The sequence below is a fragment of the Neorhizobium galegae bv. orientalis str. HAMBI 540 genome (genome assembly GCF_000731315.1).
GTDB lineage: Bacteria > Pseudomonadota > Alphaproteobacteria > Rhizobiales > Rhizobiaceae > Neorhizobium > Neorhizobium galegae.
In genome coordinates this window covers 4,008,443-4,123,785 of record NZ_HG938353.1, presented here as the reverse complement: position 1 = coordinate 4,123,785, position 115,343 = coordinate 4,008,443, and the positions used below count along the sequence as shown (strand labels likewise).

General features: G+C 61.5%; 95 protein-coding genes, 4 tRNA genes, 3 rRNA genes, 2 pseudogenes and 3 riboswitches (2 of these 107 running past the window's edge). Of the genes and pseudogenes, 39 read left to right on the top strand and 65 right to left on the bottom strand.

The genetic code is table 11. The features are described from left to right. Positions 1–3,182, bottom strand: partial view of an NAD-glutamate dehydrogenase gene (locus tag RG540_RS19895; RefSeq protein ID WP_038591522.1) — the 5' portion only. The gene continues 1,585 nt to the left of window position 1, outside the view; the window shows 3,182 of its 4,767 coding nt (coding positions 1–3,182); the start codon lies at positions 3,180–3,182; its stop codon lies off the left edge, out of view. Positions 3,183–3,356: 174 nt separating this feature from the next. On the opposite strand from RG540_RS19895, the gene pdxY reads away from it, so the two are divergent. Next, positions 3,357–4,229 carry a pyridoxal kinase PdxY gene (gene pdxY, locus RG540_RS19890; protein ID WP_038591519.1) on the top strand — a complete coding sequence of 291 codons (873 nt, stop codon included), beginning with the start codon at positions 3,357–3,359 and terminating at the stop codon, positions 4,227–4,229. A gap of 70 nt (positions 4,230–4,299) precedes the next feature. Further along, positions 4,300–4,974: a carbonic anhydrase gene (locus tag RG540_RS19885; protein WP_038591515.1), complete on the top strand. Its 675-nt coding sequence runs from the start codon at positions 4,300–4,302 to the stop codon at positions 4,972–4,974. Between the two features lie 37 nt (positions 4,975–5,011). Here RG540_RS19885 and RG540_RS19880 read toward each other — a convergent pair whose 3' ends face one another. Continuing rightward, positions 5,012–5,824 (bottom strand): lytic murein transglycosylase, encoded by an 813-nt coding sequence (locus RG540_RS19880; protein ID WP_038591512.1) that lies wholly within the window; start codon positions 5,822–5,824, stop codon positions 5,012–5,014. 203 nt (positions 5,825–6,027) lie between these two features. After that, a complete protein-coding gene (locus RG540_RS19875) occupies positions 6,028–7,062 on the bottom strand; it encodes an aspartate-semialdehyde dehydrogenase (RefSeq protein WP_038591509.1) in 1,035 nt (344 codons plus the stop codon). Positions 7,063–7,562: 500 nt separating this feature from the next. Between RG540_RS19875 and RG540_RS19870 the strand changes: the two genes are divergently transcribed. Then, entirely contained in the window at positions 7,563–9,446 is a 1,884-nt protein-coding gene (locus RG540_RS19870) for an MFS transporter (protein ID WP_038591506.1), read from the top strand. Positions 9,447–9,520: 74 nt separating this feature from the next. Here RG540_RS19870 and lpxE read toward each other — a convergent pair whose 3' ends face one another. The 5 genes from lpxE to RG540_RS19845 form a co-directional block, all read right to left on the bottom strand. Continuing rightward, positions 9,521–10,336 carry a lipid A 1-phosphatase LpxE gene (lpxE, locus tag RG540_RS19865; RefSeq protein ID WP_038594324.1) on the bottom strand — a complete coding sequence of 272 codons (816 nt, stop codon included), beginning with the start codon at positions 10,334–10,336 and terminating at the stop codon, positions 9,521–9,523. Between the two features lie 135 nt (positions 10,337–10,471). Further along, positions 10,472–11,581 carry a 3-isopropylmalate dehydrogenase gene (gene leuB, locus RG540_RS19860; protein ID WP_038591503.1) on the bottom strand — a complete coding sequence of 370 codons (1,110 nt, stop codon included), beginning with the start codon at positions 11,579–11,581 and terminating at the stop codon, positions 10,472–10,474. A gap of 108 nt (positions 11,582–11,689) precedes the next feature. Then, complete coding sequence (locus tag RG540_RS19855) at positions 11,690–12,079, bottom strand: RidA family protein (protein ID WP_038591501.1); 390 nt, start codon at positions 12,077–12,079, stop codon at positions 11,690–11,692. 16 nt (positions 12,080–12,095) lie between these two features. Continuing rightward, positions 12,096–12,701 carry a 3-isopropylmalate dehydratase small subunit gene (leuD, locus tag RG540_RS19850; RefSeq protein WP_038591498.1) on the bottom strand — a complete coding sequence of 202 codons (606 nt, stop codon included), beginning with the start codon at positions 12,699–12,701 and terminating at the stop codon, positions 12,096–12,098. 137 nt (positions 12,702–12,838) lie between these two features. Then, a complete protein-coding gene (locus tag RG540_RS19845; protein WP_038591495.1) occupies positions 12,839–13,066 on the bottom strand; it encodes a hypothetical protein in 228 nt (75 codons plus the stop codon). Positions 13,067–13,173: 107 nt separating this feature from the next. Between RG540_RS19845 and RG540_RS19840 the strand changes: the two genes are divergently transcribed. Both RG540_RS19840 and RG540_RS19835 read left to right on the top strand, forming a co-directional pair. Beyond that, positions 13,174–14,076, top strand: a complete 903-nt coding sequence (locus RG540_RS19840; protein WP_038591492.1) for an HpcH/HpaI aldolase/citrate lyase family protein — start codon at positions 13,174–13,176, stop codon at positions 14,074–14,076. After that, positions 14,073–14,279, top strand: coding sequence for a DUF1737 domain-containing protein (locus tag RG540_RS19835; protein ID WP_007764402.1), 207 nt, complete (start codon positions 14,073–14,075; stop codon positions 14,277–14,279). Before RG540_RS19840 ends, RG540_RS19835 begins: the two co-directional genes overlap by 4 nt. Before the next feature lie 17 nt (positions 14,280–14,296). On the opposite strand, the gene RG540_RS19830 is transcribed toward RG540_RS19835, so the two are convergent. Beyond that, a complete protein-coding gene (locus RG540_RS19830) occupies positions 14,297–14,734 on the bottom strand; it encodes a metallopeptidase family protein (RefSeq protein ID WP_038547261.1) in 438 nt (145 codons plus the stop codon). A gap of 172 nt (positions 14,735–14,906) precedes the next feature. Between RG540_RS19830 and RG540_RS19825 the strand changes: the two genes are divergently transcribed. The 5 genes and pseudogenes from RG540_RS19825 to bfr all read left to right on the top strand — a co-directional run bounded on the left by RG540_RS19825 (position 14,907) and on the right by bfr (position 21,659). After that, positions 14,907–15,845 (top strand): ImuA family protein, encoded by a 939-nt coding sequence (locus tag RG540_RS19825; protein WP_038591489.1) that lies wholly within the window; start codon positions 14,907–14,909, stop codon positions 15,843–15,845. Between the two features lie 40 nt (positions 15,846–15,885). Next, positions 15,886–17,307, top strand: a complete 1,422-nt coding sequence (locus RG540_RS19820) for a Y-family DNA polymerase (protein ID WP_038591487.1) — start codon at positions 15,886–15,888, stop codon at positions 17,305–17,307. Then, complete coding sequence (locus RG540_RS19815) at positions 17,304–20,747, top strand: error-prone DNA polymerase (RefSeq protein ID WP_038591484.1); 3,444 nt, start codon at positions 17,304–17,306, stop codon at positions 20,745–20,747. Before RG540_RS19820 ends, RG540_RS19815 begins: the two co-directional genes overlap by 4 nt. A gap of 66 nt (positions 20,748–20,813) precedes the next feature. Beyond that, positions 20,814–21,208 (top strand): annotated as a pseudogene (locus RG540_RS33535) ((2Fe-2S)-binding protein). Further along, entirely contained in the window at positions 21,174–21,659 is a 486-nt protein-coding gene (bfr, locus tag RG540_RS19805) for a bacterioferritin (RefSeq protein ID WP_038591481.1), read from the top strand. The pseudogene RG540_RS33535 and the gene bfr overlap by 35 nt, the downstream one beginning before the upstream one ends. Before the next feature lie 117 nt (positions 21,660–21,776). On the opposite strand, the gene RG540_RS19800 is transcribed toward bfr, so the two are convergent. From RG540_RS19800 to obgE, 10 genes are all read right to left on the bottom strand, one after another. Beyond that, on the bottom strand, positions 21,777–22,322 hold the full coding sequence (locus RG540_RS19800; protein ID WP_038591478.1) for an RNA pyrophosphohydrolase: 546 nt from the start codon (positions 22,320–22,322) through the stop codon (positions 21,777–21,779). A 16-nt stretch (positions 22,323–22,338) separates the two neighbouring features. Beyond that, positions 22,339–23,535 (bottom strand): divergent polysaccharide deacetylase family protein, encoded by a 1,197-nt coding sequence (locus tag RG540_RS19795; protein ID WP_038591475.1) that lies wholly within the window; start codon positions 23,533–23,535, stop codon positions 22,339–22,341. Between the two features lie 89 nt (positions 23,536–23,624). After that, positions 23,625–24,959, bottom strand: a complete 1,335-nt coding sequence (locus tag RG540_RS19790) for a S41 family peptidase (protein WP_038591472.1) — start codon at positions 24,957–24,959, stop codon at positions 23,625–23,627. After that, entirely contained in the window at positions 24,949–26,364 is a 1,416-nt protein-coding gene (locus tag RG540_RS19785) for a murein hydrolase activator EnvC family protein (RefSeq protein WP_046601259.1), read from the bottom strand. The genes RG540_RS19790 and RG540_RS19785 overlap by 11 nt, the downstream gene beginning before the upstream one ends. Positions 26,365–26,455: 91 nt before the next feature. Further along, positions 26,456–26,938, bottom strand: coding sequence for a 23S rRNA (pseudouridine(1915)-N(3))-methyltransferase RlmH (gene rlmH / locus RG540_RS19780; RefSeq protein ID WP_038591469.1), 483 nt, complete (start codon positions 26,936–26,938; stop codon positions 26,456–26,458). Positions 26,939–27,045: 107 nt separating this feature from the next. Beyond that, complete coding sequence (rsfS, locus tag RG540_RS19775) at positions 27,046–27,477, bottom strand: ribosome silencing factor (protein ID WP_037086221.1); 432 nt, start codon at positions 27,475–27,477, stop codon at positions 27,046–27,048. Between the two features lie 149 nt (positions 27,478–27,626). Beyond that, complete coding sequence (locus tag RG540_RS19770; protein WP_244446697.1) at positions 27,627–28,223, bottom strand: nicotinate-nucleotide adenylyltransferase; 597 nt, start codon at positions 28,221–28,223, stop codon at positions 27,627–27,629. A 42-nt stretch (positions 28,224–28,265) separates the two neighbouring features. Then, a complete protein-coding gene (locus tag RG540_RS19765) occupies positions 28,266–29,549 on the bottom strand; it encodes a glutamate-5-semialdehyde dehydrogenase (RefSeq protein WP_038591463.1) in 1,284 nt (427 codons plus the stop codon). Next, positions 29,542–30,720, bottom strand: a complete 1,179-nt coding sequence (gene proB, locus RG540_RS19760; RefSeq protein ID WP_038591460.1) for a glutamate 5-kinase — start codon at positions 30,718–30,720, stop codon at positions 29,542–29,544. The genes RG540_RS19765 and proB overlap by 8 nt, the downstream gene beginning before the upstream one ends. Next, entirely contained in the window at positions 30,717–31,778 is a 1,062-nt protein-coding gene (gene obgE / locus RG540_RS19755) for a GTPase ObgE (protein ID WP_038591457.1), read from the bottom strand. The genes proB and obgE overlap by 4 nt, the downstream gene beginning before the upstream one ends. Positions 31,779–31,892: 114 nt before the next feature. Here obgE and RG540_RS19750 point away from each other — a divergent pair, with 114 nt between their 5' ends. Further along, positions 31,893–32,756, top strand: coding sequence for an endonuclease/exonuclease/phosphatase family protein (locus RG540_RS19750; RefSeq protein WP_038591454.1), 864 nt, complete (start codon positions 31,893–31,895; stop codon positions 32,754–32,756). A gap of 41 nt (positions 32,757–32,797) precedes the next feature. Here the strand turns inward: RG540_RS19750 and RG540_RS19745 are convergent, their stop codons facing one another. The 4 genes from RG540_RS19745 to rplU form a co-directional block, all read right to left on the bottom strand. After that, positions 32,798–33,385 (bottom strand): GNAT family N-acetyltransferase, encoded by a 588-nt coding sequence (locus RG540_RS19745; RefSeq protein ID WP_038591451.1) that lies wholly within the window; start codon positions 33,383–33,385, stop codon positions 32,798–32,800. Beyond that, on the bottom strand, positions 33,382–34,017 hold the full coding sequence (locus RG540_RS19740) for a GNAT family N-acetyltransferase (RefSeq protein WP_038547209.1): 636 nt from the start codon (positions 34,015–34,017) through the stop codon (positions 33,382–33,384). Before RG540_RS19740 ends, RG540_RS19745 begins: the two co-directional genes overlap by 4 nt. Before the next feature lie 128 nt (positions 34,018–34,145). After that, positions 34,146–34,415, bottom strand: a complete 270-nt coding sequence (gene rpmA, locus RG540_RS19735; protein ID WP_007757411.1) for a 50S ribosomal protein L27 — start codon at positions 34,413–34,415, stop codon at positions 34,146–34,148. Positions 34,416–34,447: 32 nt separating this feature from the next. Beyond that, positions 34,448–34,759 (bottom strand): 50S ribosomal protein L21, encoded by a 312-nt coding sequence (rplU, locus tag RG540_RS19730; RefSeq protein ID WP_007757413.1) that lies wholly within the window; start codon positions 34,757–34,759, stop codon positions 34,448–34,450. Positions 34,760–35,080: 321 nt separating this feature from the next. Here rplU and RG540_RS19725 point away from each other — a divergent pair. From RG540_RS19725 to RG540_RS19715, 3 genes are all read left to right on the top strand, one after another. Beyond that, positions 35,081–35,170: transfer RNA gene (locus RG540_RS19725), tRNA-Ser, on the top strand. Positions 35,171–35,551: 381 nt separating this feature from the next. Beyond that, positions 35,552–37,405 (top strand): methyl-accepting chemotaxis protein, encoded by a 1,854-nt coding sequence (locus RG540_RS19720; protein WP_038591448.1) that lies wholly within the window; start codon positions 35,552–35,554, stop codon positions 37,403–37,405. A gap of 376 nt (positions 37,406–37,781) precedes the next feature. Then, positions 37,782–38,609: a RibD family protein gene (locus RG540_RS19715; RefSeq protein ID WP_038594320.1), complete on the top strand. Its 828-nt coding sequence runs from the start codon at positions 37,782–37,784 to the stop codon at positions 38,607–38,609. On the opposite strand, the gene RG540_RS19710 is transcribed toward RG540_RS19715, so the two are convergent. From RG540_RS19710 to RG540_RS19695, 4 genes are read right to left on the bottom strand one after another with little or no spacing between them, the layout of a single operon-like run. After that, positions 38,568–39,353: a class I SAM-dependent methyltransferase gene (locus tag RG540_RS19710; RefSeq protein WP_038591446.1), complete on the bottom strand. Its 786-nt coding sequence runs from the start codon at positions 39,351–39,353 to the stop codon at positions 38,568–38,570. The two genes, RG540_RS19715 and RG540_RS19710, sit on opposite strands and share 42 nt — an antisense overlap. After that, positions 39,350–40,393 carry a glycosyltransferase family 4 protein gene (locus RG540_RS19705; protein ID WP_038591444.1) on the bottom strand — a complete coding sequence of 348 codons (1,044 nt, stop codon included), beginning with the start codon at positions 40,391–40,393 and terminating at the stop codon, positions 39,350–39,352. The genes RG540_RS19710 and RG540_RS19705 overlap by 4 nt, the downstream gene beginning before the upstream one ends. After that, positions 40,390–40,788: a 6-pyruvoyl trahydropterin synthase family protein gene (locus RG540_RS19700; RefSeq protein ID WP_038591442.1), complete on the bottom strand. Its 399-nt coding sequence runs from the start codon at positions 40,786–40,788 to the stop codon at positions 40,390–40,392. The genes RG540_RS19705 and RG540_RS19700 overlap by 4 nt, the downstream gene beginning before the upstream one ends. Before the next feature lie 12 nt (positions 40,789–40,800). Next, the gene (locus RG540_RS19695) at positions 40,801–41,802 is read right to left on the bottom strand and encodes a zinc-dependent alcohol dehydrogenase (protein ID WP_244446591.1); all 1,002 of its coding nucleotides are present in this window, start codon (positions 41,800–41,802) and stop codon (positions 40,801–40,803) included. 219 nt (positions 41,803–42,021) lie between these two features. Here RG540_RS19695 and RG540_RS19690 point away from each other — a divergent pair, with 219 nt between their 5' ends. Beyond that, a complete protein-coding gene (locus RG540_RS19690; RefSeq protein ID WP_038591440.1) occupies positions 42,022–42,816 on the top strand; it encodes a CDP-alcohol phosphatidyltransferase family protein in 795 nt (264 codons plus the stop codon). After that, a complete protein-coding gene (locus tag RG540_RS19685; protein WP_051909535.1) occupies positions 42,803–43,552 on the top strand; it encodes an FkbM family methyltransferase in 750 nt (249 codons plus the stop codon). Before RG540_RS19690 ends, RG540_RS19685 begins: the two co-directional genes overlap by 14 nt. 5 nt (positions 43,553–43,557) lie before the next feature. Here RG540_RS19685 and RG540_RS19680 read toward each other — a convergent pair whose 3' ends face one another. Further along, positions 43,558–44,484, bottom strand: a complete 927-nt coding sequence (locus tag RG540_RS19680) for a lysylphosphatidylglycerol synthase transmembrane domain-containing protein (RefSeq protein WP_038591435.1) — start codon at positions 44,482–44,484, stop codon at positions 43,558–43,560. A gap of 27 nt (positions 44,485–44,511) precedes the next feature. On the opposite strand from RG540_RS19680, the gene RG540_RS19675 reads away from it, so the two are divergent. After that, the gene (locus tag RG540_RS19675; protein ID WP_038591432.1) at positions 44,512–46,164 is read left to right on the top strand and encodes a sulfatase-like hydrolase/transferase; all 1,653 of its coding nucleotides are present in this window, start codon (positions 44,512–44,514) and stop codon (positions 46,162–46,164) included. A gap of 27 nt (positions 46,165–46,191) precedes the next feature. On the opposite strand, the gene RG540_RS19670 is transcribed toward RG540_RS19675, so the two are convergent. The 8 genes from RG540_RS19670 to cobA form a co-directional block, all read right to left on the bottom strand. Further along, on the bottom strand, positions 46,192–46,905 hold the full coding sequence (locus RG540_RS19670) for an ABC transporter ATP-binding protein (RefSeq protein WP_038591429.1): 714 nt from the start codon (positions 46,903–46,905) through the stop codon (positions 46,192–46,194). Further along, positions 46,902–48,671, bottom strand: coding sequence for a branched-chain amino acid ABC transporter ATP-binding protein/permease (locus RG540_RS19665; protein WP_051909533.1), 1,770 nt, complete (start codon positions 48,669–48,671; stop codon positions 46,902–46,904). The genes RG540_RS19670 and RG540_RS19665 overlap by 4 nt, the downstream gene beginning before the upstream one ends. A 3-nt stretch (positions 48,672–48,674) precedes the next feature. Continuing rightward, entirely contained in the window at positions 48,675–49,709 is a 1,035-nt protein-coding gene (locus tag RG540_RS19660; RefSeq protein WP_038591426.1) for a branched-chain amino acid ABC transporter permease, read from the bottom strand. Positions 49,710–49,782: 73 nt separating this feature from the next. Beyond that, a complete protein-coding gene (locus tag RG540_RS19655) occupies positions 49,783–50,931 on the bottom strand; it encodes an ABC transporter substrate-binding protein (protein ID WP_038591423.1) in 1,149 nt (382 codons plus the stop codon). 143 nt (positions 50,932–51,074) lie between these two features. Then, a complete protein-coding gene (locus tag RG540_RS31190) occupies positions 51,075–51,590 on the bottom strand; it encodes a MarR family winged helix-turn-helix transcriptional regulator (protein ID WP_080724988.1) in 516 nt (171 codons plus the stop codon). A 4-nt stretch (positions 51,591–51,594) separates the two neighbouring features. After that, the gene (kynU, locus tag RG540_RS19645) at positions 51,595–52,788 is read right to left on the bottom strand and encodes a kynureninase (RefSeq protein WP_038591420.1); all 1,194 of its coding nucleotides are present in this window, start codon (positions 52,786–52,788) and stop codon (positions 51,595–51,597) included. A 174-nt stretch (positions 52,789–52,962) separates the two neighbouring features. Further along, positions 52,963–54,276 carry a cobyrinate a,c-diamide synthase gene (locus RG540_RS19640; RefSeq protein ID WP_038591417.1) on the bottom strand — a complete coding sequence of 438 codons (1,314 nt, stop codon included), beginning with the start codon at positions 54,274–54,276 and terminating at the stop codon, positions 52,963–52,965. Beyond that, positions 54,273–55,052, bottom strand: coding sequence for a uroporphyrinogen-III C-methyltransferase (gene cobA / locus RG540_RS19635; protein WP_038591415.1), 780 nt, complete (start codon positions 55,050–55,052; stop codon positions 54,273–54,275). Before cobA ends, RG540_RS19640 begins: the two co-directional genes overlap by 4 nt. A 53-nt stretch (positions 55,053–55,105) precedes the next feature. On the opposite strand from cobA, the gene RG540_RS19630 reads away from it, so the two are divergent. Then, the gene (locus RG540_RS19630; RefSeq protein ID WP_038591411.1) at positions 55,106–56,218 is read left to right on the top strand and encodes a cobalt-precorrin-5B (C(1))-methyltransferase; all 1,113 of its coding nucleotides are present in this window, start codon (positions 55,106–55,108) and stop codon (positions 56,216–56,218) included. Here the strand turns inward: RG540_RS19630 and cobM are convergent. Genes cobM through RG540_RS19615 form a run of 3 tightly spaced genes read right to left on the bottom strand, consistent with a single transcriptional unit; the run spans position 56,191 to position 58,609 of the window. Beyond that, the gene (gene cobM, locus RG540_RS19625; protein ID WP_038591407.1) at positions 56,191–56,976 is read right to left on the bottom strand and encodes a precorrin-4 C(11)-methyltransferase; all 786 of its coding nucleotides are present in this window, start codon (positions 56,974–56,976) and stop codon (positions 56,191–56,193) included. The genes RG540_RS19630 and cobM overlap by 28 nt on opposite strands. Next, on the bottom strand, positions 56,973–57,359 hold the full coding sequence (locus RG540_RS19620) for a cobalamin biosynthesis protein (RefSeq protein WP_038591404.1): 387 nt from the start codon (positions 57,357–57,359) through the stop codon (positions 56,973–56,975). The genes cobM and RG540_RS19620 overlap by 4 nt, the downstream gene beginning before the upstream one ends. After that, positions 57,356–58,609, bottom strand: coding sequence for a bifunctional cobalt-precorrin-7 (C(5))-methyltransferase/cobalt-precorrin-6B (C(15))-methyltransferase (locus RG540_RS19615; protein WP_038591401.1), 1,254 nt, complete (start codon positions 58,607–58,609; stop codon positions 57,356–57,358). Before RG540_RS19615 ends, RG540_RS19620 begins: the two co-directional genes overlap by 4 nt. 1 nt (position 58,610) lies before the next feature. On the opposite strand from RG540_RS19615, the gene RG540_RS19610 reads away from it, so the two are divergent. Next, the gene (locus RG540_RS19610; RefSeq protein WP_038591398.1) at positions 58,611–59,366 is read left to right on the top strand and encodes a cobalt-precorrin-6A reductase; all 756 of its coding nucleotides are present in this window, start codon (positions 58,611–58,613) and stop codon (positions 59,364–59,366) included. Here RG540_RS19610 and RG540_RS19605 read toward each other — a convergent pair. From RG540_RS19605 to RG540_RS19575, 7 genes are read right to left on the bottom strand one after another with little or no spacing between them, the layout of a single operon-like run. Continuing rightward, positions 59,342–60,109: a precorrin-3B C(17)-methyltransferase gene (locus RG540_RS19605; RefSeq protein ID WP_038591395.1), complete on the bottom strand. Its 768-nt coding sequence runs from the start codon at positions 60,107–60,109 to the stop codon at positions 59,342–59,344. The genes RG540_RS19610 and RG540_RS19605 overlap by 25 nt on opposite strands. Then, positions 60,106–60,846, bottom strand: coding sequence for a precorrin-2 C(20)-methyltransferase (locus RG540_RS19600; RefSeq protein WP_038591392.1), 741 nt, complete (start codon positions 60,844–60,846; stop codon positions 60,106–60,108). The genes RG540_RS19605 and RG540_RS19600 overlap by 4 nt, the downstream gene beginning before the upstream one ends. Then, positions 60,843–61,472: a precorrin-8X methylmutase gene (locus RG540_RS19595; protein WP_038591389.1), complete on the bottom strand. Its 630-nt coding sequence runs from the start codon at positions 61,470–61,472 to the stop codon at positions 60,843–60,845. The genes RG540_RS19600 and RG540_RS19595 overlap by 4 nt, the downstream gene beginning before the upstream one ends. Further along, positions 61,469–62,782 (bottom strand): precorrin-3B synthase, encoded by a 1,314-nt coding sequence (cobG, locus tag RG540_RS19590; RefSeq protein ID WP_038591387.1) that lies wholly within the window; start codon positions 62,780–62,782, stop codon positions 61,469–61,471. Before cobG ends, RG540_RS19595 begins: the two co-directional genes overlap by 4 nt. Next, entirely contained in the window at positions 62,779–66,273 is a 3,495-nt protein-coding gene (gene cobN / locus RG540_RS19585; RefSeq protein WP_038591384.1) for a cobaltochelatase subunit CobN, read from the bottom strand. The genes cobG and cobN overlap by 4 nt, the downstream gene beginning before the upstream one ends. A 17-nt stretch (positions 66,274–66,290) precedes the next feature. Next, positions 66,291–67,328, bottom strand: a complete 1,038-nt coding sequence (gene cobW, locus RG540_RS19580; RefSeq protein ID WP_038591382.1) for a cobalamin biosynthesis protein CobW — start codon at positions 67,326–67,328, stop codon at positions 66,291–66,293. Then, positions 67,325–67,735 (bottom strand): DUF1636 family protein, encoded by a 411-nt coding sequence (locus tag RG540_RS19575; RefSeq protein ID WP_038591379.1) that lies wholly within the window; start codon positions 67,733–67,735, stop codon positions 67,325–67,327. The genes cobW and RG540_RS19575 overlap by 4 nt, the downstream gene beginning before the upstream one ends. A 107-nt stretch (positions 67,736–67,842) precedes the next feature. Further along, a riboswitch (cobalamin riboswitch) is annotated at positions 67,843–68,082 on the bottom strand. A gap of 59 nt (positions 68,083–68,141) precedes the next feature. After that, positions 68,142–68,370: riboswitch (cobalamin riboswitch) on the top strand. 37 nt (positions 68,371–68,407) lie between these two features. Here RG540_RS19575 and RG540_RS19570 point away from each other — a divergent pair. The 4 genes from RG540_RS19570 to RG540_RS19555 are packed head-to-tail and all read left to right on the top strand — an operon-like array spanning position 68,408 to position 71,442. After that, entirely contained in the window at positions 68,408–68,584 is a 177-nt protein-coding gene (locus RG540_RS19570; RefSeq protein WP_038591377.1) for a CbtB domain-containing protein, read from the top strand. Positions 68,585–68,597: 13 nt separating this feature from the next. Next, complete coding sequence (locus RG540_RS19565; protein ID WP_038591374.1) at positions 68,598–69,359, top strand: CbtA family protein; 762 nt, start codon at positions 68,598–68,600, stop codon at positions 69,357–69,359. Between the two features lie 41 nt (positions 69,360–69,400). Further along, positions 69,401–69,970 (top strand): cob(I)yrinic acid a,c-diamide adenosyltransferase, encoded by a 570-nt coding sequence (cobO, locus tag RG540_RS19560; protein WP_244446696.1) that lies wholly within the window; start codon positions 69,401–69,403, stop codon positions 69,968–69,970. Positions 69,971–69,972: 2 nt separating this feature from the next. Next, positions 69,973–71,442: a cobyric acid synthase gene (locus tag RG540_RS19555; RefSeq protein WP_038591369.1), complete on the top strand. Its 1,470-nt coding sequence runs from the start codon at positions 69,973–69,975 to the stop codon at positions 71,440–71,442. Here RG540_RS19555 and cbiB read toward each other — a convergent pair. Next, entirely contained in the window at positions 71,426–72,391 is a 966-nt protein-coding gene (gene cbiB / locus RG540_RS19550) for an adenosylcobinamide-phosphate synthase CbiB (protein WP_038591367.1), read from the bottom strand. The two genes, RG540_RS19555 and cbiB, sit on opposite strands and share 17 nt — an antisense overlap. Here cbiB and cobD point away from each other — a divergent pair. After that, complete coding sequence (gene cobD, locus RG540_RS19545) at positions 72,390–73,418, top strand: threonine-phosphate decarboxylase CobD (RefSeq protein ID WP_046601280.1); 1,029 nt, start codon at positions 72,390–72,392, stop codon at positions 73,416–73,418. The two genes, cbiB and cobD, sit on opposite strands and share 2 nt — an antisense overlap. Here the strand turns inward: cobD and RG540_RS19540 are convergent. The 3 genes from RG540_RS19540 to RG540_RS19530 are packed head-to-tail and all read right to left on the bottom strand — an operon-like array spanning position 73,411 to position 77,294. Next, positions 73,411–74,409 (bottom strand): P1 family peptidase, encoded by a 999-nt coding sequence (locus RG540_RS19540; protein WP_038591365.1) that lies wholly within the window; start codon positions 74,407–74,409, stop codon positions 73,411–73,413. The genes cobD and RG540_RS19540 overlap by 8 nt on opposite strands. 3 nt (positions 74,410–74,412) lie before the next feature. Next, positions 74,413–75,954, bottom strand: a complete 1,542-nt coding sequence (amaB, locus tag RG540_RS19535; RefSeq protein WP_038591362.1) for an L-piperidine-6-carboxylate dehydrogenase — start codon at positions 75,952–75,954, stop codon at positions 74,413–74,415. A 56-nt stretch (positions 75,955–76,010) separates the two neighbouring features. Continuing rightward, the gene (locus RG540_RS19530; RefSeq protein WP_038591360.1) at positions 76,011–77,294 is read right to left on the bottom strand and encodes an NAD(P)/FAD-dependent oxidoreductase; all 1,284 of its coding nucleotides are present in this window, start codon (positions 77,292–77,294) and stop codon (positions 76,011–76,013) included. Positions 77,295–77,392: 98 nt separating this feature from the next. Between RG540_RS19530 and RG540_RS19525 the strand changes: the two genes are divergently transcribed. After that, positions 77,393–78,331, top strand: coding sequence for a LysR family transcriptional regulator (locus tag RG540_RS19525; protein ID WP_038591357.1), 939 nt, complete (start codon positions 77,393–77,395; stop codon positions 78,329–78,331). Between the two features lie 53 nt (positions 78,332–78,384). Next, positions 78,385–78,621, top strand: coding sequence for an Lrp/AsnC ligand binding domain-containing protein (locus RG540_RS19520; protein WP_038547100.1), 237 nt, complete (start codon positions 78,385–78,387; stop codon positions 78,619–78,621). A 55-nt stretch (positions 78,622–78,676) separates the two neighbouring features. Here RG540_RS19520 and RG540_RS19515 read toward each other — a convergent pair whose 3' ends face one another. From RG540_RS19515 to purU, 3 genes are all read right to left on the bottom strand, one after another. Then, on the bottom strand, positions 78,677–78,874 hold the full coding sequence (locus RG540_RS19515) for a hypothetical protein (RefSeq protein WP_038591355.1): 198 nt from the start codon (positions 78,872–78,874) through the stop codon (positions 78,677–78,679). A 432-nt stretch (positions 78,875–79,306) separates the two neighbouring features. After that, positions 79,307–81,952, bottom strand: coding sequence for an aminotransferase class III-fold pyridoxal phosphate-dependent enzyme (locus RG540_RS19510; protein WP_038591352.1), 2,646 nt, complete (start codon positions 81,950–81,952; stop codon positions 79,307–79,309). A gap of 85 nt (positions 81,953–82,037) precedes the next feature. Further along, positions 82,038–82,922: a formyltetrahydrofolate deformylase gene (gene purU / locus RG540_RS19505; protein ID WP_038547091.1), complete on the bottom strand. Its 885-nt coding sequence runs from the start codon at positions 82,920–82,922 to the stop codon at positions 82,038–82,040. A 486-nt stretch (positions 82,923–83,408) separates the two neighbouring features. Here purU and RG540_RS19500 point away from each other — a divergent pair, with 486 nt between their 5' ends. Continuing rightward, positions 83,409–85,250: an alpha/beta hydrolase family protein gene (locus tag RG540_RS19500; RefSeq protein ID WP_244446590.1), complete on the top strand. Its 1,842-nt coding sequence runs from the start codon at positions 83,409–83,411 to the stop codon at positions 85,248–85,250. On the opposite strand, the gene RG540_RS19495 is transcribed toward RG540_RS19500, so the two are convergent. Genes RG540_RS19495 through RG540_RS19475 form a run of 5 tightly spaced genes read right to left on the bottom strand, consistent with a single transcriptional unit; the run spans position 85,218 to position 91,078 of the window. Continuing rightward, on the bottom strand, positions 85,218–87,701 hold the full coding sequence (locus tag RG540_RS19495) for a glycosyl hydrolase 2 galactose-binding domain-containing protein (RefSeq protein WP_080724986.1): 2,484 nt from the start codon (positions 87,699–87,701) through the stop codon (positions 85,218–85,220). The genes RG540_RS19500 and RG540_RS19495 overlap by 33 nt on opposite strands. Further along, a complete protein-coding gene (locus RG540_RS19490; RefSeq protein ID WP_038591350.1) occupies positions 87,698–88,681 on the bottom strand; it encodes a DUF1839 family protein in 984 nt (327 codons plus the stop codon). Before RG540_RS19490 ends, RG540_RS19495 begins: the two co-directional genes overlap by 4 nt. A gap of 4 nt (positions 88,682–88,685) precedes the next feature. Beyond that, positions 88,686–89,597 (bottom strand): amino acid--[acyl-carrier-protein] ligase, encoded by a 912-nt coding sequence (locus RG540_RS19485; protein WP_038591347.1) that lies wholly within the window; start codon positions 89,595–89,597, stop codon positions 88,686–88,688. Between the two features lie 46 nt (positions 89,598–89,643). Further along, entirely contained in the window at positions 89,644–90,825 is a 1,182-nt protein-coding gene (locus RG540_RS19480; protein ID WP_038591343.1) for an acyl-CoA dehydrogenase family protein, read from the bottom strand. A 1-nt stretch (position 90,826) separates the two neighbouring features. Next, on the bottom strand, positions 90,827–91,078 hold the full coding sequence (locus RG540_RS19475; RefSeq protein ID WP_038591340.1) for an acyl carrier protein: 252 nt from the start codon (positions 91,076–91,078) through the stop codon (positions 90,827–90,829). A 179-nt stretch (positions 91,079–91,257) separates the two neighbouring features. Further along, a riboswitch (TPP riboswitch) is annotated at positions 91,258–91,390 on the top strand. Between the two features lie 99 nt (positions 91,391–91,489). Between RG540_RS19475 and thiC the strand changes: the two genes are divergently transcribed. Further along, positions 91,490–93,301, top strand: coding sequence for a phosphomethylpyrimidine synthase ThiC (gene thiC, locus RG540_RS19470; RefSeq protein ID WP_038591337.1), 1,812 nt, complete (start codon positions 91,490–91,492; stop codon positions 93,299–93,301). 734 nt (positions 93,302–94,035) lie between these two features. Here the strand turns inward: thiC and RG540_RS19465 are convergent. Together RG540_RS19465 and epmA are read right to left on the bottom strand one after the other, a co-directional pair. After that, positions 94,036–95,082, bottom strand: a complete 1,047-nt coding sequence (locus RG540_RS19465) for a lysine-2,3-aminomutase-like protein (protein ID WP_038591334.1) — start codon at positions 95,080–95,082, stop codon at positions 94,036–94,038. Next, on the bottom strand, positions 95,079–96,149 hold the full coding sequence (gene epmA / locus RG540_RS19460) for an EF-P lysine aminoacylase EpmA (RefSeq protein WP_038591331.1): 1,071 nt from the start codon (positions 96,147–96,149) through the stop codon (positions 95,079–95,081). Before epmA ends, RG540_RS19465 begins: the two co-directional genes overlap by 4 nt. A 165-nt stretch (positions 96,150–96,314) precedes the next feature. Here epmA and efp point away from each other — a divergent pair, with 165 nt between their 5' ends. Continuing rightward, positions 96,315–96,884, top strand: coding sequence for an elongation factor P (gene efp, locus RG540_RS19455; RefSeq protein ID WP_038591328.1), 570 nt, complete (start codon positions 96,315–96,317; stop codon positions 96,882–96,884). Positions 96,885–96,972: 88 nt separating this feature from the next. Here the strand turns inward: efp and RG540_RS19450 are convergent, their stop codons facing one another. The 5 genes from RG540_RS19450 to RG540_RS19430 all read right to left on the bottom strand — a co-directional run bounded on the left by RG540_RS19450 (position 96,973) and on the right by RG540_RS19430 (position 104,641). Next, complete coding sequence (locus tag RG540_RS19450) at positions 96,973–98,400, bottom strand: efflux transporter outer membrane subunit (protein WP_038591325.1); 1,428 nt, start codon at positions 98,398–98,400, stop codon at positions 96,973–96,975. A 132-nt stretch (positions 98,401–98,532) separates the two neighbouring features. Further along, the gene (locus RG540_RS19445; RefSeq protein WP_038591322.1) at positions 98,533–101,631 is read right to left on the bottom strand and encodes an efflux RND transporter permease subunit; all 3,099 of its coding nucleotides are present in this window, start codon (positions 101,629–101,631) and stop codon (positions 98,533–98,535) included. A 50-nt stretch (positions 101,632–101,681) separates the two neighbouring features. Further along, positions 101,682–102,878, bottom strand: a complete 1,197-nt coding sequence (locus RG540_RS19440; protein ID WP_038591319.1) for an efflux RND transporter periplasmic adaptor subunit — start codon at positions 102,876–102,878, stop codon at positions 101,682–101,684. 165 nt (positions 102,879–103,043) lie between these two features. Next, positions 103,044–103,646 carry a TetR family transcriptional regulator gene (locus RG540_RS19435; protein WP_038591316.1) on the bottom strand — a complete coding sequence of 201 codons (603 nt, stop codon included), beginning with the start codon at positions 103,644–103,646 and terminating at the stop codon, positions 103,044–103,046. 44 nt (positions 103,647–103,690) lie between these two features. After that, entirely contained in the window at positions 103,691–104,641 is a 951-nt protein-coding gene (locus RG540_RS19430; protein ID WP_038591314.1) for a phosphoribosylaminoimidazolesuccinocarboxamide synthase, read from the bottom strand. A gap of 635 nt (positions 104,642–105,276) precedes the next feature. Here RG540_RS19430 and RG540_RS19425 point away from each other — a divergent pair. The 10 genes and pseudogenes from RG540_RS19425 to RG540_RS19385 all read left to right on the top strand — a co-directional run. Beyond that, positions 105,277–106,757 (top strand): 16S ribosomal RNA (locus RG540_RS19425). Positions 106,758–106,981: 224 nt separating this feature from the next. Continuing rightward, positions 106,982–107,058 (top strand) — tRNA-Ile (locus RG540_RS19420). Positions 107,059–107,184: 126 nt separating this feature from the next. Further along, a tRNA-Ala gene (locus RG540_RS19415) sits at positions 107,185–107,260 on the top strand. A 606-nt stretch (positions 107,261–107,866) separates the two neighbouring features. Continuing rightward, a 23S ribosomal RNA gene (locus tag RG540_RS19410) occupies positions 107,867–110,769 on the top strand. A gap of 233 nt (positions 110,770–111,002) precedes the next feature. Next, positions 111,003–111,117 (top strand): 5S ribosomal RNA (gene rrf, locus RG540_RS19405). Together the 16S, 23S and 5S rRNA genes with 3 tRNA genes alongside form the textbook arrangement of a ribosomal RNA operon. Positions 111,118–111,388: 271 nt before the next feature. Next, positions 111,389–111,465: transfer RNA gene (locus tag RG540_RS19400), tRNA-Met, on the top strand. Positions 111,466–111,609: 144 nt separating this feature from the next. After that, a pseudogene (locus RG540_RS31755) lies at positions 111,610–111,972 on the top strand (IS66 family transposase); the annotation flags it as partial. Between the two features lie 178 nt (positions 111,973–112,150). Continuing rightward, entirely contained in the window at positions 112,151–113,671 is a 1,521-nt protein-coding gene (locus tag RG540_RS19395; protein ID WP_038591311.1) for a Wadjet anti-phage system protein JetA family protein, read from the top strand. A 1-nt stretch (position 113,672) separates the two neighbouring features. Further along, positions 113,673–114,362 (top strand): DUF4194 domain-containing protein, encoded by a 690-nt coding sequence (locus RG540_RS19390; protein ID WP_065814424.1) that lies wholly within the window; start codon positions 113,673–113,675, stop codon positions 114,360–114,362. Next, positions 114,359–115,343: the start of an SbcC/MukB-like Walker B domain-containing protein gene (locus tag RG540_RS19385; protein WP_038591308.1), read on the top strand. It continues 2,477 nt past the right edge of the window; 985 of the gene's 3,462 nt are visible here — the first part of the coding sequence; its start codon is at positions 114,359–114,361; its stop codon lies off the right edge, out of view. The genes RG540_RS19390 and RG540_RS19385 overlap by 4 nt, the downstream gene beginning before the upstream one ends.

The window sequence follows — 115,343 nt, the reverse complement described above, 5'->3', positions numbered from 1 at the left end:
GTTGCGGTCGTCTTGTCGATGCCGATCGCGGCGGCTGCCTGCTTGGTGAGCTTTACCGACTTCTCCGAGCGGGAAATGATCATTGCGCCTTCGGAAAGGACCGACTTGTCGTAATCCTGCCAGCTCGAGCGGGGCAGGGCGAACATGCGTTCGCGCTCGGTGAAGGACTTTTCGATATCCGGATCTGGATCGATAACGATATCACGGTGGTCGAAGGCGGCGATGAGCCGGATCTTGCGCGACAGCAGCATGCCGTTGCCGAAGACGTCGCCGGACATGTCGCCGACCCCGGCGACCGTGAACGGCGTCGTCTGGATGTCGATATCTTTCTCGCGGAAATGCCGTTTCACGGCTTCCCAGGCGCCGCGAGCGGTGATGCCCATCTTCTTGTGGTCGTAACCGACCGAACCGCCGGAGGCGAAGGCATCGTCCAGCCAAAAGCCGGCTTCCTGCGCCAGGCCGTTGGCGGTATCGGAGAAGGTCGCCGTACCCTTGTCGGCGGCAACCACGAAATAGGGGTCGTCGCCATCGAGGCGGATTGTATCCGGCGGTCCGACGATGTCGGCGCCGACGATATTGTCGGTGATCGACAAAAGGGTGCGGATGAAGGTCTTGTAGGCTTCTCGGCCGGCATTGAAGAACGCGTCACGCGCGCTTGCCGGGGGCAGCATCTTCGGGAAGAAGCCGCCTTTGGCGCCGACCGGCACGATGACGGCATTCTTGACCTGCTGTGCCTTCACGAGGCCGAGGATTTCGGTGCGGTAATCCTCGCCGCGGTCCGACCAGCGCAGCCCGCCGCGGGCGACCTTGCCGAAGCGCAGATGCACGCCTTCGACCTCGGTGCCGTAGACGAAGATTTCACGGAAGGGCCGGGGTTCCGGCAGGCCGTCCAGCAGCTTCGGATCGAGCTTGAAGGCGAACATCCGGTACGGAGCGCCATTGGCGTCGCGCTGGAAGTAGTTGGTCCTGAGCGTGGCATCGACCGCATTGACGAAACGACGAAGCGTGCGGTCCTCGTCGAGGTTGGGCACGTTGCCGAGCGCTTCCTCGATCTCGGCGTGGTGGTCGGTGAGTTTCTTGATGCGGGCCTTTTCGGCAATCTTCGGATCGAAGCCGTCGCGGAAGAGCCGGAAGATGCCAGCGGAAATGGCCGGATATTTCACCAGCGTATCGCCGATATAGGCCTGCGAATAAACGATGCCGGTCTGGCGCAGATAACGCGAGTATGCGCGCAGCACCGTGACTTCGCGAGCCGACAGGCCGGCCAGCAGAACAAGCCGGTTGAAGCCGTCATTATCGATCAGGCCTTCGAAGGCGGAGAGGAAGGCCTCTTCCAGCAACAGGCCTTCGCGGGACAGGTCGACCTCACGCCCGTCGCCGAGCTGCAGCTCCATGTCGTGGAGGACGACTTGGCTGCGGTCGTTTTCCGGCCCCACCTGGATTTCGAACGTCTGCTCGCTGACGGCGTGGAAACCGAGATTTTCGAGAAGCGGCACCCGGCGGGAAAGCGACAGATGCCGGTCCTTGTGGAAGATCTTCAGCGACACGGTGTTGGCGGCGTCGCCGGGGCGGCGATAGAAGGCGATGCGGATCGTCTCGCCGGCGGCGCAAGCGGCGATGTCGGGCAGGTCGGCGAAGGTTTCCTCGGGCGAGAAGGCTTCCTGGAAGGCCTGGGTGACGGAGAGCCGCGGCCCCTCCTCCGCAAGTGCTGCGAAGCGGTCCTCCCAGGGGGTAGCAATGAGCCGGATCGCTTCCTCGAGCTTGCCTTGCGCGATCCTCGGGGTCTTGCCGCCGCGCCGGCCGATGATCATGTGGACGCGGGCAACGCCACCCTCCGGGAAAGCCGGATAATAGGCGGAGACGTGGCCGTCATAGACCTTGGTCAGGTAATCGCCGACCTTCTCGCGGACCAGGGAATTGTAGTCCTCGCGAGGCACGTAGACGATCACCGAGACGAAACGGTCGAAATGGTCGATGCGCGGCAGGACCCGGACGCGCGGACGCTCGTTCAGTTCCATGATCTGCTCGCAGAAGCGGGCCAGCAGATCGACATCGATCTGGAAGAGGTCGTCGCGAGGATAGGATTCGAGCGTGTTTTCCAGCATGCGGCCGGAATGGCTGTCGGGGTCGAAGCCGAACTGCTCCTCGACCCGGCCGGTCTTGGCGCGCAGGAGAGGAATGTCGCGGACCGAGTGGGTATAGGCGGTTGCCGTGAAAAGGCCGACGACACGAAGTTCACCGACAACTTCGCCCTTTTCGTCGAAGCGCTTGACGCCGACATAATCCATATAGGCGCGGCGATGCACCACCGATTTCACATTGGCTTTGGTGATGATCAGGAAATCGGGTCCGTCGAGGAATTCCAGAATTTCCGGCGTGGTCGTCACCGCGTCCTTGCCCTGGCGCAGCACCAGCACATCCGGATCGGAGAGAATGCCGAGACCGCGGCCCTTGCCGCGTTCGACCTTGGCCTCCGTGCCCTTGCCGGAATAGACGTATTCGCGCATGCCAAGGAAGGTGAAGTTGTCGTCGCGCAGCCAATCCAGGAAGGCGAGCGCCTCGTCGCGATCGGCCTTGCGGCGACTTGCCGAATTGTTGAGCTGCTTGGCGGCGCCGTCGAGGACTTCCAGCATCGAGCCCCAGTCGGTGATCGACAGATGCACCTGGTCGAGGATGTAACGGATGCGCTCGGTCAGCGAAGCGGCCTGTTCCTCGTTGAGCGGCGACAGATGGATCTGGATAAGGCTTACGTGATGAGCAGGGTTGCTGGGCTGTTCGTTGGAGCGGAGCGCCGGGTCCTTGCCGGGCTCGACGACCAGGATCGGATGGACCGCCATGGTAAGATCGCGGTGGGTCGCGGTCACCTCGCCCATGACCGAGTCGAACAAGAAGGGCATGTTGCGATCGACGACGGTCAGCACCGAAACCGGAATTCCGTCCGGCGCGACGCCGGCGATCGGCTCGACCGTGATGTCGGCCCGAATCCGGGTCCAGGCCATCAGCCGCTCGGCTGCATGATTGGCGGAAAGCGCCAGCATTTCCGGCGTATAGCTTTCGAGGTCGTCAGTGCTGGCCCGGGCGAACAGGATGAGCGGGTCGAGATGCGGCCCCTTGCTCGCAGCAACGATCTTGCGTGCGCTTTCGATCTGTTTTTCCCGTTTCGGATTCTGCCTGACGGCCATGTCCCTCTCCCCTTTTCCGTGCCCGGACGGAATAAATTAGCTTTGTGTCATCACGCGGCAACGTGGCTGATCCATGTCAAGCGACACTACACGTTTCATTCTTCCGTGAAGCCTTGTTGACATGCGGCGACGAAGAAACGATCAACAGGGCCATCGTAGCCGGAAGTCAGTCTCATGCAGGATACCCGCAGTGCCGTCCTCGTCATCTCCAGCCATGTCGTGCGCGGCTCGGTCGGCAATCGTGCCGCCGTCTTCGCGCTCGAGACGCTTGGATTTCCCGTCTGGGCAATGCCGACCGTCGTCCTCCCCTGGCATCCCGGTCATGGGCCTTCTACAATGCTGACCTTTCCCGAATCAGATTTCGACAAGGCTATAGACGATCTTATTCGCGCGCCATGGCTGGGAGAAGTGAAGGCGGTGCTGACCGGTTATTTCGGCAATGCCGCCCAGCCGCGTTCGGTGGCGCGGCTTGTCCGGGCGCTCAAGGAGAAGAATCCGGACCTTCTCTATGTCTGCGATCCCGTCATGGGCGATCTCGGCGGTCTCTATATCCCGCAGCCGACGGCAGAAGCGATCCGCGACGAACTCATTCCGCTGGCAACGATCGCCACCCCGAACCGCTACGAACTCGCCTGGCTTTCCGGCGCGCCGCTTGAAACCAACAACGATATCATGGATGCCGCAATCGCGCTCGGGCCGCCGCGCATCCTGGTGACTTCGGCCGTGCCGATGATGGCGGGCGGTACCGGCAATCTCTATCTGACCGGCAAACATGCGCTGCTTGCCGAACACCGGCTGATCGACAATCCGCCGAACGGGTTGGGGGACCTGTTGGGCGCCCTGTTCCTGGGGCGAATCCTTGCCGGCATGGACGAGGAGAAGGCGCTGCAGCTGGCTACTGCGAGCGTTTTCGAGGTCTTGGCGCGCACGGCCAAGCGCGGCGGCGACGAGCTGACACTGGAGACCGACGCGTCCAGCCTCTCCACTCCCATGGCGATGGTCCAGATGCGCCGGCTCATGCATCCGTTGCAGCGCACCAAGCGGTAATCGGCATCGGAAGTTCGCAGATGCACAATGGCCGTTGATCTTCGCTCGGCGGCGCTATAATCGTTGTTCCATGACGGACTTTCCAGCCAAACTTCTGGCGGGCTACCGCAACTTCATGAGCGGGCGCTATAGCGATGAACGCGAGCGCTACCGCGTGTTGGCGGAGACCGGGCAGAACCCCCACACCCTTCTCATCGCCTGTTGCGATTCCCGTGCCGCGCCGGAAACCATTTTCGACTGCGGTCCGGGCGAACTCTTCGTCGTCCGCAACGTCGCCAACATGGTCCCGCCTTTTGAACCGGACGGCCAGTTCCATGCCACTTCGGCGGCGTTGGAATATGCGGTCGAGGTTTTGGAGATCGACAATATCGTGGTGATGGGTCACGGCCGTTGCGGCGGTATCCGGGCGGCGCTGGATCCGAGCATGTCGCCGCTTTCTCCCGGCGATTTCATCGGCCGCTGGATGGCGCTGGTCAAACCGGCCGCCGAACAGATCCAGAGCAACGAGTTCATGACCCAGGCTGAGCGGCAGACGGCGCTGGAACGGGTGTCGATCCGCAATTCGATCGCCAACCTGGAGACGTTCCCGTTCGTCAAGAAACGCGGAGAGAAAGGCGAACTCAGCGTTCACGGCGCCTGGTTCGATATCTCGAGCGGCGAATTGTGGATTATGGACAGCAAGGGCGACTTCGTCCGTCCCGACCTTACCGAACTGCCCGTCCAGGCCGAACAAGCGTCGGCCTGAAATTTTCAGGTGAAGCGAAACTTCACGGCCGGCGGGCTTATTGGCCGTCGATCTGCGCGCCCATATAGGCGATCGCCTGCTGATAGACGGTTGCGGCGTTCCAGCCCTGGATAGCAACGAAGTTCGGCTGACCCGGCTGGTAACCGGCACCGGCTCTCCAGCCGTGTCCCTTGAGGAAGTTGGCGGTCGAGGCAAGCGCATCGGCACGCGAACGGACCATGTCGATATGGCCGTCGCCGTCGCCGTCGGCTCCGTAGCGGACAACGTTCAGCGGCAGGAACTGGGTCTGGCCGATTTCGCCGTGGGCAGCGCCACGGGCGGTGACGCTCAGATCACCTCGGCCGACCAGCTCAAGCGCCGCATAGAGCTGCTCGGTGAAATAGGCGGAGCGGCGGCAATCGTAAGCGAGCGTCGCGACAGCGGAAAGCGTATGCTGATCGCCCATAAAGCTGCCGAAGCCGGTTTCCATGCCCCAGATAGCGATGATAGGGCCGGCCGGCACGCCGAAGCGGCGCTCGATCTGCGCAAACAGCGAGGCATTGCCGGACTTCATGCCTTTGCCGCGGGAGATGATGGCAGCCCCGCCGCGCTTCTTCATGAAGTCGTCGAACGAGAGTTTGAAGCTTTTCTGGCCGCGGTCGGCACTGATGGTCGGACGATTGTAGGAGACGCTCGAAAAAGCCTTTTCGACGACCGAAGGATTGACGCCGTTCGAGGGCGCAACCCGCTTGAATTCCTCGACCCAGCGGGCGAAGCCGGATGAATCGTTGCCGCATTGGAGCGCGGCAAGCGCCGGGGTGGCGGTCATAAAACCGGTTGCGATCAATCCTGCCAGCAAAATCTTCTTCATGCGGTCAAACCCGTCCCCGAGAACCGGATCGCTGTGCCAGAAGCGTCCGGATAATGTGTTTTGTTTCGGCCTTATGGCGGCGGTTGCAAACAATCGCAACTCACCCGTTCATGAATAGTTCGTGATATGGGTGATTCGAAAGAAAAACCCCGCCATTTCTGACGGGGTTTCTATCGGAACATGCTTAATAAATTTATTATCTCTCAGGCAGCGACCTTGCGCGGCTTGATCAGGCCGCGATTGACAAGCAACTCGGCGATCTGGATGGCGTTGAGCGCTGCGCCCTTGCGCAGGTTGTCGGAAACGACCCAGATGTTGAGGCCGTTTTCCACCGTCGCATCCTCGCGGATACGGGAAATGTAGGTGGCATCCTCACCGGCGCATTCGTAAGGCGTGATGTAGCCGCCATCCTCGTGCTTGTCGATGACGAGGCAACCCGGTGCTTCGCGGAGAATGTCGCGGGCCTGGTCGGCGGTAATCTCGTTTTCGAATTCGATATTGACCGCTTCCGAATGACCGATGAAGACCGGAACGCGCACGGCAGTGCAGGTCACTCTGATCTTCGGATCGAGGATCTTCTTGGTCTCGGCGAGAACCTTCCATTCTTCCTTCGTATATCCGTCTTCCATGAAGCTATCGATATGCGGGATGACGTTGAAGGCGATGCGCTTGGTGAACTTCTTGGATTCGACCGGATCCGCGACGAAGACGGCGCGGGTCTGGGTGAAGAGTTCGTCCATGCCTTCCTTGCCGGCGCCGGAAACCGACTGATAGGTCGAGACGACGACACGCTTGATCTTGGCGAAGTCGTGCAGCGGCTTCAGGGCGACGACGAGCTGCGCGGTCGAGCAGTTCGGATTGGCGATGATGTTGCGCTTGGTAAAACCGGAGATCGCATCCGGGTTCACTTCCGGGACGATCAACGGAACGTCCTGGTCGTAACGCCAGGCGGAAGAGTTATCGATGACGACGCAGCCCTGTGCGCCGATCTTCGGCGACCACTTCTTGGAGATCTCGCCGCCGGCCGACATCAGGCAGATGTCGGTATCGGAAAAATCGTAGTTTTCGAGGTTGGAAACCTTCAGCGTCCGGTCGCCGAACGAAACTTCCGTGCCTTGGCTACGGGAGGACGCCAGTGCCACCACCTCGTCAACCGGGAAACCGCGTTCGGAAAGGATCGTCAGCATTTCCCTGCCGACATTGCCGGTTGCACCGGCGACTGCGATCTTGAAACCCATTTTTTTGCTCTCTTTCTGTCTCTCCTCGATCGGTGAGGGGGAAGCCGCGGTTGAATTCGCGGAATTCCTTGTCCCCGGCCATCCGGGGAGAGAGCGGCGGCCAGAGACGTCAGACGGTTTTCGTCGTCGTTTTGGCCTTGGTTTTGAAGAAAGCGGAAAAACACACCCGCTGCGCAGCTTGGATAGCCGGCAGTGCGGAGGCAGCGATGTCGAATTCGCAGGCGCGCATGTGGGTGTCTTCCCGTTCGCGAAGGTGTTTAGAAGATTTTTGGAACGAGTCAAGCGATGCTAACCCGAATGCTGCGCTGCATCGCCTCATACCGCGCCGCGGCATCCGTGGTGCACGGCAGGCGCGATATTAGACGAAAGTCATAATCCCAAAGCATCCCTCTTCTTGAGCCTTGAATTCTGTCAATCTGCGACAATGCGTCGCCGGTCCCAAGCCCAGGAGGAACGGGCCCGGAGTCGGCATGCGAGTTTTATCTTGAGGGAGGACGATAATGGCAAATGTCGCAACGGGGGTCGGTGCGAAGGCCGGACCGATGACGCGGGAGGAGAAGAAAGTCATCTTCGCTTCTTCGCTCGGCACCGTATTCGAATGGTACGATTTCTATCTCTATGGTTCACTCGCCACCTATATCGGCGCGACCTTTTTCACCCAATATCCGGAAGCAACGCGTAACATCTTCACGTTGCTCGCGTTCGCTGCGGGCTTCCTGGTCCGCCCCTTCGGCGCACTTGTGTTCGGCCGGTTGGGCGACTTGGTCGGCCGCAAATACACCTTCCTCATGACGATCGTGATCATGGGCATGTCGACCTTCCTGGTTGGCGTCTTGCCGGGTGCCGCGACGATCGGCATCGCCGCCCCGATCATCTTGATCGCCTTGCGTCTCTTGCAGGGCCTCGCGCTCGGCGGTGAGTATGGCGGTGCCGCGACTTACGTGGCCGAACATGCGCCGCACGGGCGGCGTGGCTATTTCACCTCATGGATCCAGACGACTGCAACGCTCGGTCTTTTCCTGTCGCTGATCGTCATCGTGCTCGTCCAATGGCTCATGGGTGCCACCGCGTTCGCGGCATGGGGTTGGCGCATTCCATTCCTCGTCTCGGTCATCTTGCTTGGCGTTTCCGTCTGGATCCGCCTGAAGATGAACGAATCCCCGGCGTTCCAGAAGATGAAGGCGGAGGGCAAGGGTTCCAAGGCTCCGCTGACGGAAGCCTTCGGCACTTGGCGCAACGCCAAGATCGCCATCATCGCGCTTCTTGGAGCCACGATGGGCCAGGCGGTCGTCTGGTACGGTGGTCAGTTCTACGCGCTGTTCTTCCTGCAGAACGTGCTGAAGGTGGATCTCCAGTCTGCCAATATCATGGTTGCCGTCGCGCTGATCCTCGGCACGCCGTTCTTCGTCATCTTCGGTGGTCTTTCCGACAAGATCGGCCGCAAGCCGATCATCATGGCGGGCCTGCTGATTGCCGCGGTCACATACTTCCCACTCTTCAAGGCAATGACCTCGATGGCGAACCCGGCGCTTGCCGAAGCCCAGGCGACGATCAAGGCGACTGTCACGGCCGATCCCGCGGACTGCAAATTCCAGTTCAACCCGACCGGTACATCGAAGTTCACCAACTCCTGCGATATCGCCACGTCGTTCCTCACCCGCAACTCGGTGCCTTACGAAGTTGTCGTAGGTCCCACCGGTCAGCCGGCTACGGTGAAGATCGCCGGCAAGAGCGTCACCAGCTTTGACTCGGTTGCTGCCGGCGCCGATGCCGCGGCCAAGCAGAGGGCTTTTGAAAAGGGCATCAACGTCGCGCTTCACGATGCCGGCTATCCGCTGACACGCGGTGCGATCAAGGTAGCGGATTCCAAGCTCGATGCCTTCATTGCCGCCAATCCGGAGCTCGCTCTCAATGCCGCTTCCGTTCGCGGCGGCGAAAAAGCGAGCGTTCCTGCGGCTGACCTCGTCAGCCAAAAGCTGCTCACCGCAGACGAAGCGAAGGGCGTCACCGACATGCCGGTCTATACGATCGCCAAGGGCGGTGCGTTCACGATGACGGCCGATCCGGCCCGGGTGAACTGGATCGGCACGATCGCCGTCCTGTTCGTCCTGGTGATCTACGTGACGATGGTCTACGGCCCGATCGCGGCCCTGCTGGTCGAACTCTTCCCGACCCGCATCCGGTATACTGGCATGTCGCTGCCTTACCACATTGGTAACGGCTGGTTCGGCGGCCTTCTGCCGGCAACGGCCTTCGCGATGAGCGCGGCCGCCGGCGATATCTACTATGGCCTCTGGTATCCGATCGTTTTCGCAGTCATCACTCTGGTGATCGGGCTGCTCTTCCTGCCGGAAACCAAGGATCGCGATATCCACGCGGAATAAGGGTTTGCGTCAGCAACCCCGCTAAAATGAAAAAGCCCGGCGCAGGCAACTGCGCCGGGCTTTTTCATGGGGGATCATTGCTGTTTTACGTCCGCCTCCCGCTTCGGCGGCATGCCGCGCGGCGGGAAGGGCGTATTTTTCCAGTCGGGACGTATCAGCAGGGGAACTGCCCGGCGCAGAACCGGCCAGCCGTCTGGCTCCTGCCGGAAGAGCAGCCCGTAACGGGAAAAGACGATTGCCATGATCACCGAGAACCAGGCGCCGAAGGAAAGGCCTGCAATGACGTCGCTCGGATAATGGGCTCCGACGATGACGCGCGAAAAACCGAGCCAGAAGCTGATGATCAGAAAGAACAGGCGGTAGCGCGGAGCGAGCAGCGCCAACGCCATCAGGAACGCGCCCACCGTGGTTGCGTGGCCGGAAGGGAAGCTTTCGAACCGTGAGCCGGAAAAAGGGCTGAAGCCGTGGAAACCCCATTGCTCGTAAAGCCCTGGCCGGGCGCGTCCGATGATACGCTTCACCAGGTTGACGAGAAGGCCGGAACCGGCAACGGCCACAAAGATATAAGCCGCGACATGGCTGACCAGCATCGCCTGAAAGCGGGCTTTCAGGCCCGGTGCGAGCCGGATAACGGCGAGCGCTTCGAAGAAGAGGAGCGCTGCCGCAAAAAGGATCCAGCCGGACGTGCCGAAATCGGTGATCGCCTTGCCGACCGGCAAAAGCACGTTGGGCGTATGGGCGGCATAGGAGCCGACCGGAGCATCGAGCAGGAAAAAGGCGATCAGGATCAGGTTGATCGTGACCAGCGCATAAGGCAGCCATCGGGGCGAAGGCGGCCCGGATGGATGGCGATACCGCCGATGTTTCAGTTTTTCGATTGTCCGTTTCATCGGCCTCTGTCCGTGGCGCTGGACCGATCCCGCGCCGCTTTTTCCCATAGATTCCGCGATATGGGTAGCAGGATGCCGAACGCCAAATATGGAGGTGCCTTTCCGCCCAAGGCGGAAAGGCACCGATCGGTGTTATCAGGCGGAAAGGCTTACGAATTCCTTGAGGATCGCATCGCCCATTTCGGCGGTGCCGACCTTGCGGGCGCCCTCGGCCATGATGTCGCCGGTGCGGATACCCTGATCCAGCACGTTGGCGATCGCCTTTTCGAGGTTGTCGGCTTCCGTGACCATATTGAAGGAGTAACGAAGGCACATGGCGAACGAAGCGATCATCGCAATCGGGTTGGCAACGCCGGTGCCGGCGATATCAGGCGCCGAACCATGGACCGGCTCGTAAAGCGCCTTGCGCTTGCCGGTCTTGGCGTCGGGTGCGCCGAGCGATGCGGAAGGCAGCATGCCGAGCGAGCCGGTGAGCATCGCCGCGACGTCGGAGAGCATGTCGCCGAACAGGTTGTCGGTGACGATCACGTCGAACTGTTTTGGAGCGCGGACCAGCTGCATGCCGCCGGCATCGGCCAGCATGTGGTCCAGCTTGACGTCTGAATATTTCGCCTTGTGGGTTTCGGTGACCACCTGGTTCCAGAGCACGCCGGACTTCATGACGTTGCGCTTTTCCATCGAGCAGACAGCGTTCTTGCGGGTGCGGGCAAGCTCGAAGGCGACGCCGGCGATGCGTTCGATCTCATAGGTATCGTAGACCTGGGTATCGATGCCGCGCTTCTGGCCGTTGCCGAGGTCGATGATTTCCTTCGGTTCGCCGAAATAGACGCCGCCGGTCAATTCTCGGACGATCAGGATGTCGAGGCCTTCGACCAGTTCCGGCTTCAAGGAGGAAGCGGAGCTAAGCGCCGGATAGCAGATGGCGGGACGCAGGTTGGCGAACAGTTCCATATCCTTGCGCAGGCGAAGCAGGCCGGCTTCCGGACGGACTTCATAGGGAACCTGGTCCCATTTCGGGCCGCCGACGGCGCCGAAGAGCACGGCATCCGCGTTCATGGCCTTGCTCATATCCTCTTCGGAAATCGCGGCGCCATGGGCATCGTAGGCGCAGCCGCCGACCAGGCCTTCGTCGAGGACGAAATCGGCCTTCATGGCGCTGTTCATATGAGCGATGATCTTGCGGACTTCGCCCATGGCCTCGGGGCCGATGCCGTCGCCGGGAAGGAGGAAGAGGTTCTTTGCCATATCGTTTTCGTGTCCTTGCGGGTTTTGCAGGCTCGCGTCGTCCCGCGCGGGATCTCCGCGCCTGGCAAAACCTCGTCCGAGCCTGCCAAAGGACGAGGCTGGAAAGGTTTAAGGACTGCCGGCGCCGATGCGGGCAGTCACTTCGATCTCGATCTTCATTTCCGGCGTGGTGAGGCCGCAAACGACCATGGTCGCCGCAGGCCGGATCTCGGAGAAAGTCTCGCCGAGAACCTGAACGATGGCATCGTAATCAGCCATGTCTGTGAGGTAGTAGCGCACCCGGACGACGTCCTGAAGGCCGCTTCCGGCCTCCTTCAGCGCCTTCTCGATCGTGCCGAGCGTGTTGCGCGTCTGGGCCGCGGCATCCTCGGGCATTTCCATCCGGGCATAGTCATAGCCGGTGGTGCCGGAGACATAGACGATGTCGCGGTCCACCACGGCGCGCGAATAGCCGATCCGCGTTTCGAAGGGCGATCCGGAGGAAATCCGCTTGACCATCAGGTTGCTCCGGAAATCAGAGCCAGGGGCGAGCGGCTCGGTTGTTGTTTTCGAAAGTGCTGATCGCAGCATCGCTCTTCATTGTCGAGGCAATGTCGTCGAGGCCTTCGAGCATGATATGGCGACGACCGGGATCGATGTCGAAATGGATCGAGCCGCCATCCGGGCCGGTGATTTCCTGGGCTTCGAGGTCGACCGAAAGGATGGCGTTCGAGCCGCGCTCGGCATCGTCCATCAGCTTGTCCAGGTCTTCCTGGGAAACGACGATCGGCAGGATGCCGTTCTTGAAACAGTTATTGTAGAAAATGTCGGCGAAGCTCGTCGAGATGACGCAGCGGATGCCGAAGTCGAGAAGCGCCCAGGGAGCGTGTTCGCGCGAGGAGCCGCAGCCGAAATTGTCGCCAGCGACCAGGATCTTGGCGTTGCGATAGGCCGGCTTGTTCAGCACGAAATCGGGATTTTCAGAACCGTCGTCCTTGTAGCGGGCTTCCGAGAAGAGACCCTTGCCAAGACCGGTACGCTTGATGGTCTTCAGGTAATCCTTCGGAATGATCATGTCCGTGTCGATATTGATGACCGGAAGCGGCGCTGCAACGCCGGTGAGCTTGGTGAACTTTTCCATGATCTGCCTCCACGTGGACTTATCTGCGGAAGCTGCCATAAAGCATATTGACGCGGATTTGAAGGGCTGTTTGGCGTGAACCGGTACGCCCACGCGCCGGAAACCGGCGCATTCGTCTCTTTACCGCTTCGGCGCGATCAAAGGTCGATGATCGTGCCGCGGCCGTCGTTCCAGACGCGCATCTCGCGCTTGCTCGCCTTGGCCCGTACCGGAACCGGCTTCAGCCGCGCCGAAAGCGCACGCCCGATGGACAGAACCGCGAGAATGCCGGCAAAGGCGACGGTCAGCGAAGCCGTCAGAAGTGCTGCCATGGCGAGCACGGCAATGGCCGATATGATGACGAAGAATACGCGAATGTTTTGCATGGTATATACCTTTCTCATCAAGGAATGTGGAGCCTTCCGCCCTTTCTTGCAAGGGGCTTTGGGCATGCAGTATTGCCGCAGACCAAAAAGATTGGCACAAAGCGGCGATGACTGCCTTGACCGATATCAAACTTGCCCCCATTCACCTTCGCCGCTCGATTCTGAGCGTGCCGGCCGGCAATGCGAGGGCATTGGAAAAGGTGCATGGCCTCGATTGCGATGCGGCGATCTTCGATCTGGAAGATTCCGTCGCGCCGGAAAAGAAGGCGGAAGCCCGCGACAACCTGCGCCGACTGTTTAAAGAAAACCCGCTCCAGGGCAGGGAAACGATCATCCGCATCAACCCGCTCGAAACCGAATTCGGCAAGGCGGATATGGACCTGGTGACCGAGGTCTCTCCCGACGTGGTGCTGATCCCGAAGGTCGAGCACATGTCGCAGGTCCAGGCGGTGGCGGATATCCTGTCCGAGGCCGGAGCGCCGGACGATCTTGCCATCTGGGCAATGATCGAAACGCCGAAGGGCGTCCTGAATGCGCCGGCGATTGCCCCTGTCGACGAGCGGCTCCAATGTTTCGTGGTTGGCCTCAACGACCTGCGCAAGGAGACCGGCGTGCTGCCGCAGCCCGGCCGGGCCTATCTGGTGCCCTGGCTGATGCAGATCGTGCTTGCCGGCTGCGCCCATGGGATCGATGTGATCGACAGCGTCTTCAACGACTTCAAGGATGCAGAAGCCTTTGAGGCGGAATGCGCCCAGGGACGCGCCATGGGCTTTTCCGGCAAGATGCTGATCCATCCGGCCCAGATCGAACCTGCCAACCGGCATTTCGGGCCGGATCCCCAGGCCGTGAAAGAGGCGGAAGCGGTGATTGCCGCCTTCGCGGGACCGGGTGCGCAACATCTCAATGTCATCAACCTCAACGGCAAGATGGTCGAGCGGCTGCACCTGATGGAGGCTGAAAAGCTTACCGCCAAGGCACGCATCATCGCCGAACGAAAGAAAACGCCATGAAACTTTATCGCTTCCTCAGCGGTCCCGACGATTCCTCCTTCTGCCACAAGGTGACGGCGGCGCTGAACAAGGGCTGGGAACTTTCCGGTTCGCCGACCTACGCCTTCAACGCCACGACCGGCGAAATGCAGTGCGGCCAGGCGGTGACCAAAACCGTTCATGGCAAGGAATACGATCCCGAGATGAAGCTCGGAGAGCAATAAGCTCCAGTCAGAGAGGATCAGCGCTGAGCAGCTTCGTCGGCGCTGGCCTCGATACGCTCCATGTCGTCGTCGCTGAGGCCGAAATGGTGGCCGATCTCGTGGATCAGCACATGGGTGATGATATCGCCCAGGGTTTCCTCGTTTTCCGCCCAATAATCCAGGATCGGCCGGCGATAAAGCCGGATACGGTTCGGCAATTCACCCGTTTCCATGTTGAACCGCTCGGAAATGCCGCGGCCTTCGAAAAGGCCGAGCAGGTCGAAAGGCGTCTCGAGAGCCATATCCTCGAAAACGTCGTCGTCCGGAAAATCCTCGATCTCGATCGTCAGGTTGACGGTGAGAGCCCGGAATTCCTCCGGTAAATGACCATAGGCCTCGATTGCCAGCGACTCGAACGTGCTGATCGTCGGTGCGTGGCGATCCTGCCAATCGTCGGTCTGGTCGATGCGGGCCATATGCTCTCCTTCTGATCAGGCCCATATAGTACCTCCCGCGATATTTTTCGAGTGAAGAATCATCGGCCTAGGATCCGAGGAAAAGATTCCCAGGATTTGGCTGTTGACTCTTTCGGCCAGCTCTGGAATCCATAAGAACATAAAGAGAACATGTACGAATGGAGCTGACGCCATGGCCGAGCACGCCACGGCGCAGGAGACGCTTTTTGCCCTGCGCGAACAGATCGCCAGATTGGAAGGGAAATCTCTCCCGGCACTTGCCGCGGCGGAACAGGCGGACTCCGCCGCCGATCCGGAAGGCCAGAAAACCAGGAATAATCAACCTCGTCTGCCATTCGGCATACCGCCGATGGATACCGCGTTGGAAGGTGGCCTGCCGCTCGACGGCATCACGGAAATCCGCTCGCTGCTGATGGGAGATGCCGGAGCAGCAAGCGGCTTTACTCTCTCGCTGGCCTCTCACCTCAAGGCGAGACAACCAAGCGACGCGCCGGTTCTGTGGATCGGCGATGTCGTGTCCACACAGGAGGCCGGAATTCCCTATTCCGTCGGCCTCAAACAGTTCGGATTGAGCCTGCGGGATGTTCTTTACGCCTCGCCGCGCAAGCTGGACGATGCCCTGTGGCTTGCGGAGACCGCGGTGGCCAGCGGGGCTGTTGTCGCCACCATTCTCGAAATCCGGGGCAACCCCAGGCATTTCGGCCTCACCGAAAGCCGCAGGCTGGGTCTGAGGGCAAAGGCGGCGGGACGGCCGCTCTTTCTGTTGCGGCATGCGGGAGAGGAGGAGGCAAGCAGCGCCTCGTTCCGCTTTCTTGTCGAACCGGCGCCGGCGGCTCGCCGGCATCTTCCGGAGGGATCCGAGCTTGGCGGCAGCATCGGTCATCCCGTTTTCAGGCTGACCCTGGAGAAGAGCCGCATCCCGGCTCCGCTATCCCTACTTCTGGAGTGGAATCCCCATGACCGTCAATTTTCCCTCGGCCGAGAGGCAGGAGAGGCTTTCTCTTTCCACAACCCGCCAGCGCATCCTGGCGCTCGTCTTCCCGCATCTGCCGACCGACAGGATCGCGCGCCGGCTCTGGGGACTGTCATGGCGTTCGAAAGGGCGTCCTGAACATCCTCCGATCCTCTGTGCCGGCCGGCGCGAAAACGCCATGCGGCTCACAGCGCTCGACGAGGTTTCCGAACGTCTCGGGCTGAAGCGTGGGCAGGGGTTGGCGGAAGCGCGCGCCATGTTCCCGAAGATCGACGTGGTGGACGAGGATGGCGCGGCGGACCAGGGCCTTCTCGAGGCGATTGCCGATTGGTGCGATCGTTACACCCCGCTGGTGGCGCTGGACGGCCGCGAAGGCCTGTTTCTCGACATAACCGGCTGCACCCACCTCTTCGGTGGCGAGGAGGCTCTGCTCAAGGACATTCTTGGCCGACTTTTGCAGATGGGATTCGATGTCAAAGGGGCGATCTCCTCGTCACCGGGCCTGTCCTGGGCCGCCTGTCGCTTCGGCCGCGGCGGCGTGATTGCCGACCAGGTGACGGAGGCGGTGCTGGCGCCTCTGTCGGTCAACGCTTTGCGTATCGATGAGGCCACCATCGCGGCGCTCTACAAGCTCGGACTGAAAAGGATCGGCGACCTTCTGCCGATGCCGCGTGCGCCGTTGGCTCGCCGTTTCGGCATTCATCTATTGCTTCGGCTGGATCAGGCGCTCGGTCACAATGAGGAAGCCATCTCGCCTCGCCGGCCCGTGGCGGCCCTTTCCGCCGAGCGGAGGCTTCCAGAACCGATCCAGGCGGAAGAGCATATCTTGCAGCTGACCGGCCAGATTGCCATTTCATTGAAATCGGAATTGGAAGCCCGTGGTGTCGGGGGACGTGTTTTCGAACTGGTGCTTTTCCGGGTCGATGGCCGGGTGTTTCGCATCGCCGCCGGTGCCTCGCAGCCGTTGCAGGATCCGAAACGGATCTCCTCGCTGTTTTCGGAGCGCCTGAACGCCGTGCACGATGACCTCGATGCCGGCTTTGGTTTCGAGCTCCTGCGCCTCAACGTGTTGCAATACGATGCCTTCAGGATTTCCCAGGGTGATTTCACCGGCAATGGCGATAGCGAAATCTCGCTTGCCGATTTTGTCGATCGGGTTTCGGCCCGGCTCGGGGCCGACTGTCTGCAGATCGCCGAACCGAAGCAGAGCCACGTCCCGGAGCGCGCGGAAGTGTTCGTGCCGGCGATTGCCTCGCGGATTGTCCGGGAAAAAACCGAGGAAATTTTTGCCTTCGCGCCGAGAAGCGACCGCCCCTTGCGGCTCTTCCGTCATCCGGAACTGATGGAAGCCTTCGCGGCAACGGTGCCCGATGGCCCTCCCCAGCGTTTCCGCTGGCGCCGCATCGTCCATGAAGTCATCCGTGCGGAGGGGCCGGAGCGGATTTCGCCCGAATGGTGGAATGACGCGGAAGATGTCGAGGAGCGCGACTATTTCAGGCTTGAAAGTGAAGCTGGCCGCCGTTTCTGGATTTTCCGCGCCGGTCATTACGTTGCCGGCAAAACTGCGCCGACCTGGCGCGTGCATGGGATTTTCGCATGACGGACGCTCCCGTTTTTTTCGAGATCGGCGCGAAGACGAACTTCTCCTTCCTGGAGGGCGCGGCAAGGCCGGAGGAAATGGTTGTTACCGCGAGTGTGCTTGGTCTCTCCGGGCTTGGGATTGCCGATCGGAATTCGGTTGCCGGCGTAGTGCGCGCCCATAGTCAGGTCCGGAATATGAAGGAGACCTACGAGCGTCAGAAGAAGGAAGGCAGGAAAGAAGACGAAGAAGAGGCAATCGAACCTTGCGCCTTTTATCCGGGGGCACGGCTCGTCTTCGCCGACGATACGCCGGACGTGCTGGCCTATCCTCTGAATCGGAAAGGCTGGGCGAATCTCTGTCGTCTTCTGAGCCGTGGAAACCTCAGGACGGAGAAGGGTTCCTGCATCCTTGAGGGATGGGATCTTCTCGAATGGTGCAAGGAAGAAATGATGCTCGCCGTCGTTCCGGATTTTTCGCGTGCTGAAGATGCCCGGTATCTGGTGGACCTGAATAAAAAGCTGAAGGACTATCGAGAAAAATTCGGCAAAAATATCTATTTCGCCCTGTCGCCGACCTATGACGGACGGGACAGGCTTGTCTTTGCGATATTTTCTCGGATGGCTTTCCAAAACCGTCTGCCGTTGATTGCAACGAACCTGCCGCTTTTCCATCTTCCTGAACGGCGATCGCTTTCAAACGTCGTGACCGCCATTCGTGAACATGTGACGGTTCAGGAAGCTGGCTTTCGTCTGGCCCCGAACGGAGAGAGGTACATCAAGCAGGCCGCCGAAATGGCCCGGCTTTTTCACGCTTATCCGGATGCGATTTCGAACGCGCGAAGATTTTTCAGCCGCCTGCGTTTCTCTCTTGATGAGCTAAGCCATAATTACCCGGACGAAAGCGTTCCGGGTGAAACCGTATCGGAAACCTTGGAGCGTCTTACCTGGGAGGGCGCCAGGTGGCGTTATCCGGATAAGATCCCCGAGAAGGTTTCCAAGCAGATCAGGTATGAGCTCAATCTCATCAAGGAGATGCAATACGAGCCTTATTTCCTGACGGTTCGCCACATCGTCTGGCATGCCCGCTATGAGTTGAAGATCCTCTGCCAGGGGCGTGGCTCAGCGGCCAATTCCAGCGTCTGTTATTGTCTCGGTATTACCGAAGTCGATCCGACATCCACGACACTGCTCTTTGAACGGTTCATTTCGACCGAACGAAACGAACCGCCGGATATCGATGTCGATTTTGAACATGCGCGGCGCGAGGAAGTGATCCAGTACATTTATCAGCATTATGGCTTTCGCCATGCCGGCCTGACGGCGGCGGTTACGAGTTATCGGACCCGAATGGCCGGCCGTGAGGTTGCCAAGGCTTTTGGGCTCTCCGAGGATGTACAGGCGGCACTTTCGAGCACGGTGTGGGGTTGGTCGGATGAAGGCACGTCGGAAAGAGACGCAAAAGCCGCGGGTCTCGACACTGCCGACTTTGTGACAAAACAGGTTCTTTCGCATGCGCAGGAACTTATGGGTTTCCCGCGCCATCTCACCCAGCATGTCGGCGGTTTCCTGATTACGCGCGACCGGCTTGACGAAATCGTGCCGATCATGAAAACGGCCATGCCGGGCCGTTACATGATCGAATGGGACAAGGACGATCTCGACACCCTGAAGCTCCTGAAGATCGACGTGCTGGCGCTCGGCATGCTGACCTGCCTCAAAAAAGCGTTCGATCTGATGCAGCGGCATTATCAGGTCAATGAGACATTGGCCGGATTGCAGCAGCGGCCCGAGAAGGCTGTTTACGACATGATCTGCCGTGCGGACACGATCGGGGTTTTCCAGATCGAGAGCCGGGCGCAGATGAGCATGCTGCCGAGGCTGAGACCCGAAAAGTTCTATGACCTTGTTGTCGAAGTGGCGATCGTCAGACCTGGCCCTATCCAAGGAAACATGGTCCACCCGTATCTAAAACGGCGCGAAGCCCAACGGAACAAACAGCCGATCGAATATCCCAGTCCTGAATTGGAAAAGGTTCTTGAACGCACGCTAGGCGTACCTCTCTTTCAAGAGCAGGCAATGCAGATTGCAATAACTGCAGCCGGTTTTTCTCCTGAAAAAGCGGACAAACTACGTCGATCGATGGCGACGTTCAAGCGATCGGGAAGAGTGGAGGAATTTAAGACCGATTTTGTTGCAGGTATGTTGAAAAACGAGCGTTATTCCAAGGAATTTGCGGAAAGCTGCTTCAGCCAGATCCAGGGCTTTGCCGAATACGGCTTTCCGGAAAGTCATGCGGCGTCATTCGCTTTGCTTGTCTACGCCTCTTCCTGGATCAAGACCTATTATCCGGACGTCTTCTGCACGGCGATGATGAACTCCCAGCCGATGGGATTTTATGCGCCGGCCCAGCTCATACGGGATGCACGCGAGCACGGTGTCAGGATTCTCCCCGTGGACGTCAACAGGTCGGAGTGGGACTGCACTTTGGAAGAGGCAGTTTTCGACAAAACCGCGATCGACAAGCGTCACAGATCCATGCGGGATGTCATCAAGACCGAGCGGGCCGTGCGGCTTGGGTTTCGACAGGTCAAAGGCCTTGCCGAAAAAGACATGGTCGAGAAGTTCATTGCCAACCGAGGAGAGGGTTATACGTCGATCCACGATCTCTGGCTGCGGTCCGGTCTCGACAAGTCGGATATCGAGCGGCTGGCGGATGCAGATGCCTTCAACTCCGTGAGACTCAACCGCCGTGAAGCGCTCTGGGCCGTCAGGGGGCTCGATGCCAGGAGGGCAAGTGAGAAACTGCCCTTGTTCGATGTGGCCGATCGTGCGGATCTCCGGCCCGAGGCGAAAGCGGCGCTGCCGGAAATGTTGCCCGGCGAACAGGTGATCGAGGATTACCGCTATCTCTCGCTTTCGCTGAAAGCGCATCCGGTTTCATTTCTGCGCGAAGAATTCAAGGCGATGGGGATTACCCGCAGCGTCGATCTTTTGACGGTCCCGAACGGGCAGAGGGTGACGATCGGCGGGATCGTTCTTGTCCGGCAGCGACCGGGCTCGGCCAAGGGCGTTATCTTCATGACGCTGGAAGACGAGACCGGTGTTGCCAATGCGATCGTCTGGTCGAAGATTTTCGAGCGTTATCGGCCGGTCGTGATGGGCGCGCGGCTGGTCAAGATCCGGGGGAGACTGCAAAGCCAGAGCGGCGTCATCCATACCGTGGTCGAACATATCGAGGACATTACCCCGATGCTGGGTCTGCTGCAGAAAGAGGCGAGGCAGTTCGGCGTGTCGGCCCGTTCGGACGAGGCGCTGCAATCGAGCGGAGACCACCGGCAGAAGAGGCGTTCGAATGGAATGGAGGAGGCACGCAGGGGAAGTGCAAAGGAGGCGGTAGCTGGCGATTCCTGCGGAGCAGGACCAGGAAGCGTCATGCCGAAAGGCCGCAATTTCCACTAATTACCGATGCAATGATACAAAGGAAGAAGCCGTGGGTATGGCAGGCTCCCTTAAGAAGTGACTCATATATGTCGATTCTTTCTTGACATCTCCTGTCCGCTTTCGCAAAAAGAGGAGGTTACGGGTCATGTTTGGCAGGTCGACCGAGAATGCTGGTTTGCAGTTGCAATTACATCACCGATAGGGAAATCAAGGACGTCATCACGCAACTCCTTGATGAGGACTGTTGGCAGCTCATCGTACCCTCAAAGGTCTATCATGCCATGGCGAAACGCGGCCGCTGCTGCGGCTGCTTCCCAAGTGTTGTCGACCTGATCATCCGCACGACCGAGGAATATCACGCCCACCACCACTCGACGGAAGACGAAGTGGTCGTATATATGTCCCGCCTGAGACAGTTCCATGAAGAAAACAGGAGAGCGGACATTGAAAGGCGACTCAAAGGTCATCGAGCGGCTTAACGAGGCATTGTTTCTCGAGCTAGGCGCCGTCAACCAGTATTGGCTGCATTATCGCCTGCTGGACGACTGGGGTTTCAAGAAGCTCGCGAAAAAGGAACGGGCAGAGTCGATCGAGGAAATGCATCATGCCGATCGTCTCATCGATCGCATCATCTTCCTCGAAGGCCATCCCAACCTGCAGACGCTTGCCCCGTTGCGCATCGGTCAGAATGTCAAGGAAGTCCTGGAAGCCGATCTTGCTGGCGAATATGATGCCCGCACGGCCTACAAAGCCTCACGCGATATCTGTCACGCGGCTGGCGACTACGTCTCGATGAAGCTCTTCGAGGAGCTTATGATGGATGAGGAAGGCCATATCGACTTCCTCGAAACCCAACTCGATCTGCTGGCGAAGATCGGCGAGGAACGCTACGGCCTCCTCAACGCGGAATCCGCCGATTCTGCCGAATAAATTGCTGTATTTGAACGCAAAGGACCCGGCGAAGCATCCGCTCCGCCGGGTCTTTTCATTTCGGTCGATGGGAACGTTGGCTATGCAGCCATGAAAGGAGCGTCGGCCCCTGGTCGGTCAGAGCCGTTCGGCTGCCGTCTTGGCCAGATGCGTAAACTCCGCGACGACCTGGTCGTAGACCGCGCGCTTGAATGGCACGATCAGGCTGGGCAGTTCCGCCATCGGCTTCCATTCCCAGGCATCGAATTCCGGTGCGTGTCCGCCCGGCGGCGAGTTGATGGCGATCTCGCTCTCGTCGCCATCGAAGCGGAAAGCGAACCAGCGCTGGGTCTGGCCGCGATATTTTCCCTTCAACCCAATGCCGATCAGATGCGCGGGCAGATCGTAATTGATCCAATCCTGCGCCTCGGCAAGCAAGGTGACGGAGCGCATCCCCGTTTCCTCGTAAAGCTCGCGACAGGCGGCGGGAAGCGGATCCTCGCCCTTGTCTATGCCGCCCTGCGGCATCTGCCAAAGCTGCGGCGAACCATCATATTCGCTATTGCCTTCGCTGATGCGCCGGCCGGCCCAGACAAGGCCCGCGCGGTTCAGAACCATGATGCCGACGCAGGGGCGATAGGGAAGTTCCTCGGCGACGACCGAGCGTTTGTCTTTCTTGCTCATGGATAACTCCGATCGATCACGGTTCGACGCTTTCGCTTGCAAGCGACGAGACGCCGACAATCTCGATCCCGCGCTGCGAGACTTCCTCGCTCCATTGCCTTATCGCATCGATGCTTTCGTCAAAAGCCGAAGCGATGCCGATTGCCGTTCCCTTGCGGCCGGCGATGCGCTCCAGTTCGTCAAGTTTCTTGAGGATGGCGTCCTTCTGCAACTGCCCGTCAAGCGTCAGATCGCCAAAGGCATGGGGCAGTTCGATCGCCTTGGCAACGATCGCCGTCTTCGACTGCGCTGATGTCCCGTCGTCAAGGAAAAGCAGTCCCCGCTTGGAAATATCGCGCAGGACCGGTTCCAGCGCGCCGGCATCCGAGAGATAGCGGCCGCCGAGATAGTTCATGACGCCGGTATAGTTGGTGATCTCACCCATGGCCTGATGGAGGCGGCCGAGATTATCCTTGGCCGAGATCTTGGTCAGCAAAGTGCCGGGACCCGGATCGTTTGTCGGATAATCGAACGGTTCAAACGGCACCTGGATCAGGATTTCGTGACCGGCACGGCGGGCTTCCTGCATCCAGCGCTGCAGACTGTTGCCGCTGACGGCAAAGGCGAGCGTCACCGTGGGCGGCAGGTCGCGGATCGCCCGCTGGGTGCCTGTCTGGCTAAGGCCAAGACCACCGACGACGATTGCGATGCGGGTGCCGCGCGCGCCGGACCAGGGGCGCGCGTACTGGTCCATCGGACGCTGCCCGCCGGGACCGACAATCGGCAGCCGGCCAAGGGGCGAATTCTCCAGAAGCGCATCATTGGGTTGGGCAGCCATGCGGGGGTCCTGGCCGATCCGCTGGGTGCCGATCATCACCGGCCCGCTGCCATCGCGCGAGCGGGGCGTATACTTGGTCACGACCGACCCATCATCGGTGAGCGTCCGCTCGATATTGGCGCCGGAATTCGGATCTGATCGAGGCATGCCGGCAGATTGCTGTGCCGCGTTCGGGTCAGGTTTCGAAGGAGGCTGGGTCTGTTCGGGCTTGGAGGCGGGTGGAACGTTGGAAGCAACCCGCTTCAGGGCATCATCGCCGCGCATGGCGTAGAGCGAAAGTCCCAGGATGCCGGCAACCGCGAAAGCGGCAAAAACGATTGCAAAAGAAAACTTTCGGCTCCGTCGTCGAGCGGCCGGCCGGTTCTGTCCGAGCGGTGCATGGAGATCGGTGCCCAAGGTCTAGTCCGCGCTTTTCCTGCAGATACGAAGAACCGGCCAGCGCGGCGTCTTTTCGACGCGTCGCGCTGGCCGGCCCGATGATGTCTTTACTTCTTGATCGTGGCGGCGGCGGCCTTATCCGGGCTCGGCGGGAAGGATGAATCCTTCTTCACGCCGCGGAAGAGGTCGAGCGCATAGTTGAGCTGGATATCGTCCTTGGCTTCCGGCGGCACGTAGGCTGCGGAACCGGAACCTTCGTCGGTCTCGGCAGAACCCTGGATGTGGCCGCGCAGGCTGGATTCGCCTTCAGCCCTGATCTTGCCCTGCAGTTCCGGTGGCAGCGGCTGATCGACCTTGATATCCGGCTGGATGCCGGTGCCCTGGATCGACTTGCCCGACGGCGTGTAATAGAGCGCGGTCGTCAGACGCAGCGCGCCGGCATCGCCGAGCGGGATGATCGTCTGAACCGAACCCTTGCCGAAGGAGCGCGTGCCGAGAACCGTCGCACGACGCAGATCCTGGAGCGCGCCGGCGACGATTTCCGAAGCGGAAGCCGAACCGCCGTTGACGAGCACGATGACCGGCTTGCCATCGGTCAGATCACCCGGGCCGGCGTTGAAGCGGCGGGTTTCTTCGGCATTGCGGCCGCGGGTGGAAACCACTTCGCCCCGTTCCAGGAAGGCGTCGGAAACATTGATCGCCTGGTCGAGCAGACCGCCCGGGTTGAGGCGCAGGTCGAGCACGTAGCCCTTCAGCTTGTCGGCCGGGACATCTGCCTTGATCTTCTTGATCGCCTTTTCAAGGTCGTCATAGGTCTTCTCGGTAAAGGAGATGACGCGGACATAACCGACATCGCCGCCTTCGACGCGGGACTTCACGGCGCGGACCGCGATGATGTCGCGAACAACAGTGATGTCGAGCGGCTTGTCGGCGCCCTGGCGGATGATCGTCAGCTTGATGGGCGTGTTGATGCCGCCGCGCATCTTTTCGACGGCGTCTTCGAGCTTCAGACCGCGCACCGGTGCGCCGTCGATCTCGGAGATGAGGTCGCCTGCCAGAATACCGGCCTTGGAGGCGGGCGTATCGTCGATCGGTGCGATGACCTTGACGAGTTCATTCTCCATCGTGACTTCGATGCCGAGGCCGCCGAACTCGCCACGCGTCTGCGTGCGCATGTCTTCGGCATCCTTGGCATTCATGAAGCTCGAATGAGGATCGAGCGAGGTCAGCATGCCGTTGATGGCGTTCTCGACCAGCTTTTCTTCATCCGGCGGCGTCACGTACTGGGCGCGGACCCGTTCGAACACGTCGCCAAAGATCGACAATTCCCTGTAGGTCGAAGGGCCGGCGGCCTGCGCCGGCACACCGGCCGAATAAATCACGCTCATCGCGGTCGCACCCAAGAGTGCACCGACGATGACAAGAGAAGCCCTACGAATCATTTCGTGCCCTTCCAGTTTCTTTCGAGGTCCACCACGGTTTGGAATCGACCGGTGTGCCATCTTTTCGGAATTCAATGTAAAGCGTTGGACGATCTGTTTCCAGCGCCAATGCAGTTGCGCTTGCCACTCTTTTCTCACCCATCACGGCGATGGGTTCGCCTGCGAAAACGAACTTGCCCTGCCGCGCATTCACTACATCCATGCCGGTCAGAACCAGATGGTATCCGTCTCCGGCATTGAGGATGATCATTTGGCCGTAGCTCCGGAAGGCCCCGGCGAAGACCACCAGTCCGTCAGCCGGCGCCGTCACCACTGCCCCCGCATTCGAAGCGACAGTTATGCCTCTCGCCGTGTGCCCCGTCCCATCGGCGTCGCCGAACCACCGCAATACATCTCCGGCAACCGGAAGCTCCAGCTTCTGCTTGAGGCTTGAAAACGCGTATGCGGGCGCAATGCGGTTTTTGTCGGGCACACCGCTTTGGGCCAGCTGCTTTGCCTTTTCACGCTCGGCGTCGGACATCATGCGCTGGCGCTCTTCCTCGGCGCGCGTCCGGTCGATTGCCTCGCGCACCGAGGCGATGTCGCCTTCGAACGTTTGAATGAGGTTCTCAAGCGTGGTAGCGCGTCCGGCAAGCTCCTCGGAGCGGCGGCGCTCGGCGTCGAGATCGGCCGCGTTGCGCTTGTTCAACTTTTCGTTTTCGGCAAGCAGCAGATCCATGCGCCGGTCCTCTTCGAGGCTCGCGGCGATGGTGCTGGAGACGGTCGTCTTCTCGGTCATCGCCGAAGCCTGCAGGGAGGCCAGCGACTGAAGATCCGCAACGAGCTTGTCCGCCTCGTGACGCATGCCGGGAACGACGGCGCCGAGCAGGATCGCGCTTCGAACCGAGGCGAGCGCATCATCGGGCGTCACCAGAAGTGCCGGAGGAGGGTTGCGGCCCATGCGCTGCAGGGCTGCGAGCACTTCGGCCAGCACCGCGCGGCGGCCGCGCAGGGAGGTGCGGATACCGTCCTCCTTGAGCTTCAGTTCGGTGATCTTCTTTTCGCTGTCGAGGATCTTGGTTTCCAGACCTCTGCGGCGTGCCGCCGAATCGATCAGCGCCTGGCGGACATCGGCGGTGTTCTTCCTGATATCGGCGATGTTTTTTTCAATGGCGGCAGCCCGGTCGCCCGAAATCTTCATGCTCTTGGTCAGAACTTCAAGCTCGCCGCGGGTTTCGTTGCGTCGGCGCTGCAGATCGGCTGTCGGATCGACTGCGCCTGAAGGGGCGGCCTGGGGCGCCATTGGCGATGTTGCGCTCTGGGCGCGCGCGGTATTGGAGATCTGGAAGGGCGGGACCAGCGCAAAACCGAGAGCCGCCGCCAGAAGCAGCGCGCGCCGGTACGATGTGATACTGATTGTCCGCATTCCCGCTCCGCTCATCGTCGGATCGAGAAAGCCTAAGCTGATTTGCCCGACGAGGCCACAAACAACATCGTGTTTGAAGGTAAACGATCGCTTAAGCTCGGTGATAGGGATGGCCCGAAAGAATAGTGACCGCGCGGTAAAGCTGTTCGGCAATCAGAATGCGCACCAGCTGATGCGGCCAAGTCATCGAGCCGAGGTTGAGCACCATGTCGGCCCGGTCGCGGAGTTGCGGATCCAACCCGTCGGCACCGCCGATCGCCAGCATCAGGTCGCGTTTGCCGCCGTCGCGATATCTGCCGATCACACCGGCGAAAGCTTCGCTGTCGAGCGCCTTGCCGCGTTCGTCGAGAAGAATGAGAACCGCGCCTTCGGGAAGCGCCTTTTCGAGCGCACCGGCTTCCTCGCGCTTGCGGGTATCGGCATTCGCCGCCCGGCTTTCCTGGATCTCGATCAGTTTCGACAATTCGAGACCCACCGCCGGGCCAGTCTTGGCAAAGCGGTCGAGATATCGGGACGCAAGCTCCTTCTCCGGTCCGGTCTTCAGCCGTCCCACGGCGAAAAGGCTTATTCGCATGTCCTGATCCGTTGATTTTGCGGCCGAAAATTTCACCCTGCGGCGAGTTGGCACCCAGCCGCGTGATTCGACCTCAGTCCGACCGGTTCAGAACATGCCCGAACCCGTCAGTGCAGCAGCGTGCCTTCCTCGATATCCGGCGTCGCCCACATTTTTTCGATGTTGTAGAACGCGCGGATTTCAGGCCGGAACACGTGGACGATGATGTCACCGGTGTCAATGAGCACCCAGTCGCCGGTCTCCTGCCCTTCGACGCGGGCGTTGCCAAGCCCCTCGTCCTTCAGGTCGGAAATCAGGTGATCGCTGATGGCCATGACATGCCGGTTCGATCGTCCGGAGACAACGACCATATAGTCCCCGAGCGCTGATTTTCCAGCAATGTTGATGGTGACGATGTCTTCAGCTTTGGAGTCCTCGAGACTTGCGAGGACCAGTTCGAGAGCACGGGCGGCGGCATCGGCGCCACGTTCCAGGCTCTGCGGGAGAACGGAGGCCGTTCTGCCCTTGGCGTGTACTGTTGTCAGGGTTTGTCCTTTCATCCGGGTAACAGCAACAGGCACTTGAAGCGAATCCGATTCACGCTCGGCCGCTGCATTTAAGGTGGCATCGAATTCTTAATCTTTCAAGAGAGCGTCCGAAAAGGTGATAGAAAGATGTAGACCCCTTTCGGGCGGCAGCTTGGCCGGCGTTAGTCCGATTTCTGGTCGTTTGCGGCGCGAATCGCCGTGGAGCTCAGCGCCGAACGCGGGCCGTGGATGAAGGTCCAGGCCGGTGCGCGCCGCTTCCAGAGTGTGCCCGCGTCATCCTCGTCCACCCGGGCGTAATCGAAGGTGCGGGCCATTTTCGACGACAGGAACGACAAAGTCGCTCCGGGGCGGTCGATAACGGCGATCGGGAAGGTCGAGGCGATCGACTGCCACTTCTGCCACAAATGAAAGGTCTTCAGGCTGTCGGCGCCCATCACCCAGACGAAATGCACGAGCGGGTTCTTGGCCTTCACGAAGGAGAGCGTATCGGCGGTATAGGAGCCGCCGAGCGTCTTTTCGAAGGCTGTGATCTTGATGCGAGGGTCGTCGATCAGCTTTTCGCTCATCGCCAGCCGGTCGTCGAGCGAAGCAAGTTCGGAACGGCTTTTCAGCGGGTTGCCGGGGGTCACCATCCACCAGAGCTGGTCGAGGCCGAGCCGGCGAAGCGCAATCTCTGCGACCAGGAGGTGGCCCTCATGCGGCGGATTGAACGAACCGCCGAACAGGCCGACGGCCATGCCCCGTTCGGCATGCGGCATGACCAGATATCGGCGATCGATCGTCTCTTCCGTCACGCGCGGTCAGGGCCGGATCTGGCCGGTGCCGTGCACCCGGTATTTGAACGAGGTCAGCTGCTCGACGCCGACCGGGCCGCGCGCATGCATCTTGCCGGTCGAAATGCCGATCTCGCCACCCATGCCGAACTCGCCGCCATCGGCGAACTGGGTGGAGGCATTGTGCAGCAGGATGGCCGAATCGAGTTCGTTGAAGAAACGGGAGACGACCTCAGGATCCTCGGCGATCACCGCCTCCGTATGGTTCGAGGAATAGGTGTTGATGTGGCGGATGGCGCCGGAAATACCGTCGACGATCGCGACCGAGATCACCGCGTCGAGATATTCGGTGCGCCAGTCCTCTTCCGTCGCCGGCTTGAAGCCCGGAAAGACCTTGAGAACGGTGGCCGAGCCGCGGATTTCGCAGCCGGCTTCCGTCAGCGCTTCGAGGATAGGCATTAGATGCGTGCCGATCCCGGCACTGTCGATCAGCAAGGTCTCGGCCGCGCCGCAGACGCCGGTGCGTCGCATCTTGGCGTTGACGACGATCTTTTTCGCCATCTCCAAGTCCGCGGAGGCGTCCACATAGATATGGCAGAGGCCTTCGAGATGGGCGAAGACCGGCACACGCGCCTCGTTCTGGACACGCGCGACGAGGCTCTTGCCGCCGCGCGGCACGATTACATCGATCGCGCCGTTCAGGCCCGACAGCATAGCGCCGACGGCGGCGCGGTCGGTAGTGGGCACGATCTGGATTGCATGTTCGGGAAGTCCGGCAGCTTTCAGACCAGCCACAAGGCAATCATGGATCGCTTCCGACGACCGGGCCGAATCCGAACCGCCCCGCAAGATCACGGCATTGCCGGCCTTGAGGCAGAGCGCGCCGGCATCGGCGGTGACGTTCGGGCGGCTTTCATAGATCACGCCGATGACACCGAGCGGCGTGCGAACGCGCTCGATATGAAGGCCGTTCGGGCGGTCCCAGGCGGCGATGACTTCGCCAACCGGATCCTTGAACTCGGCGATTTCGCGCAGTGCCTGCGCCATGCCGGCAATCGATTTTTCGGTGAGCGTCAGCCGGTCGATGAAGGACGGCAGCAGGTCCTTGCCCTCGACGCTTTTCAGGTCGGCGGCATTGGCGGCAAGGATCCTGTCCTTGGCGGCAAGGATCGCGTCCGCCATGGCGTGGAGCGCCTTGTTCTTCGCGTCGGTCGAAGCCGTTGCAAGCTGGCGTGCCGCAGCCTTTGCATTGCGGCCGATCTGGTCCATCACAACGGCGACGTCGCCGGTCTTCGCGACCATATCAAGCATGGGCGGCATCCTCCTTGCGATCTTCTTTTTTGTCTTTACGTTTCGCCGGCCCGGTCATCACCAGATCGTCGCGATGGACCATGGCGGCGCGGCCGGCATAACCGAGGATCGCCTCGATCTCGCCGGACTTGCGGCCGGTGATCTGGCGGGCCTCTTCTGCGTCATAGCTCACAAGGCCTCGGGCGATCTCGCGACCGTCGACGCCGATGATCGCGACGGTGTCGCCGCGATGGAACTGGCCGTCGATGCGGCGCACGCCGGCCGGCAGAAGGCTCTTGCCGGTGCCGAGCGCGGTTTCGGCGCCCTCGTCGACGAAGAGTTCGCCGGCCGGCTGAAGCTGGCCCGCGATCCAGGTTTTCCGCGCAGTCACGGGGGTCCCGGAGGGGGCGAACCAGGAGGAGCGGGCGCCTTGCTCGATGGCGCGCAGCGGATGTTCCGTCTTGCCGGATGCGATGATCATGGCGCAGCCGGCGCCGGTGGCGATTTTGCCGGCATCGATCTTGGTGCGCATGCCGCCGCGCGACAGTTCGGACGCAGCGCCGCCGGCCATGGCTTCGATATCCGGCGTGATCGCGGGAACGACCTCCAGGAATTTTGCGTCGGGGTCGAGATGCGGCGGGGCAGTATAAAGGCCGTCGATATCGGATAAGAGCACCAGCAGGTCGGCGCTGGTCATGGTGGCGACGCGGGCGGCGAGGCGATCGTTATCGCCATAGCGGATTTCGGTCGTGGCGACCGTATCGTTCTCGTTGATGATCGGCACGGCGCCGATCTTCAGAAGCTGGTTGATGGTGGCACGGGCGTTGAGGTAACGGCGGCGCTCCTCCGTGTCGCCGAGCGTCAGCAGGATCTGGCCGGCCACGATGCCGTCGCGCGACAGGCTTTCCGACCAGGCGCGCGCAAGCGCGATCTGGCCGACCGCTGCTGCCGCCTGGCTTTCCTCGAGCTTCAGCGCGCCCGAGGGCAGGTCGAGCACGGTGCGGCCCATGGCGATCGCGCCCGAAGAGACGACCAGAACGTCGATGCCCCTCGCTTTCAATGCGGCGATATCGGCGCAGATGGCGTCGAGCCATTGCGATTTCAGGCCCGTCTTGCGGTCGACGAGCAGCGCCGAGCCGATCTTGATGACGATGCGGCGATGACTGGCGAGCGGTTTACGGGTAGCCGTCATGCATCCTCATCCTCATCGAAATCCTGGATGGGGGTCGAGCGATCGGGCAGTGCGGTGTCGTTGACGCCGCTCGCCTCGACGATGACGTCGCGCAGCGCGCGCAGCACCTCGGTCATCCCCTTGCCGGTGACGGCGGAGATCAGGAACGGTGTCTGGCCGCAGGCCTTTTCCAGCTCCTTCGCCTTTTTCTTCAGTTCCTTGTCGTCGAGCACGTCGATCTGCGACAGCGCCACGATGACCGGCTTGTCGATCAGGCCACCGCCATAGGCTTCCAGTTCATGCTTTACTGTCTTGTAGGCCTTGCCGACCTTTTCCTCGACGGAGGAGACCAGATGCAGCAGCACGCGGGTGCGTTCGACATGGCCTAGGAACCGGTCGCCGATGCCGACACCCTCATGGGCGCCTTCGATCAGGCCCGGGATATCGGCCAGAATAAATTCCCGGCTATCGATGGTGGCTACACCAAGATTGGGATGCAGCGTCGTGAACGGGTAGTTGGCGATCTTCGGGCGCGCGCGGGTGACGCTGGCAAGGAAGGTCGACTTGCCGGCATTCGGCATTCCGACGAGGCCGGCATCGGCGATCAGCTTCAGCCGCAGCCAGATGGTTTTTTCCTCGCCCTCAAGGCCAGGATTGGCCCAGTTTGGCGCCTGGTTGGTCGCGCTCTTGAAATGGGTGTTGCCGAAGCCGCCATTGCCGCCCTTGGCGAGCCGGAACCTCTGGCCTTCGCGGGTGAGGTCGATGATCAGCGTCTCGTTGTCTTCCTCGAAGATCTGGGTGCCGACAGGCACTTTCAACGTCACCTCGCCGCCGTTGGCACCGGTGCGGTTGCGGCCCATGCCATGGGTGCCGGTCTGGCCCTTGAAATGCTGCTGGAAGCGGAAGTCGATCAGCGTGTTGAGTCCGTTGACGGCCTCCACCCAGACATCGCCGCCGCGCCCGCCATCACCGCCATCAGGTCCGCCGAACTCGACGAACTTTTCCCGCCGGAACGAGACCGCGCCCGCGCCGCCGTCGCCGGAGCGGATATAGACTTTTGCCTCGTCGAGAAATTTCATCTTGTCGCCGTCAGTCTTGTGTTAGTCGGGATGCCTGTCGCTTCAGGTCGGGCGCTCAGTGCATGTCGATAGGGGTTTCGATATCGTCGGTTGGGGCGGAGGTCAAAGAATATCATGAAGTTCGTCAGCTATAACATCCAATACGGGATCGGCATGGATGGTGTGTTCGATCCCGAACGCATCGCCGCGAGTATCGAGGGAGCGGATGTCATCGCGCTTCAGGAAGTGACCCGCGGTTTCCCCAGGAATGGCCATGTCGATCTCGTTGCCCGTTTCTCGGATCTGTTTCCGGACCATTTCCATGTCTATGGCGCACCTTGCGACCTGCTGCTCGACGTATCTATCGAGAACGGCCGCCGTATCGAGCGCCGTTTTCAGTTCGGCAACATGATCCTGTCGCGCTGGCCGATCCTTTCCACCCGTCATCTTCTGCTGCCCCGCAGCCGCACCGTGGAGATGCTCAACCTGCAGCGCGGAGCGCTGGAAGCGGTGATCGTCGCACCCGGCGGACCGCTCCGGGTTTATTCCGTCCACCTCGATCATGTCTCTCCCGATGAACGGCTCGGCCAGATCCGTTATCTCAAGGAGCGGGTGCTGAACTTCGTCTCCGAGGGCGGTTCGTTGACCGGCGCCGCCGAAGAAGGTTTCCCCGATCTGCCGCTGCCGGAGGATTTCCTGCTGATGGGGGATTTCAACATGGAGCCGGAATCGACCGAATATATCGCCATGGCCGGTCAGCGGGACCGTTATTACGGCCGCATCCTGCGCGCCAACGAACCCGTCGACGTGCTGGACCGCTCCGGATCGTTGACGCCGGAGAGCTATACCTGGGCGAAGCCGCCGGGCGACGGGCCGATAAAGATGCATCTCGATCATTGCTTCGTGAATGCCGGGCTGGTGCCGCGGCTGAAAAACGCCTGGGTCGACAATGAGGCGCCTGGTTCCGACCATTTTCCGCTCTGGGTCGAGGTCGAGTGAATGATCCGGCGGAGTTTCCTCCGCCGGATCTTACCTGAGCGTCACGGTCGGACCGGCCGCCGGAAATCCTCGGGCAGCAGCATGGTCTCGATATGCGGCGCCATCCTATTGCGGGACAGACTGAAGAGCTGGCTCGCATCGACGATGGTGAAACCGAGTTTCTTCTGGACGTTCAGCGAAGCGAGGTTGTCCGCAAAGGCGCCGGAAAACACCTGCGCCTCCGGCATCCGTCGGAAGAAACGCTCCAGCGTCCCGGCCGCCGCTTCCGTCATATAACCCCGGTCCCAGTAAAGCCGGTTCAGCCAGTAACCGAGATGCCACAGGCCCCGCCTCAGTTCCAGGCTGACGACGCCGATATGGGCGTCATCGCCGGTGGTGATCGCCAGCGTCCAGTCCGGCAGGATGCCGGATGCATGCGGGACGAGCCAATCCAGCGCGTCCTGACGGTCATAGGGCTGCGGCACCCGCGCCAGCATGCGGGCGACCTTGAAATCGCCAAGCGATTCGGCAATTGCCGTCGCATCGGTGATCTTGTGCGGGCGAAGCACCAGCCTTTCCGTGGTGATGACCGGGCAGGGGCCGGGCATCGTCGCGGTCGTGCTCGTCTTCCGGAGAACGGCGGCGTTCATCGCAGTTCTCCCCAGCTTCTCAAGGACATCCAGGTCTTGCGGTCGAGCCGGAACCACTCGACGGCAACCATGCCGCCGAGCGCCAGGCAATCGATCATGCCGGTACCCTGGAACTGGAAGCCGCATTTCTGGATCACCCGCCGGGAGGCGATGTTGGTTACCCGGCAGCGGGCATCGATATGGTCGATGTTGTTGCGGGTGCGGAAGGCCATGTCGATCAGGGCATGGGCGGCTTCCGTGGCATAACCCCTGTTCCAATAGGGTTCTCCCAGCCAATAGCCGAGTTCGAGCGTTCTTTCGTCCTGTTGCGGTTCGAGTGCGCAGCAACCGAGAAAGGCGCCGTTGTCTCCTCGCGTGATGGCGTAGACGCATTTGCCAATCTCGCCGGCCTTCGTGCGTCGCACGAAATCGGCTGCGTCTTTAGCCGTATAGGGATGCGGCATACGCGACACCATGGTCGCGATATTCGCATTGTTGGCGAGATGGGCAAGTGCGTCGATGTCTTCTTCGTGGGGCGTGCGCAGAACTAATCTCTGCGACAGTAAGACGGGGCAATCGCTTCTCGGCCGGTCGGGTCTTAACCGTTCCTCTGGCGGCCGGGATTGGCTCGCCCTCAGTAGTTCGCCTTGCATGTTCAGTCCTCCTGTTGGGGAAAAGAAAAAGGGAAGATGGTGGTGTCCCATCTTCCCTTTTTCTGACTGAACCTTTGGGCGCTCAGCCGGGTCGATGTGACACCGGCTGCTAAAAACGCTTACCGGCTTTATTCTGCTGCTTCGGCTTTCGGCATTACGGACACGAACACGCGACCATTGGCCTTGGTTCGGTAATTCACGTTGCCGGCGGTAAGCGCAAAAATGGTGTGGTCCTTACCGAGGCCGACGTTCTGGCCCGGATGCCACTGCGTACCGCGCTGGCGCACGATAATGTTGCCCGGAATGACGGCTTCGCCGCCGAACTTCTTCACGCCAAGGCGCTTGGAATTCGAATCGCGACCGTTGCGCGACGAACCGCCAGCTTTTTTATGTGCCATTGGAGTTCTCCTTTACCCTTCGAAACCCGTTGTTAAGCCAAGATGTCCGTGATGCGGACAACCGTGTGATGCTGGCGATGGCCGCGAATCCGCTTGGAATTCTGACGGCGACGCTTCTTGAAGGAAAGAACCTTCTTGCCGCGATTATGCTCGACCACTTCGGCCTTGACCGTCGCACCCGCAACAAAGGGAGCGCCGAACTTGGCATCGGCGCCAACGCCGACAACCAGGATTTCGTTAAATTCTACGACAGAACCAGCTTCGGCTTCCAGCTTTTCGATGGTGAGCACGTCGTTGGCTGCCACGCGGTACTGTTTACCGCCGGTCTTGATGACTGCGAACATTTTTTATCCTTTCATGTTCGTTCCGGCTCTGCCTTCAGAAAGGCGGCCGTCTTTTTATCAGTCGGGCTCTAGCAGGGTTTCGAAAGATGCGATCTTTTAGAACTTGCCTGCCGGTGGAATTCGTGTGGTTGTTCCAACAACCTCCACACAAACAAAGAGGCATGGATACTTTTCCACGCCTGATCGCGAGCGGACATACGCGAGCGACAAAAAACTGTCAAGACGAAAGGATATAAAGACTTGCCATTCGCCCCTTGCCAGCCCCATGTTTGCCCGCTATGAGAACGCCCGCGCTGACCAACGCGTCATCACGTCTTAAGCGGAGAGGTGGCTGAGTGGTCGAAAGCACCGCACTCGAAATGCGGCATACGGGCAACCGTATCGTGGGTTCGAATCCCACCCTCTCCGCCATAATTACCTTGGTCCGTTCTGGATCACCCTTTACCTCATCCGCCTGCCACCGTCATTTCCTGAGCGCGCGCTCCTTTGAGCTGATCGACCGTTTGCATTCCGGATCGGGCAGACTGCAGGGGCCATTGCGTAGATGGCGTATTTCCATAAATCTACTTTCCGTCGCCGGGATTAATATTCAGGCCATATGAAGTATTCGCAACTACCAATTGTTATTAATTTTTAGATGCGCGCGCTCATTTATTAAATTTTTATTCAAATATTGTCCCGCATTCTAGCAAGTGTGCAGTGCCGCACATTTCCACGCGCAGGATGCGCTTTTTTCATTCAGAATCATTTCTCCCGGTCGCTTGATGCGTCTCACTTACCCCTGGAACGAACATGAAAAATCTGAGGATTTCAAACCAGCTCGTGCTGCTGGTTCTGGCTCTGATCGCCGGCTTCGCCGTCGTGACCTATTTCGAACTCCAGGCCTCGACGCGGGCTATCTATGCCGAGCGATATGGAATGCTGCGGACCCAGGTGGAGTCGGGCATTGGCATCCTCAAGAAGTTCCAGCAGCGTGAGGCGGCCGGTGAACTGACCCGCGTGGAAGCCCAGAAACAGGCCTTCGCCGCAGTTTCCGCCATGAGCTTCCAGCCTGACGGCTATCTTTTCTCCTATGACTACGACGTGAAGATGTTGATGCATCCTGATCCGAAGAAGATTGGAGAAAACGGCAAGGGCAAACCCGATTCTGCCGGGAAGCTGTTCCGCGACGAAATGGTCTCCGTTGGCAGGGCCGGCGGTGGAATTGTCGATTATATGAGCACGAGCAAGCCCGGCCAGCCTGATGGGGACTTTTCGAAGAGCTCCTATGCGAAGGCATTCGAACCATGGCAGATGGTACTTGCGACGGGCGTCTACACCGATGACCTGCAGGCACAGATCCGCGGAATGGTGCTGGATGCCCTCGCTATCGGTGCCCTCGCGTTGATCATCGCCCTTGGCGCCGCCTATGTGGTGATCCGCGGCATCACCAAGCCTCTGGCCGCCGTGCATGGCACGCTTCAGGCCGTCGCCGACGAAAACGTCACGATCGCCATCCCGCACACGGACATGTCGAACGAAGTGGGGATGATGGCGAAGGCCACCCAGGCGCTGCAGGAAAAGATCCGCGAACGCCATGCCATGGCCGCCCGCCAGGAAGACCAGCGCCAGGAGCTCGACCGCGAGCGCCAGCAGAATCTCGATCTGCAGCAGCAGGAAGCCGCAAGCCAGGCCCGCGTCGTCTCCACCATCGGCGAAGCGCTGGAATCACTCGCCCATAGCGACCTGACGATCCGCTGCGCCGATCTCGGCCCGCGTTACGAAACCTTGCGCCACAACTTCAACGAGGCGCTCGTCCATCTCGAAGCCGCGATGAGCAAGGTCAATGCCAAGGGCATCGATATCGGCGGTTCCAAGGAGGAAATCCGCCGCGCTTCGAACGAGTTGTCGCAGCGCACCGAACGCCAGGCCGCCAATCTCGAAGAGACGTCGGCCGCCCTCGACGAACTCGCCGTCGCCGTCCGCCAGACGGCAGAAGGTGCACATGAGGCCGCCCAGCGGGTCACCTCGGTCAGCGCCGAGGCCAACCGCTCCGACCAGATCGTCGCCCAGGCGATCGATGCGATGGGCGGTATCGAACATTCGTCCGACGAGATCTCCAAGATCATCGGCGTGATCGACGACATCGCCTTCCAGACCAACCTGCTGGCGCTCAATGCAGGCGTCGAAGCGGCCCGCGCCGGGGAATCCGGCAAGGGTTTTGCGGTCGTCGCCCAGGAAGTGCGCGAACTCGCCCAGCGCTCCGCCGCTGCGGCAAAGGAGATCAAGGACCAGATCTCGCGTTCTTCCGGCCAGGTGCAGAACGGCGTGCGCCTCGTCGGCGAAGCCGGCGAAGCGCTGAAGCGGATCTCCAGCCAGGTGAAGGCGGCGAGCGACATCGTCGGCAAGATCGCCCATTCGGCTTCCGAGCAGGACACCACGCTGCGTTCGATCTCGTCATCGCTGAACCAGCTCGACGCGGCAACCCAGCACAATGCGGCGATGGCGGAAGAGACCACCGCCTCGGCCGAGGCGCTTGCCGCCGACACCGACGAACTCTTGAACCTGATCAGCAGCTTCCGCATCAGTGCCAACCAGGACACCGGCTACAATGCCGGCGCCGGCAGCCTCAACCGCGTCGCCCAGAAGATGCGCCGGGCCAGCTGACGCCAATCCAACAGATGGCCCCATACAGGGGACGGAGGAACCGCCGGGTCGAAAGAGCCGGCGGTTTTTGTTTGGGGAGTCGGATCAGGCGGCGGCAATCCAGGAATAACGGAAGCCCTGGGAAGAGCTCGGCCACTTTCGTGCCGACGCCTTGAAATCGCGATGAGCGGCGCACTCGCACGACAGTAGAAGCAGAAGCCCCAAAAGGCTCTCGTGAGAGGCTATTGGCTGCGGTGGCGGCAATTTCAGCGGAGCATTGACGGAATGTTGATCTGGTGAAATTTTTCGCCGTATTACAGTTATGGAAGAATGTGCGGGCGGGGAACCTTTTGAAGGTGCCGGCATTCTTCATTTTCGGCCGGAAGACGAGGCGGACATGCGATCAGTGAGGATGACCGAGGAACTGTGGCAGCATCTGCTTTCGCTTCGCGAAGGATCCCTGCGCCCGGTGGCGCTCTCCGCCTGTGTCGATGGTTCCGGTCTCTCGCTCTACAGGCCGATCGCGGTCCGCGGCGGGCCGCTGGTTCTGGCGCAGGTCGGCCAGTCTCTGGATGGCCGCGTCGCGACGCCGACCGGCGACGCCCAGGATGTGTCCGGCTGTGATGGGATTGCCCATCTGCACCGGTGCCGGGCGCTGGTGGATGCAGTGATCGTCGGGGTCGGAACGGTCGTTGCCGACAATCCCAGTCTTTCGGTCCGTGCCGTCAGCGGCAGAAACCCGGTGCGCATCGTGGTGGATTGCAATGGCCGCATGCCCGAGCGGGCCAAGATGCTGCATGACGGGGGCGCGCCCGTGCATGTCATGCAGGCCGACGACGTTCCGCTCCGCAACGTCCGGTATCGGACCATTCGGCTGCCTCGCCAGGTGGATGGAGGACTTGCTCCGCGGGATATTCTTGCGGCGCTCGCCGAACGCGGCCTGACGACCGTTTTGGTCGAAGGCGGCGCAACTACGATTTCCCGCTTCGTCGATGCGCAACTAATCGACCGGCTGCATGTCTCGGTCGCGCCGATCATCATCGGCTCAGGCCCCGCCGGTATCCGGCTTTCGCCGATCGACCGGTTGTCGGAAGCTCGCCGGCCGGAGGTTCAGGTCTACAATATCGGCACGGATATCGTATTCGACTGCAATTTCCGCATTGAAGCGCAGCAGGTGGCCGCCTCAGCGGATCGCGAGGATGTCCTGATGGCCGACCTGGCATAGGCTGCCCTCGCGATCGACCATTTTCCGCCGGAAATCGGCCCAGTCGCGGAGTTCGCTCTCGTCGAGCTGGCCATATTCATAGACTGCACGCACCATACCGTCGAGGAAAAGACGCTGCAGGTCGCGATCGCTTACGGTCATCACCCATGGGCTTTCAGCCGTCGTCACCGTGTAGCCGCTCTCCCCGAGACAATCGGCCAGCGTCGCCCACGCCCGGGGCCCAAGCGAAAGTCCAAAACCCTTGTCGCTCAACTGGTGTGCGTTGAAGTGCGCAAGCACAGTCTCGTCGAGCGGATGCGGTTTCGACCAGCGCATCCGGCCGTCATAGTTGAGCGCCGCATAGAGGCTGGCGCCTCTCTGCGAAATGTGGGCGACGAAACGGCGAATGAACTGCTCGGAACAGAGGTCGAAGAGAGCGGAGGCGGTCACGAGGCCGACATCGGCGAGCGACAGAGCTTCGATCTCGTTGAGGTCGCCCCGAATAATCTCGACGGCCTCGCCATGCAAGCGATGGGCTTCGTCCAGAAGCCGCTGATCGTCGTCGAAAAGCCGAAACCGCGCCGGTTTTTGAAGTTTTGGCGAAAGCGCGCGAAAGGTCGAACCGGTGCCGCAGCCGATATCGAGTATCGTCGAGGGAGAGACGCTTTGGAGGGATTGGATCGCCGCTGCCAGCAAGTCCGCGTCCCGTGCGCGGCCGTCCACGGGTTCGCGTAGCGCCAGCCAATCCCTGTCGAAGCCGCTCATGACGCTCTTTCCATAAAATCGGAGATGATGACGGCTGTGTCCCGCCAGGACGGAAGCCTGGCACCGGCGATTGCGGCGGCATCGGCCATCGAAATGCGGGTTTCGGGCTCCTCCAGCAACCGTCGCAGAGCGGCGGCAAAAGCGTCCGGATCGCCCGGTGGCACGAGAAAGCCAGCGCCTTCCGGCACGACATCCGGCACGGCCCCTGCCGCGCAGCCGACGATCGGCAGGCCTTGGGCGAGCGCCTCGGCAAACACCATGCCATAACCTTCATAACGGCTTGCCAGCGCAAAGATGTCGGCTTTGGCGAATTCCAGACGGGTGTCGTCGATCTGGCCGGCAAGCTCGATGCGGTCACCGAGCCCGGACTGAGCAACCTGGCGTTCGAGTTCTGCAGCGACGCCGGGATCGAGCATCTTGCTGCCGACGATGCGGCAGGTCCACGGCAGATCGCGCAGCCTTTCGAGCGCAGAAATCAGTATGTCGTGGCCTTTGCGGCGGGTCAGCGTGCCGATGCTGAGGATCAGAGGCGGGTCGCCGCCACCAGCGGCCAGCAGTGCGGGATCCATGCCGGGAATGGCGACCACGATCCTTTCTGCCGGGACGGCGTAATTGGCGGCGAGTTCGGTGGCCGTCATATGCGAGGTGACGATAACGCCGCGGGTCTGCGCGAGCGCAGCCTTTTCGCGGGCGGCTAAAGCTTGTTGTCGTTCGCCATCGAGCCCTGTCTCCAGGGCCAGTGGGTGATGCACGAGCGCCATGATCTTCAAGCGTTTCGCCTCGCGCCCGGCCCATTCGCCCATCACGCCGAAGGCCAGGCCGTCGATCAGCACGAGGCTGTCATCGGCAAGGCCGGAGAGCATCCGCCCGGCATCATCGAGCTGTTTCGCGTTCGGATTCGGAAAGCCGTCGCCGAGGGAGATCAGTTCGACATTCCAGCCGAGATCGGCAAGGGCCGCGACGACACGCCGATCATAGCCGTAACCGCCGGTGCGGGTTTCGAGGTCGCCGGGATAGGCAAAGACGAGATCGCGGCTCACAGCTCGGCCTCGAACCAGCCGCGGGCGGTGTGTGATTCGTGCAGCATGACCCGCAGTTTGCGGATGCGCGCACCACCATCACCGAGCCGGCCGTTCCGGATGGCATCGGCGATGCGGTCGAAGATGTATTTGGCGAGGAATTCCGTCGTCGTCACCTTGCCGGCGAAAATCTCCAGCGTGTCGAGGTTCTGATAGTTGAGCGGCGCCAGCACTTCCTTCAGCAAGTCGGTGGCAAGCCCGATATCCACCGCAAGCCCGTTTTCGTCCAGATCGCTGGTGAAGAAGGCGGCGTCGACCATGAAGGTTGCCCCATGCATGCCTTGGGCGGGACCGAAAACCGGGCGGGGAAGACTATGCGCGATCATGATGTGATCACGGACTTCAACGGCGAACATGTGGGATTTCCTTCAATACCTGATGCGATGGCAGAGCGTGGCGGCCGAACCGATAATCTCGGCATAATCGGCGGCAATGGTTTCGAACGGTGTTTCCCCCGAAATCAGATGGTCGAGCCGGTCGTCGCCGAGAAGCTGGAGTGCCTTGCCCATGCGGCGCCTCGTGTCCCAGCGGGCGCGTCGCCCCGGCGGCAGGGAGGCCACCTGCGAGCTGACGATGGACAGGCGCTTGGCATGAAAAGCATGTCCAAGCGGGATCTCCACGTGCTTTTCTCCATACCAGCTCGCTTCGATAATCCGGGCTTCGAACCCGGCATGATCGAGCGCCGTTGCCAGAGCGTCGGCCGAAGCGGAAGCATTGACCAGCACGTCGCAATCATGGGGCACATCATTGGCAGACGAAAATCGAAGGCCGAGAGCCCCGGCAGTTCCGGCGCGCTCCGGCTCGATATCGGAGATCACCACTTCAGTGCCGATGATCCGGGAGGCAAGGTAGGCGACAAGAAGCCCGACGACGCCGGCGCCGAAAACGGCCACGCGGTCGCCCGGCTGAATGCCTGCGTCCCAGGTGATATTGAGCGCGGTTTCCATATTGGCAGCCAGCACGGCGCGGCAGGGGGGTAATCCGTCGGCAAGCGGGTGAATAGCCGAAACGGGCACCCGAAAACGGTCCTGATGGGGATGCAGGCAGAAGATAGTTCTGCCGACGAGACGTTCCGGCCCTTCCTCGGCAATGCCGACGGCGGCATAGCCGTATTTTACCGGAAAGGGGAACCGGCCTGCCTGATGCGGCGCGCGCATGCGCTCGTATTCGCTTTCCGGCACCTGTCCGGCGAAGACCAGGGATTCGGTGCCGCGGCTGATGCCGCTATAAAGCGTGCGGACGACAACCTCGCCTTCGCACTCCGCCGGCAATTTCTCCCGCCGAAGCGCGCAACAGCCCGTCTCTTCGATCCAGAGGGCTCTTCCGTCCTTTTGCGTTGCCGCATTGGGGGCTGTCTCACGCCTTGTCACGCATCACACCTTTCACGCCACAACAATCCAGACCTAGAGGCTTCAACGATGACGGCAAGGGAGTCGTTGTGCGAGAGGGCGACATCGCTATCACGTTTATTTGACACCGGTTTTGCGGATCCGGCCTTTGCTGCGCTCCGTATTCTTCTCCATGTAGTTCCTGTGAGGAGGGCGTCATGAATGTTTCATATCATCCCTGGGGCGAGGAAGGCATGTCCGATGGCTGACTGGATGAATGCCGAGTCGCTGGATCGCCAGGCGGCACGCAGGGCTCATCGGTTGCTCTCACTCGATGCCTATGCGGTGACCATGACCGTCGCTGCCGCGCTCGTTGCGGCAATGCATTTCCTTGGCGACTGGCTCGGCATCGATACAGCGGCTGCCGGCTGCGCCTTCATCATATATGCAGTGATTTCCGCCATCGCGCTCGGCAATCTTCACGCGCACAGCCATGGCCGTTTCGGCGTTGCCAATATCGTAACGACGATCCGCGCCGCGCTCACAGCAGTATTGGGCGGGATGGTGCTGGCATCGCCGCAATTCGGCGTGGACCTCGACCAGAGCGCGCTGTGGCTGCTCGGCTTCCTGGTTGCCTTCGCGCTGGCGCTGGATGGCGTCGACGGTTTTCTCGCCCGCCAGACCGGCACGGCCTCGCAATTCGGCGCCCGTTTCGACATGGAAGTGGATGCTCTGCTGATCTTTTTTCTCTCGCTCGCGGCCGTGCTGCTTGGCAAGGCGGGACTTTGGGTTCTGCTGATCGGCCTGATGCGTTATGCCTATGTCGGGGCGCAGGCGGTGTTTCCGGCGCTCAAGGGCGAACTGCCTCATTCGATGCGCCGCAAGGCGATCTGCGTCGTGCAGGGCGTGGCGCTCTGTCTGATGTCGTTGCCGGTCATTACGATGCCGGTCTCCACACTGCTTGCGACCGGGGCTCTTGCCTCGCTCACCTATTCCTTCGCCGTCGACGTGATCTTCCTGGTGAGTGCAAGCAAGAACCACCATGCCGCGACCTGATTTTTCCGCTTTCCTTGGCCTCACGCGCTCGCTGCTGATCTATTACGGCCAGCCTTGGCGGCGTTCCTCGCTAAAGCGGTTTTATGCGGACCTGATCCGCAAGGGCGATCTGGTGTTCGATATCGGCGCCCATGCCGGCAGCCGCAGTCGCACGCTCCTGTCGCTCGGCGCCCAGATCGTCGCGCTGGAGCCGCAGCCGGTTTTTGCGGACTTCATCGCCAGATCCTTTGCCGGCGAAGAATTGACGCTGTTGCGCAAGGCAGTCGGCAAGGAACCGGGCAAAGTCGATCTGCATATTTCCAGCCGCCACCCGACCGTGACGAGCATCTCCTCGTCCTGGATTTCGAAAGTCGGGAAGACCTCCGGTTTTCGCAACGTCACCTGGGATAGGGTCGAACGTGTGGAGATGACGACGCTCGATGCGCTGATCGAAGAATACGGGCTGCCAGCCTTCTGCAAGATCGATGTGGAGGGCGCGGAAGCGGATATCATCGCCGGACTGCATCAACCCATCCCGCTGATCGCCTTCGAATATATTCCAGCGACAATGGAAATCGCCGAAGAGGCCGTCGGGTATCTGGGGAAACTCGGCCCCTATCGTTTCAACCGCGTCGAGGGCGAGCGGCACCGGTTCGTCCATCACGAGTGGATTGCCGCCGACGCGATGCTGGCAGAGATTGCCGGTCTTTCCGGCCAGACGTCTTCCGGCGATATCTATGCGCGGCTGAAGCCTTAACGATTTCAACGCCTTTGCCTCTTGAGCAGCGCGACGAGAATGAATGCCAGGCCGGGTGCTGCGCCGACAAGCGCCAGAATGCCGTAGAGGATGCTGGCGGCGACGCCATCGGAGGCGGGATAACCGAAGAGCGGCCAGAGCGCCGCTGCCGCCGCCTCCCTGGCGCCCCAGCCGGCAATCGTGGCGGGGATCAGCATCATCAGCAGACAGAGCGGAATTGCGGTGACCGCTGCGAGTGCCGGCAAAGGCGAGCCGATGGCTGCCGAAGCGAGCATGAACATCGCGATATAGCTTGCGACGATGACGATGCTGAACAGCGTCTGCATTATCCAGGCTCCGTCCTGCAGGAAGACCTGCGCCAGCGTGGACTTTAGCCTTTCAAGCTGAGGTCGGATGCGGCGCGGCGGGAAGCGAAGCAGCAACAGACACACGAGTACCAACCCGGCGACGATAAGCGCGAAACCGGAGAGAAGGTGGCGCAGCTCCTCCGGAATCATCGCTCCGCCCAGAAGCGGCCAGAGCATGACGCCAACGGTGGCTATGAGAAAAAATACACCCTGTCCGGCGATCCGCTCGAAGATCACGGCCTGCGCCGGCACTTTCCAGCCGCCGTCATCATAAGTCCGGTTGCGGACGGCGCGCACGGCATCGCCGCCGACGCCCCCTGGCAGAAGCTGGTTGAGCAGCGTTCCGAGATAATAGTCTCCGATCGCTTGCCCAACGCTCAAGTGCTGGCCCAGCCGCGCTGCCGTGAACCGCCAGCGGAGTGCGGAAAGAACGATCTGCACCTGCACCAGAAGAAGCCCGGCGCCCACGTAGCTCGGGTCCGCTGAGGCGAGGCCTGTGGCGATCCGCTGCGGATCGAAGCGCAGGATCACGGCAATGAGAAGTGCGAAGGCCGCAGATAAGCCTATAAGTTTCAGAAAACGCATGGGCCGAAGGTTTTGCAGGAACAACGCATGAACGAGTTTCGGCCCTTTCGCCAGAGTGACACCGACAGAATAGGGCATATCGCGCAGCGCAAGGCAAATCGACTGCCATTTCTGAGGATCACGATTGCGCTGGCGATCGTTGTGGCAATCCTGGCGCTTCCTTCCGATTTCACCGATTTTTCCGAGGTCAGGTTTCCGCTGGAAGTGGCCGCAGTTGCGTTGCTGGCTTCTGTGCTGGCAGGTCTCGGGTTTTCCCTTCTGCGCATTGCGGTCACCCTGCTGCTAGCGGCAATGCTGTTCCTGAAACTCGCGGACATAGGCACCGGCACCGCTTTCCAACGACCGTTCAATCCCTATCTCGACCTCAAGATCCTCACCGACGGCTGGAATCTCCTAAGCGGTTCCGTCGGCCTTACGAAGGCGGTCGGGATCATCTGTGCAGGTCTTCTGGCATGGCTGGTTGTCGCCGCTGTCCTCTATTGGTCGCTGGGCGGTTTCCGACGCCTTTCGGGGGAAGTCCGGCGCAAGGCCGCACTCGTCTCCGGTGCGGTTCTGTCAATCGGCTTGGCGGCGCTTGCGGTCCAGAATGACGATCGCCCCGCCCTCGGCGTCGAGGCTGATGCCGCTTCCTATTTTGTCAATCGCATCGCGATGGTGAAGGATTCGATTGCCGATCTCGCCCGGTTCGAGGACGAACTGAAGCAGGATCCGGTGCCCGCCGGACCGCATTTCTCGGCGCTTGCCGGTACCGATGTCGTGCTGGTGTTCGTCGAATCCTATGGCCGCAGCGCGATCGAAGATCCGCGTTACGCGGCGGTCCTCAACAGCCGGCTGACGTCGGTGGAGAACGAGATCGAGGCCGCAGGCCTGCAGGCACGCAGCGGCTGGTTGACCTCGCCGACCGTCGGCGGCATCAGCTGGCTCGCCCATGGTACGCTGCTCTCCGGTCTCTGGGTCAACAACCAGGGGCGCTACGACCGGATGATCACCAGCGAGCGGAAGAGCCTCAACAACCTCTTCCGTTCCTCCGGCTGGCGCACCACGGCGGTCATGCCGGCGATCACCCTCGACTGGCCGGAGGCCGGTTATTTCGGTTATGACAGCATCCACGCCGCCGCGGGGCTCGGCTATCGCGGCAAACCCTTCAACTGGGTGACGATGCCGGACCAGTTCACGCTCGAGGCCTTCGAGAGGCTGGAGCGGCAGGCACGTGACGAGCCCGGCCACAAACCGGTCATGGCGGAAATGGCGCTGATCTCCAGCCACGCACCCTGGACGCCGCTTCCCTCGTTGGTCGACTGGGACCGGATCGGCGACGGCGCCGTCTTTAATGCGCAGGCGGAAAGCGGCGACCCGCCCTCGGTCGTCTGGGCCGATCCCAACCGAGTGCGGGCGCAATATCTCACCTCGATCGACTACACGATCGAGACGCTCGGCTCCTATATGGCGCGCTACGGGAAGAATACGCTGTTCATCCTGCTCGGCGATCACCAGCCGGCGTCGATCGTTACCGGCGAAGGGGCCTCGCGCGACGCGCCGATGCATATCGTCACCGGCAATCCGGACCTCCTGAAACGTCTCGACGGCTGGAATTGGCAGAAGGGCATGATCCCGCTGCCATCCACCCCGGTCTATCGCATGGACGAGTTCCGCCGGAAGCTCGTCGAGAGTTTCGATTGATCGACCGCGTCAGGCCGAGTTGCCTCATCAGGAGTGGGTGCCGAGATAGCTTTCCATCAGCGCCGGATTGACCGCCATTTCGCTTGCCGGACCGGAAAGGCGGACTTCGCCGAGTTCGACCAGGTAGCCTTCGTCGGCGATTTCGAGCGCGGCGCGGGCATTCTGCTCGACGAGCAGGATAGAGACGCCGGTCTTTCGCAGTTCCGAAACGATGTTGAGGATGTCGATGACGATCTTCGGCGCGAGGCCCAGGCTCGGTTCGTCGAGCAGCAGCAGGCGCGGCCGGCTCATCAGGGCGCGGCCAAGCGCCAGCATCTGCCGCTCGCCGCCGGACAGCGTGCCGGCCAGCTGCTTGCGGCGTTCGGCCAGGCGCGGGAAGCGCGCATAGACCTCTTCGCGCGTCTCGGCGCGTTCCGAGGCGTTGCGCAGGAAGCCGCCGAGCTCGATATTGTCTTCGACCGACATGGTGGCGAAGAGTTCGCGCTTTTCCGGCACGAGGCAGAGGCCGGCGGCGACACGGCCCTCTACCGAGCGCGGCACTGGCGCACCGTCGTAGACGATCGTGCCGGAAGAGGGAACGATGCCCATGATGGCGTTGAGCAGCGTCGACTTGCCGGCGCCGTTCGCACCGATCACGGTGACGATGCTGCCGGGCTTCATGCTCATCGATATGCCGTGCAGCACCTCAGCGCGGCCGTAGGAGACGTGGATGTCGGAGAGTTCGAGCAGGTTTCCGCTCATGCGACACCTCCAAGATAGGCGGCGACGACCGCCGGATGTTTGCGCACGTCCGCCGGCTTGCCTTCGGCGATCAGGGTGCCGAAATCGAGCACCACGAGATGATCGACCAGACCCATGACGAAGCCCATGTCGTGTTCGACGAGCAGGACGCTGACGCCCTCCTCGCGCAGCTTCTTCAAGAGGTTGGCGAGCTCCTGTTTTTCGCCGTGACGCAGGCCGGCCGCGGGTTCGTCGAGCAGCAGCACGGCCGGATCGGCGGACAGGGCGCGGGCAATTTCGAGGATGCGGATCTGGCCGAGCGCCAGATCGCCGGCCGGACGGTCGCGATAGGCGCCGAGGCCGACGCGTTCGAGCTGGACGGCAGCTTCGGCAAGCAGCGTCGCCTCCTGCCTCCGCTCCAGCCGCAGGAAACTCCTGAAGACGCCGGCCGAGCCGCGCAAATGCGCGCCGAGCGCGACGTTTTCCAGTACCGACATGTCCGGCAGGATCTTTGCGTGCTGGAAGGTGCGGGCGATGCCGTGTTTGGCGACTTCGCGCGGGCTATCGCCGGTCAGCGGCTGGCCCTCGTAAAATACCGATCCGCTGGTCAATGAAGCGAGGCCAGTGATGAGGTTGAAGGTCGTGCTCTTGCCGGCGCCATTCGGCCCGATCAGGCCGACGACCTGGCCGGCGCGCACTTCAAAACTGACATCGTTGACCGCCACCAGGCCGCCAAAGGCTTTTCGTGCCTTTTCCACCTTGATCAGCGACGAGCCGGCCGGCGCGAGCGTTCGTTTGGCAAGCTTGTCGTCGGAAGTCGGAAGAGATCGCGCGGGCCGCTTCGGCAGGAGCTTCAAGACAAATGGCCAGAGGCCGTCTCGGGCGAGCTGCAGGATCACCACCAGCAGGATGCCGAAAACGACCATTTCCAGATTGGCGGTCGTGCCGATCAGGTCCGGCAGGAAACGCTGCAGCACGTCCTTCATGATCAGCACGATGCTGGCGCCGAAAATTGCGCCCCAGACGTGACCCGAACCGCCGACCACGGCCATCAGCAGATATTCGATGCCCATGCTGAGCCCGAACGGCGTCGGGTTCACCGAGCGCTGCATGTGGGCGTAGAGCCAGCCGGAAAGGGCGGCGACCACGCCGGCAAATACGAAAACGGTGAGCTTGGCGCGCACGATATTGACGCCGAACGCTTCCGCCGCCTGACCGCCGCCACGCAGGGCCCGGATGCCACGGCCGATCCGCGAGTCGAGCAGATTTTTCGCGCCGATCGCCACCGCAATCACGAAAAACCAGATGAGGTAATAGATCGATCCGTCGCTCAGGAAACGATATCCGGCGACTTCAACCGGCGGGACGCCGGAAATGCCGTCATAACGGCCGAGAAGATCGATCTTGCCGAACAGATAGTAGAGCGCCAGGCCCCAGGCGATGGTGCCGAGCGGCAGGAAGTGGCCGGAAAGGCGCACAGTGATGAGGCCGAGCGGTAGGGCGGTCGCCGCGCCGACGATCAGAGACAGCGGCAAGGTCAGCCAGGGCGAAAAGCCGTAATTCGTGCTCAACACGGCAGTCGTATAGGCGCCGAAACCACAGAAGGCTGCCTGGCCGAACGAGGTGAGGCCGCCGACGCCGGTCAACAGTACGAGGCCGATCGTAACCAACGAGGCGAGGCCGATATTGTTGAGGATCGTCAGCCAGAAGGGCGGCACCGGCAGGAGAGGGATGACTGCCAGGAAAACGATGCCGGCGATGCCGGGAAGCAAGCGCTCGATCTTCATCGCTCACTCCTCCTCGTGGAAACCGCCGCTCAGCGACAGCCAGATCAGAACGGGAATGATGAGCCCGAAGACGATGACCTCCTTGAAGCTGCTGGCGAAGAAGGAGGAGAAGGATTCAACTAGGCCGACGCCGATCGCGGCGATTGCGGTGATCGGGAAGCTCGCAAGCCCGCCGATGATCGCCGCCACGAAGCCCTTGAGCCCAATCAGGAAGCCGGTGTCGTAATAGATCGTGGTGATCGGGCCGATCAGCACGCCTGAAACGGCGCCGATCGCCGCGGCCAGCGTGAAGGCGGTTATGCCGGTCAGATGGGTGCGAACGCCGACCAGTCGGGCGCCGAGCCGGTTGACGGCAGTGGCGCGCAAAGCCTTGCCGAGCAATGTCCGCTCGAAGAACAGGTAGAGGCCGACGATGATCGCAATCGTCGCGCCGTAGATGCAGAGGCTCTGGGCGCTCACCATCAAGGAGCCGATCGTGTAGTTGTCGTTGGCGAGGGGTTCGGCACGCAAGCCCTCGGCGCCGAAAAAGACGAGGCCAAGTCCCATCATGGCGAGATGCACGCCGATCGAAGCGATCAGCAGGACGAGCACGGAAGCATCGGCAAGCGGTCGGTAAGCGATACGGTAGATGTAGGCGCCCATGGGTGTGATGATCAGAATTGTGAGCAGCGCCTTGGCGACGGACGGCAAGGCCAGCGGCGCAAGCACGATGGTGATGCCGTAAATCACGCCGGGAAGCACCAGGTTAAGAGCGAGACTGCGCAGAAAGGTGCGGGCATCGGTGCCGCGGCGCATGCTCCAGAGGTCGAACAGGAAGGCGATCGCTCCGAAACAGACGAGAAGCGAGGTGGTGGCGGGCACCTTCCCGCCGTCGAGAAGCGCCAGCGTCAGCGCGCCATAGGCGACGAATTCGCCCTGGGGAATGAAGATCACCCGCGTGACCGAAAAAAGCAGGACGAGTGCCAGGCCGAGAAGCGCATAGATCGCGCCGTTGGTGACACCATCCTGGATCAGGAAGGTCGCAATCATCGCGTCCAAGGAAATTTCCCCCGATAGCCGAAAGGCGCTGAAAAAGGCCCGACGCGAACGCCGGGCCTCGTTTGTTTGCTTTTTACTTGGTGATTTCGAACTTGCCGTTCTTCGCCGTGAACAGCACGACGGCGCGGTCGTCGAGGCCGAGGTGATCGTCGGCCTTGAAGTTGAAGACGCCCTGGCTTGCCGGGAACGGACCGCCGGTTTCGATCGCGTCACGGAGAGCCGCGCGGAATTCCGGCGTGCCGGGCTTTGCCTTCTTCAGCGCGACCGGGATGGCCTTCTTGAGGATGGCCATGGCATCGTTGATATGTGGGCCAAACTGGGTGCGGGTGCCGGGACCGAACTTCTTTTCGTAGGCCGTCACGTAGGCCATGCCTTCCGGCTTGGTCTCCGCGGTATCGGGCAGGGCTTCCGGCGCCATGGCCGGGCCGGAGGCGAAGATGGTATTGTCGGCAGCCTTGCCGGCGATGCGCAGGAAATCGAAGGTTACGGCGCCATGTGTCTGGTAGATCTTGCCGGTAAAGCCGCGTTCCCGAAGACCGATCTGCGGCAGTGCGGCGCCGGTGCCGGAGGCGCCGACGAAGACGGCGTCCGGACGGGCGGCCACGAGTTTCAGCACCTGGCCGGAAACGGAGGTGTCAGGACGGGCATAACGCTCGTCGGCGATGACCTTCAAACCGTATTGTTCGCCGATCGCCTTGAACTGGCCCATCCACAGGTCGCCGTAGCTATCCGAGAAGCCGATATAACCGACTGTCTTGGCGCCGTCGGCCTTCATCTTGGCAAACAGGTTCTTGGCGATCAGGCCGGCATCCTGCGGCATGATGAAGGTCCACTTGCCTTTGGAAATGTTCGGCGGCACCGGCGAGCATCCGAGATGCGGCGTGCTGCTTTCAGCTGCTACGCCGGCGACGGCGATCGAAGCAGGGGTCAGTGCCGAGCCGACCAACACGTCGACCTTGTCGTCGTTGACGAAGCGGCGGGCATTGGTGGTGGCGATGGATGGGTCGCCGGCGTCGTCGAGAACGATGACCTTCAGCTTTTCACCGCCCACTTCGGTCGGCCACAACTCGACCGAATTCTTGAGCGGAATGCCGAGCGCCGCACCCGGGCCGGTCGACGATATGGTCACGCCGATCGTGATGTCGGCCAGCGCAGAGCTTGCAAATAGGGACATGGACAGGGCGGCAACGGGCGCCATCCCAGCAAAAAACCGGTTCTTCATAGGATCCTCCCAGGACAAAAGCGGGCGATCTCCTCCCGCCCTGCCATTTGTTTACAGGGAGATTGTTTCTTTGTAAACAATTCTGATAATGGTTATGTGAAGCTTACGAAGGCCGGCCTGGACGCGGCCGGAGTGCGGAAGTCTCACTCGGCATCATGTCCCAGCAGCCGCGCCAAGCCGGCTTTGCCGTTCAGTTCCACCATCTCACGCGCCAACTTGGCGCGGCGCTCGATCAGTTCGAGCATCTCCATGAAGGCTGCGGTCTTTTCGGGCGGCAGATCGCCGAACATGTGTTTTTCAAGGGCATCGATGCCGGCCACCATCTTTTCGTAGACGGCCGTTCCTGCCACCGTCAGCTGGATCTGGGCCCATCGCGCATCACGTGCGTCGGCGCGCCGGTCGATCAGGTCGCGATCGACCAGTTCGCGGATGGCGCGCGACACCATCGCCTTGTCGATCGTCGTAAGCTTGCCGATTTCCATCGGCGAGATCGATCGATAGGTGCCGATTGCGGACATGACCCGCCAGATATTCAGCTTGAAACCGTTGGCTTCGCAAAGCAGGCTGACGAGCTTCATCATTTCCGCGTTGCTGCGCGCGAGCCGGTAGGGCACGACCTTGGAGAGCTTTCGGGGGGATGTGGGCCGTTCTTCCGTCATCCGATCAGGTCACCAGCGCCCGCTGTCTATATTCGGCGGTGTCCCAGAGGCGATTGGTCATGATGTCTTCGAGGATATCCACTGCTCCCAATACCTCGGCCTCGCCGATATAGAGCGGCGTGAAGCCGAAACGAATGGCGTTCGGAGCCCGGAAATCGCCGATCACGCCGCGCGCGATCAGGGCCTGCATGATCGCGTAGCCTTCATCGTGCAGGAAGGAAATCTGACTGCCGCGCTTCGTCCCATCGCGGGGAGAACCGAGATTCAGCATCGGGCAGCGCTTCTCGACTTCCGCGACGAACAGATCGCAGAGTTTTATCGATTGCCGCCGCAGGTCCGCCATGTCGACGCCGTCCCAGGCATCGAGCGCTGCGTCGAGCGCCGCAAGCCCGATGATCGGCGGCGTGCCGACCCGCATGCGGTCGATGCCGCTGCCCGGACGATAACCGAGATCGAAGGCGAAGGGCTGTTCGTGCCCCAGCCAGCCGGACAGCGCCGGCCGCAGCTTGTCCGCATGGCGCGGAGCGACATAGATGAAGGCCGGCGCGCCGGGCCCGCCGTTTAGGTATTTGTAGGTGCAGCCGATCGCTAAATCCGCGTCCGCGCCGGAAAGATCGACCGGCAGGGCGCCGGCCGTATGGGCAAGATCCCAGACAGTGATCGCGCCGGCGGCATGCGCCTTTTCGGTTAGCGCCTTCATGTCGTGCAGCCGTCCGGTGCGATAGTCCACCTCCGTCAGCATGACCACAGCGACGGTTTCGTCGATCGCGGCGTCAACCTCTTCCGGCTCGACGATCTTTAGCTCGTGGCCCTTGCCGAGCGAGCCGATCAGGCCCTGCGCCATATAGAGGTCGGACGGAAAATTGCCGCTGTCGGACAACACGACCTTGCGTTCCGGCACCAGTTCCAATGCCGAAGCGAGCGCCTGGTAGACCTTGATCGACAGGGTGTCGCCCATGACGACCGTGCCTTCCGCCGCCCCGACCAGCTTGGCCACCCGGTCGCCGATCCGCCGCGGCATCGTCATCCAGCCGGCCTTGTTCCAGCCCTTGATCAGCAACTGGCCCCATTCATCGGTCATCAGCCTGGTGACGCGTTCTCTGGCTGCAAGCGGCAAAGGTCCGAGCGAATTGCCGTCGAGATAGATCACGCCTTCCGGCAGATAGAAGAGCGAGCGGGTCTTTTCGAAATCCGTCACCGGAACACCTTGCTGTTCGAAACCAATCGTCTGAAGGGCGTCTAGCCCGGAGCGGCCCAGACTAAAAGCTGGCGAGGGACACGCAAGAAGGATTCGCGGCCCATTCGATTATTTGCCGGCGGCGGACGCCGAACGGGCGGTTGTGGCGCTCAAGGCGCTTTCAGCGTCCACTGGCTAACCGCGGGCAATCGCGTGGAAAAAGGCGCCGCTGACGAGGTCCCGCCGGCCGCCTGTCGGACCGATCGGCTTGCCGCCACCGTCGGCGATCGTCGCAAATGGCTGGTCGGTTCCCGGCGAAACAACGCTGGCATAGTGGAATTCATGGCCGCGGATCGTATCGCCTTTCCGGCCGAGCGGGCTGTTCTCGGCGATCTCCGCCTGGCGGTAACCGAGGTTCATCTTGCGTTTGGCAAAACTGGTGCGGTGGGACAGGAGACCGGTCATGGCGTGTGTCACGCCATCGGCATCCTCCAGCGTTTCGCCCAGTACCATGTAGCCGCCGCACTCGCCGTGAACGGGTTTTGTTTCCGCAAATCGCGCTAGGCCGGTCTTGAAATTCTCGGCTGCCGCAAGCCGTCCCGCATGCAGTTCGGGGTATCCGCCCGGCAACCAGCAGACGTCACAGCCGACAGCCGGCGCTTCATCGGCCAGTGGCGAGAAGGGTACGACCTCGGCGCCGGCGGAGCGCCATTCGCGCATCAGATGCGGATAGAGGAAGGTAAAGGCGGCATCCTGCGCCAGCGCGATCCGCTGGCCGGGCGGACGCAGTGATTTTTCCGTCGAGCCGCTCGGAATATTGAAGGGCTTTGCGGCGGCATAGATCGCATCGAGGTCGAGCGAGGCTTCCATGGCGTCGGCCAGCCGTTCGATATGCGCATCCATTTCCGGATGTTCGCTCGCCTGCACGAGGCCGAGATGCCGTTCGGGCAGAACCAGCGACGGATCACGCAGGATGGTACCAACGACGGGAATTCCGGCCGCCTGGATGGCATCGCCGCACAGTTTCTTATGTCGTTCGCTGCCGGCCCGGTTGAGGACGCAGGCGGCGATCTTCACGGTCGGATCGTAGTGAGCAAAGCCATAGGCGATTACGCCGGCGGTCTGGGATTGGCCGGAAACGTCCAGCACCAGCAGCACGGGTAGGCGGAACAGCCGGGCGAGATCCGAGGCCGCGCCAGAACGGTTCTCTTCGCTGACGATGCCGTCGAAAAGGCCCATGGCGCTTTCGATCAGAAGCAGTTCGGCATCTTCCGCCTGTCCGCGTGCCAGATGCCGCAGCAGGTCCGGCGCCATCGCCCAGCTGTCGAGGTTGAGGCCCGGCCGATGCGTCGCGGCCTCGTGGAAACCCGGATCGATATAATCCGGGCCTGTCTTGATGCCGCGCACCTTGACGCCGCGGCGGGCGAAGGCGCGCAGCAGGCCGATGGTGACGCTGGTCTTGCCGGAGCCGGAACGCGGCGCACCGATGATGAGCGCGCGGGCGGTCATGGCTTGCCACCCGACAAGACGGCCTGCATGGAGACGATCCGGCCGATGACGATCAGGGCGGGCGCGGCGAATTTCTGCCGCGCGACCTCGGCCTCGACCGTTGCCAGCGTTGCAGTCAGCGAGCGTTCGTCCGGTGTCGTCGCCGCCATCAGCACCGCGACCGGTGTTTCCGGCGATAGCCCGCCTTCGATCAGCAGCCTTGCGATGGTGCCGATCGTGCTGACGCCCATATAAACGACGATCGGCTCGCCGGTTTTCGCCAGCGCCTTCCAGTCCAGGTCGCCGGGACTGCCGGCCGCATGGCCGGTCGCAAGGGTGATCGCACGGCTCATCCCCCGCATCGTCGCGGGAATGTTGGCGGAAGCGAGAGCCGCCAACGCCGAAGTCATGCCCGGCAGGATGCGGAACGGGATGTTTTCTCGGGCAAGCGCCTCCGCTTCCTCGCCGCCGCGCCCGAACACAAAGGGATCGCCGCCTTTCAGCCGCAGAACACGCCGGCCCTTGCGGGCGAGTTCGATCAGCAGGCCGGTAATGTCGTCTTGGGCGACGGAGGGTTTGCCGCCGCGTTTTCCGACGAAGACAAGCTCGGCGGTCGTCGCGAGCGATAGTACGCCGTCGGAGACCAGCGCGTCATGGACGATCACGTCCGCCTTGCCGATCGCGTCGGCGACTTCCAGCGTCAGGTAACGCGGATGGCCGGGGCCGGCGCCGGCGAGCCAGACATGGCCTGGCTCGAAGACGGGTGCTGCGACGATAGTTTCGATGGTTTCATTCATATGCGGACCTTTGACCGGTGACGCTTGGCTCCGGTCGGGCTATAGAAACGGCCATGGAAGTGGATGGCAAGAACCTTCGTCGTGGCTGGACCACGGGAACTTGTGCGGCGGCGGCGAGCAAGGCGGCTTGTCTTGCCCTCCTTTCCGGTAAATTTCCCGATCCGGTCACGGTGACTTTGCCCGGCGGGCAGACGCCATCCTTCGTGCTTGCCGTCGAAGAAACCGGCGAGGGATTTGCGAGAGCCGGGATCGTCAAGGATGCCGGCGATGACCCCGATGTCACCCATGGAGCTCTGATCAAGAGCACCGTTCGGCGCGGCCCGGCCGGCAGCGGCCTCACTTTCAAGGCCGGCGAAGGCGTCGGCACCGTCACCCGCGCCGGCCTGCCCTTGCCCGTCGGTGAACCCGCCATCAATCCGGTGCCGCGCAAGATGATCGCACAGGCGATCGCAGAGGTCGCAGGCGGCGAGGCGGATTTCGAGGTCGAGATTTCCGTCGCCGATGGCGAGAGGATCGCCGAGAAGACGCTCAACGGCCGGCTCGGAATCCTGGGCGGCATATCGATCCTCGGCACGACGGGGATCGTCATTCCCTTTTCCTGCTCGGCCTGGATCCATTCCATCTGGCGCGGCATCGACGTGGCGCGCGCCGCCGGGCTCGACCATGTGGCAGGCGCCACCGGCAACACGTCCGAAAAGGCGGTGCAGGCGCATCATGGATTGCACGAGATCGCGCTGATCGACATGGGCGATTTCGTTGGCGGCATGCTGAAATATCTGCGCGACCACCCGGTGCCGAAGGTGACGATCGCCGGCGGCGTCGCCAAGATGACCAAGCTCGCGCAGGGCATGCTCGACGTGCATTCCAAGCGCGGGCTGGCCGATCTCGAGGCTCTGGCGAAACTCGCCGGTGAAGCGGGGGCGAGCGATGAGCTTGCGGCGCAGATAGCTTCCGCCAACACCGTATCCCAGGCGTTTACGCTCGCTGGCGAAAACGGACTGGCGCTGGGCGACCGGATTGCCGCGCTCGCGTGGAAGACCGCCGCCAAGGCGCTCAAACAGCCCGAGATCGCGCTGGAAATCCTGGTCTACGATCGCGAGGGCCGGCTGGTCGGCCAGACCGCGTTTACGCCGTCCGATCATTCGGAATCCTTGGTATCGGTCTGAGGCCAGCCGGGCCGGAAGCGGCGAACGTAATCGGCATTGTAGAGCTGGCTCTCGACGAAATCGGCGGCGCCTAGGCCTTTGCCGACGAAGATCAACGCAGTCCGCTCGGCGGGTTCCGCCGCCAGCTTCGCTTCGATATCGGCGAGCGTGCCGCGGATGATCCGCTCTTCTGGCCAGGAGGCGCGCACCACGATTGCTACGGGGCAATCGGCGCCATAAAACGGCATCAGTTCCGCGACGATGCGGTCGAGCGCATGGATGGCGAGGTGGATTGCCAGCGTCGCGCCGGTCGCACCAAAGGCAGCCAGCGTTTCGCCGTCCGGCATTTTCGAAGCGCGGCCGGAAACCCGGGTGAGGATCAGGCTCTGCGCCACTTCCGGGATGGTCAGCTCCCGTCTCAAGGCCGCGGCGGCGGCGGCGAAGGAGGGCACGCCAGGGGTCAGGGTGTAGTCGATGCCGTGCTTCTCCAGCCGGCGGATCTGTTCTGCGACGGCACTCCAGACGGAAAGATCGCCGGAATGCAGCCGCGCGACATCCCGGCCGGCCTGATGCGCCGCCATGTATTCCGCCTCGATATCGTCCAACGACAGCGACCCGGTGTCGACGATCCGCGCATCCCTTGGGCAATAGTCGAGCAGTTCCTTCGGCATGATCGAGCCGGCATAAAGGCAGACGGGCGAGCGGGCGAGAATATCGCGGCCGCGCACGGTGATGAGGTCGGCGGCACCCGGTCCGGCGCCGATAAAATGCACGGTCATGAATGGTCCTTCGAGCGTGCCAGCGCGCAGGTGGCGCCATCGGCGATCAGCCGCGCGACAATCAGTTCCGAAGCCTCGCCGGCAGCCGCCAGTGCCGCGGCCTCCGAAAGGCTCGGCGTGGCGGTTTGCGCAAGACTGTGTTTCGAAACGGTTCTGGTGCGGGTCTCTACCTGCTTCAGCGCCGCTTCGTCGAGAATGTGCAATGGCAGGTGCAGCCTGTCGGCAAGCTCGATCATTCCCGGCTCATGCCGCTTGATCTCGCCGGTTGCCAAAACGGACACGGATTCACGTGAAATATTGGCTTCAGCGCAGGCGGCAGCCAGCGCCGAAAGCAGCGTTTCCGCAGATGTGCCCTTCCGACAACCGAGACCGGCGGCAATCATGGCTTCACTCCGGGTTTCGTCCAGCTCCATTGGGTGACCGGCATGGCCGGCTTCCAACCCGACATGCCGCCGATCGGGGCTGCGCGTGAAACCTCCATGCGGATCAGTTCGCCGCCGCGTTTCGCATGCGCTGCCAGAAGGACCGCTTCCATCTCCAGGGTCACGGCATTGGCGACCATCCGCCCGCCGGGCTTCAGCGCATCCAGGGCCGTGTCGAAAACGCCGGGCTCGCTGCCGCCGCCGCCGATAAAGATCGCATCCGGCTGCGGCAGGTCGGCAAGCGCCGCTGGCGCCTGGCCTTCGACGATGCGCAGGCCTGGCACACCGAATTCCAGAGCATTCCGCCCGATCCGTGCTGCTCGATTAGCGTTGGCTTCGATCGCAATGGCTTTCAGGGAAGGATCGGCCAGCATCCATTCGATGCCGATCGAACCCGATCCGGCGCCGATATCCCACAGCAGTTCGCCGCGGTGTGGAGCCAGTGCCGAGAGCGTCAGCGCCCGGATTTCACGCTTGGTGATCTGCCCGTCGTGCTCGAACAGCGTGTCGTCCAGCCCGAAAGCCCGCGGGAGGATGCGAGCCCCGGCTTCGGCCCGCACCTCGATGGTGACGACATTCAGCACATTGATATCCGGTAGCGCGAACTCATCTGCCAGCTGCGAACGGATACGTTCCGCCGCCCCGCCCAGAGACTCCAGGACGGTTATTCGAGACGGCCCGAAACCGGTGCGGGACAAAAGCTCCGCCAGCGCCGCCGGCCCGTTCTCATCGGATGTCAGCGCGACGATCCGGCGCCCGGGATGCAGTAGAGGCCGAACGAGGTCGAGCGGCCGGCCATGCAGCGACACGGTTTCGATGTCCTGCAGTGGCCATCCAAGCCTCGATGCGGCCAGCGAAAAGGCCGAGGGAGCGGGATAAGCGGTAAATTCTTCCGGCGCGACATGGCGGGACAGCGTGGCGCCGACGCCGAAAAAGAAAGGATCTCCGGAGGCCAGCACACAGACCTTCTGGCCGCGTAGCGCCACGACGTCGCGCATCGTCGCGTCAAACGGTGCCGGCCATGGCCGGGCCTCGCCGGTGATCAGGGCGCCCGCCAATTCCAGATGCCGCCTGCCACCGAAGACAACGACTGCGGATGCAATTGCCGAGCGCGCATTGTCGCCGAGGCCCGGTACGCCATCCTCGCCGATGCCGACGATGGACAGCCAGCGGCTTTGGTTTAAAGGTTTCTGCGCTGATTCAGGAGGCATCTTGCAACGCTCCATTCTCATTCTCGGCGGCACGGCGGAAGCCCGCGCGCTGGCCGGTAAACTCGCCAGCGATCCACGATTTGCCGTGGAGCTGTCGCTTGCCGGGCGCACGCGCGCGCCGGCCGAGCAACCCGTGCCGGTGCGTGTCGGCGGTTTTGGCGGTGCCGAAGGGCTTGCCGCCTATCTCACGCAAAAAGACATCTCCATCCTGATCGATGCGACGCATCCCTATGCAGCTCAGATTTCCCGCAATGGGGCCAAAGCCGCCGAGATTTCCGGTGTCCCGCTTGTCGCCCTGCGACGGTCGGCCTGGGTGAGGCAGCTCGGTGATCGCTGGATCGAAGTCGATAGCGTCACCGATGCGGTCAATGCCCTGGGAGAGGTGCCGCGAAAAGCATTCCTGACGCTCGGCCGGCAGGAACTTCTGCCCTTCGAGGCCGCGCCCCAGCACCACTACCTGGTCCGCAGCGTCGATCCGGTCGAGCCGCCGCTTTCCGTCCCGAACGCCGTCTATCTGACCGCGCGCGGTCCCTTCGAACAGGCGGACGAGGCCCGGCTTCTGCAGGACCACGGCATCGAGGCGATCGTCGCCAAGAACAGCGGCGGGCTGGCGAGCTACGGCAAGATCGCCGCTGCGCGCGAACTCGGTATCGATGTCGTCCTGATCCGCCGTCCGGACCTGCCGGATGTGCCGTCCGTCGAGACCGTGGAGGAGATGCTCGCTTGGCTCGATCATGCGCCGGTGCCCCTGAAATAACGGGGGGAATAAACGATCGGCCGCTGGTTCTCCCGCTCGATCACCCGCGTTTCCGCAGTGCCGACGATCACGCATGTCGCCATGTCGGCCATATCGCCTGTCGCTTCCGCAAGCGGCACGATCCGGATGACTTCATCCGGCCGGCCGGCGGCGCGGCCGAATATCACGGGCACACTGCCGGGCAGATGGGTGCGCAGAATGTCGAAGGCCTCGCCGAGCTGATGCGGGCGCGCCTTGCTGATCGGATTGTAGAAGGCCATCACGAAACCGGCCGTCGCCGCTGCGATCAGGCGTTTCTCGATCACATCCCAGGGCTTCAGATTGTTTGAAAGCGAGATGGCGCAGAAATCATGACCGAGCGGCGCACCGGCCTTGGCCGCCACCGCCAGCATGGCGGTAATGCCGGGAACGACCGAAAAATCGATCTCGCGCCACAGGGCCGGACCTTCGTCGATCGCCTCGCAGACTGCGGCGGCCATGGCGAACACGCCGGGGTCGCCGCCCGAGACGACACAGACCTTGCCGCCGCCCGCCGCCATTTCGAGCGCGGCGCGGGCGCGCGCCAGTTCCTCCCGGTTATCGGATGCATGGCGGCGCTGGTCGGGGCGGAGGTTCAAACGGTCGATATACGGGAAATAGCCGAAAAAATCCTCAGCAGCCGTCACGGCGGCGGCCGCCTCCGGCGACATCTGGTCGGGATTGCCAGGGCCGAGGCCAACGACGGTCAGCGAACCCGCTTTCATGGCCGGGCCTTCCAGCCGGGCACGAGGACGATCGAGAAATAGGGAGCCGGGCTCTCGTCGCGCTCTTCCAGACGTTGTGCTGCGCCGTTCGCCATCGTGCCGCGCTCGACATAAAGCGCGCCGGACAGCTTGCCGACGGAGGCCAGCGCCCGGCGGATTTTTGGCAGGTTGCGGCCGACCTTCATGATCACTGCGCCGTCGGTGTTTCCAAGCCGCTCCGCAAGCTTCTCCTCGGACAGGGTTCCCGGCAGCACGCTTAAAATATCGTCGCCCTGGACGAGCGGCATGCCGGTCATCGACCAGCAGCCGGACATGGCGGTAACGCCGGCGATAACTTCCGCGTGGTAGCGACCGGCCAGGCGCACATGCAGGTGCATGTAGGATCCGTAGAACAGCGGGTCCCCTTCGCTCAGCACCGCGACGTGCCTGCCCGCATCGAGATGCGCGGCGATGTCGTCCGCGGAGCGGTCGAAGAAATCGGCGATCGGGCCGCGATAATCGGCTTCGTCCTTGTGGGTCTCGACCGTGACCGGATAGACCAGCGGCAGCTCGAGCGTACCCGGCCGGATATGCGCCTCGACGATGGCGCGGCCGTTGCCGCTCGAGCCCTTCTTGCAGAAGAAGGCGATCACATCCGCTTCGTGGATGGCGCGCACCGCCTTCAGCGTCAGCAGTTCGGGATCGCCAGGCCCGGTGCCGACGCCGATGAGCCTGCCCTTGATGAGCGCGGCGTTCACAGTCCGGCCCTCGCCAGCGCGTTGACGCAGGCAGCCGTCATCGCCGAGCCGCCCATGCGGCCGCGCACGATCGCATAAGGGATACCAAGTGTCGCTTCCATCAGCGCCTCCTTGGATTCCGCCGCACCGACGAAACCGACCGGCATGCCGATGATCGCAGCCGGGCGCGGCGCGCCGGCGTCGAGCATTTCGAGTAGGTGGAAGAGCGCGGTCGGCGCATTGCCGATCGCGACGACTGCGCCTTCCATCTCGTCCCAGAGATCCAGCGCGGCAGCCGAGCGGGTGTTGCCGATGGTTTTGGCAAGCTCGATCGTGCGGCCGTCGCGCAGCGTGCAGATCACCTGGTTATGGGCCGGCAGGCGGGCGCGGGTAATGCCGTGCGCTACCATCTCGGCATCGCAATAGATCGGCTTGCCGGCATGCAGCGCGCCGCGTGCTTGCGCGACGAAATCCTTGGAAAACCTGAAATGCTGAGCCGCCTCGACCAGCCCGCAGGCATGAATCATGCGGACCGCGATCTCGGCCTGTTCCGACGAAAAAGGCGAGAGGTCCGCTTCCTCGCGGATGATCGCGAAGGACTTTTCGTAGATCGCGTCGCCTTCGCGAATGTAATCGTAACTGTTCATGATCTTCCTGACGTAACGGCCGCAGCAAGCCGGCGCGGTCCCAGACGGGCGAGGCAGGCTGCGGAATTTTCGCCGGCCTGCCGCTCGTTACGGACGAGATCGGCGATGCGGCGAAGGGAGTTGTTGGTATCGGCAAAAGCGACCGAGGCAAAGGGCTCGTCGGCCGCTTTTCCTTGTGTGATCAGCGAAAGGCCGGCGGTGGTTCCGCAAAGTGCAAGCGCTGACGGCTGCGGATAGGCGCAGCCCTTGGGGCAGCCGGTCACGTGCAGCTTGAACGAGCCGTCCAGCAGATCGCCGCACTCTTCCGCGGCCTTGGCAGCGAGTTCGTGTGTGGCGATGGCTGCGGAATTGCAGGCGGGACTTCCTGAGCAGGCCGCAATGGCCGAACGCGGATCGCTCGGCGAGGTGATGAAGCCGTTGCTGCCGGCAAAAGCGGTGAGCGCTTCGCAGGCGGTTTGAGCGCCAAAAAACAGCAGCGAATGGTCGAAGGCCGGTTTCAGGGACTGTATTCCCAGCCGCTCGGCCTCGTCGCAAAGAGCGATCAGGCTCTCGGCGTTTGTTTGACCGAAGGCCGGGCCGATGCCTGCCGCGAAACGGTGGCCGGAGAGGCGGAAGGTACCGAAAGGCGAGGCTGGCTGACCGGGTGCGCCGTTCGTGGGCAAGCCGGCGGCGAGATCGCGTCCCCTCGCCTTGGGTCCCTTTTCGCCGAGCTTTCGAAGCAGCGCCAAAATAGCGGAGACGGCCTCTGTTTCACGTAAAACATTGAAAACGCGGCCGGCTGTTTCGGTCCCGCCCAAAAGCAGGGTCCAGCGGATGCCTTCATCGCTGGAAACGGCGGCAAGCCGGATATCGGCCAGGAGGCCGGAAAGCCTGAGCCGTCCGCCACCGTCAACCACCACCGACATTTTTGGTGCGAGGCCGGGGATGTCGCGCGCACCCTGGCGGATCGCCTCGGCTATCGGACGCGGATCGGCGATCTCGGTGTCGTCCATCCCTGCCAGGGGCGGAGTTTCGACAGCAAGTCCCTCGCGAAGCGGCAGGTTCAGCACCCGGACATCGGCATCGAGAACGGGAGCCGAAGTCTCGTTCAGTCCCCGGACCTGCAGGTTGCCGCGGGCGGAAATATCGAGAATGCCGTTGCCATGGCGCCGCGCCAGCCGGCAGAGCTCCGCCAGTTCTGCTGGCGTGATGACATCGATCAGCGCGACGCGGGCGAGGAGCCCGTCGCCGGTCTGCATCGGGGTGGACAGGGCGGGGCAGGCGCCGCGGCGCATATCCGGCGTGCTTCGATCGAGGAAAAGCGTCGTCATGCGACCTTCTCCCGGGTGAGCATTTCGAGCTCGGCATCCACCGCGTTGCGGCGGGGATGCCAGAGGCCACGGCGAAGCGCCGAGCGGAACCGCGCGGCCATGAAGCGGGCGCCTTCGGGGTTCTGGCTCAGCAGGAAGTCGCGGACCTTTTCGTCGCCGAGATAGGCGTCGTAGGTCGCCTCGATCAGCGATTGCGGGATGGCATGGGTGGTTTCGGCAAAACCGATCAGGCGGTCGACAGTCTCCACCAGCTCGGCGGCGCCGCGCGGACCGTGGCGCATCTGGCCGGCGATGAAGCGCGGATTGACGGCGCGGGCGCGCACCACGCGGGTTACCGCTTCGGAAATCGAACGGGCACGAGGTTTTTGCGGATCGGTCGTGTCGAGTGCGATCACATCCGCCTTGCCGCCGAGTGCCGCGACCGCCGCCGCAAATCCGCCGATGAAGGCGACATCGGCCGAGCCGTCCAGCAGGTCGCGGCCCGGGTCGTCGCCGGTATGGACGAGAAGATCGGCGGTCCCGATGCGGTTCGCGAACTGGCCGGGCACGTGGCTGGTATCGCCCTCCGCGCCGCCGAAGGAATGGCTCGTCGCATCAAGATAGAAGCGGCCCAGTTCTTCGCGTTCGCCCCAAGTGCCGTCGGCGAGCTTTTCCTCGATGCCGGAGCCATAGGTGCCCGGTGCCGAGCCGAAGATGCGTGAGGGGACGTGCCTGAGCGTTTGTGTCTCTTCGGCCAGAGGATTGTCGCCCGGCGCCTCCTCGCGGCTGGCGATGGCGCGCATCGCGGCGTCGAGCAAGGCGATGAGAGCCGGAAACATGTCGCGGAACAGGCCGGAAATCCTCAGCGTCACGTCGACGCGCGGGCGGCCGAGCGCTGCCGGCGGCAGGACTTCGATGCCGGTGACGCGGCCTGTCGCCGTATCCTGCACGGGTCTCGCGCCCATCAGCGCCAGAACCTGGGCCACTTCCTCGCCGCCACTGCGCAGAGACGCGCTGCCCCAGAGGTCGAAGACGAGGCTTTTCGGCCAGTCGCCGTGATCCTGGAGATAACGCCGCAGGATTTCATCCGCGGCGCGTTTGCCGAGTTCGAAGGCGGTCGGCGTCGGCAGGGTGCGCGGATCGCTGGCGAAGAGGTTGCGGCCGGTCGGCATGACGTCGCGCCTACCGCGCGCCGGGGCGCCGGATGGGCCGGGACGGATATGTTTTCCGTCCAGTGCGTCGAGCAAGGCTTGACGTTCGGTTTCGGCGCTGCGGATTCGCAATGGATCGTCATCGCCTGGCGCTGCCTGCCCAAAGATGTGCTGGCCGTCCTTGATCGCAAAATCCTTAAGATCACAGAGAAAGGCATCGATGCGGGTGAGCGCCGTATCCGGATCGTCACTGCTTGAAACGCCGGCCTCGCCGGCCAGTCCGGTGTTGCGGGCGGTTTCGACGATCAGCTTGGCCAGCCGGTCGCGGCGGCGGCGATCGAGCCCGTCGGCCTGGGCATACTCGTCGACCAGCAGTTCGAGCTTTTTCTGCTCATCGGAAAGTCCGGCACCGGCCAGAACCGGCGGCAGATGGCCGATGGTGACGGCGGCGATCCGCCGTTTGGCGACCGCCGCCTCGCCCGGATTGGAGACGATGAAGGGATAGATGACCGGCAGGCCGCCGGTGACGATCTCCGGAAAACAATCCTTCGACAGCGCCACGGTCTTGCCCGGCAGCCATTCGAGTGTTCCGTGCGCACCCACATGGACGATCGCATGCGCGCGACAAGTCTCGCGCATCCATTGGCCGAAGGCGATCAGTGCGTGGCGCGGAGGAAGGTCCGGGCTGTGATAGTCGGCGCGGCGCTGGGCGTTGCGGCCGCGGTCGGGCGCGAGCGCGACGGTGATATTGCCGAAGCTCGCGATACGGAAACGGAAAATGCCGTCTTCCAGGTCTTCATCGGCTTCGGGGGTACCCCAAGCCGCCTCCACCATAGGCACGGAGCTGTAGGCTGCGAGCGCATGGGTGGCGGATTTTGCACTCAGGTGATCGAGAAGGTCACGCGAGGTCTCGGGAATATCCGAAATATCATAGCCGGCTACGGATAGCTCGCGCATCATCACGAGTACGCTTTGCGGCACGTCGAGGCCGACGGCATACCCGGTGCGCCCCGGGGCACTCGGATAGTCCGGCATGAGGATGACGATCTTACGCTCGGCACGAGGTGCTGCCTTCAGCCGGACGAAGGCGGCGATACGGTCGACGACCTGTTCGACTCGGTCCGGTTCCGGCTGGTTGACGAGGTTGGCGGAGCTTTCGCCTGCCTTGAAGGAGATCGCGCCGGCAAGGATGCGTCCGTCGAGCTCGGGCAGGACGACGTGCATGGCGAGGTCGGCGGGGTTGAGGCCGCGCCGGTTCTCCGTCCAGCCATCGCGGCGGGTCGTAGCGACAACGATCTGGAAGACCGGCACGCCGGTGCGGTCGAAAATCGTTTCACCGTTGCCGTCGGTGCCGCTGGCAAAGGCGGTGGTGGAAAGGATGGCCGCAGATTTCAGGTCCGAGACGGCCTGTTCGACGAAAGCCAGTGCATCCGGCTCCTTCAGTCCGCCGACGAAGATCGGCACAGGTGCAAAACCGCGCTTTTTCAGCGCTTCGAACAGCGCTTCGATCGGCGCCGCGTCATTCGCAAGTAGCATGGAGCGGTAGAACAGGATCGGCAAGCGCGGCGCATCCGGCGCAAAGCAGGCCAGCAGGTCGTTGGCCTCAACGATGCCTTTTCCGGGCAGGTAGTAGCCAGCTTTCGGCACCGGGGCTGCCTGCAGCAGCGGTTCCGTTTTGCCTTCGGCCAGCGTCGTCAGCAACCTCGCCAGAAGCCGCATATTGGCCGGCCCACCTTCGCGGAAGCAGCTCAGGATGCCGGTGATCTGCTCTTCCGAAACAGTCGAGGCCGCGGTCAACCTTTCGTCGCGGATGCTGCATTCGCCGGGCAGCAGCGCCAGCGCGATCTTTTTCCGCTTCGCCATGCGCGAAAGCTCCTCGACGCCATAAGCCCAGCGGTCGTATCCGCCGAGAATACGCACGAGGATGACCTTGGCATGGGTAGCCGTCTTCTCGATCCAGAGATCGACCGACATCGGGTGGCGAAGGTCGGAGAGATTGGTGAGGCAGAGGCTTGAGGACCGCTGATGCTCGTTTCTACCGTGGTGACCCCCCTCTGGCCTGCCGGCCATCTCCCCCTCAAGGGGGGAGATCGAATCGCGGCCACGCCACGCCTCACTCCGGCGCTGGTTTTTGAGGGAGGCGGGTGCGTCTTGCTGATCTCCCCCCTTGAGGGGGAGATGGCCGGCAGGCCAGAGGGGGGTATCCAAACCGCCGTGCCCAGCCGAATTCCAGACGGCGGAAAGGCCGTTCAGGTCGCTACCGGAAAAGGACAGCACCACCACATCGGCCGGCGACTGGTTGAGGTCGACCGGTTCGATCAGGTCGTCAAGCGACGACGATGTGGTGGCGAGTATGTGCATCCTTCCCTCGGGCCTTCTTATGCGGCCAGCATCCTTTCGATCGCGGCGCGGTCGATGCCTTTTTCGCCGATCACGACAAGGCGGCTTGTCCGCGCTTCGCCGGGTGCCCAGGCGCGGTCGAAATAATGGTTCACGCGCGATCCTACCGCCTGAACCTGCAGGCGCATCGGCTTGTTCGCGACTTCCACGAAGCCTTTTATGCGCAGCACGTTTTCCGCCTCCGCCGTGGCGGAGATGCGGGCGGCGAGCTGTTCGGCATCGGTGACGGCGACCAGATCGACGACGAAGCTGTCGAAATCGTCGTGATCGTGGTCGAGTTCGTCGTCGTGATGGGTCTTGCGGTTTTCGATATCGTCCTCGACGGCAAGGCCGAGCCCGATCAGCACCGCCGGGTCGATCGCGCCATTGGCGGCCGACACGATTTTGACGGCGCGCGGCAGATGTGCGGACACGCGATCCCTGGCGGTCGCGAGGCCGGCGGCATCCAGGAGGTCGCTCTTGGTGAGCACGATCATGTCGGCGCAGGCCACCTGGTCCTCGAACACTTCCTCGACCGGATCGTCGTGATCGATGGAGCCGTCCGCGTCACGCTGCGCTTCCAGCGCCTTGTGATCGTCGGCAACACGACCTTCGGCGAGCGCCAGTCCGTCGACCACGGCAATCACCGCATCGACCGTTACTCGGGCTTTCACGTCAGGCCACTGGAAGGCCTGGACGAGGGGCTTCGGCAGCGCGAGCCCGGAGGTCTCGATGAGGATGTGATCGACGCGAGGTTCGATGGCCAGGATACGGTCGATCGCCGGCACGAAATCGTCGGCGACCGTGCAGCAGATGCAGCCGTTGGCAAGCTCGATGATGTTGTCTTCCGGGCAGCTTTCGATGCCGCAGCCCTTCAGCACGTCGCCGTCGATGCCGACATCGCCGAATTCGTTGACGATGATCGCCAGCCGCTTGCCTTTCAGGTTTTCGATCAGGTTGCGGATCAGCGTGGTCTTGCCGGCTCCCAGAAACCCGGTAACGACGGTGCAGGGAACGCGGTCGAACGAAACGCTCATGATGGCATGTCCTCGTGGTGATGAAAGGGTGGAATACGGGCCGTCATGCCCTTGCCGCGCAGGCAGGTCGGACGGCCGCGAAGGGGAAGGAAGCCGCGCTCGTCCTCGGCCAGCATCATCGCGCCGGTGACGATGTCCTCGACATTGTCGAGCGAGAGATGGCCGAAGACATAGGACCAGCCGCTCTTGTGATTGAAGGCGGCACTCGGGCTTTTTTCGCAATTGGCAAGGCAGGTGACCGGCTTGATCGCAAGCGGCTTGCCGCTTGCTGCCTCGCGCAGCGCCGCGATCAGTGCGATGCCCGGCCGGATTTCGCCGTCGGACGCGTCACGGCAATTGGTGCAGACGAAAATCGTCACATCTGCCAGGCCGGCGGTTGCCGGATCATCTGGTCGGTGGTCACTCATCGGTCAGCCGCGTTCCCGCCGGGGTCGAAAAATCGGGGCGCGGAGCAGAAGGTCGAAATCCCTCTGCGGTGATCGAGAAACTTCCTCCGGAGCACCCCGCCCGGTGAAGCAAAATTAATCGGACGGCAGGTCTCCTGGCTCGCGGGTCGTCGCCATTTGCCTGCCTTCCCAGGATACCGTTGGCCGGATTTCCCAGTGGCTTGACGGCCAAATGGCCGTTTTAGGCAATGGCTCGCCGCCTACAGTTGCGGGGGCAGCCGCGGCATTGATCCTGAATAAGGGATCGCACCGCATTCTCTCTTAGCCCTCCCCGTTGCCGGAAAGGGACCATCTCCTCTCAACTAAGCCCGGTCGCAGGCCCATGTCAATGCGTCGCAAAGGCGATTGCCGTGACGCCGAATTCGTCTATAGTGACCGAGCCTATGGTGCCCGAAAGGGTTTTAGAGGGAATGCGGTGCGACGGAATTCCGCCGTCCAACCCGCGGCTGCCCCCGCAACTGTAAGCGGAAAGTCTTCGACCAAAACGGCCGTCCGGCCGTCAAGCCACTGGGAAATCCGGCCAACGGACTCCTGGGAAGGCGGGAGAAGGCGTCCGATCCGCGAGCCAGGAGACCTGCCAGAGGCGGCAAAGAACGTGAACGGCCCTCGGGTGGAGGGCGAAAGGACGAGACCATGGTACTGAATTCTGCTGCAGCTGCAGTCACCATTTCCGCTTCGAAGATCATTCCCCTCAGCATGACGGCCTTGCTCGGCCTGTTCATCGTTGGCTTTGTCGGCTTCTCGCATCTGGAAGTCGTCCACAATGCCGCGCATGACACGCGCCACTCGCTCGCCTTCCCCTGCCACTGAGGAGTTCTCCCAAATGTCGTTGTTTCGCAACATCGTCTTCACGGCGGTGATCGCCGGGCTTTTGTCCGGATTGCTGCTGACCGTGATGCAGAGCTTCTCCACCGTGCCGCTGATCCTGCAGGCGGAAGTGTTCGAAAATGCCGCGCCCGAAGCGGGGCACAGCCATGACGCGGCGCCGGCAGCAGGTGCCACGGCATCCGCTGCCGAGCATCACCATGGCGAGGAAGCCTGGGCTCCCGCCGATGGCTTCGAGCGTTTCATCTACACGCTTGCGGCGGACATGCTGTCGGCTATCGGTTTTGCCCTTGTCCTCATTGCTGCCTCGGAAGCGTTCGGCGGCTTCAAGGGCTGGCGTGGCGGTCTGATGTTCGGCATTGCCGGCTTCCTCGCCGTCATCCTTGCGCCCGGCCTTGGCCTGCCGCCGGAATTGCCCGGCATGCCGGCTGCGGAACTCGGCCCGCGCCAGATCTGGTGGGTCTCGACGGCTGTCTGCACCGCGATTGGCCTCGGCCTGCTCGTCTACACACGCTCGGCCGTATTTGCAGCGCTTGCGATCGTGCTGCTGATGGCCCCGCATCTGGTCGGCGCGCCGCTGCCGCCCAGCCATGAAACGGCCGTCCCGATGGATCTCTATGCCCGCTTCGTCAACGCCGTCTATGCCACCAACCTGGTGTTCTGGGCGGTGCTCGGTGCGCTGGCCGGTGTCGTCCGCGAAAAGTTCCGCGCTGGCGAGGAGGCTTCTGCCGGATCTTCGGCGAAGCTCGTCTCCCGGTGAAGGAGATCGACGAGGCGTCCGTCGAGCGTCACCGCGCCAAGATGGCGAACCGCAAGGCGGTTCAGGATGCGGAAGTGGCAGAGAAGACCCAGGAAAAGGGTCTTCTCATCGTCCATACCGGCTCGGGCAAGGGTAAATCCACCGCGGCTTTCGGCTTGGCGCTGCGCATGCTCGGTAACAACCGCCGGGTCGGCGTCGTGCAGTTCATCAAGGGCGCCTGGTCGACCGGGGAGCAGCCGGCGCTTGCCGTCTTCGGTGACCGCGTCGTTTGGCACACGATGGGCGAGGGTTTTACCTGGGAGACCCAGGACCTGAAGCGCGATGTCGCGGCGGCGGAAAAGGCCTGGGAAAAGGCACTCGACCTGATGGCGGACGAGACGATCGGGCTAGTCATCCTCGACGAACTCAACATCGCGCTCCGTTATGACTATCTCGATCTCGACAGGATCGTCGCCGCGCTACAGGCACGGCGGCCGGATCTGCATGTGGTCGTCACCGGCCGCAACGCCAAGCCGGCGCTGATCGAGGCTGCCGACATGGTGACCGAGATGTCGCTGGTCAAGCACCACTTCAAGGCGGGCGTGAAGGCCCAGGCCGGCATCGAGTTTTAGCCATGGTTCGGGTCAAGCCAGCTCGGGCGCTGATGTTTCAGGGAACGGGCTCGGATGTGGGCAAGTCGCTGGTCGTGGCCGGGCTTGCCCGCGCCTTTACGCTGCGCGGCCTGAAGATCATGCCGTTCAAGCCGCAGAACATGTCGAACAATGCCGCGGTCACCGCGGATGGCGGCGAAATCGGCCGGGCGCAGGCGCTGCAGGCGCGTGCCGCCGGCGCACCGCTCAGCGTCCACATGAACCCGGTGCTCCTGAAGCCGCAGAGCGAGGTGGGTGCGCAGGTCGTGGTGCAAGGCAGGGTCGAAGGCAATGCCAAGGCCGCCGAGTATCAGATACTCAAACGGACGCTGATGCCGCGGGTTCTCGAAAGTTTCGGGCTTCTTCGCAATCAGGCCGATCTGGTGTTGATCGAAGGTGCCGGCAGCGCCTCGGAAATCAATCTTCGCCAGAACGACATCGCCAATATGGGGTTCGCGCGGGCCGCCGACGTGCCGGTGGTGCTGATCGGCGATATCGACCGCGGCGGGGTGATCGCCAGCCTTGCCGGCACCAGGCTGGTGCTCGATCCCGAAGATGCGGCAATGATCCGGGGCTTTATCGTCAATCGGTTTCGGGGCGACCCAGCCCTGTTCGCAGACGGCATGCGGATGATCGGGGAACTCACGGGCTGGCATTCGGTCGGGCTGTTGCCGCATTTTGCCGATGCGGCCCGGCTGCCGGCCGAAGATGCGCTCGGCCTCAATACGCCTTCCGTGCGGAAGGCTGGTGCGAGGATCAGGATCGCGGTGCCGATCCTGCCGCATATCTCCAATTTCGATGATCTCGATCCGCTGGAAGCGGAGCCGGATGTCGATCTCATCCGGGTCCGGCCGGGGCAGGTCATTCCCGGCGATTGCGATCTCGTGCTGCTGGTGGGCTCGAAGGCGACGATATTCGATCTGCGGGCGCTGAAGGCGGCAGGGTTCGACGTGGATATTGCGGCGCATGTTCGGCGCGGGGGGCGAGTTTTGGGCCTTTGCGGCGGTTATCAGATGCTTGGTAAAGCGATTTCCGATCCGGAAGGAACGGAAGGACCGCCGGGCTCGATCGAAGGGCTAGCCCTGCTGGATGTCGAGACGGTTCTCGCGGGCGATAAACGGCTGGAGGCCGTTGCGGGTGCGAGCTTCGACGGAATCTCCCTGTCCGGGTATGAAATGCATATCGGGCGAACCACCGGTGCCGATTGCAGGCGGTCTTTTGCGACAATCGGCGGTAACCCGGAAGGTGCGATATCGGCGGATGGCCGGGTCTGGGGCACTTACCTCCACGGTCTGTTTTCCGACGACCGGCAGCGGTCGGCCTGGCTGACGCGGCTTGGTGGCTCGGCATCAGGCCTCGATTACGAGGCAGGCGTGGACGCGGTGTTGGACCGGCTGGCCGGCCATATGGAAAAGCATCTCGATCTGGATGGGCTGCTCAAACTTGCCAGATGATCCACGCCAAAAGGCCGAAAAGGCCGATCAGCAGAGCGTCGGCGACGCGGGCGAGTTTCAGCGCGCGGCGGATGTCGTCGTAGGTGAGCTCGGAGCGCCCGCCCTCGCCCATGAACCGTGCCTCGATCATCTGTCCGCCATAGCTGCGCGGCCCGGCGAGGGCGATGCCGAGCGCGCCGGCCATCGCCGCTTCCGGCCAGCCGGCATTCGGCGACCGGTGATGGCGGGCATCCCGCCTGATGGCGCGGATCGCGTTGCCCGGCGAGGCGTGATCGATGAAACCCGCAGCGACCACGAAAAGAAGGGCGCTCAGGCGCGAGGCGGGCAGGTTGATGAGATCGTCGAAACGGGCCGCCGCCCAGCCGAAGGCTTCGTAACGCGGCAGCTTGTGGCCGATCATGCTGTCGGCGGTATTGGCCGCCTTGTAGCCGACGCCGCCCGCAAGACCGCCGATCCCCATCCAGAAGGCCGGCGCCACGACGCCGTCCGAAAAATTCTCGGCCAGGCTCTCGATCGCTGCCCGGCAGACGGCCGCTTCGTCGAGCTTTTCCGGATCGCGCCCAACGATTTTCGAGACCGCTTTCCGCCCGGCATCCAGGCCTCCGTATCGCAGCGCCGTCGCGACGGCCTCGACATGGGTTTCAAGGCTCTTCTGCGCCGGCAAGCTCGCAGCGATCAGAACCAGCAGGATCGGCCCAAAGGGGATCATTCTCAGGTCGTATTCGATCACCAGGCCGAGCAGGATGGTGATGCCGAGAAGTGCCAGAAGCGCGTATACGCCCTTTCGCTTGCGCGTGGAGAAGTCGTCGCTTTCGCGGTTCAGATCGCGGTCGAGCCGGGATATCAGTGCGCCGATCCAGGTGACCGGATGGCCGATGCGCCGGAACAGCCAGTCCGGATAACCCACGATGCGCTCCGTGATCAGGGCGAAAAATGCGAGAAGGAACATGAAGTTGGCAGGCCCTGAGATTGGCGATGAAATTGGCGATCCGATACAGCACGGCGGCAATCTTTCCCGCGCCCGGACGCTGTTTCGCCACGCGCCTGAACCCTGGGTCGATCTCTCCACCGGTATCAGCCCGCATTCCTATCCGTATTCGCCCCTGCCCGACAATGCTTTCGCGCGACTGCCCGACGTCGCATCGGCGGAAAGGCTGAAGGCCCTTGCCGCCGCTGCCTACGGCGCGCCGTCGGTGGCACATGTCGCGGCGGGGCCGGGAACGCAGATCCTGCTGCCGATGGTTGCCGATCTGATCGCCCGGACAGGCCGGGCTGCGGTTCTTTCTCCGACCTATGCGGAGCATGCCCGAGCGGCTCGGCTTTCCGGTTTCGAGGTCACCGAAACCGACGATCTGGATCGGCTGGCGGAAGCGGACCTCGCGGTCATCGTCAATCCCAACAATCCGACCGGGCGCATCGTCCCGCGTGCCGACCTTCGGGCGCTCGCAGCAGTCATGCGCGCGAAGGGCGGGCTGCTGGTCGTCGATGAAGCGTTCATGGATGTCTCGGACGCGTCGAGCGTCACCGACGCGGTGGATGCCGGCGGGCTGGTGGTGCTGCGCTCCTTCGGCAAGTTCTACGGCATGGCCGGCCTTCGGCTCGGCTTCGTGATTTCGCATCCGGAAACCGTGGCGAAAATCGAGAACCGGCTCGGTCCCTGGGCGGTGTCCGGTCCGGCATTGCACGTGGCGAACGAGGCACTCGCCGATGTCGGATGGCAGTGCGCGATGCGGCTGAGGCTTAGAGAGGATGCGGCGCGGCTGGATGCCCTGCTCGGTGCTGCGGGAATACCCGTCACGGACGGGACGTCGCTGTTCCGCTTCATCCGCGATCCGCGCGCGCCGGCGGTTTTCCGGCATCTTGGAGAGCGGGGCATTCTGGTGCGCCGGTTCGAGGAACGGCCCAATGATCTGAGGATCGGCCTTCCCTGCGAGAACGACTGGCCGCGGCTCGAAGGAGCCTTGAAAACTATTTAGCCGGCGAAGTGAATTTGTCGTGCCAGGCGATCTGGGCATTTGCATTGGGCAAAGCAGTTGCCTCGTAGACGCCACGGGCCACGGCGCGGGCGGTCACCAGCGTCGCCAGATGGCAGATTTCCATGAAATCCGATGGCTCGCTCAGCGGTTTCGCACCGGTCGCCGTCGAAAAGATCGTGTCGCCATCGAAGGGCAGGTGCGCCGGCAGGATCGCCCGGGCGAGGCCGTCATGGGCGAGGATGGAAAGCCGGTGCGCCTGTGCCTTGGTCAGCACGGCATCGGTGACGATGACGCCTATCGTCGTCGACGTCACATTGCGGCCCTTGAGGCGCATGCGATTGTCGAAGGTCGGAGGCATTCCAAGCCCGCCGAATTCATTGCCTTCTTCAAAGGGAGCGGCCCAGAAATGCGGGCCTTCGCCAATCGTCGCCGAGCCAAGGGCATTGGCGGCAATCAGTGCCGCGACCGTATGGCCTGTCGAAGTCCGGGCGCTTGCCGAGCCGATGCCGCCCTTGAACGTCGCCGTCGTGGCACCCGTTCCAGATCCGATGGTTCCGAGTGCGAACGGACCCTTGGCGGCGGCCCTGAACGCTTCGTAGCCCATCTCGCGATAGGGCGAGTGAAGACCCCAGTCCTTGTTGCCGCCGTTCAGGAGATCCATCAGGATCGCCTGCGGCACGATCGGCACGCGGACGCTGCCGACCTGGAAACCGCGGCCGATTTCGCGCAGGCCCGACTGTACGCCGCCGGCCGCATCGAGACCGAAGGCAGAACCGCCCGATAGCACGAAGGCATCGACCGTCTGCACGGTCATGGACGGATCGAGCAGAGCTGTGTCCCGCCCGCCCGGGGCGCCGCCGAGCACCGAGCCGGAGGCGATTGCCGGTTCGTCGAACACGATCGCGGTGACGCCCGAACCCAAGGCAAGATCGGTGGCATGGCCAACGGCCACGCCCTCGATATCGGTCAGCAGGTTCAGCGGTTCGGCCATCGGTTATTCGATGTCGAACTTGACGCCCTGCGCGAGCGGCAGGGTGCGGCCGTAGTTCAGCGTGTTGGTGGCGCGGCGCATATAGACGCGCCATGCGTCGGAGCCGGATTCACGGCCGCCGCCGGTTTCCTTCTCGCCGCCGAACGCTCCGCCGATTTCGGCACCCGAGGGGCCGATATTGACGTTGGCGATGCCGCAATCCGAGCCGCGGGCGGAGACGAAGGTTTCCGCCTCGCGCATGTCGTTGGTGAAGATCGAGGAGGAAAGGCCCTGCGGCACGTCGTTGTGCAGGGCGAGCGCCTCGTCAAAGCTCGAATACTTCATCACGTAGAGGATCGGGGCAAAGGTCTCGTCCTTGACCGGACCGGACTGGGCCGGCATCTCGACGATCGCCGGGCGGACGTAATAGGCGTCTGCCGCCTCGTCCTGGTGAACACGTTCGCCACCGGTCACCTTGCCGCCTTCGGCCCTGGCGGCTTCCAGCGCCTTCTGCATCTTGTCGTAAGCGGCCTTGTCGATCAGCGGGCCGACGAGATTGCCGTTTTCGAGCGGGCTGCCGATCGTCACGGACTGGTAGGCCTTGGCGAGGCGCGGCACCAGCGTTTCATAGACGCTGTCATGCACGAAGAGGCGGCGGAGCGAGGTGCAGCGCTGGCCGGCCGTGCCCATGGCGGAAAAGGCGACGCCGCGGAGCGTCAGGTCGAGATCGGCGGTCGGGGCGACGATCGCGGCATTGTTGCCGCCGAGTTCCAGCAGCGAGCGGGCGAAGCGCGACGCCAGCCGCGGGCCGACAGCGCGGCCCATCGCGGTGGAACCGGTCGCGGAAACCAGCGGGATCTTGTCGTGGTCGACCAGGACTTCGCCGATATCGCGGCCGCCGATCAGGACGGTCGAGAGGTTCTTCGGGGCCTTCCCGCCATCCGCGACGAAACGGGCGAGCGCCTTTTCGAAGATCGCCTGGGTGGCGAGCGCGGTCAGCGGGGTCTTTTCCGACGGCTTCCAGACGGTGGAATTGCCGCAGACGATGGCGAGCGCCGCATTCCAGGACCAGACGGCGACCGGGAAGTTGAAGGCGGAAATGATGCCGATCGCGCCGAGCGGATGCCAGGTCTCCATCATCCGGTGTTCGGAACGTTCGGTGGCGATCGTCAGGCCGTAGAGCTGGCGGGACAGGCCGACCGCGAAATCGCAGATGTCGATCATTTCCTGCACTTCACCGAGGCCTTCGGAGGTGACCTTGCCGACTTCGATGGAGACCAGCCGGCCGAGTGCGGTCTTGGCCGCGCGCAGTTCCTCGCCGAGCAGGCGGATCAGTTCGCCGCGCTTCGGAGCCGGTACCAGCCGCCACTCGAGGAAGGCCGCGTGGGCGGCATCGATCGCCTTTGCGGCGCCTGCGGCGGTTTCTTCGCGCAGTTTGCCGATTTCCAGGCCGGTGATCGGCGAACGGACGGCGAGCGTGCCGCCGGTATAGCTTTCGGCTTTCACGCCGAGATCGCTCAGGATGGCTTTTACCTCAGCAGCGAGATCGAGAGTGGCGAGCGTCATGTCAGTCTCCGGATGTGTAATTTTCATCAATCTACAAGTCGGTGGCGGTTTCGCAATCAGAACCGCTCGCCGGCGAAATGGGCAACCTGCGCGCCCGTCTCATAATAGGCTTCCTTGATGGCGCGGAAGGCCGGTTCCCGCGGGTCCGAAAGCGGCAGGGGCAGGTCGACCTCGGAGACCTCCCCGAGGATATGTTTTGCAAGCAGCATGCCGAACGTCGTGCCGGGCGCGATGCCCCGGCCGTTATAGCCCGAAAAACCGATCGTGTTGCGGTCGAATTTGTGGAGGCGCGGCAAAGCGTTGTCGGTCATGCCGATCTTGCCGTACCACTCGGCCTCGAATTCCACCTCGCCGAGCTGCGGGAAGATGCGCTTCAGCGAGCGCCGAGCCCAGCTCTTGTGGATTGTCGTTCCTGTTCCGCGCAAGGCACCGACCGAGCCGAAGACCAGCCGGCCTGCCTGATCCATGCGGAAGGAAGAGAGGATTTCCTTGGTGTCCCAGCAACCCTCGCGCCCGGCAAGGATGGAGCGGCGCAGGTTGTCGCTGAGCGGCGTGGTGGCGAGGTTGAAATAGGGCAGGTGCACCTGTTCGCGGCGTACCTGTTCCCACGGACCGGTGCTGTAGGCATCGGTTGCGACGATCACCCAGTCGGCGGTCACCTGACCGGAGGCCGTCTTGACGAACTTTCGGCCCTCGACCTCACCGGTGCTGGTGACAGCGCTGCCTGTGTAAAGCCTGGCGCCGGCCTTCACCGCGGCATGGGCAAGACCGCGGGCATAGGCAAGCGGCTGCAGTGTTCCGGCGCGCATGTCGAGCAGCGATCCAGAGTAGACCCTGGATCCGACGCGGCGCTCGGTCTCGGCCGCGTCGAGCAAAGTCACCGGGGCGCCGCGCTTCTGCCATTGGCGAGCGCGCTCCTCCAGTTCCTTCAGTCCCTCCGGGCCGACCGCGCAATGCAGCGTGCCGTTCTTTTCGAGCTCGCAGGCGATGGCGTGTTTCTCGATCAGTTCGCGGACGAGAGCGGGGCCGTTGCTGAGCAGATCGAGCAGGCGTTCGCCGTAGATCGGGCCGAGTTCCTTGGGAAAATCGTCGGGCATCACCCACATGCCGGCATTGATCAGGCCGACATTGCGGCCGGCGCCGCCGAAACCGATCTCCGCGGCTTCGAGCAGCACGACGTTGGTTCCCGCTTCCGCGAGATGCAGCGCCGCCGAAAGGCCTGTGTAACCGCCGCCGACAATCACCACATCGGCAGATATCGCCTCCTCCAGCCGGGTGGTGGGCGGCGGGGCGGGGGCGGTCTTTTCCCAGAGGCCGTGAGAGCGGGGATCGTTCAGCATGATGATTGTCCGGGAGTGTTGGTCGCCAACTCTTTACAGGGAGCCGTTATCGATGAATATCGACATGTTCTCAACAGATCATTCGCTGGAGGAATGACATGCTGCCGCCCCGGCGCTTTCTTCCGTCATTCTCGCTGCTCTCCGCCTTCGAGGCGGCTGCCCGCACCGGCAGCGTCACGGCGGCGGCAAACGAGCTCGGCCTGACCCAGAGCGCCGTCAGCCGTCAGATTTCGGCGCTGGAAAAACAGCTCGGCGTGGCGCTGTTTTTACGGGAGCGTCAGACGATCCGGCTGACGCTTGCCGGAGACGGTTATGCCCGCGAGGTGCGGGAGGCGCTCAGGCGCATTTCGCATGCATCGCTGAACCTCAGGGCCAATCCCTCCGGCGGCACGCTGAATCTTGCCATCCTGCCGTTTTTCGGCACGCGCTGGCTGACGCCGCGGATCGGGCGTTTTCTCGATGCGCATCCGGGCATGGTCGTGAACCTGATCACACGGCTCGAACCGTTCGATTTCCGGTTCGATACGCTGGATGCAGCCATTCATTTCGGTGCGGCTCGCTGGCCGGGCGCGGCGCTCACCTTCCTGATGGATGAGGAAGTGCTGCCGGCCTGCAGTCCGGAATTCAAAGCGCGGCATAATCTTCAGACACCGGCAGATATGCTTCAGGCACCCCTTCTGCATCTCAATACGCGGCCGGACGCCTGGGAATTGTGGTTTTCCAAGAACCGGATCGTCTTCGACGGGCTGCACGGCATGCTGTTCGACCAGTTCATCACCATGGTCGAGGCGGCAACCGCCGGCCTCGGCGCTGCGCTGCTGCCGCGGTTCCTGATCGGCCGGGAGCTGGAACAGGGCCTGCTGGTGCCGGCCGTGGACGCCGAGAGGATGGAGACCGGCCAATACCATCTCGCCTATCCGCCCGACCGAGCCACCTATCCGCCACTTGCAGCTTTCAGGGAGTGGATCATCCAGGAAATCCACAGGCAAGAGATTCACCACGATGCGCTTGCGAACGGCGGTCGCATCGGCCAATAGTCGGACATGTCCATCATGATCGCTTAGGCGATCCGACCGACGGGAAGACGTCCATGAAACCTATTTTCGTCCAGCTCCGCTGCAAGCCCGGCAAGACCTACGAGGTTGCCGACGCCATCTACAAGACCGAACTCGCCTCCGAGCTTTATTCGACCAGCGGCGAATGGGACCTGCTGCTGAAGGTCTATATCAAGGACAATGACGAGATCGGCCGCTTCGTCAACGAGAAGATTGCCTCCATTCCAGGCATCGAACGTTCGTTGACGACGATGACCTTCACCGCATTCTGAGCGCAATAAAAAAGCCGCCCGATGGGCGGCTTTTTTTGGTGGATTTCAAAAGATCTCAGGCATGCGCCGCCGAGGCGCTGTTGCGCGAGCGAACCAGCTCGCGGATCGCAAGACGTACCTCGTCGGCAGAGCCGAAACGTTGTTCGTCCAGATCGATGACATGGAACTTGACGGCGATGAACTTCAGCCGATCCGCGTCAGGAATGACAATACCGACGGGTTCGCCGCCGAATTCGATTACTTGCTTCTGCATGGCAGACTCCCGCTATGACTGCTTGCGACGCAGCTCTGGCGAATGAAAATTTTCAGGAACGATTGAACTGAAGCGTTACATTCGACAGCACGGAAGGGAGCGGCGATCCGTGCCATTCATTTTGAACGCGGCCTCACCAAAGGTGGCGACGCGGACGAATTTAAACATGTCACTCTCCCTTCATGGCGTTGCGCGAAAGTCGGCGAGACTCAGCAGGCCGAATGAAAATCATCTGTAGGCGAATCCCACAAAATGATCAACGAAAATCAGTCTACCTAGAATTTTTTTCCGACTGATGACAGGAAGAAGGCTGAATTGTGAAATTTCATTCGCGATTCTTAGCCGTTGCCCGTCAGCCCTGACATAGGTGGCTTTTCCACCCAAGCAAGGATCGGGAGTGGAAAATTTCCGGCAAAGACCGGATCGGCCAGCTCAAATTTCCGAGAGCAGGGTCTCGATCCGATCCACTAACCCGTCCGCGCTTTCGCGGCTGAGGCATAGCGGCGGACGCAGGACAATGCGCTTCGGTATGCTGTCGTCCACGATAAACCCGGGTCGCAGTCGTTCGCCGAGGTCCGCCGCCTCGTCCGCCAGATCGACCACGAGCAGCAGGCCGCTGCCGGCCACGGCACGGATCGCCGGAAAGCGTTCGGCAAGGCTTTCGAGCCGCGTCTTCAGATGGCCGCCGATCTCGCGGGTGTTCTCCCGCAATTGTTCTTCCCTGATGACATCGAGCGCCGCTGCGGCCGCAGCGGCCTCGACCGGAGAGATCGCCCGCGGACGAACGTCCGCGGCAAGGCTTGCCGCGATTTCGGGCCGTGTCAGCAGAAGCGCCGGCGCCCCTCCGTCCGGCCCGTCTGCGATCAGAAGGTCAGGCGCCAGGCCCCGGTGCGAGAAACCCCAGATGTGGTGGCCAAGACGGCCGTAGCCGGCTCCGGTTTCGTCGACGATCAGCAGGCCGGCCTTCTCGCCAAGTTCGGCCAGCGGCTCGTCCAGGTGCAAGGCCTCGTCGTAGCCGTTCGCGAGCACGGCTGCGACGTCCTTGAGATCGTGGATCATATCGGCTGCGGTGCCGATGGTGGGGACAGTGAAAAGGTCCGGATCGCGACGGTCCACCCGGAAACCCGGCAGGCCGATGATCCGGGCCTTGTTCGTGTGAGCGCGGACGAGCCGGAAGGCGAGATCCAGAGCGTCGCCACGGCTGGAAGCAAACGCGACATGGCTCAACCCTTCAGGCGCAAGCTCCGCCAGTTGCGCTCGCAAGACCTCCTCCGGCTCGGATGGTTGGCCCGTGGCGCGGTTGAGCAGGATGGTCTGGCGGTAGGTCGCGGCGGCGAGGCGCGGATGTCCGTGGCCGATCAGCGGCGCCTGGCCGCCGAGATCGAGCGCGGTGCGCCCCGTCGCGTCGAAGAGATATTCCCTCCAGCCGCGGACGGGCTGATCGGAATGTTTCGGAGCCGGGGCATTCGCATCGATGCCGAGCAGCGCAGCGGGAGAAGGATATAACCTCGACCACGTGCCGACATCGTTCGGCGTGCAGAAAAGCGGCGGCACGAGATCCGCATCGAGGCAGAACCGGAGCCGCACGCCGCCAACGGAGTTATCCGCTCCGGCGATTACGCCGAGCGGATCGCCGGCGGCAAGCTCCGTCTCTTCGGCAAGCGTGCATTCGAGGCCTTCGACATGGAGGGTCAGGTCGCGCCCGACAAGGACAAGGCGGGGACCGGCACTTTTCAGCGTTGCCGCGAAGGGCGCCACCGCCGCCGTCCGGGCGGGTAGGCAGGCATCGATGTGGAGTGCGAAACTTTCCGGCTCCTGTTGGGGGTCAGTGCTGCTTTTCGAAAGCCGGTATTCGCCGTAGCGGGTGCTGGCGCGGCTGGTTTCCCGGGCGATATGGGCAAGCAATTTCCAGTCGTTGTCGGCATCCGTCCAGTTGCCGCCGTAGAGGAGCGGGCTGGTGACGCTGAGGTCCACCATCCGGAAGCTGTCCGGGTCGATATCGGGCAGGAGCCGACCGATTTCCGGCAGCGATTTCGTCATTCCCGTGGCATCGAGGATGGCTGCAAAGACCTGTGCCGGGGAAACTGCGGTTGCGCCATTGAGCACCGCACGGCGTTTCTCGGTCTCCTCCTTTGCCTGCGTGTCATCGGGCGACAAGGCCTGCTGGCTCTCGGCTTCGGCGGCGAGGATGCCGGTGCGGGCGACGACCAGCGGCCACAGGGCTTCGAGTTCGGCCAGGGTGAACGGATAGATCTCGTGGTAGGCGCGGATCGCCGGCAGCAGGGCGAACGGATCTCCGTCGCGGTCCGCGAGCAGGTAGGCGCAGGTATTGGCAAAACCGGCGACGAGCCAGCCGTTGGAAATACCTGAGAAATCCGTCACGCCGGTCGGCATCCACGTGCCATCCGTATCTTCACCGATGACGGTTCCGGCGTTCAGGTTCTGATGTGCGGCCGCGACCCTGAGGCTTGGGCCGAATGGCTGGATGCGCCGAAGCGCCGTCACCATCGCCTTGGCGATCACGTCGCGGATTTCCTGGTCGGCGACGGTGGACAGAAGCGAGACCGTCTGGGGGCCGGCCTTGCGCAGGTCGCCTTCCGGCTCGCGCTCGAGGACCGGATGTTCGAAATCCTGGAGGCTTTTCGCAAGCTCGGCCGAGATCGATCCGAAGGCGGCGACGGATCGATCCGACAGTTTTTCACCGGTCGGCGGCGACGCACCTTCGAGGAACGTCAGGAGGCGAACACGCCGGTCTTCCCCGCCGAGCGGCAGGACAAGCATGTCGCCGCCGTCTTTGGTCATCACGGGTTCGGGAACCCGCGGCCCATCGGGACTGCGCAGGATATGGCGCATCAATGCGTGTTCCGCTTCGATCTCCTCGATGGGATCGTTGGCGGGCGATATCTTGAGCAGATAGCGTAGGTGGCCGTTGTCGATCAGGAAGTAGGGGTTCTGCCGTCCTTCGATCGGGAAGATCTGCCCGGAAAGCCCGTAGTGGTCGCGTAGAACGTCCTCGATCGCGTCGATCGAAAGGTCGTTTGCAGAAGGCTCGATGAGTTCTGGCAGGACGTCGGACATGAACCTCTCCGGAAGGGCGCTTCCGAAGAGGATAGAGCGTTAAAGGCCTGCGTCCATAGGCCTTTTCACCGACATCGGCTGGGTCTTAGCCCATACGCTCCGAAGCGTAGGAACCGGGGCTCGGCGGGAAGACGACGGTACGATTGCCGTTGATGAAAGTACGGTGATGGATATGGGCGTGGATGGCGCGCGCCAGGACCTGGCTTTCAACGTCACGGCCGAGCGAAACATAGTCGTCGGCCGACTGCGCATGGGTGATGCGCACCGTGTCCTGCTCGAGGATCGGGCCTTCGTCGAGATCGGCGGTGACGTAATGGGCCGTCGCGCCGATCAGTTTTACGCCGCGGGTATAGGCCTGCTTGTAAGGGTTGGCGCCCTTGAAGCTCGGCAGGAAGGAGTGGTGGATATTGATGATCTTGCCGGACATCTTCCGGCACAGACTGTCGGACAGGACCTGCATGTAGCGGGCCAGCACGATGAGTTCCGTGCCGCTCTGCTCGACCAGATCGAGAAGCTGGGCTTCGGCCTGCGGCTTGTTTTCCTTCGTCACCTTGATGTGGTGGAAGGGGATGTCGTTGTTGACGACCTGTTTCTGGTAGTCGAAATGGTTGGAGACGACGCCGACGATATCAATCGGCAGCGCGCCGATCTTCCAGCGGTAGAGGAGGTCGTTCAGGCAGTGGCCGAAACGGGAGACCATCAGGAGAACCTTCATCCGCTCATCGGTATCGAAGATCTCCCATTCCATCTCGAACCGGCCGGCGATCGGCTTGAAGCCTTCGAGCAGCGCCGGACGCTCGGCGCCTTCTTCGGAGAGAAAGCTGACGCGCATGAAGAACTTGCCCGTGTCGAGGTCATCGAACTGCGATGAGTCGATGATGTTGCAACCCTTTTCCGCCAGAAAGCCGGAAATCGCCGCGACAATGCCGCGCGTCGTCTTGCAGGAAACGGTCAGGACGTAGTTGTTCATGCAATTCTCCCTCCTCTGCCATCGGTCGGCCATTCCGTGTATACATAAAATTGGTGCCGGACAATATCCAGCCCCTATAGGATAGGAAAATGCCTAAAGAGGCCCGAGCTTGGTTCTATAATGTGTACAGACAGCTTTGTTTGTATGTCCAGCAAGCTTCTTACCTCTCGACCTTAAAGCCAGCCACCCAAAATTCCGTTCCCTTTGCGCCGTCGGCGCGCGCATCACCGCCGCGGAAGCCGCTTCGAGCAACGATTCGCATTTACTTACCGTTATGGTGGCGGGTTGCGGTTTCGCACTGGAGGAAGACTTGGAGCAGAGGTCCCGAAAAGTCTGGCAAAATCAGTGACCGGCCCAAATCCAGGTTCTCCCTCGCGTCTTTTCGGAACAGTTCCGCCTGCGATCGGTAAAATCGCCCCTGATAGTTTAAGTCTTTATCAGCAAGACCGGGCGTATTGCTGTTATAGTGATGGAAAAACTGCCGGCATGGCTATGATGCACGCCCGAAATAAATCCCCGTCCGCCGGGGAGATATCGCCGCTGCTACCACGCTCGGCTTCCGAACCGTTGACCTTCAATGGCACGGTCGGGCTTTTCACGCCGCCGTCGAACGGTACCCGGCCGTCAAGCACTGCCGTACTATTCGCCAGTCCCTGGGGGCTGGAGGAAATGTGCACGCGCAAATTCTGGCGCATCATTTCCGAAAAGCTCGCCGATCGCGGCATTGCCAGCCTGCGGTTCGATTATCCCGGCACCGGCGATGCGCTTGACGATATCGATTTCAAAGGCGGGCTTTCCGTCTGGTCCGACAGTCTCGTTTCCGCTGCCGCGCATCTCAAGGAGCTTTCCGGCTGCGAGCGCATCGCCGTCATCTCGCAGGGGCTGGGGGCGCTCGTCGCCACCAGGGCCGCCGAGGAGATCGAGGCGCTGGACGCCATCGTTTATATGGCGCCGGTCGTTTCCGGCCGTCTGCATATCCGCGAGCTCGCGGTCTGGTCCAGGGTGGTCGACGAAAATCTGGGCCTTACCGAAGCACAGCATAGTGAAATCGGCGTCTCTATCGCGTCGCTCACCATGCCCGGTGAGATCGCCGACGAGGTTCGCAACGTCAATCTGTTAAAGGTCGACCGGCCGCCTGCGCCACGCGTGCTGGTCATCGGCCGGGCCGATCGGCCCTCCGACAAGGAGTTTGCCGTTCGGCTGCGCGCGCTTGGCGCGGATGTCGATGAACAGGCTTTCGAAGGTTACGACAAGCTCGTCTCAAACCCGGTGATCGTCAAATTACCGCTGACAGTTGCCGATAATCTGACGAACTGGATCGCCGCATTACCGTCCGGACCGGCTGCTTCCGCGCCACCACGCCCGCCAGTGTCGGCGGCCCCTCTCGCTGGCGACGGCTTCACCGAAACGCCGGCACGCTTCGGCCTCAACAGCCGCCTTTTCGGGGTTCTCTGCGAACCATTGCACGATCGCGCGGGCGCAACGGTGCTTTTCCTGACATCGGCCTATGACCGGCATGCCGGCTGGGGCCGTTCGACGGTAGCGCTTGCTCGCGCGCTTGCTCGTTCCGGCATTCCGTCCTTGCGTTTCGACACGGCCAATGTCGGTGACAGTCCGCCGGTGCCTGGTCGGCTGGACCAGGTTCTCTATCATTCGGACCAGAATGCCGACGTCTCGGAAGCGATCGATTTCCTCGAAGCCTGCAACATGACACCGGTCGTCGCCGCCGGCCGCTGCAGCGGTGCCTTTCTCGGCTTCCAGGCATCACTGGTCGAACCACGCATCGCCGGCAATGTCTCGGTCAATCCGGCGGTTTTCCGCTGGCGCCCCGGCCGCTCCGTCGAGGACATGATCGTCAATGGCGCGCGCAGTCTTCGGGACTACCGCAAGCGGGCCTTGCGGGCCGATACCTTCAAACGCATCCTGAGGGGCGAGGTCAATACCGTCGCTGCCGTCCGCAATATCGCCAAAAGTCTCGGCAACCGGGCCAAAGGCAGGGTCTTTCACGCTTTCCGCGGATTCCTGCCGGAGGGGCGGGCGATCTACGGTGCTTTCCGCACCCTCCACCAGCGTGGCATGCCCGTCTCGTTGATTTACAGCGAGAACGATCTCGGTCTCGAACAGTACGATTTCTATTTCGGCCATGACGGGGCGGGCTTGGCTCGCTTTCCAAACGTATCGCCGAAAATCATTCCGGATGCCGATCACAACCTGACGCCCGAGCATGCCCGCAAGGTCTATCTCGAGGCATTGAGGGAAATGGCTTTCCGGTTTCCTCTGGAAGAAGACGTCTATTCAAAAGTGGACGGATCGGTCGCCGCCGAGTGATCGGATCATGCCAGCGGGTCGTTCGGTGGTTTTGGAAAGCGCGGCAAGGCCGATACGCCTGATTGCGCCCGGCGCCAGATGGAATCCATTGTCCGCCGCGCGGTAATTGTCGCATTCGATGCTGACCGTCTGCGCGAAGACGTCGGTCGAAATCTCCAGCCAGAATTCTCCCTCGTCCCCGGTCACCGACGCCGTGATCTCGGCATCATGAAAAGCATTGGCACGCCCGAGCGGAAAATGGAAAGCTTCCGAGAGGATCTCGCCGGTTTCCTCATGCCGGATGCGCGCCACCGTCACATTGTGGGAAGGCGGGCCAAAACGATAGGCGTAGTTCGCGTCGAAGAAGGCACCGAACAGGTCGGTCGAAGCAACGCTCTCGCTGCTTCCGGCTTTAAGTGTCAGATCGCGGCGACCCGATACGACCGGCATCCTGCCGTCCCGAAGGCAGGCGATCTCGAGAACGACCGGCAGATCGGTCGGCGTTTCATTGATAAGGTGAATATCCAGCCCATTGGTGCCCTCGTCGGCAAACACGACCTGGATCGGCCGGAAGGCGCGCTTCAGCGCAAACCAGGCTGGTTTCGGCCTGCCGTCGACGCCAACGACGCCCCAACCGGGGCCGGGCATGACATCCTGGAAAGTGAAGGCGAGCGCGCCGTTGCAGGTCGAGCCAGGCCGCCGCCATTCGGCGAAAGCCGCCTCCATCACTTCGCCGGTCACGGCACGGGAAAGGGCGAGATAGCGTTCCGGCTGCTGCGCTCTCAGCGCCAGGGGATCGACACCGTAGAGCGTGCCCAGATAATGGTCGCGCACGTCTTCGAAATCCCAGTCTGCTCCGATGTCGCGCGGGATCCCGGCCTTGCCGCCGGCGAGGGTTTCCGACGCGGAGAGGTTGGAGAAAGCCAGGCACTCGGCTGCGAAACGGACGTTTGCCCGCCGTGCATCGTCGATCGGCCGTTTGTAGGCCCCGACACCGTAATAATGGGCGACACCCGCATTCGGATAAAAAGGCAATGCGCCGCCTGAAGGGGAATTCGCCACATAGGGAAGGTCCGGCCGGCACTTGGCTGCCAAGGTGCCGAGGATCTCTTCGCAGAGCGGGCCTTTCCAGATGCGTTCCGGCAGGCCGAGCATTGCGCCCTGCTGATAGATCTCGCTGCCGCCGCAAAGGACCGCGAGCGACGGCGAGGCTTGTGTCGCCGTCAGGAACTGCTCGACCTCGGTTTTCACGTGAATCATGAAGTCCGGATCGCCGGCGGGATAGTCGAAATTGGCGAACATCAGGTCCTGCCAGACCAGCAGGCCGAGTTCGTCGCATAGCGTGAAGAATTCCGGGCTTTCATAGGTCGCGATGCCCGGAATGCGGATCATGTTCATGCCCGCTTCTTTCGCGAGCCTCAACCAGGATTCGTAGCTCGCGCGGTCGCCAGGCAGCTTTGCGATGTCGGCGGAAGTCCAGACGGCACCGCGGCAGAATATTTTCTGACCGTTGACGACGACGGCGAAGTCATCGCCATCGGTGCCGCGATCGACCGTCAGGCTTCGAAAGCCGGTGCGAACGATCGGGAATTCCTTGTCCTCGACCTTGAGTGTCACGTCATGCAGTGCCGGCTCGCCGTGGGTATGCGGCCACCAGGGTTTTATCTCCGGCAGACAAAGCTCGGCCGAATATCGTCCGCCGTCGTTCGTGAAGCGCGCCTCGGTGCCGTTGCAGACAAGCCGGAAATCCCGGGGCGGTCCGTCGAAAGCAAAGCCGACATTCAAAATGCCTGTTCCGCTTCCATCGAGCGTCGCCGAAACCGCAAACTCCCTCTTCTCTCCCGCGGGGAGAAGGTGGCCTGTGGGACCGGACGAGGGGGGCGAAGCCAAGCGGCTATCGTTGGCACGCGTCACCGAAACCGGCCGCCAAGGCCCCACCGCATGAATTTCCGGGCTCCAACCGGGCATGAAGCCCAGCGCGGTGGTACGGATCAGCCGAAGCCCCTGCTGGTTCATCAGCCGCGGTCGCCAGCGGGCGCGAGGTCCGGTCCTGCCCAGATGCGGTCTCAAGGCCCGAAAGCAGATCGACAGTGTTTCCGTGCCGGTCAACTCGACCGCAACGTCGTGGCTTTCGAACATGCTGGCCGAGGACAGGATCAGTGTCTCGTCGAGATACACTTCGGCCACCGTCGCGAGGCCCGCAAACCGCAGGATTGCCGGTCCCGGCGTTTCGCCGGCAAGCGAGCGGCGATACCAGGCATCCCTGTCGATCAGCGGTTCGGGATTGTTACGGTCGAAGCGGCCTGCGGCTTCCAGGGCGGCGGCGACCGTGCCGGGCACCATGGCCGGCAGGTATTCCAGATCCGAAGGAAGGTCGGCCGACAGGGTGTAGGCGCCTGGCTCCGTCAACGTCAAAGACCAGCCTTCGGCAAGAAGGCTGGTCTTTGATCCGATCGGGATAAGAAGGCTCACGCGGCCTCGCGGGTCTGGGTCAGCGTCGAGGCCAGGTCGCGCATCAGCAGATCCCAGGCATCAGCGGCCGGATCGAGCGCCGTTGCGAGCGGCTCGAACTTCTTGCGGGTAAGCGCGCGGGCAAGTTGGAACTGGGTGGATTTTGCCACTTCCGAAATCTTCAGCGCCTGCTGTTCTGACTGAGCGAATGCGTTGGGGTTCAGCCATGCGAGATGGCTCGCCAGAAGCTCGAAATTGGCGCCGAGCTGGCGGAGCGTGTTGAACGCATATTTGTGGAAGAAGCCAAAATCCCTGTCGGCAATCTGCTCGACCTGCTTCGGGAAAACTTTCGCAAAGGCACGGATCGGATTGTCCTCCGGCCGCCGGGCAAAATGATGCCTGAGCAGTTTCCATGCGGTCTCGCGAATTTCCCTCGCATCCGGATAGGCCGCGGGGAACTTGGCGAATTCCGTATAAGGCAGGAAGGGCAGCGCGTCCGGGGCCGCGTTCAACTGGAACAGGCCATCGAAATCTTCGCCGGAAAGGGTGAAGAAGCCGCCATTGTGGAAATAGTCGAGCCCGCGGCTTTCGAGGTCGAGCCGGTTGATCGCCACCGTCGTTTTCCCGTGCTCCTGGCGATAGGCGACGCCCCGCGTATCGGGCAGATAAAAGCTGTCGAGCTCGAGCAGCGTCAGCCGGCCGCGGTGGATCTGCTCTGCGACATGCCGTTCCGGCCGGTCGAAGATCGCCAGTTCGGTCACGCGAATGCCGAACAGGGTTTCGAGATCCTCCAGCGGCACCTTGAAGAAGGTGAACTGGTCGCCTTCGAAATCCTGGGTCAGGGTGAAACCAAGCATCGCTTCCGGCGGCAGGCCCTGCGCCGAAAGCACTTCGATCCACAGATCGACGTAACAATTCGTCTCCGGCCACATGCGCTCGGCTGAATGCAGCGCATGCGTCGTGTAGTTGCCCGGATCGAGCGCGGGAAACACCGCCGTCATGGGATCAGCCCCAGAGCGTGGCACGGACGTGTTCCGGCCACTCTTTCACGTCCAGACCGTGGGTGTGGAAAAGCGCAAGCGCGATCCGTTCCAGGCCGAAACCGACGCAGGCCGTATGCGCGACGCTGCCGTCTTCCAGGTTGAGGCCCCATTTCAGGCCGAAACTGTCCTGATGATAGTTGAAGCTCATGCAGGCGGTCGGCTGGGCGACGGAGGTGATGGGGATCAGCAGCTCGAATTTCAGGTTCTGGTCGCGCTGGTTGTTGACCAGCATCTTGCCGGCGCGGCCGAAGAAAGGGTCGTTGGCGATGTCGATGGTAACGTCAAGGCCGACAGACTTCATCATCTCGACGCCCCGGTCCATCCACAGTTGGCGGAAATCGGTCACGTGTTGTTCGGTACCCATGCAGACATATTCCCGCATCCGGAAAAGCTGCTGGCGGGCCGGATCCTTGGAGGGTTCGTGGCGGAAACAGTAGCTCTGCAGGTCGAAAAGACCGCCGCCGGCGGGCAGGTTGCCCCGGCGTGCAACGGTCGGGTAGAGCGGATAGCAGGCAGCCGGCGTCAGCACGATGTCGGTCGCTTCCTGGCCCTTGGTCCAGTCCTCGTCGCCAACTTCCATGCATTTCAGCAGGCTCATGTGGTCGAGCTCGTTGCCGCAGAACGAGTGCACCGTGCCGGCGAGCTGCGGAAAGCTCTTCATATAGCCGCTGGTCTCGAAGAAGGCACGGTTCATGCCCGGCGGGAAGCGCATCGCCTCCGCACCGTCGGCACCGCCGACCTTGTCGATCAGCCGTTCGAAGGCGGCAATGACGTCTTCGAACTGGCCGCTGCGGCCATACAGTCCGTCGACGCCGGTCTCGATCAGCAGGCCTGCATCAAACAGGCGGTCGAGAAAGGAAACTTGCAGATCCATGGATTCACCTCATTCTTTAAATAATTACATCTGAAGTGATGGGGCGTCAGCCGAGCAGGCTGGTGTCCGGTTTCTGAACGAGCAGCATGGTCGACGTATTGCCGAGAATGCGGTCGTTGGAAATCATCAGCTGGGCGGAATGCGCGTCGCGAAGATGCCGGCCGAGACTGTAGGGCGTGCCGTTCTTGTAGCCCATGATGCCGCAGATGATCATCGCCTGGTTGATGATGGTCAGGATCGTCTCGGAAGAGGCGAGCTTGATATTGTTCATGGCGATCGAAAAGGCCATGGACGACAGTTTGTCGGGATCGAGCTTCGCATCCGCGTAGGTCTTGAGGCCCGACAGGATATTGCCCTTGAGGAGCTGCAGCAGGTTCGACGCTTCGGCGAGCCTCAGCGCGCCGGGCGGCTGGGTGCCATTGGACTTGCGGGCCGCGGCGCGCACGAAAGCCTGGGCGCGTAGTACCGCATCAGCGGCAATGCCGTACCAGACAGCGCTCCAGAGGAGATGCGAGGTGGCGAGCATCGACTGCGCCGCGATTTCGGCGAACGGTTTCGGGAAAATCTGGACCGAAGGTGCTTCGCCATTGAAGAGGAAGCCGTCGGAGCAGGTGCCGCGCATGCCAAGCGTATCCCAGTCGACGGTCTTCTGCAGGGTATATTGGCCCTGTTTGAAGACGGTCATGACCTGGTCGGTCGGGGCGGCCTTCTCGTTCGAGCGCGAGGTGATCATGATGACATCGGCGTGGGCGCCGTAGGAAATCACCGTTGCGTCCTTGGTCAGCCGGCAGACGTCGCCGTCGACCTCGATCGCGCAGATCGAGTTGCGCATATTGCCGCCGATGCCACCTTCGGTCGTCGCGGAGGCGACGAGAAGCTGGCGGCCGGCGAGCTCGCGCATGAAATCCATGTGCCAGGCGCTGTCGCCCCCGTGCACCACGAGGCTCGAAACCTTGATCTGGTGCATGGCGAAAACCATGGCGCTCGAGGCACAGGACTGTCCCAGGATGGAGCAGACCTCGGCGATCTCGGTGATGGAAGCGCCCTCGCCGCCGAATGCTACCGGGATCTGGATGCCGATGAGGCGTTCGGCCTTCATTGCATCGACCGCCTCGCGGGGGAAGCGGCCGTCATGGTCGACGCGTTCGGCGAATTCAGCCGCCACGGCCGCCACGCGGTGAGCGCGGGCGCTGAGGCTCATATCGGCGGCAAAGACGGGAAGGTTCATCTCAGGCGGCCTCGGAGGCTTTCAAGATGTGAGAAACCGTGTGCTCGATCGCCGCAATGCTGGCGAAGGACTTGCGGTTCAAAAGGCTATCCGGGAATTCGATGTCAAAGGCCTCTTCCAGGCCCAACATCAGCTGCACCGATGCGAAGGAGGAAAGCCCGGCTGCATAGAGATCGGCAGCATCTTCCAGCTCCGTCACGGCGACCGGAAGGCCGCCCACCCGTGTCAGCAATCCGCGAATGGTCTCGTTCATCTCGACATCTCCCGATCGTTCGAATTCTGCGCTCATCGCTAGGGACGTTATCGCGCAAGATAGCATAAGATTCCGGTAATAAACGTCATCAATTTGGAGCTGCGGGATTCGTTAAAACTCGACCTATCGACGCAGGCAGGGACCGGCTTGACATGCGCGACCGGCAGGTTTCTGATGGCCTCATTCACCAGGGGAGTCCCGCCAAGGGGCTGAGATACTGCTGGTCGGACCGGCTTTGGCCGCCCGAGGCGCAGTGACCCGTTGAACCTGATCCAGTTCATACTGGCGTAGGGACGGTGCGAGCGCTGCGGCAGCGAGGACGGGAAACCGTCCTTCGGATTCCAACGTGTTCTTCCATCATTCCAACTCTGGAACTGGGTCTCCAAACGTCAAACCTTGGAGCCTTGAACCATGAATATCGCAACCACCAAGCTCACCCCGGTCGTCACCACCGGCCCGCTTCCCGCCTCCACGAAAGTCCTGAAAGCGGGAACGATCCATCCGGACATCCGCGTGCCGATGCGGCAGATCGCATTGCATCCGACCTCCGGCGAACCTCCCGTTACCGTCTACGATTCCTCCGGCCCCTATACCACCGAAGGTGCCGCGATCAGCATCGATGCAGGCCTGCCGCGCCTGCGCGAAAACTGGATTTCGGCCCGTGGCGATGTCGAAGTCTATGAGGGCCGCATCGTCAGGCCGGAGGACAACGGCTTCGTCTCCGGGAGCCGTCTGACGCCGGAATTCCCGGTCCGCAACCAGCCTTTCAAGGCGAAGGCGGGCAGGGCCGTCACCCAGCTCGCCTATGCGCGGGCCGGCATCATCACGCCGGAGATGGAATTCGTCGCCATCCGCGAGAACCTCGGCCGGCAGGCGGCCCGGGAACCGCTCGTCCGCGCCGGCGAAAGTTTCGGTGCCCATATTCCGGATTTCGTGACGCCGGAATTCGTCCGCCGGGAAGTCGCGGAAGGCCGGGCGATCATTCCCGCCAACATCAACCACCCCGAATCCGAACCGATGATCATCGGCCGGAATTTCCTGGTGAAGATCAATGCCAATATCGGCAATTCTGCCGTCACTTCGTCGATGGCCGAAGAGGTCGAGAAGATGGTCTGGGCGATCCGCTGGGGCGCCGACACGGTCATGGACCTGTCGACCGGCCGCAACATCCACAATATCCGCGACTGGATCATCCGCAATTCACCGGTGCCGATCGGCACGGTGCCGCTCTACCAGGCGCTCGAAAAGGTGAGCGGCATTGCCGAGGATCTGACCTGGGAGGTTTATCGCGACACGCTGATCGAACAGGCGGAGCAGGGCGTCGACTATTTCACCATCCATGCGGGGGTGCGGCTTGCCTATATTCCGCTCACCGTCAATCGCGTCACCGGCATCGTCTCCCGTGGCGGCTCGATCATGGCCAAGTGGTGCCTGCATCATCACAGGGAGAGTTTTCTCTACGAACATTTTGAGGAAATCTGCGACATCGCCCAAGCCTACGACGTCTCGTTCTCGCTCGGCGATGGCCTGCGCCCGGGTTCGATCGCCGATGCCAACGACGCGGCGCAGTTTGCGGAACTGGAAACACTCGGAGAGCTGACGAAGATCGCCTGGGCGAAGGATTGCCAGGTGATGATCGAGGGCCCCGGCCATGTGCCGATGCATAAGATCAAGGCGAACATGGACAAGCAGCTCGCGGTCTGCGGCGAGGCGCCGTTCTATACGCTCGGGCCGCTGACCACCGATATCGCGCCGGGCTATGACCACATCACGTCTGGGATCGGGGCTGCGATGATCGGCTGGTTCGGCACCGCCATGCTCTGCTACGTGACGCCCAAGGAACATCTCGGTCTGCCGGACCGCAACGACGTCAAGGTGGGCGTCATCACCTACAAGATTGCCGCACATGCCGCCGATCTCGCCAAAGGCCATCCGGCCGCCCAGGTGCGCGACGACGCGCTGTCGCGTGCCCGATTCGAGTTCCGTTGGGAAGACCAGTTCAACCTTTCGCTCGATCCGGAAACGGCGCGTTCGATGCATGACGAGACGCTACCCAAGGAGGCGCACAAGGTGGCGCATTTCTGCTCCATGTGCGGCCCGAAATTCTGTTCGATGCGGATTTCCCACGATATCCGCGCCGAGGCGCAGAAGGAGGGCCTGGAAGCCATGGCTGCGAAATATCGAGATGGCGGTGACCTCTACATGCCGGTCGAGAAGGGATGAGCCAGCCATACGTCCTTCGATGTCGAGGCGAGTTCATTCGCCGCTGCCTTGCCGGGCGTCTCTCCCTCAAGGGCAGGGCGATTACATATGAAGGTATGGGGCGGCGCGTGGAGCCCCTCCCCCTTGTGGGGAGGGGCTGGGGAGGGGACTTCATCCAGCATCAAAACCCTCCCGCCTGCCGGCCACCCTCCCCACAAGGGGGAGGGTTAAGAATGCCGCGCTGCCGCACATTCCATATGCGATCGCCCCAACCTGATGGGAGATGCCCGGCAGGCAGAGGAGGCTTACACGGCACGGCATATTTTTTCGGTTTTAGTTTCCCCGCCCTTCAAACCCATGCCTACAATCCCCTCGCTTCCGTCGCCGGAGTGTTGCGCGAGACGTTCGCGGGCAGGCGGGAGCCGGCGCTTTCATCAAAACCGTAACGTGCGGGGAGGGTGGAAGAGGTGAAAGCCATGGAGTGCGCGTCGCAAGACGACCATTCCTATCAAGCCTCCCCCGGACAGCCATGTCCGGTTCGGTTGAGCCGTGCAAGTGGCAGGATTTCCCGAAAGGAGATCGTGAATGAAGCCACGCAGCGAGGCGAGATGATCACCTGTAGAGGCCGGAAGCCTCGAAAAGACGCCGAAGGCCACGCGAATGCGGAGCCATACTTTTATTTTACTATGAGGTTCCGCATTCGTGTGGGCTCTCCAGAACACGGGCAAAAGCTGTCGCGTGAAGGCAGACGCGTGTCACTTCGGAGGATATTGATGTTCTTCGCCGCGGAAATCGCTGACGGAATAACAGCCGCTTTCGCCGCGCACGGCGCTTTCACCGATCACCGCCTTGCCGTGGCCGCCGGGGATATCCAGGACATAGGTCGGCTGGCAGAGGCCGGAGATGGTGCCCCGGAGCGCCGAGACGATCTTCTGGCCCTCGGCGATATCCAGCCGGAAGTGGCCAGTGCCAGGCGCGAGATCCGGATGATGAAGGTAATAGGGCTTGATCCGCGTCTCGACGAAAGCCTTCATCAGGTCGCCGAGCACCGCCGGATCGTCGTTGACGCCGCGCAAGAGCACCGTCTGGCTCAGCATCGGGAAGCCGGCATCGACCAGGCGGGCGCAGGCGGTGCGGGCGGCTTCCGTCATTTCGCGCGGATGGTTGGCGTGCAGCGCGATGTAAACCACCTTGCCGCTTTCCTTCAGTGCCGCAATCATTGCCGCGTCGATACGGTCCGGTTCGACGACGGGCACCCGCGTATGGAAACGGACGATCTTTACATGGGATATCTCGGCAAGGCCGCGCATCATGGCAGCGAGCCGCCTCGGCGAGAGGACCAGCGGGTCGCCGCCGGTGAGGATCACTTCCCAGATCTCCGGATGCTCGCGGATATAGGCGAGCGCCGCCGACAGTTCCTCGGGCGCCAGCGTTCCGTCGCCTTGTGGCCCGACCATTTCGCGGCGGAAGCAGAAGCGGCAATAGACCGGGCAGATATGCACGGCCTTCAGCAGCACCCGGTCCGGATAGCGGTGAACGATGCCCTTGACCGGGCTGTGCGCCTGATCGCCGATCGGGTCGGCACGCTCTTCCGGCGTCGTCAGCAGCTCTGCCGGATCGGGCACGAATTGCCGGGCGATCGGATCCTGCCGGTCTGCGCGGTCGATGAGCGAAACCACGGTCGGCGTCAGGGCGATGGCATAACGATCCGCCACCGCGCGAATGGAGGCAAGGTTTTCCGGTTCGACCAGCCCGGCGGATACCAGCTCATCGGCGGCCTTCAGTGAACGCGTTGCGGTCATCCAAACACCTCCGCGACCGGCGCCCACATGACCTGTTCGATGCGGGTCGCGCCCGTTGCCAGCATGGCGAGCCGGTCGAAGCCGAGTGCCGCGCCGCTCGCGTCGGGCATGATCGAAAGTGCATCGAGAAAGTCTTCGTCAATCGGATAACGTTCGCCGTAGATGCGGGATTTTTCGGCCATCTCGTGCTCGAAACGGCGGCGTTGTTCGCCGGCGTCGGTCAGTTCTCCGAAGGCGTTGGCAAGCTCGACGCCGCAGGCATAAAGCTCGAAACGTTCGGCGACGCGCGGATCACGGGCGGATGGCCGGGCGAGCGCTGCCTCGGAAACAGGGTATTCGTAGAGGATCGTCGCGCGGTCCTGGCCGAGATGCGGCTCGACTTTCTCGACCAGAACCTTGCTGAAGAGATCGGCCCAGGTGTCGTCTTCGGCAAAGCGGATATCGGCCTTTTTCAGGCCGGCCGCCAGGAGATCGCGGTCGGTTTCGCCGTTCGTCGCCACGGAGGCGAGCAGGTCGATGCCGGCGAACCGGTCGAAGGCGTCAGTGAGCGTCAGGCGTTCCGGCTCGGCGAAGGGATCGATTTCCATATCCCGGAAGACAAAGCGTCCCGTCTTGGCGGTATCGGCGGCCAGAGCCAGCATCTCGGCGCAATCGGCCATCAGCTGTTCATAGCTTTCGCCGACCCGGTACCATTCCAGCATGGTGAATTCCGGATGGTGCAGCGGCCCGCGTTCCCGGTTGCGGTAGACATGCGCGAAGGTGAAGATGCGCTTCTCGCCGGCGGCCAGCAGCTTCTTGGCGGCGAATTCCGGCGACGTGTGCAGGTAGAGCGGCGCCCTGCCGCCATCGGTCGCAACCGCTTCGGTTGCGAAGGCATGCAGATGTGTCTCGTTGCCCGGGGAAACCTGGAGCGTCGCCGTATCGACCTCGATGAAATCGCGCTCGGAGAAGAAACCGCGCAACGCCGTCTGGACCGAGTTGCGGCCCTTCAGGAAGGGTCGGCGGTCGGCGTGGTTTGCCGGTGTCCACCAGGGCGAGCGGGATATGGCAGGCTGCGACGAGCTCATTTGCGGCTTTCTTCGCCGGTTCTCCCCGGTAAGGCTTCCACTTTGCGCGGTTTTGGAGTAGTTCCGGCCGGAAAACAGACGATCCGTCCTTCGGGCCGGTTATCGCCCGGTCCTCTACGACGCATTTTCGGCAGTTACAAGCCGGTTCGCACCACAAGGAATCCCATGGTCAAGGTCATCGCCTCTTCTGTCCGCAAGGGCAACGTCATCGATGTGGACGGCAAGCTTTATGTCGTTCTCACCGCCGAGAACTTCCATCCCGGCAAGGGCACGCCTGTCACGCAGGTCAATATGCGCCGCATCGTCGACGGCGTGAAGGTGTCCGAACGCTGGCGGACGACCGAGCAGGTCGAGCGCGCCTTCGTTGAGGACGTAAACCACCAGTTCCTCTATCAAGACGGCGAAGGCTTCCACTTCATGAACCCGGAAAACTACGACCAGGTCGTGGTGGACGTGGATACGATGGGCGACCAGAAGGCCTACCTCCAGGAAGGTATGACCTGTGTTCTCTCCATGCATGAAGGCATTGCTCTGGCTCTTCAGCTGCCGCGCCACGTCACGCTCGAGATCGTCGAGACCGAACCTGTCGTCAAGGGCCAGACGGCTTCCTCGTCCTACAAGCCGGCCATGCTGTCGAACGGTATCCGCACCGCGGTTCCGCCGCATGTCGATGCCGGCACCCGCGTGGTGATCGCGACCGAAGACAATTCCTACGTCGAGCGCGCCAAGAACTGATCGTCCCCAGCCTTTCCGGGCGTGATAAAAAAACCTCCGAAGCGTTGGCTCCGGAGGTTTTTTGTTGTCGGTAATGTTGGTGTGGATCCTACTTCTTGATGACCACCGAAGCGACCTTGGTATCGGTCTTGCCGAAGGCGTAACCGCCGCCGATCGCCACGTTGAGCGAGACGTAGTCCTGAGCCATCTGACGCACGGCAGCGGCGAGGTTCGACTGAGCGGTCGAGACCTGACGCTGGGCGTCGAGAACGTCGAGCAGCGAAGATGCGCCGTCCCGATAGCTTGCGGTGCCGAGCTGCAGGGCTTCTTCGTAGGACTTCACGGTCGCCTGAAGGGAGGAGACCGTGCGGCTGTCGCGGGAAACTGCGGCCAGCGCATTTTCCACTTCCTCGACTGCGTTCAGAACCGTCTGTTTCCAGGCGAGATACCGCCCGCGGGCGCTGGATTCGGCGATCTTGACGTTGCCGCGCAGGCGGCCGCCGTCGAAGATCGGCAGGCTCAGCTGCGGCCCAAAGGACCAGGTCAAGGCCCGGGTATCGAGGCCGCCGGAAAGGACGTTGTATCTCGGGGAAATGGAGCCGCCGAGCGTAATGGCCGGGTAGAGCTGGGCCTCGGCGACACCGATTTCGGCGACTGCCGATGCGAGCTGGCGTTCCGCGGCACGGATGTCCGGACGATTGCGGATCAGGTCCGCCGGAATACCGGCCTTGGTATTGAAGCGTGCGACCGGCTGGCGTGTGCCCTTCTGCAATTCAGGGACAAGCGACGATGCAGGCATGGCCAGAAGCGTGGCGACACGGTGCGCCGCACCCCGGAAACTCGTCTCCAGGCCTGGAATTTCTGCGATGGTCGAATTGACCAAGCCTTCCGACTGGACGACGTCCAGACGCGAAGCCGCGCCGGCATCCAGCTGGAGCTTGGTGAGGTTCAGCGTTTCGCGCCGCGAATCGAGGTTCCGGCGAGCGATCGCGATACGCTCCTGGTAATAGCGTACGTCGATATAGGCCGCCACGACCTGAGACAGGAACGTGAGACGTGCAACATCTTCGCTGGCATAGGCGGCATCGAGGCTCGCGAGCGCACTTTCTTTCGAACGCCTGTAGAGGCCGAAAAGGTCAAGGAACCAGGACGCGTCGGCAGTACCTGCCGTCACGGTCGACCGCGAGAACGAACCCGGGTCGGTACGAGTGCCGGTGGTCGTATTGGCTGCCGAGACATCCAGCGAAGGGAGGGCGCCCGCGCCGGCGACGGTCACGCTGGCCTGCGCAGAATTGATCCGCTCCATGGCCTGGAGAATATCGAGGTTCTGACTGATTCCCTGATTGACGTAGCCGTTCAGACGGCTGTCATTAAATGCGGTCCACCAGGTAACCTGAGAGACGTCGCCATTGCTGGTCTTGCCGGCTTCGGCAAATTTGCCCGGAAGAGCAATTTCCGGCGCCTTGTGATCTGGACCGACAACGCAGCCCGAAAGCAGCAGCATAGTGAGAGGAGCAATAACACGAATGGATATCATTTTTCTGTCCCAGTGCCCTACAACGCATGGAAGGTCAGCACTCATGCCTCTTCCGATTGTCCCGTCAGTAGCGATTCGCATAACCTCTGACGGCATTAAAAGTCGAATACGTTAACGAACGTAATCGTCATCCTACTCTTTTTCACGCTTTGATAACCGTCTAACGACAACAAAGAAGGACGGAACGAAGAAAATTCCGAGAAGTGTTGCAGAAAGCATACCACCCAGCACGCCGATACCGATGGCATTCTGGGCCGCGGATCCGGCGCCGGTCGCGATCGCCAGAGGTACGACGCCGAGGATAAAAGCGAGCGACGTCATGACGATCGGCCTCAGGCGCAGGCGTGCGGCCTCGAGGGTGGCTTCGATCATGCTCATGCCGCCTGCCTGCCGATCCTTGGCGAATTCGACGATCAGGATGGCGTTCTTGGCCGCCAAGCCGATCGTCGTCAAAAGCCCGACCTTGAAGTAGACGTCGTTCGCCTGGCCGAAGAAATGCGCCGCGGTAAGCGCGCCGAGCACGCCGATCGGGACAGCCAATATGACTGAGAACGGGATCGACCAGCTTTCATAGAGCGCCGCAAGGCACAGGAAGACGATCAGAACCGATAGCGCATAGAGCATCGGCGCCTGGGAGCCAGACAGCCGCTCCTGGTAGGAAATGCCCTGCCAGGCCACCGAATAGCCGCCCGGCAGTGCAGCCGTCAGCCTCTGCATCTCGTCCATCGCCTGGCCGGTGCTGACGCCCGGACCGGCCGCGCCGTCGAGCGGAATGGCGCTGGTGCCGTTGAAGCGTGCGAGCTGCGGCGTACCGCTGATCCATTGGACAGTGCTGAAGGAGGAGAAAGGAACCATCTCGCCCTTGTTGTTGCGGGCGAACCAGTGTTTCAGGTCGTCCGGCTGCATCCGATAGGGCGCATCGCCTTGCACATAGACCGGCTTCAGCTCGTTATTGAGGGTGAAGTCGTTGACGTCGCGTCCGGCAAAAATAGTTGCCAGCATGGAGTTGACCGAAGCGAGGTCGACGCCCATCGCGCCGAGCTTTTCCTGGTCGAGCAGGATCTTGAGCTGGGTTTCGGACCGCTGGGTGCTGCTGCGCAGCGAACTGATGTTCGGATTACCGGTACCGGCCTGAATGAGCTGCTGCGATGCCGTGGTCAGCGCCGCGTTGCCGTTGTTGCCGCTGTCGACCAGATACATGGAGAAGCCGCTCGACGTGCCGAGCCCCTGGATGGCCGGCGGCAGAAGGGCAAAGACCTGCGCATCGCGGATGGTGAAGAAATACCCGCTCGCCCGCCGGACGATAGCCGCGGCGGATTGCTCCGGCTTGGCGCGCTCGGCGAAATCCTTGAGCTTGGTGAAGACGATGGCATTGTTCTGGCCGCTTCCGCTGAAGCTGAAGCCGAGGACGCCGAATACCGCGTCGACATTGTCCTTTTCCTTCTCGAGGAAATAGGCCTCTACCTTCTTGACCGCTTCGTCGGTGCGCGGCGTAGTGGCGCCGACCGGCGTCTGGATAATGGTCAGCAGAACGCCCTGGTCTTCCTGCGGAAGGAAGGAATTCGGCAGTTTCGTGAAAAGCCAGGCGCAGCCGCCGATCACCAGCAGGAAGGCCAGCATCACGCGGAACGGACGCTTCAGGAGATAACCGATGGTGCTGACATACCCGCGGGTGGACCGATCGAAACCGCGGTTGAAGAAGGCGCCGATGCCGCGACGTTTCTTGTGGTGATCGATCGGCTTCAGCATGGTGGCGCAAAGCGCCGGCGTCAGCACGATGGCGACCAGCGCCGAAAGCAGCATGGCCGATACGATGGTGATCGAGAACTGGCGGTAGATAATGCCGGTCGAGCCACCAAAGAAGGCCATCGGAATGAACACCGCCGTCAGGACGAGCGCGATGCCGATGATGGCCCCGGTGATCTCGCCCATCGACTTTTCGGTCGCTTCAAGGGGGCTCAAACCCTCTTCGTCCATGATACGTTCGACGTTTTCGACGACGACGATGGCATCGTCGACGAGAAGGCCGATCGCCAGAACCATGGCGAACATCGTCAGGGTATTGATGGAATATCCGGTTATCGCCAGGACCCCGAACGTGCCGAGCAGGACGACGGGCACCGCAATCATCGGGATCAGCGTTGCACGCAGATTTTGTAGGAAGATGAGCAGGACGACGAAAACCAGGATGATCGCTTCGATGAGCGTGTGGACGACCTTTTCGATCGAAAGCTGCACGAAGGGCGTCGTATCATAGGGGTAGGTGATCTCCACGCCGTCCGGAAGATTGGGTCCGATGGCGGTCAGCGCCTCCCTGACGCGTGCGGCGGTATCGAGAGCGTTGGCGCCGGTCGCGAGGTTCACGGCAAAACCCGTGGACGGCAGACCGTTCTGGCGGGAACCGCCGCCATAACTCTCTTCACCGATCTCGACGCGGGCGACATCGGAAAGGCGCACCGTTGCGCCGTCCTGTTCCACCTTGAGGATGATCCGCTCGAAATCGTCGACTGTGGTCAGCTGGCTTTGGGCGGTCATGGTGACCGTAAGCTGCTGCTCCGCCTTGGCCGGAAGACCGCCCAAGGCGCCGACGGAAACCTGCGTGTTCTGGGACTGGATCGCGGACGTCACGTCCGCCGGCGTCAGCTGGTATTTCTGCAGCTTATAGGGATCGAGCCAGACGCGCATTGCGTAGCCGGACCCGAAGATGTCGATGCTGCCGACGCCTTCCAGGCGCTTGACCTGATCCTCGATCTGCGTGGAAAACAGGTCGCCGAGATCGACGGAGCTTCGCTTCTTGTCGGTCGATACCAGCGCGCCGACCATCAGGATGCTCGATGTCGAACGAGCGACTTCGATGCCCGCCTGCTGCACGACGTCAGGCAGTTGCGACTGCACCAGCTGCAGCTTGTTCTGCACCTGAACCTGGGCGATGTCGGGAAGGACGCTGCTGCCGAAGGTGAGTGTGACGTTGGCGCGGCCGGTCGAGGAGGACGACGTCATATAGGTGAGGTCGTCGAGGCCGGTCATGCCGTCCTCGATGATCGTCGTCACCGATTTCTCGACGGTCTCGGCGCTTGCGCCATTGTAGCTTGCCGTAATCCTGACCGTGGTCGGCGCGATGTCGGGATATTGCGAAATAGAGAGCGTCGCGATGGCGAGCGCGCCGCCGAGCATGATGACGATCGCGATGACCCAGGCGAATACCGGTCGCCGGATGAAGAACTTGGCCATTCAGATTATTCCTTGCCGCGTTTCGTCATGATCGTTTCCGCTTGAGGCCTTCACGGCTTTGCAGCGGCCGGCTTCGTCGCCTCGACGACAAAGCCCTTGTCGTCGACCGTCGCCTCGACCGGTTGAACCGTCGCGCCATCGGCAATCCACTGGAAGCCGTCGACGACCAGGCGATCGCTGTCGGTCACGCCCTGCGTAACCAGCCAATTGTTGCCGGAGACGCCGCTGGTCGGGAAGATGCGGGTCTCGACCTTGCCGTCCGCCGTGACGAACTTGGCGGAAAGTTCGCCGCGGGCATTGCGCGTTGCGGCGCGCTGCGGGATCAGGTAGCCGGTCTCGTTGCCGAGGGTGACGGTGGCGCGCACATAGGTGCCCGGCAGGATCATGTCCCTCGGGTTATCGAAGAGCGCGCGGATCTGATAGGTGCCGGTCGTTTCGCTGACGGCCATGTCGGCCATGTCGAGCTTGCCGGTCAGGGGATAGTCCGTTCCATCTTCCAGGGTCAGGCGGATATCGGCCTTGCGCGGATCGCCGCTCAAGCGGCCGGAAGCCATGGCCGAGCGCAGTTCGAGAAGATTGGTGCTGGAATCGATGAGATCGATATAGATCGGATCGAGGCGGCGGAGCGTCGTCAGCGCCGTCGTCTGGTTGGCGGTGACGATATTGCCGATGCTGACATTGGAAATCGACGTGACGCCGTCGAAGGGCGCGCGGATTTCGGTCAGGTCGAGATTGATCTGGGCGGCATTGAGCGCGGCATTGGCCTGCGCCACATCCGCCTGCGCCTGGAGAAGCGTCACCCGTGCACTCTCATATTCGATCTGCGTCGCACCGCTGTTGACCAGCCGCTCGTAGCGGGAGAGGTTCGCCTGGGCGCTCGGGATACTGGCTTCCGCCTTCGAGACGGTCGCCTTCGCCTGGGCGACTTCGGCTGCATAGGTGCTGTCCTCGATCTTATAAAGAAGATCGCCGGCCTTGACCTCGTTGCCCTGCTTGAAAGCGATCTGCTTGATTTCGCCGGTGACGCGCGGGCGGATATCGGCGATCTGAAACGGTGCCGCGCGGCCTGGCAGGACGGCTGTGATCGGCTGCTCGGACTTCTTCATGGTCACGACACTGACCGGCTGCGGCGGACGCTGCGGGGCACCGCCTGCCGCGCCGCTGCCGGCCGGCTTTTGGCCCGAGTCGCTGCAGGCTGCGAGCGCCGCGGAAAGAAACAGGGAAAGTATCAGTTTGCGTCCGGTCATGGTGTCATCCAAGGCAAAGCGGCTGGCAATCGCCACGGCAGACGGAATATGCCGGGACGGAAGTCGGGGAGATTAACCCGTCTTAAGCGGTCGGAACAGGGTCCGTCGAAAAAGGCAATTCGACCGGTGTTCTACCTTCGGGAAAGTGACGTAAATATAAAACCGTCACTTTGCAAGTGGATTTTGCAGCGCAGCATTCACAAGTCTGGCAAGCCCGTCACATCGGTCATGCAATTCCGCCTCGCCGGCCTTGGCCAAAAGGACCGGATGGAGCACGCTCGCAAAGGCCGCCGCCACATGCTGGCTGATCGCCTGCGGGTCGGTACATTTGTAAGCGCCGCTTTCGACACCCTGGCGGATCAGATCGGCGAACAGGTTTTCGATCAGCCGCCTGTAATGCTGGCCGCTCGGAAGATCGGCTTCCGACATCAGGAAGATCATCTCGAACAGAAAGGGATTGTCGCGGAGGTCCTGGAGATGCGCTTCCATCAATTTGCGCACGACGATTGCCAGCCGCTCGGGCGCCGGGGCCGGCTCGTCGAGCGTCCCGAACCGGCCGATCATGCGGCTGATATGCCGGTCGCAGATAGCGTCCGCCAGCGATGCCTTGGAATGGAAATGCTTGAAGATGTTGGCGGGCGACATGTGCAGCGCCTGGGCGACGTCGGCGATCGAACACTTGGCAATCCCCCGTTCACGGAAAAGCGTCTCCGCCGTGTTGAGGATATCTCCGCGGGTTTCTTCCGCCTTGCGTCTCGGTCTGCGCACTCTGTCCTCTTCAAAAACGCCAGATGGGATTTCGGGCCGGCGGTTCAACGCGCGTTGAAATAGGGCGACAGGTTCTGGCGGATACGGTCGAGCACGGTCGTGCCGCTGGTATCGGGCACGAAAGTCTCGCCGGTGATCGTTTCGTATGCCGTGCGGTAGACTTTGGCGGTCTCCTCGACGAGTTCGGCGGGGATCACCGGAATCTCATCCTTATAAGGGTCGCAACGTTCGACCACCCAAGCGCGGATGAAATCCTTGTCGAAACTCTTCGGCCGCGTGCCGTTGCGGAAGGCCTCACTATAACTGTCGACGATCCAGTAGCGGCTGCTGTCCGGCGTATGGATCTCGTCGGCAAGGATGATGGTGCCCTCGGCATCGGTGCCGAACTCGTATTTGGTGTCGACGAGGATCAGGCCGCGTTCCGCTGCCAGCTGCCGGCCGCGCGCAAAAAGTGCCAGCGCATAACGGGAGAGGGTCGTCCATTGTTCGGCGGTCAAAAGTCCCTGCTCGACAATCTCTCTCGGGGTCAGAGGTTCGTCGTGACCGCCGTCGAAGGCTTTGCTGGTCGGCGTGATGACCGGGGCGGGCAGGATCTGATTGTCCTTGAGGCCGTCCGGAAGATCCAGCCCGTACATGGTCCGCTCTCCCTTCTTATAGAGGGTGAGCAGCGACGTGCCCGTCGTGCCGGCAAGATAACCGCGCACGACGATCTCGACGGGCAGGATGTCGAGCCGCTTGCCGATCACCACATTCGGATCCGGATAGGCGATCACATGGTTGGGGCAGATGTCCTTTGTTGCCTCGAACCAGTAGCGCGCGGTCTGGGTCAGGACATGCCCCTTGTCGGGGATGGCGGTCAGGATGCGGTCGAAAGCGCTGAGGCGATCGGTTGCAATGATGATGCGGCTGCCGTCCGGCAGATCGTAGTTCTCGCGTACCTTGCCGCGATAGGGGTTCGGCAATTCGGGAATGAAGGCATCGGAGAGAACGCGCACGGGGACCACTTTCCAGAGAGTTTCGGGGGCATTCTGCTATCGCATGTTTTGCGGCAGCGGCACAAGAATGGAAGGAATGGCGGTTTTCACGAGTATCTCGGTTCCACGGTCGATGAAGAGCTCCTTATAGAGAGTGGTTAACGAATATTAACGCCCCGGGATTCCCCGAAATCGACGATTATCCTGTAAAAACAATTGCTTGTACGATTTCTCAAGATTTCTGAATCATCCCTGTTGACTTCAAAGTGTGGTGGGATCTATAACCCGCTCACTGAACGAGGGCGGCGGCGCTGCTGGCGACGACGACTTTCGTTCTTCAGAAATCACTGATTGATTGGCGCATGCTGGTTGGGACCGAGTTTCGGTTTGGTCTCTGGATGTAGCGCTGTTTGAGAAGTTTTGACGGTTTGGCCTTTTGGTTTTGAAGCGTCTGTTATTTGACAATTGAAGATGAGAAGAAAGAGAAACGTGGTCGGCGGTTTTCGCGGATCGGGGTTTAGGCCTTGATCTATGGAAGACAAATGACGGTCACGTTTTGAACAAGAGAACACCTGGTTAGGTGCGCAGTGATGCGGACCTTATCATAGTGAGTTCTCGTCGATTCAGAACAAGAGTGATTAGTCGGATTGGATTCTCAACTTGAGAGTTTGATCCTGGCTCAGAACGAACGCTGGCGGCAGGCTTAACACATGCAAGTCGAGCGCCTCGCAAGAGGAGCGGCAGACGGGTGAGTAACGCGTGGGAATCTACCCATCCCTACGGAACAACTCCGGGAAACTGGAGCTAATACCGTATACGCCCTTCGGGGGAAAGATTTATCGGGGATGGATGAGCCCGCGTTGGATTAGCTAGTTGGTGGGGTAAAGGCCTACCAAGGCGACGATCCATAGCTGGTCTGAGAGGATGATCAGCCACATTGGGACTGAGACACGGCCCAAACTCCTACGGGAGGCAGCAGTGGGGAATATTGGACAATGGGCGCAAGCCTGATCCAGCCATGCCGCGTGAGTGATGAAGGTCTTAGGATTGTAAAGCTCTTTCACCGGAGAAGATAATGACGGTATCCGGAGAAGAAGCCCCGGCTAACTTCGTGCCAGCAGCCGCGGTAATACGAAGGGGGCTAGCGTTGTTCGGAATTACTGGGCGTAAAGCGCACGTAGGCGGATATTTAAGTCAGGGGTGAAATCCCAGAGCTCAACTCTGGAACTGCCTTTGATACTGGGTATCTTGAGTATGGAAGAGGTAAGTGGAATTGCGAGTGTAGAGGTGAAATTCGTAGATATTCGCAGGAACACCAGTGGCGAAGGCGGCTTACTGGTCCATTACTGACGCTGAGGTGCGAAAGCGTGGGGAGCAAACAGGATTAGATACCCTGGTAGTCCACGCCGTAAACGATGAATGTTAGCCGTCGGCAAGTTTACTTGTCGGTGGCGCAGCTAACGCATTAAACATTCCGCCTGGGGAGTACGGTCGCAAGATTAAAACTCAAAGGAATTGACGGGGGCCCGCACAAGCGGTGGAGCATGTGGTTTAATTCGAAGCAACGCGCAGAACCTTACCAGCCCTTGACATGCCCGGACAGCTACAGAGATGTAGTGTTCCCTTCGGGGACCGGGACACAGGTGCTGCATGGCTGTCGTCAGCTCGTGTCGTGAGATGTTGGGTTAAGTCCCGCAACGAGCGCAACCCTCGCCCTTAGTTGCCAGCATTCAGTTGGGCACTCTAAGGGGACTGCCGGTGATAAGCCGAGAGGAAGGTGGGGATGACGTCAAGTCCTCATGGCCCTTACGGGCTGGGCTACACACGTGCTACAATGGTGGTGACAGTGGGCAGCGAAGGAGCGATCCCGAGCTAATCTCCAAAAGCCATCTCAGTTCGGATTGCACTCTGCAACTCGAGTGCATGAAGTTGGAATCGCTAGTAATCGCGGATCAGCACGCCGCGGTGAATACGTTCCCGGGCCTTGTACACACCGCCCGTCACACCATGGGAGTTGGTTTTACCCGAAGGTAGTGCGCTAACCGCAAGGAGGCAGCTAACCACGGTAGGGTCAGCGACTGGGGTGAAGTCGTAACAAGGTAGCCGTAGGGGAACCTGCGGCTGGATCACCTCCTTTCTAAGGAAGCTGTGGAACGGTAAGACGACCGGCACATGTCGCAAGACATGGCCCGGTATGAACCTTCCCGTGCTTTTTAGAACAATAGATGGCACCAGTCAGGTGACCATCGAAACGCAATACGCCACGGAATTGCCTCGGCAATAGGATGGTATGGCGAACCCGCCGACTACGTTTCTCTTTCTTCAAGAAGACAAAAAACCGCACGACCGGTTTGACTGAATGGGCCCGTAGCTCAGTTGGTTAGAGCACACGCTTGATAAGCGTGGGGTCGGTAGTTCGAGTCTACCCGGGCCCACCATTTGTTGAAAAGCAGATGGCTTGGCGCCGCACGGGTGGCGAACACAGTTGAATGGCGCGCGGATTATGGTGTTGATGAACGGGCTTTGTGCTGACGCTGTCGGCTGCAAGCTGTTCCCAAGTGATTGGGGCTGTAGCTCAGCTGGGAGAGCACCTGCTTTGCAAGCAGGGGGTCAGCGGTTCGATCCCGCTCAGCTCCACCATATTTTGTCCTGACGCTGTCGCGGCCTTGCTCGAGTTTGAGTATGGCAGCAATACAGCGCAGAGCGCGTCGCCAATCGTTTGGCGCCCCTGCGGAGCGCCTGCGGCGCGTGAGCACAAAAGTTGTCTTCTGAAGAAAATAAAAGTTTGCATCACTTCGATGAAGTGCTGCCTGTTCTGCAAAAATCGTGAAGAGAAGATTGATCTGGAGGCTTCCAGGTATGGGTTTAGGCCCATGTCCGAAGCCGGTTCCAATGATGTCGTTGATGGCCTAGCCGGCCGGATACGAAAGAGGGGCCGGAATAGGTAGGAAGCTTGTCACTCTGGTCGGTCGTTGTTGTCATTTTGAAGGACTTGTCCTGAAGAATGGCTCTGATGACTTACTGATGGCCGTTGCCTGACCGCGCGGTCCTGGATCACATCTCGAGAAGCTGGTCTTAAAGACAAGTTTGCAAGCGGGTCGCTCGGCGTGACCCCAATCAAGCAAGCTTGTCGAACACGTCGATGGCATCATGAGAAGGGCTGGTTGTAAAAGGTAACCGGTCCGCCACGCATTGGGTCTGAAAGCCCGATGGGTGGCTATATTGATGAGCATTGGCAATGAGAACGATTAAGTGTCGTAAGGGCATTTGGTGGATGCCTTGGCATGCACAGGCGAAGAAGGACGTGATACGCTGCGATAAGCCGTGGGGAGCTGCGAATGAGCTTTGATCCATGGATCTCCGAATGGGGCAACCCACCTTAGATGCTTGGGAAATCATTTTGGTTGTCGAACCTTTGGTTCGACGTTGCGGCGAACGATCGCCGACGGCCTCTGGCCTGTATGGGAATTTCCCAATACAGCGTGGAGCGCGTCGCCGGTCGTCCGGCGTTAAAACCAAAAATGGTTTCCAAGCATTGTTAAAAGGTATCTTACCTTCGAATAAAATAGGGGTAAGAAGCGAACGCAGGGAACTGAAACATCTAAGTACCTGCAGGAAAGGACATCAACCGAGACTCCGTAAGTAGTGGCGAGCGAACACGGACCAGGCCAGTGGCAATCAGGAATAAAGCCGAACGCTTTGGAAAAGGCGGCCGTAGCGGGTGATAGCCCCGTAGGCGTAGAACACTGATTGTCCTAGAGTAGGGCGGGACACGTGAAATCCTGTCTGAACATGGGGAGACCACTCTCCAAGCCTAAGTACTCGTGCATGACCGATAGCGAACAAGTACCGTGAGGGAAAGGTGAAAAGCACCCCGACAAGGGGAGTGAAATAGAACCTGAAACCGGATGCCTACAAACAGTCGGAGGGGGCAACCCTGACGGCGTACCTTTTGTATAATGGGTCAACGACTTAGTGTAACTAGCAAGCTTAAGCCGGTAGGTGTAGGCGCAGCGAAAGCGAGTCTGAACAGGGCGTTCAGTTAGTTGCATTAGACCCGAAACCGAGTGATCTAGCCATGAGCAGGTTGAAGGTTGGGTAACACCAACTGGAGGACCGAACCCGCATCTGTTGCAATAGATTGGGATGACTTGTGGCTAGGGGTGAAAGGCCAATCAAACTCGGAAATAGCTGGTTCTCCGCGAAAACTATTTAGGTAGTGCGTCGATCGAATACCCCGGGGGGTAGAGCACTGGATGGGCTATGGGGACTCACCGTCTTACTGATCCTAACCAAACTCCGAATACCCGGGAGTACTAATCGGCAGACACACGGCGGGTGCTAACGTCCGTCGTGAAAAGGGAAACAACCCTGACCTCCAGCTAAGGTCCCCAAGTCATGGCTAAGTGGGAAAGGATGTGAGGATCCCAAAACAACCAGGATGTTGGCTTAGAAGCAGCCATCATTTAAAGAAAGCGTAACAGCTCACTGGTCTAATTAAGGGTCTTTGCGCCGAAAATGTAACGGGGCTAAAGCCATGCACCGAAGCTGAGGATACGTGACTTGTCACGTGTGGTAGCGGAGCGTTCCGTAAGTCTGTGAAGGAGGACCCGTGAGGGCCTCTGGAGATATCGGAAGTGCGAATGTTGACATGAGTAACGATAAAGAGGGTGAGAGACCCTCTCGCCGAAAGACCAAGGGTTCCTGCTTAAAGTTAATCTGAGCAGGGTTAGCCGGCCCCTAAGCCGAGGCAGAAATGCGTAGGTGATGGGAACCACGTTAATATTCGTGGGCCTGGTGGTAGTGACGGATCGCAAAAATTGTTCAACCTTATTGGATTGGTTGGGCAGTGGGGCGGTTCCAGGAAATAGCTCCACCGTATAGACCGTACCCGAAACCGACACAGGTGGTCAGGTAGAGTATACCAAGGCGCTTGAGAGAACTATGTTGAAGGAACTCGGCAAATTGCACGCGTAACTTCGGAAGAAGCGTGACCCCATTTTGGGCAACCATAATGGGGTGGCACAGACCAGGGGGTAGCGACTGTTTATCAAAAACACAGGGCTCTGCGAAGTCTAAAGACGACGTATAGGGTCTGACGCCTGCCCGGTGCTGGAAGGTTAAGAGGAGAGGTGCAAGCTTTGAATCGAAGCCCCAGTAAACGGCGGCCGTAACTATAACGGTCCTAAGGTAGCGAAATTCCTTGTCGGGTAAGTTCCGACCTGCACGAATGGCGTAACGACTTCCCCGCTGTCTCCAACATAGACTCAGTGAAATTGAATTCCCCGTGAAGATGCGGGGTTCCTGCGGTCAGACGGAAAGACCCCGTGCACCTTTACTATAGCTTTACACTGGCATTCGTGTCGGCATGTGTAGGATAGGTGGTAGGCTTTGAAGCGGGGACGCCAGTTCTCGTGGAGCCATCCTTGAAATACCACCCTTATCGTCATGGATGTCTAACCGCGGTCCGTCATCCGGATCCGGGACAGTGTATGGTGGGTAGTTTGACTGGGGCGGTCGCCTCCGAAAGAGTAACGGAGGCGCGCGATGGTGGGCTCAGACCGGTCGGAAATCGGTCGTCGAGTGCAATGGCATAAGCCCGCCTGACTGCGAGACTGACAAGTCGAGCAGAGACGAAAGTCGGTCATAGTGATCCGGTGGTCCCGCGTGGAAGGGCCATCGCTCAACGGATAAAAGGTACGCCGGGGATAACAGGCTGATGACCCCCAAGAGTCCATATCGACGGGGTTGTTTGGCACCTCGATGTCGGCTCATCGCATCCTGGGGCTGGAGCAGGTCCCAAGGGTTTGGCTGTTCGCCAATTAAAGCGGTACGTGAGCTGGGTTCAGAACGTCGTGAGACAGTTCGGTCCCTATCTGCCGTGGGTGTAGGAATATTGACAGGATCTGTCCCTAGTACGAGAGGACCGGGATGGACATATCTCTGGTGGACCTGTTGTCCTGCCAAGGGCATAGCAGGGTAGCTATATATGGAATGGATAACCGCTGAAGGCATCTAAGCGGGAAACCAACCTGAAAACGAGTATTCCCTATCAGGGCCGTGGAAGACGACCACGTTGATAGGCCGGGTGTGGACGTGCAGCAATGCATGAAGCTTACCGGTACTAATCGCCCGATTGGCTTGATCGTTCTCATTGACCATGCTCATCAAGCTTTGCTTGATGATGCCAAGACCTTAGTCCTGACGCTGTCGCATCCTTCGGATGCTGTGCTGCGGACGGCCCGCCAAACGATTGGCGACGGCCTCTGGCCTGTATGGGTGCCTCAAGCGCTCGTCGGGTCCGGAAAGGTTCAAACGACGTGTTCAAAGACTAAAAATGAGGTTCGCCTCAACCAGCTTCTCAAATGTTGCGCTTCGCTGACCTGGTGGTCATTGCGGGGCGGCCGCACCCGTTCCCATTCCGAACACGGCCGTGAAACGCCCCTGCGCCAATGGTACTCCGTCTCAAGACGCGGGAGAGTAGGTCGCTGCCAGGTCTGCAAAACGCAACATATCTTCTCGATCCACGAAACCAAACGGCCCTTGAAGCCGATCTCAAGGGCCGCCCACAAGCGGCCCTTTCGTCGTTTGACGGAAACTTGCAGTACGTCCCTTACGCGAGACAAATCGCCTTCGGCAATTTGCTCGCCAGCAGGCATAACCGCAAAAGCGGTTACGCCACCGCGATAAATCCCAAAGGGATTTGCGCATCGCTATTTTGCCTTCGGCAAAAAGCTCTCAGGTCGACGGTTCCCGTCGCCTGTACAACGCGGGGTGGAGCAGCCCGGTAGCTCGTCAGGCTCATAACCTGAAGGCCGCAGGTTCAAATCCTGCCCCCGCAACCAAATTTTCCCGGAACTTCAATGACTTGTCGGCCTCCCTAGGGAGGCCGTAGTCGTTTCTACGCCTGGTACAAAACCTGTGAAGTGCTCCCGATTTTGGGCAAGCGGGAGCTGGAATTTTCCGGGGCCAGCAGTCTCGCTGACCTTGCCGACGAAACGACATTGCCAACCCTGGTGCCTGGTTCGGGAAGGACAATGACGGCGTGGTTATGGGCCTACGCGCGTGATGATCGGCCGTTCGGTGGATCAGGACCGCCAATAGTCGCCTATCGGTTCGAAGACAGCCGGGCGGCGCTGTGTTGCGCGGCATCTGAGCGGACTCACCGGCATCCTCCAGGTTGATGGACACGGCGCCTATACGAGCATGGTCAAGGAGCAGGTTAAGGCCGGTAGCAATGAGACCATCACTCTGCCGGGTGCTGGTCGCATGTCAGGCGCAAATTTTACGAACTTCATGTCGGCGGTATCAATCATGCAGCGACAGCGTCGGTGAAAGCCATGGGCCATTTGGATTGTTATTCGGCGTCTCAAAGCACTCATCGGGCGCCAGGATTTCAGAATATGCTTACATCGTAGCCGAAACCTGCCGCAGATTCTAAAACCATATTTACACACCATGGCGAGAGTGTATTGTGGGGTATATACCACTATAAGTTTCCAGCGGCTGCGAAGCGCAGATTGACGACTTATGCCATTATTCAAGTATCTTCATGACGACGCATTTTTGATTTTTTCGCGTAAGCACCGTTATCTCTACGAAGAGTCGCTGCTTGAAGTATATGACCGTTGCTTCTCGACAGGGTCAACCTTCCCGACGCGCCAGGAACTGGTCCATGCGATCTATGATGTCGTTGGCCGACGGCCGGATTTGCTTCTGGATGCAGATGATCTCATCGAGGGCCTGCCGGAGGTCGTTTCGAAGGGGCGCCGCAGGTTGAAATTTGCCGGAACTGGCGGTGAGACCGGGGATCGAGCTCTGAAGGCCGCGCAACAGGTCTATCTGGGTCTCGTTCGCACCGGCTGGCTGGAGGAGGAAGAATATGGCCTGAAGATCACCGTCGATATGCCGATGGGAGCGCTCCTAGTCGTTCAGCGGCTTTCGAGCTTGAAGTCTGACGTCTCGCAGCGGTTCGGCGGTCTCGTGGTCCATATCAAGACCAGTCTCGATCTGGTCGAAAATCTTTCGATCAAAAATCCCGATAAAGCGAGGTCGAGTGCCGTATATGCATTGCGCGAAGCGCGAGTTCAGGCCGACCAGTTCGTGAAGACGCTGCGGGCCATCTTATCGGATCTCCGGCGTATTCGCAAAGCGCTGGTGGAGTCGGAAAACCTTCGCCAGAAGATGGACACCTATTTCGAGGAATTCATCGGCGAACTGATCCTGAAGGATTTTCAGGCGATCCTCACCTTTAATCACCCCTATCGTTTTCGCGACCAGATCGTGACGACAGCCCGCCGGATTTCCTATGCGCCGGACCTCCTTGCTGTTGTTGCAGAGGGGTATATCGAAATCGGGATCACGTCCGACATGCAGCAGGCCCGTGATGAGGCGGTCAGCGATCTCCTGTCCATCGAAAGGACGTTCGATACCGTCGGAGAGATGTTCGACCGTATCGCACAATTTCGTCGGGCGCTGGAAATGCGGCTCAAGAACACGGTGAAATACGCTGAACAGGGAGAACGCGGGCTTTCTTCACGGGCAAGGGCACTGGTGGCACGCATGGAAACGCTGTTGACAGCCGAGCCTGATCATTATGTGGGGCCGACCGTTCCTTGCGAGGTTGCGCGAATTTTTGTGCCTTGGTCGCAAAAACAGCTTGCGCAGCAAAGGCGGGCGAGGTCGCCAATCGAAGCAAAACCGCTTGCCAAGCGCCCTTATGATCCGATCTATGAACTCCGAAAACGCATGCGGGCAGACTATCTCGATCGAATTTCTCCATCGGCTGAACGCGTCAGCCAGTTTCTTGCGCGCATATCATCCCGCTATCACACCATCGAAGCACGATTTGTCGAGCTTCGAAATATCGACGATTTCCTGGCCTTCGATGCGGCTCGGCGTTATGCGCTGACCCGCGATGTCCCCAGCCCCGTTTCTGACGAATTCGAGCTTGAGCATCTGCCCGAGAGCGAACCGCATGACTGCGAATGGCTTCGCTGCAGCAATTTCTCCATTCGCCGTCTGGGCGATCCTTCGCGTCGGGAGGCCTGATATGTTGAGCGAGTTCGAGCAGGTCGAGGCGACTTATGGTATCGACAAGGCGGCCGACCTGAGGAAGGCATGTCGCTATCTGTTGCGAAACCAGTTCGCCTATTCCGGAGATCGCGGTGCCGCTACCGTCTATAACACCCTGATCGACAATCGCTTCCGACGAATTATCGACGGGTTCTTCGATAGCATAGGTTATCGCGTGCATAAAAACGCGGAGGAGCAGTGGGTCGGTATCCTCTTCGATGATGACGATCCTTCCTCCGTTCCGAAAATGCGACTCGACGAGACGATCGTGGTGCTGGTGCTGGGCAGTCACTGGCAGGAGGACGCGGATGTCGGCAACTTGCTTGATCGAGCGACTGCGGTCACCACCGTCAACGTGCTTCATGAACGCTACAGGGACATGCTGCAGAATACGGGCAAGCCCGCAATCACGGCCGGCCGTTTCCTCGATTTGCTCAAGGAGGTCGCGGTTCGCAATCTCATCTCGATCGGAGACTTCGATTACGACGCTCAGGATCGGGAGGTTGTGATACGGCCGATGATCAAGTTCGTCAGCGGGGCCGATGTTCTCGCACGCCTTGAAAGCTATGTGACGACGGAGGAACGGGGTATGCGCACGCGTGCGATGCCGGCCGTCGGCGAGCTGCTTCGCGCCGATGCCTCTGCCGCAAAAGGTGATACTCCATGATGGAATTGCGGCGTATCACATTAGTCAACTGGCATCTGTTCGATGTCGAGGATATCGAAGTTCAGGGCAATTTCGGCATTCTTGGCGAGAACCGGTCCGGGAAGTCGACGATCCTCGACATGATACAGGTCGTTCTGTCCGGGGCGAGCCGAAGTTATCTGAGACTGAACGCCGTCGCTGGGGAGGGGAGCAAGGCGCGCTCGGCATCGAAGCGCACCGTGCTCAGCTACTGCCTGGGAACGCTGAATGACGGCGACGTCCGCCGCCCCGAGACGCTGACCTACATAGCGCTTGGTTTCGAGGATCAAGAAAAGCAGCAGCCTCCCATCACAATTGGGCTTGCCATCGAAGCACGGCAAACCGACGCTGCGGAAACGATTCTCGGGCGCTTCGTGGTCATCGGCAAGCTGCTGACGACGGCGGACTTTACGGACAAGCGGGCTGACGGCATTTATGCCACGCAGTGGGATGAGGTGAAGGCCCGGATCATTGCGTCCGTCGGCGACGTAAATTTTGTCAATCATCGCGACAAGGCAATCGACTTTGTCCGCGAGTATATGCGCCGGCTGGTGCCAAGCCTTCCCAATGCCGAGCAGAGCGCTTCCGCGCTGTTAAAAGCGGTCGTGAACGCGATGACGCTCAATCAGGGATATTCCGCGACTGAGTTCGTCCGACGGTTCATCCTTGAAGACAACCCCATCAACATCCGCGATTTGCGTAGTTCGATCGAAACCTATCGGAGCGTAAGCGCGACGATCGTGACCTTGCGCGAAAAGCTCGAGGCTCTCAAGGAGCTGGGAGGGTTCATCGCTGCCTTCGAGGAGAGTTTGGGCCAGAAGGACCTGGAGAATTGGTTGGCGCGTCGGGCATGGTGGCTTGCTTCCCGCGCGGAAAATCGGGCCATCAAAGAGCGGATTGCCGAAGCCAGGCGCTTTATCGACGCCGAGAAAGAGGACAGGGGCTTGGCGATCGAGGGGATCA

Coding starts and splice junctions, on each gene's coding strand:
- RG540_RS19680 (WP_038591435.1), bottom strand. CDS start 44,484: ATGCGTTTTCTGAAACTTATAGGCTTATCTGCGGCCTTCGCACTTCTC.
- RG540_RS19515 (WP_038591355.1), bottom strand. CDS start 78,874: ATGCAGAAGCAAGTAATCGAATTCGGCGGCGAACCCGTCGGTATTGTC.
- pdxY (WP_038591519.1), top strand. CDS start 3,357: ATGCAGGATACCCGCAGTGCCGTCCTCGTCATCTCCAGCCATGTCGTG.
- RG540_RS19750 (WP_038591454.1), top strand. CDS start 31,893: ATGAAGTTCGTCAGCTATAACATCCAATACGGGATCGGCATGGATGGT.
- RG540_RS19655 (WP_038591423.1), bottom strand. CDS start 50,931: ATGAAGAACCGGTTTTTTGCTGGGATGGCGCCCGTTGCCGCCCTGTCC.
- obgE (WP_038591457.1), bottom strand. CDS start 31,778: ATGAAATTTCTCGACGAGGCAAAAGTCTATATCCGCTCCGGCGACGGC.
- RG540_RS19445 (WP_038591322.1), bottom strand. CDS start 101,631: ATGGCCAAGTTCTTCATCCGGCGACCGGTATTCGCCTGGGTCATCGCG.
- RG540_RS19715 (WP_038594320.1), top strand. CDS start 37,782: ATGCGATCAGTGAGGATGACCGAGGAACTGTGGCAGCATCTGCTTTCG.
- RG540_RS19525 (WP_038591357.1), top strand. CDS start 77,393: ATGCTGCCGCCCCGGCGCTTTCTTCCGTCATTCTCGCTGCTCTCCGCC.
- cobA (WP_038591415.1), bottom strand. CDS start 55,052: ATGAATGAAACCATCGAAACTATCGTCGCAGCACCCGTCTTCGAGCCA.
- RG540_RS19530 (WP_038591360.1), bottom strand. CDS start 77,294: ATGCTGAACGATCCCCGCTCTCACGGCCTCTGGGAAAAGACCGCCCCC.
- cbiB (WP_038591367.1), bottom strand. CDS start 72,391: ATGTTCCTTCTCGCATTTTTCGCCCTGATCACGGAGCGCATCGTGGGT.
- RG540_RS19870 (WP_038591506.1), top strand. CDS start 7,563: ATGGCAAATGTCGCAACGGGGGTCGGTGCGAAGGCCGGACCGATGACG.
- lpxE (WP_038594324.1), bottom strand. CDS start 10,336: ATGAAACGGACAATCGAAAAACTGAAACATCGGCGGTATCGCCATCCA.
- RG540_RS19510 (WP_038591352.1), bottom strand. CDS start 81,952: ATGTCCGACGTCCTGCCAGAACTCATCGAGCCTTCTGCAAACGACCTT.
- cobO (WP_244446696.1), top strand. CDS start 69,401: ATGGCGAACCGCAAGGCGGTTCAGGATGCGGAAGTGGCAGAGAAGACC.
- rlmH (WP_038591469.1), bottom strand. CDS start 26,938: ATGCGAATAAGCCTTTTCGCCGTGGGACGGCTGAAGACCGGACCGGAG.
- RG540_RS19480 (WP_038591343.1), bottom strand. CDS start 90,825: ATGAACCTTCCCGTCTTTGCCGCCGATATGAGCCTCAGCGCCCGCGCT.
- RG540_RS19685 (WP_051909535.1), top strand. CDS start 42,803: ATGCCGCGACCTGATTTTTCCGCTTTCCTTGGCCTCACGCGCTCGCTG.
- RG540_RS19835 (WP_007764402.1), top strand. CDS start 14,073: ATGAAACTTTATCGCTTCCTCAGCGGTCCCGACGATTCCTCCTTCTGC.
- RG540_RS19700 (WP_038591442.1), bottom strand. CDS start 40,788: ATGTTCGCCGTTGAAGTCCGTGATCACATCATGATCGCGCATAGTCTT.
- RG540_RS19465 (WP_038591334.1), bottom strand. CDS start 95,082: ATGACCGCAACGCGTTCACTGAAGGCCGCCGATGAGCTGGTATCCGCC.
- RG540_RS19820 (WP_038591487.1), top strand. CDS start 15,886: ATGCGGCTCACAGCGCTCGACGAGGTTTCCGAACGTCTCGGGCTGAAG.
- rplU (WP_007757413.1), bottom strand. CDS start 34,759: ATGTTCGCAGTCATCAAGACCGGCGGTAAACAGTACCGCGTGGCAGCC.
- RG540_RS19395 (WP_038591311.1), top strand. CDS start 112,151: ATGCCATTATTCAAGTATCTTCATGACGACGCATTTTTGATTTTTTCG.
- cobN (WP_038591384.1), bottom strand. CDS start 66,273: ATGCACATACTCGCCACCACATCGTCGTCGCTTGACGACCTGATCGAA.
- RG540_RS19880 (WP_038591512.1), bottom strand. CDS start 5,824: ATGAAGAAGATTTTGCTGGCAGGATTGATCGCAACCGGTTTTATGACC.
- RG540_RS19690 (WP_038591440.1), top strand. CDS start 42,022: ATGGCTGACTGGATGAATGCCGAGTCGCTGGATCGCCAGGCGGCACGC.
- RG540_RS19520 (WP_038547100.1), top strand. CDS start 78,385: ATGAAACCTATTTTCGTCCAGCTCCGCTGCAAGCCCGGCAAGACCTAC.
- RG540_RS19710 (WP_038591446.1), bottom strand. CDS start 39,353: ATGAGCGGCTTCGACAGGGATTGGCTGGCGCTACGCGAACCCGTGGAC.
- epmA (WP_038591331.1), bottom strand. CDS start 96,149: ATGAGCTCGTCGCAGCCTGCCATATCCCGCTCGCCCTGGTGGACACCG.
- purU (WP_038547091.1), bottom strand. CDS start 82,922: ATGAACAACTACGTCCTGACCGTTTCCTGCAAGACGACGCGCGGCATT.
- RG540_RS19665 (WP_051909533.1), bottom strand. CDS start 48,671: ATGAAGATCGAGCGCTTGCTTCCCGGCATCGCCGGCATCGTTTTCCTG.
- RG540_RS19575 (WP_038591379.1), bottom strand. CDS start 67,735: ATGAGTGACCACCGACCAGATGATCCGGCAACCGCCGGCCTGGCAGAT.
- RG540_RS19475 (WP_038591340.1), bottom strand. CDS start 91,078: ATGAACGAGACCATTCGCGGATTGCTGACACGGGTGGGCGGCCTTCCG.
- RG540_RS19785 (WP_046601259.1), bottom strand. CDS start 26,364: ATGCGGACAATCAGTATCACATCGTACCGGCGCGCGCTGCTTCTGGCG.
- rpmA (WP_007757411.1), bottom strand. CDS start 34,415: ATGGCACATAAAAAAGCTGGCGGTTCGTCGCGCAACGGTCGCGATTCG.
- RG540_RS19490 (WP_038591350.1), bottom strand. CDS start 88,681: ATGACGGCGGTGTTTCCCGCGCTCGATCCGGGCAACTACACGACGCAT.
- RG540_RS19745 (WP_038591451.1), bottom strand. CDS start 33,385: ATGAACGCCGCCGTTCTCCGGAAGACGAGCACGACCGCGACGATGCCC.
- RG540_RS19675 (WP_038591432.1), top strand. CDS start 44,512: ATGAACGAGTTTCGGCCCTTTCGCCAGAGTGACACCGACAGAATAGGG.
- RG540_RS19540 (WP_038591365.1), bottom strand. CDS start 74,409: ATGGCCGAACCGCTGAACCTGCTGACCGATATCGAGGGCGTGGCCGTT.
- RG540_RS19815 (WP_038591484.1), top strand. CDS start 17,304: ATGACGGACGCTCCCGTTTTTTTCGAGATCGGCGCGAAGACGAACTTC.
- efp (WP_038591328.1), top strand. CDS start 96,315: ATGGTCAAGGTCATCGCCTCTTCTGTCCGCAAGGGCAACGTCATCGAT.
- RG540_RS19605 (WP_038591395.1), bottom strand. CDS start 60,109: ATGAAAGCGGGTTCGCTGACCGTCGTTGGCCTCGGCCCTGGCAATCCC.
- proB (WP_038591460.1), bottom strand. CDS start 30,720: ATGACGGCTACCCGTAAACCGCTCGCCAGTCATCGCCGCATCGTCATC.
- leuB (WP_038591503.1), bottom strand. CDS start 11,581: ATGGCAAAGAACCTCTTCCTCCTTCCCGGCGACGGCATCGGCCCCGAG.
- RG540_RS19825 (WP_038591489.1), top strand. CDS start 14,907: ATGGCCGAGCACGCCACGGCGCAGGAGACGCTTTTTGCCCTGCGCGAA.
- RG540_RS19875 (WP_038591509.1), bottom strand. CDS start 7,062: ATGGGTTTCAAGATCGCAGTCGCCGGTGCAACCGGCAATGTCGGCAGG.
- RG540_RS19595 (WP_038591389.1), bottom strand. CDS start 61,472: ATGAACAGTTACGATTACATTCGCGAAGGCGACGCGATCTACGAAAAG.
- RG540_RS19840 (WP_038591492.1), top strand. CDS start 13,174: ATGACTGCCTTGACCGATATCAAACTTGCCCCCATTCACCTTCGCCGC.
- RG540_RS19440 (WP_038591319.1), bottom strand. CDS start 102,878: ATGACCGGACGCAAACTGATACTTTCCCTGTTTCTTTCCGCGGCGCTC.
- RG540_RS19485 (WP_038591347.1), bottom strand. CDS start 89,597: ATGGATCTGCAAGTTTCCTTTCTCGACCGCCTGTTTGATGCAGGCCTG.
- leuD (WP_038591498.1), bottom strand. CDS start 12,701: ATGGAAAAGTTCACCAAGCTCACCGGCGTTGCAGCGCCGCTTCCGGTC.
- RG540_RS19740 (WP_038547209.1), bottom strand. CDS start 34,017: ATGCAAGGCGAACTACTGAGGGCGAGCCAATCCCGGCCGCCAGAGGAA.
- RG540_RS19855 (WP_038591501.1), bottom strand. CDS start 12,079: ATGGTCAAGCGGATTTCCTCCGGATCGCCCTTCGAAACGCGGATCGGC.
- RG540_RS19790 (WP_038591472.1), bottom strand. CDS start 24,959: ATGATTCGTAGGGCTTCTCTTGTCATCGTCGGTGCACTCTTGGGTGCG.
- cobM (WP_038591407.1), bottom strand. CDS start 56,976: ATGACCGTGCATTTTATCGGCGCCGGACCGGGTGCCGCCGACCTCATC.
- cobD (WP_046601280.1), top strand. CDS start 72,390: ATGAAGTTGGCAGGCCCTGAGATTGGCGATGAAATTGGCGATCCGATA.
- RG540_RS19620 (WP_038591404.1), bottom strand. CDS start 57,359: ATGATTGCCGCCGGTCTCGGTTGTCGGAAGGGCACATCTGCGGAAACG.
- RG540_RS19845 (WP_038591495.1), bottom strand. CDS start 13,066: ATGCAAAACATTCGCGTATTCTTCGTCATCATATCGGCCATTGCCGTG.
- cobW (WP_038591382.1), bottom strand. CDS start 67,328: ATGAGCGTTTCGTTCGACCGCGTTCCCTGCACCGTCGTTACCGGGTTT.
- RG540_RS19885 (WP_038591515.1), top strand. CDS start 4,300: ATGACGGACTTTCCAGCCAAACTTCTGGCGGGCTACCGCAACTTCATG.
- RG540_RS19800 (WP_038591478.1), bottom strand. CDS start 22,322: ATGAGCAAGAAAGACAAACGCTCGGTCGTCGCCGAGGAACTTCCCTAT.
- RG540_RS19500 (WP_244446590.1), top strand. CDS start 83,409: ATGGCTATGATGCACGCCCGAAATAAATCCCCGTCCGCCGGGGAGATA.
- RG540_RS31190 (WP_080724988.1), bottom strand. CDS start 51,590: ATGACGGAAGAACGGCCCACATCCCCCCGAAAGCTCTCCAAGGTCGTG.
- cobG (WP_038591387.1), bottom strand. CDS start 62,782: ATGACGACGCTTTTCCTCGATCGAAGCACGCCGGATATGCGCCGCGGC.
- RG540_RS19830 (WP_038547261.1), bottom strand. CDS start 14,734: ATGGCCCGCATCGACCAGACCGACGATTGGCAGGATCGCCACGCACCG.
- RG540_RS19640 (WP_038591417.1), bottom strand. CDS start 54,276: ATGACCGCCCGCGCGCTCATCATCGGTGCGCCGCGTTCCGGCTCCGGC.
- RG540_RS19720 (WP_038591448.1), top strand. CDS start 35,552: ATGAAAAATCTGAGGATTTCAAACCAGCTCGTGCTGCTGGTTCTGGCT.
- RG540_RS19450 (WP_038591325.1), bottom strand. CDS start 98,400: ATGATATCCATTCGTGTTATTGCTCCTCTCACTATGCTGCTGCTTTCG.
- RG540_RS19615 (WP_038591401.1), bottom strand. CDS start 58,609: ATGCCTCCTGAATCAGCGCAGAAACCTTTAAACCAAAGCCGCTGGCTG.
- RG540_RS19570 (WP_038591377.1), top strand. CDS start 68,408: ATGGTACTGAATTCTGCTGCAGCTGCAGTCACCATTTCCGCTTCGAAG.
- RG540_RS19555 (WP_038591369.1), top strand. CDS start 69,973: ATGGTTCGGGTCAAGCCAGCTCGGGCGCTGATGTTTCAGGGAACGGGC.
- RG540_RS19565 (WP_038591374.1), top strand. CDS start 68,598: ATGTCGTTGTTTCGCAACATCGTCTTCACGGCGGTGATCGCCGGGCTT.
- RG540_RS19630 (WP_038591411.1), top strand. CDS start 55,106: ATGGAAGTGGATGGCAAGAACCTTCGTCGTGGCTGGACCACGGGAACT.
- rsfS (WP_037086221.1), bottom strand. CDS start 27,477: ATGAAAGGACAAACCCTGACAACAGTACACGCCAAGGGCAGAACGGCC.
- RG540_RS19670 (WP_038591429.1), bottom strand. CDS start 46,905: ATGAGCGGAAACCTGCTCGAACTCTCCGACATCCACGTCTCCTACGGC.
- thiC (WP_038591337.1), top strand. CDS start 91,490: ATGAATATCGCAACCACCAAGCTCACCCCGGTCGTCACCACCGGCCCG.
- amaB (WP_038591362.1), bottom strand. CDS start 75,954: ATGACGCTCGCCACTCTCGATCTCGCTGCTGAGGTAAAAGCCATCCTG.
- RG540_RS19770 (WP_244446697.1), bottom strand. CDS start 28,223: ATGCCGCATGCCGAACGGGGCATGGCCGTCGGCCTGTTCGGCGGTTCG.
- RG540_RS19390 (WP_065814424.1), top strand. CDS start 113,673: ATGTTGAGCGAGTTCGAGCAGGTCGAGGCGACTTATGGTATCGACAAG.
- RG540_RS19765 (WP_038591463.1), bottom strand. CDS start 29,549: ATGCTTGATATGGTCGCGAAGACCGGCGACGTCGCCGTTGTGATGGAC.